The sequence below is a fragment of the Xanthobacter sp. DMC47 genome (genome assembly GCF_056313845.1).
The window spans coordinates 1-106846 of record NZ_JBQUZM010000009.1 but is presented as its reverse complement, the minus strand read 5'-3'; the positions used below and the strand labels follow the sequence as shown (position 1 = coordinate 106846).

At 62.2% G+C, this 106846-nt stretch carries 150 protein-coding genes (1 of these 150 cut by a window edge); 135 read left to right on the top strand and 15 right to left on the bottom strand.

What is annotated here, in order from left to right; genetic code table 11:
* The 39 genes from ACT54R_RS25300 to ACT54R_RS25110 form a co-directional block, all read left to right on the top strand.
* A protein-coding gene (locus ACT54R_RS25300; protein WP_476331839.1) for a hypothetical protein crosses the window boundary here: on the top strand, positions 1-83 show its end. The gene continues 442 nt to the left of window position 1, outside the view; only the last 83 of its 525 coding nucleotides appear in the window; its start codon lies beyond the left edge, outside the window; its stop codon occupies positions 81-83.
* Positions 84-91: 8 nt separating this feature from the next.
* Positions 92-319, top strand: a complete 228-nt coding sequence (locus tag ACT54R_RS25295) for a hypothetical protein (RefSeq protein ID WP_476331836.1) — start codon at positions 92-94, stop codon at positions 317-319.
* Positions 320-446: 127 nt separating this feature from the next.
* Positions 447-1400, top strand: coding sequence for a hypothetical protein (locus tag ACT54R_RS25290; protein ID WP_476331834.1), 954 nt, complete (start codon positions 447-449; stop codon positions 1398-1400).
* A gap of 98 nt (positions 1401-1498) precedes the next feature.
* Entirely contained in the window at positions 1499-2440 is a 942-nt protein-coding gene (locus ACT54R_RS25285) for a 5'-3' exonuclease H3TH domain-containing protein (RefSeq protein ID WP_476331831.1), read from the top strand.
* Positions 2437-2814 carry a hypothetical protein gene (locus ACT54R_RS25280; RefSeq protein WP_476331828.1) on the top strand — a complete coding sequence of 126 codons (378 nt, stop codon included), beginning with the start codon at positions 2437-2439 and terminating at the stop codon, positions 2812-2814. Before ACT54R_RS25285 ends, ACT54R_RS25280 begins: the two co-directional genes overlap by 4 nt.
* An 11-nt stretch (positions 2815-2825) precedes the next feature.
* The gene (locus tag ACT54R_RS25275) at positions 2826-3902 is read left to right on the top strand and encodes a RecA family protein (protein WP_476331825.1); all 1077 of its coding nucleotides are present in this window, start codon (positions 2826-2828) and stop codon (positions 3900-3902) included.
* 265 nt (positions 3903-4167) lie between these two features.
* Positions 4168-4365 carry a hypothetical protein gene (locus ACT54R_RS25270; protein WP_476331822.1) on the top strand — a complete coding sequence of 66 codons (198 nt, stop codon included), beginning with the start codon at positions 4168-4170 and terminating at the stop codon, positions 4363-4365.
* A 9-nt stretch (positions 4366-4374) separates the two neighbouring features.
* Positions 4375-4701 (top strand): hypothetical protein, encoded by a 327-nt coding sequence (locus ACT54R_RS25265; RefSeq protein WP_476331819.1) that lies wholly within the window; start codon positions 4375-4377, stop codon positions 4699-4701.
* A gap of 67 nt (positions 4702-4768) precedes the next feature.
* Positions 4769-5227: an ASCH domain-containing protein gene (locus ACT54R_RS25260; RefSeq protein WP_476331816.1), complete on the top strand. Its 459-nt coding sequence runs from the start codon at positions 4769-4771 to the stop codon at positions 5225-5227.
* Entirely contained in the window at positions 5190-5585 is a 396-nt protein-coding gene (locus ACT54R_RS25255; protein ID WP_476331813.1) for a hypothetical protein, read from the top strand. The genes ACT54R_RS25260 and ACT54R_RS25255 overlap by 38 nt, the downstream gene beginning before the upstream one ends.
* Before the next feature lie 78 nt (positions 5586-5663).
* Positions 5664-6239, top strand: a complete 576-nt coding sequence (locus ACT54R_RS25250) for a hypothetical protein (RefSeq protein WP_476331810.1) — start codon at positions 5664-5666, stop codon at positions 6237-6239.
* A 97-nt stretch (positions 6240-6336) separates the two neighbouring features.
* Positions 6337-6972, top strand: a complete 636-nt coding sequence (locus ACT54R_RS25245; RefSeq protein WP_476331807.1) for a hypothetical protein — start codon at positions 6337-6339, stop codon at positions 6970-6972.
* 12 nt (positions 6973-6984) lie between these two features.
* On the top strand, positions 6985-7515 hold the full coding sequence (locus ACT54R_RS25240; RefSeq protein WP_476331805.1) for an NUMOD4 domain-containing protein: 531 nt from the start codon (positions 6985-6987) through the stop codon (positions 7513-7515).
* The gene (locus ACT54R_RS25235) at positions 7512-8579 is read left to right on the top strand and encodes a metallophosphoesterase family protein (RefSeq protein WP_476331802.1); all 1068 of its coding nucleotides are present in this window, start codon (positions 7512-7514) and stop codon (positions 8577-8579) included. The genes ACT54R_RS25240 and ACT54R_RS25235 overlap by 4 nt, the downstream gene beginning before the upstream one ends.
* Positions 8580-8641: 62 nt before the next feature.
* Positions 8642-9004, top strand: coding sequence for a hypothetical protein (locus tag ACT54R_RS25230; protein ID WP_476331799.1), 363 nt, complete (start codon positions 8642-8644; stop codon positions 9002-9004).
* On the top strand, positions 9001-10938 hold the full coding sequence (locus tag ACT54R_RS25225; RefSeq protein WP_476331796.1) for an AAA family ATPase: 1938 nt from the start codon (positions 9001-9003) through the stop codon (positions 10936-10938). Before ACT54R_RS25230 ends, ACT54R_RS25225 begins: the two co-directional genes overlap by 4 nt.
* 72 nt (positions 10939-11010) lie before the next feature.
* Entirely contained in the window at positions 11011-11448 is a 438-nt protein-coding gene (locus ACT54R_RS25220) for a hypothetical protein (protein ID WP_476331795.1), read from the top strand.
* Positions 11448-11627: a hypothetical protein gene (locus ACT54R_RS25215; RefSeq protein ID WP_476331792.1), complete on the top strand. Its 180-nt coding sequence runs from the start codon at positions 11448-11450 to the stop codon at positions 11625-11627. Before ACT54R_RS25220 ends, ACT54R_RS25215 begins: the two co-directional genes overlap by 1 nt.
* A complete protein-coding gene (locus tag ACT54R_RS25210; RefSeq protein ID WP_476331789.1) occupies positions 11620-12186 on the top strand; it encodes a RuvC family protein in 567 nt (188 codons plus the stop codon). Before ACT54R_RS25215 ends, ACT54R_RS25210 begins: the two co-directional genes overlap by 8 nt.
* 135 nt (positions 12187-12321) lie before the next feature.
* Positions 12322-14325, top strand: coding sequence for a ribonucleoside-triphosphate reductase, adenosylcobalamin-dependent (gene nrdJ / locus ACT54R_RS25205; protein ID WP_476331786.1), 2004 nt, complete (start codon positions 12322-12324; stop codon positions 14323-14325).
* The gene (locus ACT54R_RS25200) at positions 14325-14687 is read left to right on the top strand and encodes a DUF4031 domain-containing protein (protein WP_476331783.1); all 363 of its coding nucleotides are present in this window, start codon (positions 14325-14327) and stop codon (positions 14685-14687) included. Before nrdJ ends, ACT54R_RS25200 begins: the two co-directional genes overlap by 1 nt.
* Positions 14687-15274 (top strand): class I SAM-dependent methyltransferase, encoded by a 588-nt coding sequence (locus ACT54R_RS25195; RefSeq protein WP_476331780.1) that lies wholly within the window; start codon positions 14687-14689, stop codon positions 15272-15274. Before ACT54R_RS25200 ends, ACT54R_RS25195 begins: the two co-directional genes overlap by 1 nt.
* A gap of 33 nt (positions 15275-15307) precedes the next feature.
* Entirely contained in the window at positions 15308-16177 is an 870-nt protein-coding gene (locus tag ACT54R_RS25190; protein ID WP_476331777.1) for a hypothetical protein, read from the top strand.
* A 12-nt stretch (positions 16178-16189) separates the two neighbouring features.
* Positions 16190-16441, top strand: coding sequence for a hypothetical protein (locus ACT54R_RS25185; protein WP_476331774.1), 252 nt, complete (start codon positions 16190-16192; stop codon positions 16439-16441).
* A gap of 41 nt (positions 16442-16482) precedes the next feature.
* On the top strand, positions 16483-16959 hold the full coding sequence (dut, locus tag ACT54R_RS25180) for a dUTP diphosphatase (protein ID WP_476331771.1): 477 nt from the start codon (positions 16483-16485) through the stop codon (positions 16957-16959).
* A complete protein-coding gene (locus tag ACT54R_RS25175; RefSeq protein ID WP_476331768.1) occupies positions 16959-17558 on the top strand; it encodes an AAA family ATPase in 600 nt (199 codons plus the stop codon). The genes dut and ACT54R_RS25175 overlap by 1 nt, the downstream gene beginning before the upstream one ends.
* Before the next feature lie 64 nt (positions 17559-17622).
* Positions 17623-17958 (top strand): hypothetical protein, encoded by a 336-nt coding sequence (locus ACT54R_RS25170; RefSeq protein ID WP_476331765.1) that lies wholly within the window; start codon positions 17623-17625, stop codon positions 17956-17958.
* Between the two features lie 93 nt (positions 17959-18051).
* A complete protein-coding gene (locus tag ACT54R_RS25165; RefSeq protein ID WP_476331762.1) occupies positions 18052-20382 on the top strand; it encodes an ATP-binding protein in 2331 nt (776 codons plus the stop codon).
* The gene (locus tag ACT54R_RS25160) at positions 20352-21713 is read left to right on the top strand and encodes a hypothetical protein (protein WP_476331759.1); all 1362 of its coding nucleotides are present in this window, start codon (positions 20352-20354) and stop codon (positions 21711-21713) included. The genes ACT54R_RS25165 and ACT54R_RS25160 overlap by 31 nt, the downstream gene beginning before the upstream one ends.
* 83 nt (positions 21714-21796) lie before the next feature.
* On the top strand, positions 21797-22183 hold the full coding sequence (locus ACT54R_RS25155) for a hypothetical protein (protein WP_476331757.1): 387 nt from the start codon (positions 21797-21799) through the stop codon (positions 22181-22183).
* A gap of 2 nt (positions 22184-22185) precedes the next feature.
* On the top strand, positions 22186-22761 hold the full coding sequence (locus tag ACT54R_RS25150; RefSeq protein WP_476331754.1) for a phosphohydrolase: 576 nt from the start codon (positions 22186-22188) through the stop codon (positions 22759-22761).
* Between the two features lie 19 nt (positions 22762-22780).
* Positions 22781-22999, top strand: a complete 219-nt coding sequence (locus ACT54R_RS25145; RefSeq protein WP_476331751.1) for a hypothetical protein — start codon at positions 22781-22783, stop codon at positions 22997-22999.
* Positions 22996-23250, top strand: coding sequence for a hypothetical protein (locus tag ACT54R_RS25140; RefSeq protein WP_476331748.1), 255 nt, complete (start codon positions 22996-22998; stop codon positions 23248-23250). The genes ACT54R_RS25145 and ACT54R_RS25140 overlap by 4 nt, the downstream gene beginning before the upstream one ends.
* Complete coding sequence (locus ACT54R_RS25135; protein ID WP_476331745.1) at positions 23250-23771, top strand: HNH endonuclease family protein; 522 nt, start codon at positions 23250-23252, stop codon at positions 23769-23771. The genes ACT54R_RS25140 and ACT54R_RS25135 overlap by 1 nt, the downstream gene beginning before the upstream one ends.
* Complete coding sequence (locus ACT54R_RS25130) at positions 23768-24331, top strand: 3'-5' exonuclease (protein WP_476331743.1); 564 nt, start codon at positions 23768-23770, stop codon at positions 24329-24331. Before ACT54R_RS25135 ends, ACT54R_RS25130 begins: the two co-directional genes overlap by 4 nt.
* Positions 24328-24555, top strand: coding sequence for a hypothetical protein (locus tag ACT54R_RS25125; protein ID WP_476331740.1), 228 nt, complete (start codon positions 24328-24330; stop codon positions 24553-24555). Before ACT54R_RS25130 ends, ACT54R_RS25125 begins: the two co-directional genes overlap by 4 nt.
* Before the next feature lie 30 nt (positions 24556-24585).
* Positions 24586-24831 carry a hypothetical protein gene (locus tag ACT54R_RS25120; protein ID WP_476331737.1) on the top strand — a complete coding sequence of 82 codons (246 nt, stop codon included), beginning with the start codon at positions 24586-24588 and terminating at the stop codon, positions 24829-24831.
* A gap of 109 nt (positions 24832-24940) precedes the next feature.
* Entirely contained in the window at positions 24941-25741 is an 801-nt protein-coding gene (locus ACT54R_RS25115) for a hypothetical protein (RefSeq protein WP_476331734.1), read from the top strand.
* A gap of 89 nt (positions 25742-25830) precedes the next feature.
* Positions 25831-26115: a hypothetical protein gene (locus ACT54R_RS25110; protein WP_476331731.1), complete on the top strand. Its 285-nt coding sequence runs from the start codon at positions 25831-25833 to the stop codon at positions 26113-26115.
* Positions 26116-26242: 127 nt separating this feature from the next.
* Here the strand turns inward: ACT54R_RS25110 and ACT54R_RS25105 are convergent, their stop codons facing one another.
* A complete protein-coding gene (locus ACT54R_RS25105; protein WP_476331729.1) occupies positions 26243-26488 on the bottom strand; it encodes a hypothetical protein in 246 nt (81 codons plus the stop codon).
* A gap of 468 nt (positions 26489-26956) precedes the next feature.
* On the opposite strand from ACT54R_RS25105, the gene ACT54R_RS25100 reads away from it, so the two are divergent.
* The 29 genes from ACT54R_RS25100 (at position 26957) to ACT54R_RS24960 (ending at position 39375) form a co-directional block, all read left to right on the top strand.
* Complete coding sequence (locus ACT54R_RS25100) at positions 26957-27229, top strand: hypothetical protein (RefSeq protein ID WP_476331728.1); 273 nt, start codon at positions 26957-26959, stop codon at positions 27227-27229.
* A 92-nt stretch (positions 27230-27321) separates the two neighbouring features.
* Positions 27322-28689 carry an RtcB family protein gene (locus ACT54R_RS25095; RefSeq protein WP_476331726.1) on the top strand — a complete coding sequence of 456 codons (1368 nt, stop codon included), beginning with the start codon at positions 27322-27324 and terminating at the stop codon, positions 28687-28689.
* Positions 28690-28760: 71 nt separating this feature from the next.
* Positions 28761-29258: a hypothetical protein gene (locus ACT54R_RS25090; protein ID WP_476331723.1), complete on the top strand. Its 498-nt coding sequence runs from the start codon at positions 28761-28763 to the stop codon at positions 29256-29258.
* A complete protein-coding gene (locus ACT54R_RS25085; RefSeq protein WP_476331720.1) occupies positions 29258-29521 on the top strand; it encodes a hypothetical protein in 264 nt (87 codons plus the stop codon). Before ACT54R_RS25090 ends, ACT54R_RS25085 begins: the two co-directional genes overlap by 1 nt.
* On the top strand, positions 29518-29727 hold the full coding sequence (locus tag ACT54R_RS25080) for a hypothetical protein (RefSeq protein WP_476331717.1): 210 nt from the start codon (positions 29518-29520) through the stop codon (positions 29725-29727). The genes ACT54R_RS25085 and ACT54R_RS25080 overlap by 4 nt, the downstream gene beginning before the upstream one ends.
* A gap of 317 nt (positions 29728-30044) precedes the next feature.
* On the top strand, positions 30045-30464 hold the full coding sequence (locus ACT54R_RS25075; RefSeq protein ID WP_476331714.1) for a DUF5983 family protein: 420 nt from the start codon (positions 30045-30047) through the stop codon (positions 30462-30464).
* Entirely contained in the window at positions 30461-30703 is a 243-nt protein-coding gene (locus tag ACT54R_RS25070; protein WP_476331711.1) for a hypothetical protein, read from the top strand. Before ACT54R_RS25075 ends, ACT54R_RS25070 begins: the two co-directional genes overlap by 4 nt.
* A 1-nt stretch (position 30704) precedes the next feature.
* Positions 30705-30893, top strand: coding sequence for a hypothetical protein (locus ACT54R_RS25065; RefSeq protein ID WP_476331708.1), 189 nt, complete (start codon positions 30705-30707; stop codon positions 30891-30893).
* A complete protein-coding gene (locus tag ACT54R_RS25060; protein WP_476331705.1) occupies positions 30890-31213 on the top strand; it encodes a hypothetical protein in 324 nt (107 codons plus the stop codon). The genes ACT54R_RS25065 and ACT54R_RS25060 overlap by 4 nt, the downstream gene beginning before the upstream one ends.
* A gap of 2 nt (positions 31214-31215) precedes the next feature.
* Positions 31216-31428, top strand: coding sequence for a hypothetical protein (locus ACT54R_RS25055; RefSeq protein WP_476331703.1), 213 nt, complete (start codon positions 31216-31218; stop codon positions 31426-31428).
* The gene (locus ACT54R_RS25050; protein WP_476331700.1) at positions 31428-31877 is read left to right on the top strand and encodes a DUF7831 domain-containing protein; all 450 of its coding nucleotides are present in this window, start codon (positions 31428-31430) and stop codon (positions 31875-31877) included. Before ACT54R_RS25055 ends, ACT54R_RS25050 begins: the two co-directional genes overlap by 1 nt.
* Positions 31874-32077, top strand: a complete 204-nt coding sequence (locus ACT54R_RS25045) for a hypothetical protein (RefSeq protein WP_476331697.1) — start codon at positions 31874-31876, stop codon at positions 32075-32077. Before ACT54R_RS25050 ends, ACT54R_RS25045 begins: the two co-directional genes overlap by 4 nt.
* A complete protein-coding gene (locus ACT54R_RS25040) occupies positions 32074-33420 on the top strand; it encodes a DUF4942 domain-containing protein (RefSeq protein WP_476331694.1) in 1347 nt (448 codons plus the stop codon). Before ACT54R_RS25045 ends, ACT54R_RS25040 begins: the two co-directional genes overlap by 4 nt.
* Positions 33421-33507: 87 nt before the next feature.
* Positions 33508-33684 (top strand): hypothetical protein, encoded by a 177-nt coding sequence (locus ACT54R_RS25035; protein WP_476331691.1) that lies wholly within the window; start codon positions 33508-33510, stop codon positions 33682-33684.
* A complete protein-coding gene (locus tag ACT54R_RS25030; RefSeq protein WP_476331688.1) occupies positions 33674-33808 on the top strand; it encodes a hypothetical protein in 135 nt (44 codons plus the stop codon). The genes ACT54R_RS25035 and ACT54R_RS25030 overlap by 11 nt, the downstream gene beginning before the upstream one ends.
* Positions 33801-34190, top strand: a complete 390-nt coding sequence (locus tag ACT54R_RS25025) for a beta-sandwich lipoprotein (protein WP_476331685.1) — start codon at positions 33801-33803, stop codon at positions 34188-34190. Before ACT54R_RS25030 ends, ACT54R_RS25025 begins: the two co-directional genes overlap by 8 nt.
* Positions 34190-34729 (top strand): hypothetical protein, encoded by a 540-nt coding sequence (locus tag ACT54R_RS25020; RefSeq protein WP_476331682.1) that lies wholly within the window; start codon positions 34190-34192, stop codon positions 34727-34729. The genes ACT54R_RS25025 and ACT54R_RS25020 overlap by 1 nt, the downstream gene beginning before the upstream one ends.
* Positions 34726-34908 carry a hypothetical protein gene (locus tag ACT54R_RS25015; protein ID WP_476331679.1) on the top strand — a complete coding sequence of 61 codons (183 nt, stop codon included), beginning with the start codon at positions 34726-34728 and terminating at the stop codon, positions 34906-34908. The genes ACT54R_RS25020 and ACT54R_RS25015 overlap by 4 nt, the downstream gene beginning before the upstream one ends.
* Complete coding sequence (locus ACT54R_RS25010; protein ID WP_476331676.1) at positions 34905-35516, top strand: hypothetical protein; 612 nt, start codon at positions 34905-34907, stop codon at positions 35514-35516. Before ACT54R_RS25015 ends, ACT54R_RS25010 begins: the two co-directional genes overlap by 4 nt.
* Positions 35513-35815: a hypothetical protein gene (locus ACT54R_RS25005; protein WP_476331673.1), complete on the top strand. Its 303-nt coding sequence runs from the start codon at positions 35513-35515 to the stop codon at positions 35813-35815. The genes ACT54R_RS25010 and ACT54R_RS25005 overlap by 4 nt, the downstream gene beginning before the upstream one ends.
* 3 nt (positions 35816-35818) lie before the next feature.
* Positions 35819-36082, top strand: a complete 264-nt coding sequence (locus ACT54R_RS25000; protein WP_476331670.1) for a hypothetical protein — start codon at positions 35819-35821, stop codon at positions 36080-36082.
* Positions 36079-36438, top strand: a complete 360-nt coding sequence (locus ACT54R_RS24995; RefSeq protein WP_476331667.1) for an HNH endonuclease family protein — start codon at positions 36079-36081, stop codon at positions 36436-36438. The genes ACT54R_RS25000 and ACT54R_RS24995 overlap by 4 nt, the downstream gene beginning before the upstream one ends.
* 204 nt (positions 36439-36642) lie before the next feature.
* The gene (locus tag ACT54R_RS24990; protein WP_476331664.1) at positions 36643-37035 is read left to right on the top strand and encodes a hypothetical protein; all 393 of its coding nucleotides are present in this window, start codon (positions 36643-36645) and stop codon (positions 37033-37035) included.
* Between the two features lie 78 nt (positions 37036-37113).
* Positions 37114-37518, top strand: coding sequence for a hypothetical protein (locus ACT54R_RS24985; RefSeq protein ID WP_476331661.1), 405 nt, complete (start codon positions 37114-37116; stop codon positions 37516-37518).
* Complete coding sequence (locus tag ACT54R_RS24980; RefSeq protein ID WP_476331658.1) at positions 37515-37652, top strand: hypothetical protein; 138 nt, start codon at positions 37515-37517, stop codon at positions 37650-37652. The genes ACT54R_RS24985 and ACT54R_RS24980 overlap by 4 nt, the downstream gene beginning before the upstream one ends.
* On the top strand, positions 37630-38052 hold the full coding sequence (locus ACT54R_RS24975) for a hypothetical protein (protein WP_476331655.1): 423 nt from the start codon (positions 37630-37632) through the stop codon (positions 38050-38052). Before ACT54R_RS24980 ends, ACT54R_RS24975 begins: the two co-directional genes overlap by 23 nt.
* Positions 38049-38423 (top strand): hypothetical protein, encoded by a 375-nt coding sequence (locus ACT54R_RS24970; RefSeq protein ID WP_476331653.1) that lies wholly within the window; start codon positions 38049-38051, stop codon positions 38421-38423. Before ACT54R_RS24975 ends, ACT54R_RS24970 begins: the two co-directional genes overlap by 4 nt.
* Entirely contained in the window at positions 38423-39118 is a 696-nt protein-coding gene (locus ACT54R_RS24965; RefSeq protein ID WP_476331650.1) for a hypothetical protein, read from the top strand. The genes ACT54R_RS24970 and ACT54R_RS24965 overlap by 1 nt, the downstream gene beginning before the upstream one ends.
* Positions 39118-39375, top strand: a complete 258-nt coding sequence (locus ACT54R_RS24960) for a hypothetical protein (RefSeq protein WP_476331647.1) — start codon at positions 39118-39120, stop codon at positions 39373-39375. Before ACT54R_RS24965 ends, ACT54R_RS24960 begins: the two co-directional genes overlap by 1 nt.
* On the opposite strand, the gene ACT54R_RS24955 is transcribed toward ACT54R_RS24960, so the two are convergent.
* The 3 genes from ACT54R_RS24955 to ACT54R_RS24945 are packed head-to-tail and all read right to left on the bottom strand — an operon-like array spanning position 39333 to position 41883.
* Entirely contained in the window at positions 39333-40241 is a 909-nt protein-coding gene (locus tag ACT54R_RS24955) for a hypothetical protein (protein WP_476331644.1), read from the bottom strand. The genes ACT54R_RS24960 and ACT54R_RS24955 overlap by 43 nt on opposite strands.
* 20 nt (positions 40242-40261) lie before the next feature.
* Positions 40262-41563: an SGNH/GDSL hydrolase family protein gene (locus ACT54R_RS24950; RefSeq protein ID WP_476331641.1), complete on the bottom strand. Its 1302-nt coding sequence runs from the start codon at positions 41561-41563 to the stop codon at positions 40262-40264.
* On the bottom strand, positions 41563-41883 hold the full coding sequence (locus tag ACT54R_RS24945; RefSeq protein WP_476331638.1) for a hypothetical protein: 321 nt from the start codon (positions 41881-41883) through the stop codon (positions 41563-41565). The genes ACT54R_RS24950 and ACT54R_RS24945 overlap by 1 nt, the downstream gene beginning before the upstream one ends.
* 162 nt (positions 41884-42045) lie before the next feature.
* Here ACT54R_RS24945 and ACT54R_RS24940 point away from each other — a divergent pair, with 162 nt between their 5' ends.
* From ACT54R_RS24940 to ACT54R_RS24885, 12 genes are all read left to right on the top strand, one after another.
* On the top strand, positions 42046-42414 hold the full coding sequence (locus tag ACT54R_RS24940; protein WP_476331635.1) for a hypothetical protein: 369 nt from the start codon (positions 42046-42048) through the stop codon (positions 42412-42414).
* A complete protein-coding gene (locus tag ACT54R_RS24935; protein ID WP_476331632.1) occupies positions 42411-42710 on the top strand; it encodes a hypothetical protein in 300 nt (99 codons plus the stop codon). The genes ACT54R_RS24940 and ACT54R_RS24935 overlap by 4 nt, the downstream gene beginning before the upstream one ends.
* On the top strand, positions 42697-42927 hold the full coding sequence (locus tag ACT54R_RS24930; protein WP_476331629.1) for a hypothetical protein: 231 nt from the start codon (positions 42697-42699) through the stop codon (positions 42925-42927). Before ACT54R_RS24935 ends, ACT54R_RS24930 begins: the two co-directional genes overlap by 14 nt.
* Entirely contained in the window at positions 42924-43172 is a 249-nt protein-coding gene (locus ACT54R_RS24925) for a hypothetical protein (RefSeq protein WP_476331626.1), read from the top strand. Before ACT54R_RS24930 ends, ACT54R_RS24925 begins: the two co-directional genes overlap by 4 nt.
* On the top strand, positions 43169-44056 hold the full coding sequence (gene kdsA, locus ACT54R_RS24920; RefSeq protein ID WP_476331624.1) for a 3-deoxy-8-phosphooctulonate synthase: 888 nt from the start codon (positions 43169-43171) through the stop codon (positions 44054-44056). Before ACT54R_RS24925 ends, kdsA begins: the two co-directional genes overlap by 4 nt.
* A 366-nt stretch (positions 44057-44422) precedes the next feature.
* Positions 44423-44812, top strand: a complete 390-nt coding sequence (locus ACT54R_RS24915; protein WP_476331621.1) for a phosphoglycerate kinase — start codon at positions 44423-44425, stop codon at positions 44810-44812.
* A 1249-nt stretch (positions 44813-46061) separates the two neighbouring features.
* Entirely contained in the window at positions 46062-47183 is a 1122-nt protein-coding gene (locus ACT54R_RS24910; RefSeq protein WP_476331618.1) for a hypothetical protein, read from the top strand.
* A gap of 425 nt (positions 47184-47608) precedes the next feature.
* Positions 47609-47932: a hypothetical protein gene (locus tag ACT54R_RS24905; protein WP_476331615.1), complete on the top strand. Its 324-nt coding sequence runs from the start codon at positions 47609-47611 to the stop codon at positions 47930-47932.
* A gap of 82 nt (positions 47933-48014) precedes the next feature.
* On the top strand, positions 48015-48302 hold the full coding sequence (locus ACT54R_RS24900; RefSeq protein ID WP_476331612.1) for a hypothetical protein: 288 nt from the start codon (positions 48015-48017) through the stop codon (positions 48300-48302).
* A gap of 72 nt (positions 48303-48374) precedes the next feature.
* A complete protein-coding gene (locus ACT54R_RS24895) occupies positions 48375-48689 on the top strand; it encodes a hypothetical protein (protein WP_476331609.1) in 315 nt (104 codons plus the stop codon).
* Between the two features lie 322 nt (positions 48690-49011).
* Positions 49012-49323, top strand: coding sequence for a hypothetical protein (locus ACT54R_RS24890; protein WP_476331606.1), 312 nt, complete (start codon positions 49012-49014; stop codon positions 49321-49323).
* A 615-nt stretch (positions 49324-49938) separates the two neighbouring features.
* On the top strand, positions 49939-50523 hold the full coding sequence (locus ACT54R_RS24885; RefSeq protein WP_476331603.1) for a hypothetical protein: 585 nt from the start codon (positions 49939-49941) through the stop codon (positions 50521-50523).
* A gap of 366 nt (positions 50524-50889) precedes the next feature.
* On the opposite strand, the gene ACT54R_RS24880 is transcribed toward ACT54R_RS24885, so the two are convergent.
* From ACT54R_RS24880 to ACT54R_RS24850, 7 genes are all read right to left on the bottom strand, one after another.
* On the bottom strand, positions 50890-51162 hold the full coding sequence (locus tag ACT54R_RS24880; protein WP_476331600.1) for a hypothetical protein: 273 nt from the start codon (positions 51160-51162) through the stop codon (positions 50890-50892).
* Positions 51159-51806, bottom strand: a complete 648-nt coding sequence (locus ACT54R_RS24875) for a nucleotide-binding protein (RefSeq protein WP_476331597.1) — start codon at positions 51804-51806, stop codon at positions 51159-51161. The genes ACT54R_RS24880 and ACT54R_RS24875 overlap by 4 nt, the downstream gene beginning before the upstream one ends.
* A 69-nt stretch (positions 51807-51875) precedes the next feature.
* Entirely contained in the window at positions 51876-52331 is a 456-nt protein-coding gene (locus tag ACT54R_RS24870; RefSeq protein ID WP_476331594.1) for a hypothetical protein, read from the bottom strand.
* The gene (locus ACT54R_RS24865) at positions 52331-53176 is read right to left on the bottom strand and encodes a hypothetical protein (RefSeq protein ID WP_476331591.1); all 846 of its coding nucleotides are present in this window, start codon (positions 53174-53176) and stop codon (positions 52331-52333) included. The genes ACT54R_RS24870 and ACT54R_RS24865 overlap by 1 nt, the downstream gene beginning before the upstream one ends.
* Positions 53176-53733, bottom strand: a complete 558-nt coding sequence (locus ACT54R_RS24860) for a hypothetical protein (protein ID WP_476331588.1) — start codon at positions 53731-53733, stop codon at positions 53176-53178. Before ACT54R_RS24860 ends, ACT54R_RS24865 begins: the two co-directional genes overlap by 1 nt.
* Positions 53734-53807: 74 nt before the next feature.
* A complete protein-coding gene (locus ACT54R_RS24855; RefSeq protein WP_476331585.1) occupies positions 53808-53945 on the bottom strand; it encodes a hypothetical protein in 138 nt (45 codons plus the stop codon).
* Between the two features lie 66 nt (positions 53946-54011).
* The gene (locus tag ACT54R_RS24850) at positions 54012-55595 is read right to left on the bottom strand and encodes a DEAD/DEAH box helicase (protein WP_476331582.1); all 1584 of its coding nucleotides are present in this window, start codon (positions 55593-55595) and stop codon (positions 54012-54014) included.
* A 75-nt stretch (positions 55596-55670) separates the two neighbouring features.
* Between ACT54R_RS24850 and ACT54R_RS24845 the strand changes: the two genes are divergently transcribed.
* The 52 genes from ACT54R_RS24845 (at position 55671) to ACT54R_RS24590 (ending at position 99864) form a co-directional block, all read left to right on the top strand.
* Positions 55671-56336, top strand: coding sequence for a ParB/RepB/Spo0J family partition protein (locus ACT54R_RS24845; RefSeq protein WP_476331579.1), 666 nt, complete (start codon positions 55671-55673; stop codon positions 56334-56336).
* Positions 56333-56524, top strand: coding sequence for a hypothetical protein (locus ACT54R_RS24840; protein WP_476331576.1), 192 nt, complete (start codon positions 56333-56335; stop codon positions 56522-56524). The genes ACT54R_RS24845 and ACT54R_RS24840 overlap by 4 nt, the downstream gene beginning before the upstream one ends.
* Positions 56514-57176 carry a ParB/Srx family N-terminal domain-containing protein gene (locus tag ACT54R_RS24835; RefSeq protein ID WP_476331573.1) on the top strand — a complete coding sequence of 221 codons (663 nt, stop codon included), beginning with the start codon at positions 56514-56516 and terminating at the stop codon, positions 57174-57176. The genes ACT54R_RS24840 and ACT54R_RS24835 overlap by 11 nt, the downstream gene beginning before the upstream one ends.
* Positions 57176-57541 (top strand): hypothetical protein, encoded by a 366-nt coding sequence (locus ACT54R_RS24830; RefSeq protein WP_476331570.1) that lies wholly within the window; start codon positions 57176-57178, stop codon positions 57539-57541. The genes ACT54R_RS24835 and ACT54R_RS24830 overlap by 1 nt, the downstream gene beginning before the upstream one ends.
* Positions 57538-58170: an ATP-binding cassette domain-containing protein gene (locus tag ACT54R_RS24825; RefSeq protein WP_476331567.1), complete on the top strand. Its 633-nt coding sequence runs from the start codon at positions 57538-57540 to the stop codon at positions 58168-58170. Before ACT54R_RS24830 ends, ACT54R_RS24825 begins: the two co-directional genes overlap by 4 nt.
* Positions 58167-58622: a phosphatase domain-containing protein gene (locus ACT54R_RS24820; RefSeq protein WP_476331564.1), complete on the top strand. Its 456-nt coding sequence runs from the start codon at positions 58167-58169 to the stop codon at positions 58620-58622. The genes ACT54R_RS24825 and ACT54R_RS24820 overlap by 4 nt, the downstream gene beginning before the upstream one ends.
* Complete coding sequence (locus ACT54R_RS24815) at positions 58622-58834, top strand: hypothetical protein (protein ID WP_476331561.1); 213 nt, start codon at positions 58622-58624, stop codon at positions 58832-58834. The genes ACT54R_RS24820 and ACT54R_RS24815 overlap by 1 nt, the downstream gene beginning before the upstream one ends.
* Positions 58831-59052: a hypothetical protein gene (locus ACT54R_RS24810; protein WP_476331558.1), complete on the top strand. Its 222-nt coding sequence runs from the start codon at positions 58831-58833 to the stop codon at positions 59050-59052. The genes ACT54R_RS24815 and ACT54R_RS24810 overlap by 4 nt, the downstream gene beginning before the upstream one ends.
* The gene (locus tag ACT54R_RS24805) at positions 59049-59966 is read left to right on the top strand and encodes a hypothetical protein (RefSeq protein ID WP_476331556.1); all 918 of its coding nucleotides are present in this window, start codon (positions 59049-59051) and stop codon (positions 59964-59966) included. The genes ACT54R_RS24810 and ACT54R_RS24805 overlap by 4 nt, the downstream gene beginning before the upstream one ends.
* Positions 59963-60211 (top strand): hypothetical protein, encoded by a 249-nt coding sequence (locus ACT54R_RS24800; RefSeq protein ID WP_476331553.1) that lies wholly within the window; start codon positions 59963-59965, stop codon positions 60209-60211. Before ACT54R_RS24805 ends, ACT54R_RS24800 begins: the two co-directional genes overlap by 4 nt.
* Before the next feature lie 125 nt (positions 60212-60336).
* Positions 60337-60963 carry a helix-turn-helix domain-containing protein gene (locus tag ACT54R_RS24795; RefSeq protein ID WP_476331550.1) on the top strand — a complete coding sequence of 209 codons (627 nt, stop codon included), beginning with the start codon at positions 60337-60339 and terminating at the stop codon, positions 60961-60963.
* Positions 60950-62221, top strand: coding sequence for a phage terminase large subunit (locus ACT54R_RS24790; RefSeq protein ID WP_476331547.1), 1272 nt, complete (start codon positions 60950-60952; stop codon positions 62219-62221). The genes ACT54R_RS24795 and ACT54R_RS24790 overlap by 14 nt, the downstream gene beginning before the upstream one ends.
* 58 nt (positions 62222-62279) lie before the next feature.
* Positions 62280-63866 (top strand): hypothetical protein, encoded by a 1587-nt coding sequence (locus tag ACT54R_RS24785; protein WP_476331544.1) that lies wholly within the window; start codon positions 62280-62282, stop codon positions 63864-63866.
* A 68-nt stretch (positions 63867-63934) separates the two neighbouring features.
* Positions 63935-64882 (top strand): DUF6651 domain-containing protein, encoded by a 948-nt coding sequence (locus ACT54R_RS24780; RefSeq protein WP_476331541.1) that lies wholly within the window; start codon positions 63935-63937, stop codon positions 64880-64882.
* Between the two features lie 158 nt (positions 64883-65040).
* Positions 65041-65943 carry a major capsid protein gene (locus ACT54R_RS24775; protein ID WP_476331538.1) on the top strand — a complete coding sequence of 301 codons (903 nt, stop codon included), beginning with the start codon at positions 65041-65043 and terminating at the stop codon, positions 65941-65943.
* A 72-nt stretch (positions 65944-66015) separates the two neighbouring features.
* Positions 66016-66276: a glutaredoxin domain-containing protein gene (locus tag ACT54R_RS24770; protein ID WP_476331535.1), complete on the top strand. Its 261-nt coding sequence runs from the start codon at positions 66016-66018 to the stop codon at positions 66274-66276.
* Positions 66276-67070 carry a hypothetical protein gene (locus ACT54R_RS24765; protein ID WP_476331532.1) on the top strand — a complete coding sequence of 265 codons (795 nt, stop codon included), beginning with the start codon at positions 66276-66278 and terminating at the stop codon, positions 67068-67070. The genes ACT54R_RS24770 and ACT54R_RS24765 overlap by 1 nt, the downstream gene beginning before the upstream one ends.
* Positions 67071-67073: 3 nt before the next feature.
* The gene (locus tag ACT54R_RS24760; protein WP_476331529.1) at positions 67074-67880 is read left to right on the top strand and encodes a hypothetical protein; all 807 of its coding nucleotides are present in this window, start codon (positions 67074-67076) and stop codon (positions 67878-67880) included.
* The gene (locus tag ACT54R_RS24755) at positions 67877-68638 is read left to right on the top strand and encodes a hypothetical protein (RefSeq protein ID WP_476331526.1); all 762 of its coding nucleotides are present in this window, start codon (positions 67877-67879) and stop codon (positions 68636-68638) included. The genes ACT54R_RS24760 and ACT54R_RS24755 overlap by 4 nt, the downstream gene beginning before the upstream one ends.
* A complete protein-coding gene (locus tag ACT54R_RS24750; RefSeq protein ID WP_476331524.1) occupies positions 68638-68985 on the top strand; it encodes a hypothetical protein in 348 nt (115 codons plus the stop codon). The genes ACT54R_RS24755 and ACT54R_RS24750 overlap by 1 nt, the downstream gene beginning before the upstream one ends.
* Positions 68986-68987: 2 nt before the next feature.
* Positions 68988-69425, top strand: coding sequence for a hypothetical protein (locus ACT54R_RS24745; protein WP_476331521.1), 438 nt, complete (start codon positions 68988-68990; stop codon positions 69423-69425).
* Entirely contained in the window at positions 69422-69820 is a 399-nt protein-coding gene (locus ACT54R_RS24740) for a minor capsid protein (RefSeq protein WP_476331518.1), read from the top strand. Before ACT54R_RS24745 ends, ACT54R_RS24740 begins: the two co-directional genes overlap by 4 nt.
* A gap of 59 nt (positions 69821-69879) precedes the next feature.
* Entirely contained in the window at positions 69880-70410 is a 531-nt protein-coding gene (locus tag ACT54R_RS24735) for a hypothetical protein (protein ID WP_476331515.1), read from the top strand.
* Positions 70411-70486: 76 nt separating this feature from the next.
* Positions 70487-70837, top strand: a complete 351-nt coding sequence (locus tag ACT54R_RS24730) for a hypothetical protein (RefSeq protein WP_476331512.1) — start codon at positions 70487-70489, stop codon at positions 70835-70837.
* Positions 70838-70887: 50 nt separating this feature from the next.
* Positions 70888-71148 carry a hypothetical protein gene (locus ACT54R_RS24725; protein WP_476331509.1) on the top strand — a complete coding sequence of 87 codons (261 nt, stop codon included), beginning with the start codon at positions 70888-70890 and terminating at the stop codon, positions 71146-71148.
* Between the two features lie 6 nt (positions 71149-71154).
* Positions 71155-75600, top strand: coding sequence for a tape measure protein (locus ACT54R_RS24720; protein ID WP_476331506.1), 4446 nt, complete (start codon positions 71155-71157; stop codon positions 75598-75600).
* A 2-nt stretch (positions 75601-75602) separates the two neighbouring features.
* The gene (locus ACT54R_RS24715) at positions 75603-75956 is read left to right on the top strand and encodes a phage tail protein (RefSeq protein ID WP_476331503.1); all 354 of its coding nucleotides are present in this window, start codon (positions 75603-75605) and stop codon (positions 75954-75956) included.
* 45 nt (positions 75957-76001) lie between these two features.
* Entirely contained in the window at positions 76002-76712 is a 711-nt protein-coding gene (locus ACT54R_RS24710; RefSeq protein ID WP_476331500.1) for a phage minor tail protein L, read from the top strand.
* The gene (locus ACT54R_RS24705) at positions 76709-77455 is read left to right on the top strand and encodes a C40 family peptidase (RefSeq protein WP_476331497.1); all 747 of its coding nucleotides are present in this window, start codon (positions 76709-76711) and stop codon (positions 77453-77455) included. The genes ACT54R_RS24710 and ACT54R_RS24705 overlap by 4 nt, the downstream gene beginning before the upstream one ends.
* Entirely contained in the window at positions 77452-78060 is a 609-nt protein-coding gene (locus tag ACT54R_RS24700; RefSeq protein ID WP_476331494.1) for a tail assembly protein, read from the top strand. Before ACT54R_RS24705 ends, ACT54R_RS24700 begins: the two co-directional genes overlap by 4 nt.
* Positions 78057-82727, top strand: coding sequence for a TipJ family phage tail tip protein (gpJ, locus tag ACT54R_RS24695; RefSeq protein ID WP_476331491.1), 4671 nt, complete (start codon positions 78057-78059; stop codon positions 82725-82727). Before ACT54R_RS24700 ends, gpJ begins: the two co-directional genes overlap by 4 nt.
* Positions 82724-84688, top strand: coding sequence for a hypothetical protein (locus ACT54R_RS24690; RefSeq protein WP_476331488.1), 1965 nt, complete (start codon positions 82724-82726; stop codon positions 84686-84688). Before gpJ ends, ACT54R_RS24690 begins: the two co-directional genes overlap by 4 nt.
* Positions 84689-84696: 8 nt before the next feature.
* Entirely contained in the window at positions 84697-85038 is a 342-nt protein-coding gene (locus ACT54R_RS24685; protein ID WP_476331485.1) for a hypothetical protein, read from the top strand.
* 70 nt (positions 85039-85108) lie between these two features.
* On the top strand, positions 85109-87340 hold the full coding sequence (locus ACT54R_RS24680) for a hypothetical protein (RefSeq protein ID WP_476331482.1): 2232 nt from the start codon (positions 85109-85111) through the stop codon (positions 87338-87340).
* A complete protein-coding gene (locus ACT54R_RS24675) occupies positions 87337-88020 on the top strand; it encodes a hypothetical protein (protein WP_476331479.1) in 684 nt (227 codons plus the stop codon). The genes ACT54R_RS24680 and ACT54R_RS24675 overlap by 4 nt, the downstream gene beginning before the upstream one ends.
* Positions 88021-88114: 94 nt before the next feature.
* On the top strand, positions 88115-88384 hold the full coding sequence (locus tag ACT54R_RS24670) for a hypothetical protein (RefSeq protein ID WP_476331476.1): 270 nt from the start codon (positions 88115-88117) through the stop codon (positions 88382-88384).
* Positions 88377-88937 carry a glycoside hydrolase family 108 protein gene (locus ACT54R_RS24665; protein WP_476331473.1) on the top strand — a complete coding sequence of 187 codons (561 nt, stop codon included), beginning with the start codon at positions 88377-88379 and terminating at the stop codon, positions 88935-88937. The genes ACT54R_RS24670 and ACT54R_RS24665 overlap by 8 nt, the downstream gene beginning before the upstream one ends.
* The gene (locus ACT54R_RS24660) at positions 88934-89257 is read left to right on the top strand and encodes a hypothetical protein (RefSeq protein WP_476331470.1); all 324 of its coding nucleotides are present in this window, start codon (positions 88934-88936) and stop codon (positions 89255-89257) included. The genes ACT54R_RS24665 and ACT54R_RS24660 overlap by 4 nt, the downstream gene beginning before the upstream one ends.
* Positions 89254-89658 (top strand): hypothetical protein, encoded by a 405-nt coding sequence (locus ACT54R_RS24655; RefSeq protein WP_476331467.1) that lies wholly within the window; start codon positions 89254-89256, stop codon positions 89656-89658. The genes ACT54R_RS24660 and ACT54R_RS24655 overlap by 4 nt, the downstream gene beginning before the upstream one ends.
* On the top strand, positions 89579-89872 hold the full coding sequence (locus ACT54R_RS24650; RefSeq protein ID WP_476331464.1) for a hypothetical protein: 294 nt from the start codon (positions 89579-89581) through the stop codon (positions 89870-89872). The genes ACT54R_RS24655 and ACT54R_RS24650 overlap by 80 nt, the downstream gene beginning before the upstream one ends.
* Before the next feature lie 74 nt (positions 89873-89946).
* On the top strand, positions 89947-91071 hold the full coding sequence (locus ACT54R_RS24645; RefSeq protein ID WP_476331461.1) for a hypothetical protein: 1125 nt from the start codon (positions 89947-89949) through the stop codon (positions 91069-91071).
* A 61-nt stretch (positions 91072-91132) separates the two neighbouring features.
* Positions 91133-91327, top strand: coding sequence for a hypothetical protein (locus tag ACT54R_RS24640; protein WP_476331458.1), 195 nt, complete (start codon positions 91133-91135; stop codon positions 91325-91327).
* Positions 91324-92538, top strand: a complete 1215-nt coding sequence (locus tag ACT54R_RS24635; RefSeq protein WP_476331455.1) for an SGNH/GDSL hydrolase family protein — start codon at positions 91324-91326, stop codon at positions 92536-92538. Before ACT54R_RS24640 ends, ACT54R_RS24635 begins: the two co-directional genes overlap by 4 nt.
* A 26-nt stretch (positions 92539-92564) precedes the next feature.
* A complete protein-coding gene (locus ACT54R_RS24630) occupies positions 92565-92984 on the top strand; it encodes a M15 family metallopeptidase (RefSeq protein ID WP_476331452.1) in 420 nt (139 codons plus the stop codon).
* 116 nt (positions 92985-93100) lie between these two features.
* The gene (locus ACT54R_RS24625) at positions 93101-93886 is read left to right on the top strand and encodes a PhoH family protein (protein WP_476331449.1); all 786 of its coding nucleotides are present in this window, start codon (positions 93101-93103) and stop codon (positions 93884-93886) included.
* Positions 93883-94578: a hypothetical protein gene (locus tag ACT54R_RS24620; protein ID WP_476331446.1), complete on the top strand. Its 696-nt coding sequence runs from the start codon at positions 93883-93885 to the stop codon at positions 94576-94578. Before ACT54R_RS24625 ends, ACT54R_RS24620 begins: the two co-directional genes overlap by 4 nt.
* 138 nt (positions 94579-94716) lie before the next feature.
* Positions 94717-96084 (top strand): DnaB-like helicase C-terminal domain-containing protein, encoded by a 1368-nt coding sequence (locus ACT54R_RS24615; protein WP_476331443.1) that lies wholly within the window; start codon positions 94717-94719, stop codon positions 96082-96084.
* A gap of 13 nt (positions 96085-96097) precedes the next feature.
* The gene (locus ACT54R_RS24610; RefSeq protein WP_476331441.1) at positions 96098-97195 is read left to right on the top strand and encodes a hypothetical protein; all 1098 of its coding nucleotides are present in this window, start codon (positions 96098-96100) and stop codon (positions 97193-97195) included.
* Positions 97196-97248: 53 nt separating this feature from the next.
* Positions 97249-97761 carry a hypothetical protein gene (locus ACT54R_RS24605; protein ID WP_476331438.1) on the top strand — a complete coding sequence of 171 codons (513 nt, stop codon included), beginning with the start codon at positions 97249-97251 and terminating at the stop codon, positions 97759-97761.
* The gene (locus ACT54R_RS24600) at positions 97761-98000 is read left to right on the top strand and encodes a hypothetical protein (protein ID WP_476331435.1); all 240 of its coding nucleotides are present in this window, start codon (positions 97761-97763) and stop codon (positions 97998-98000) included. Before ACT54R_RS24605 ends, ACT54R_RS24600 begins: the two co-directional genes overlap by 1 nt.
* Positions 98000-98554 (top strand): hypothetical protein, encoded by a 555-nt coding sequence (locus tag ACT54R_RS24595; RefSeq protein ID WP_476331432.1) that lies wholly within the window; start codon positions 98000-98002, stop codon positions 98552-98554. The genes ACT54R_RS24600 and ACT54R_RS24595 overlap by 1 nt, the downstream gene beginning before the upstream one ends.
* Complete coding sequence (locus ACT54R_RS24590) at positions 98551-99864, top strand: ATP-dependent DNA ligase (protein ID WP_476331429.1); 1314 nt, start codon at positions 98551-98553, stop codon at positions 99862-99864. Before ACT54R_RS24595 ends, ACT54R_RS24590 begins: the two co-directional genes overlap by 4 nt.
* 85 nt (positions 99865-99949) lie before the next feature.
* Here ACT54R_RS24590 and ACT54R_RS24585 read toward each other — a convergent pair whose 3' ends face one another.
* From ACT54R_RS24585 to ACT54R_RS24570, 4 genes are all read right to left on the bottom strand, one after another.
* Positions 99950-100306: an HVO_A0114 family putative DNA-binding protein gene (locus tag ACT54R_RS24585; RefSeq protein WP_476331427.1), complete on the bottom strand. Its 357-nt coding sequence runs from the start codon at positions 100304-100306 to the stop codon at positions 99950-99952.
* Positions 100306-100590 carry a toxin-antitoxin system TumE family protein gene (locus ACT54R_RS24580; protein ID WP_476331425.1) on the bottom strand — a complete coding sequence of 95 codons (285 nt, stop codon included), beginning with the start codon at positions 100588-100590 and terminating at the stop codon, positions 100306-100308. The genes ACT54R_RS24585 and ACT54R_RS24580 overlap by 1 nt, the downstream gene beginning before the upstream one ends.
* A 40-nt stretch (positions 100591-100630) precedes the next feature.
* Positions 100631-101782, bottom strand: coding sequence for a plasmid replication protein RepC (gene repC, locus ACT54R_RS24575; RefSeq protein ID WP_476331423.1), 1152 nt, complete (start codon positions 101780-101782; stop codon positions 100631-100633).
* A gap of 204 nt (positions 101783-101986) precedes the next feature.
* Positions 101987-102199, bottom strand: coding sequence for a hypothetical protein (locus ACT54R_RS24570; RefSeq protein WP_476331420.1), 213 nt, complete (start codon positions 102197-102199; stop codon positions 101987-101989).
* A gap of 342 nt (positions 102200-102541) precedes the next feature.
* Here ACT54R_RS24570 and ACT54R_RS24565 point away from each other — a divergent pair, with 342 nt between their 5' ends.
* The 3 genes from ACT54R_RS24565 to ACT54R_RS24555 form a co-directional block, all read left to right on the top strand.
* Positions 102542-103018 carry a hypothetical protein gene (locus ACT54R_RS24565; protein ID WP_476331417.1) on the top strand — a complete coding sequence of 159 codons (477 nt, stop codon included), beginning with the start codon at positions 102542-102544 and terminating at the stop codon, positions 103016-103018.
* 340 nt (positions 103019-103358) lie between these two features.
* Complete coding sequence (locus ACT54R_RS24560; protein ID WP_476331414.1) at positions 103359-105692, top strand: cobaltochelatase CobT-related protein; 2334 nt, start codon at positions 103359-103361, stop codon at positions 105690-105692.
* A gap of 103 nt (positions 105693-105795) precedes the next feature.
* A partial coding sequence (locus ACT54R_RS24555; protein WP_476331412.1) for an AAA family ATPase occupies positions 105796-106846 on the top strand: 1051 nt, incomplete at its 3' end.

Genomic DNA, 106846 nt, shown 5'->3' with positions numbered 1-106846 from the left:
CGATCAATCGACGCAAGGCGCTCGATGATGAGATCGAGGCTCAGAAACAGCGGTTCGCGGACCGCGCTGCGAACAACAGTTGAGGCACTTGATGACCAACACTATCGAGACGCCCGAGGAGATCTTCGCTCGCGCCAAGCGCAGGGCACGGTGGTCTTTCTCTTCCGGGACCATGCTCGCCATCACCGCTATCTTGGCGATGATCACGCATATCGTGGTCTGCATCAAGACCAGTTCCTGGGTCCTGCTCCTCATCGGCCTGTTCTTCGCCCCCGTCGGCATCATCCACGGCGTCGGCACCTGGTTCGGCGTGTTCTGACTATTCGCCAGCAGTAACCGCGCACTCTAGCGCAGTTTCTGCTATAATATAACTAGCAGAAAGTCAGTATCTAGACAGCCTGCGAGTACAAAGCACTAAGCGCAAAACTGTAAAGGAACCCAGTTATATGGCACTGAATAACCCCGCCCTCCTCGCGATGCTCCGCGGTGCGAAGAACAAGTACAGCCGCAACAACGGCAAGATCGTCAAGCTCAAGGAAGGCAAGACGACCGTCCGCATTCTTCAGCCCGACCCGGCCAAGCCCTTCTGGGCGGATCTCGGCGTCCACTGGATCAAGCCGGGTCTCAACGAGAAGCCCGTCGCCGTCGTCGGCTGCCATGACGCTGTTCACGAGGCGCCCTGCCCCGTCTGCACCGCCATCGAGCAGGCGAAGAAGTCGGCGATCGACGACGAGTCCCTCAAGATCATCAAGGAGTGGGACGCCCGCAAGAACGTGCTCGTCAACGCCCTGATCCGTTCCGGCTCCGATGCGTCGGATGATCCGGTCGTCCTGGAGCTCACGACCGGCACCTTCGGCAGCATCCTCTCGGTCCTGGAGGAGTACGCCGGCGAGGTGAACGTGCTCGATCCCGAGGAAGGCATCGACTTCACCATCGAGCGCTCGGGCAAGGGCTTCGACACCCGGTACACCGTGATGCCGGCCGTCAAGTCCAAGCCCGTGCCGAAGGGTGCGATGGACAAGGTGTTCGACCTCAAGGAGTTCATCGAGAAGGAGTTCTTCCGCGGCGAGGAGACCAAGGCGATCAACAACATCGCCTCGATCACCGGCACCAGTGTGAAGTCGCTCCTCGGCCCGCGCGGCACCGCCCTGCTCACCTCGCCCGCTGCGTCGGTCGCGGAAGAGGTGCCGGCGCCGACCTCGACCTACAGCGAGGTCGATCCGCCCTTCGAGGTCGATGAACCGAAAGCGGAGCCGGAGAAGCCGGCTGCGCCCAAGCCCGCCGCGGCGAAGCCCGCACCGGCGGTTGAAGACAAGCCCGAGCCCGAGGCGGCTGGCGATTTCAACGGCGCCATCAGCGACGAAGAACTCGACGCCCTCCTCGGCGAACTCGGCGACTGATCCGGGAGTCGCTCACCCGGAGCGGCGGCGGTGCCTTTTGTGATCTCGGGCACCGCCGCCCATTCTTTCCACGCATCATACTTGTGGATTTAATCACAGTGAAAACTCGTGGCTTTCTGCTCATCGACGGCTCGAACATCGGCTACAAGGAAGCGGCCGGCACGGAGCTCAAGGTCGGCGAGCAACACACAACCGCGATCTACGGCATGTTGCGCACTCTGCGCCCGATGATCGCGACCTTCTCCATGCTGAAGCCGATCGTCCTGTGGGATGGCGCCAGCTGGCGGAAGAAGCACTTCGCGGAATACAAGGCGACGCGCGACATCGAGGCGCCGAAGAACAAGAGCCAGGAGATCCAGCGCGAGCTCCGGGCGCAGTTCAAGACCCAAATCCCCTTCATCAAGCGCGCCCTGACGCACCTCGCCGTACCGCAGATGTGGGCGCTCAATCTCGAAGCCGACGATCTCGCGGCCATCCTCGTGCGCCGCTACGCACCGGCCGGCAAGAAGATCATGCTGATCTCGGCTGACAAGGACTGGGTGCAGCTCGTGCAGCCCGGCGTCGGCTGGCACGACCCCATCAGCACGCACAAGATCCGCAAGATCACACACGAGACCATCGAGACCCATCTGGGCGTCAAGTCCGCGCGTGCGTGGCTCGAACTCAAGGCGCTCGTGGGTGACAGCTCCGACGAAATCCCCGGCGTGGGCGGCATCGGCGACAAGGGCGCTGTGGAGCTGCTGAACACCTACGGGTCGGTTGCCGACTTCCTCAATCGCACCATCGACAGCACCATGCCGAAGCTGCCGAAGAAGTTCGAGGACTTCGCCAAGAGCGACGAGAAGCAGGACATCTTCAAGCGCAACCTGCGCCTGATGGACCTCAATTCGAGCGCGGTGCCGGCCCCGATCAACCTCAAGGTCGACCAGGGCAAGTACGACGAAGAGGCGTTCGCCAAGTTCTGCAACGCCCTGGCCTTTCGCTCCATCACCAAGGACCTGTCCGAGTGGTGTGAGCCCTTTCGCATGAGGGTGCAATGACCAAGGTGGAGATGGCGACGAACAAGATCGCCAAGGACTTCGACGCGCTCGCCAAGGCGATGGACGCCTCGATGGGCCAGCTGACGGACGATCAGGTGGCGAAGGTGTTCAGCTTCCTGGGGCTGACGCTCACCAAGGTCCAGCAGCAGGTGCTGATCAACCGGCAGGCTCGCGTGACCGCAGGCGGGTTCTCGCTCGACATGGAGCTGCCGACCGCACCGAGTCCCACGCCCCCTGCCCTGACCTATCCGCCGGGTGTTCGCGGCAGCATCCGCACACCCGAGGGGCGTCTGTTCACCGGCGAGGCCGCCCCAGCCGCGCGCGACATCCAGCAGGAAGACGATGCCGACGGCGTCGGCTTCATCGAAGAGTAGGAGCGAACTATATGGCATCGGCAGAAGACATCGCGAAGGAGATCGCGGGCGCGATCGGCGGCAACGACGAGGAGTCGACCGTTCGGCAGTTCCTCGACACGGGCTTTCCCCCGCTGAACTTCGCCTCCTCCTCGAACTGGAACGACGGCGGCCCCGTCGGTCGGATGATCGAGATCGCCGGCCCGCCCAGCTCCGGCAAGACGGCGCTTGCGACCCGCATGATGGCCGCTGCGCAGAGCCAGGGCGGCATCGCCGGCTTCATGGACCACGAGCGTTCGTTCTCCCTGCGCCTGGCTCCCCAGCTCGGCCTCGACACCACGCCCGGCCGCTTCGTGTTCAAGAAGCCGGAGACCTTCGAGGCCTCGCTCCAGATGTGCGCCGTCGCGGCCGCCCACATCCGCGAGAAGAAGCTCATTCCCAAGCAGGCGCCTATCTGTTGGGTGTTCGACAGCCTCGCGTCGATGGTGCCGCAGTCGGCGCTCTACGAGATGAAGAACGGCAAGGTCATCGGCAAGAAGTCGCTCGAAGACCGCAACATGAACGACAACTCGGCCCTCGCGCGCGCCACGTCGAACTCGTTCCCTGCCTTCGCCCAGGTCTGCGAGGATTATGGCATCTGCGCGATCTTCCTCAACCAGATCCGCATGAAGATCGGCGTGCTCTTCGGCGATCCCCGCAAGACGACCGGCGGCAACGCGCCCGAGTTCTATTTCTCGCAGCGGCTCTGGCTCTCGGCGTCGCAGATTAAGGTGGGCACTGAGGTCGTCGGCCAGGAGGTCACGGGCAAGTTCATGAAGAACAAGATCGCCCGACCCTTCCGCGAGGCCAAGTGGCGCTTCATGTACCGCGAGGACGGCACCGGCTACTTCGACCGCGAGCGTTCGCTGGTCGAGTTCCTCAAGGCCGAGAAGTGCCTGGAGACGGAGGGCAACTTCCTCGTGTTCGAGGGCACGAAATACCACCCCGAGAAGCTTGCCCGCAAGATCGAGGCCGAGGGCAAGTTCGATGAGTTGGTGAAGCTCCTGCCGGCCACCTATGAGCCGCCGGTCGTGGCGGAAGTTGATCTCGACAGTGAAGACGCTGCGTAAGGAAACAACGCATGGCCCCTCCCAATCTTCCCGCTCCTAATCCGAACTACAAGCGGCCCACGATATATTTGGTGGATGCTGCTTCGGATGTGCGAATCGGATTTGAAATTCCGATACACTCCCAAACGCAGATCCCTCGATGTGGTGAAGGTATTGTTTTCTATCAGGACGGGATACAGCATATCTATGTGGTTAAGTCGATCTGCCACCATTACTTGAACGACGCAAGTAGTGTGGAGATTATGCTGAGAGTCGAACGTCTGCGATGATCTCACCACTCACCGACGAACAGATCGAGGCGCTCTTCGCGGAGCGCCTCACCATCGACGAGTTCGAGAAGCGCATCGGCTGTCCGGTCGTGCGCCCTCGCGCCATCGTCACGGCCGATTATCGCCCGCACAAGCGCGATCGGTTCTTCCCGACCATCACCGGCGGCGTGGTCGTCGGCGGTATGTTTCGCTAGGAGACCCAGGTGACGCTCAGCGTGAATGGCAAGGAGTTCAAGGCGTTCATCAACGCCGACTGGGGTCCGGGAGCGATCATCGAGGACGAGGTGGTCTATGTGGACGGTCTGCCGTTGGAGCATACCGACTACAATCAGATCCACGACGAGTCCCTGGTGGAGCTTCGCGGCGGCTGGATCTTCCCCAGCGGCAAAAACTGCGTGGACGCGGTGCAATTCGCCAAGCAATGGTTCGAGCAGCAGCGAACGCGCCATGTCATCTGTTCGGTCGACACCGAGATGACCGAGCTTTTCAAGGCTCACATCATGAAGTTCCCGGGTGCGAAAATCGTCTAACCCGCTCACACAGACCACTCCCGACACGCTATAGTTCGGTGTGATTCACGAGATCGGGTTGAGGGTCATGAAGGTCATCTCGGTGTGGCAACCTTGGGCAACGCTCATCATGCTGCGCCATAAACTCAACGAGACGAGGGGCTTTCCGGCTCCTCGCTCGCTTATTGGGACGCGGATCGGCATCGCATCCACCAAGCAACTGCGACATGAGCAGAAGCAGGCGCTATGCGACCCGGACTTCATGGCTCATTTTCTGCCTCTGAACGTCCCGCACTTCGACAAGCTGGTTCACGGGTGTCTCCTCGGGACGGTCGAGCTTCATTCGACCGAGCCGATCACCGAGGAGCTGATGGAGGACACGACCGACGAGGAGCTGGCCTTCGGCTGGTACTCCCCGGGTCGCTACGTCTGGCGCCTGCGAGACCCGATCCTGTTTGACGAGCCGATCCCTGTCCGCGGTCAACAGGGCATTTGGGAGTTTTCGCTAAATGACGAAGCCGCTAAAGTCGTGGCTTTTCCCGGTTAAGGTGGGCCGCCGCACAGTCGGCGGAATTTACATCTCTGACAAGGGCAATGAGCTGTTCCTGGTTAACCGCAAGGCCGGGCAGATCAACAAGGGGCAGGCGCCGACCATCTCCGACGCCATTCGTGACGGCACAGCCTCATGGGGCATCGAGGAGGAAGCGCTCCTCTCCATGCGGGCGCGCGGCGTGAAGATGGTCGGCGTCAAGGTGCGGGAGAGCGGCGAGGTGTGGCTCACCTACCTCGATCGCTTCTTCGACCGCGCGAACCTCAGCCAGCCGCCGCGGTTTCTGCGCGGCCCGATGCAGCGCTTTCTGTCCATCAACCAGTTCGCGCGACGGCCGGGAAAGCTCCGACTGTAGCGCGCATGTCCCGTCACAAACCCAGCTCGACTCACGCTATGTTTAGTCAGTTCTTATTGAACGACAAGGACTTAGCAAATGGACAGAGTGATCGGGTTGGCTCCGATGGGCGGTCGTATCAACCAGGCGCAGGTCAACAAGAAGACCTACTTTCGCATCTGCGATGCGATCGCCAGCGCCGGCTTCGACAAGAACCTCGCGGGGATCGTGAACGCCGATTTTCGCAAGCAGCATCCCGAATTCCACTACCGGCTGCTTAAGCAGATCGAGGTGGACAACTGGGGCTGGTACGCCGAGATCGCGGCCTTGAAGGCGCTGCACTCGTTCATCGGCAGCCCGACGACCGAGAGTGCCGCCCAGGGCCGGCTCTTCCCCTGCATCAGCGCCGCCAAGCGGAAGAAGACCGAACGGCTCAAGAAGGAGCTGATCATCGGCATCAACCGCAAGCGTCTCACCGAATACCTCGAAGAGGTCGACGTGGTCGATCTGCTCGAACAGGTGGACGAGCACATGACCAAGCTGGAGGCCGAGAACGCGAAGCTGGCCGAGCGCAACAGCAAGCTCTTCGCCATCTTCGATCGAACCAAGACGCGGTTCGACAACGGCCGCTTCGTCGTGCGGGTGCCCGCCGTGTCGCGTTCGATCTCTGCCTAGCGATCAGCGCATTTTCCCAGTCGCACGCCTCTCAGCGCGCGCTATAACAGTTAAGTCAAAACTGATTTAACACGCAGTAGACAACTCAGGAGATCACATGAACAAGCCCGTCTTCACCGGCCCGGACGCCTTCCGCGCCGCGATGGCTCACATTCTCAGCACCATTCCCCAGGGCGAGCACGGCGACATTCCGCTTCCGTTTGCCGGGCTCGGCCCCAACGTGAAGATTCGCCGGGTCGTCATTCCCGAGGGCGGCAGCATCGTGGATGCGATCGCGAAGACCGTCGCCGACATCGGCGCCGAGATCAACGCCGAGCGCGCCAGCGAGCAGAACGGCGTCAACGCAGTGTCCGCCGACACCGCCTGCGACTGTCCGGTCTGCGATCCGACCCAGCTTGCCGTCGACGATCAGAACGACGCGCAGGATGAAGGCCAGCGTGAAGATCCGCTCGCGAAGCTCTTCCGCTCCCGGGCCAAGCGGCTCGTCGAGGCGTTCGTGGCCATCGCCTTTCCTGGGGTCGATGCCTGGACCTCGGAATCGAGCTTCGGCAATTCCAGCGGCTACACATTCGACCTGCACGTCACCGGCATCGAAGACCTGGACACGGCCGAGACGATCACCATCACGATCCCCGACAATCTGATGACGACCGCCTCCAACCTGGAGCTCGCGAGCGGCCTCACCGGCGTGCTGAACTACGTCGGCGCCTCCATCAACGCTCTCGTGGACTGATCGGAGGCCACGATGACTGAGATTTGGAAGGCTGTGGCGGGATACGAAGGTCGATACGAGATTTCGACTCTCGGTCGTGTCCGCAGTCTTCCAAATTCTCGTCGCTCCACGCCGCTCATCTTGACGCCATCCCTCGCGAAGCGGGGCGGATACTTGGTCGTGAGACTGACGAATATCGTCAACGGCAAGTGGCGTCAGGAGTCATTCAAAGTACATCGCCTTGTTCTGAATACATTTGTCGGCGCTGCCCCTCCCGACCGGCCATTTGGTTTGCATCGTGACGGAAATCCACTCAACGCTGCGCTCTCCAATTTGTATTGGGGAACACAGCGAGAGAATATGGACGATCGTCGCCGTCATGGTCGTGGAAATATCGGCGTTCGCAATCCGCGCTGCACGTTGAGCGAAATGCAGGTTGCCGAGATTAAGGAACGCCTGAAGTTTCGTCAGCGTGGCGATATCGCCCGTCTCTCCCGCGAGACCGGAATTAGTTACCGCACACTTTGCGCCATCGCCTCTGGCGCGAATTGGAGTTCGACATGACCGCACCCTACTTGCTGTTGTCTGACCTGCATTGCCATAGCTGGTCGCAATTCTCGACCACCAACTCTGACGGGGTGAACTCTCGCCTTCAGATCATCCTCGACGAGATCAAGCGTGCGGCCGGGGTGTTGGCAGCGGCAGGTGGGGACACGATCACACTCGCGGGTGACTTGTTTCACACCCGCGGGTCGGTCGATCCCGAGGTCTTCAACCCGGTCAGTTCCCTGATCAAGAAGCTTCAGCAGGACGGCTTCGTGTTTGAGGCTATTCCGGGCAACCACGACTTGAAGGGTAAGCACACAACAAAGCTGGGCAACTCCTTTCAGAGCTTCGATGAGTTGTTGAAGTTCGACATCATCACCCACCCCGCCGAGGTGCATGATGACACGTTGATGATTCCCTGGCAGGCGACGACGGCCAACCTGCGCGATGCTGTCAAGATGCTCGCGAAGGACTACGAGCCAGGCGAATTGGCGAATATCGACCTGATCATGCACGCGGGCATCGACGGCGTGCTGACGGGTGTGCCGGAACACGGCCTGACCGCGTCCGAGGTCGCGAGCTGGGGCTTCCGGCGCGTGTTCGCCGGCCACTATCACAACCACGTCGTTCTCGAAGGCGGCAAGGTCATCTCGATCGGTGCCACGACGCAGCAGACGTGGGGCGACGTGAACACCAATGCGGGCTTCCTGCTCGTTTGGCCGGACAAGTTCCAGTTTCACGCCTCTCACGCGCCGAGCTTCGTCGATGTGGACGAGACGACCGATCCCGATGAGCTGCCGCTTATCGTGGACGGCAACTATGTCCGGGTGCGCGGGATGCGCATGTCGGCCTTGCAGATCGAGACCATGCGCGAGGAGCTCGTCGAGATGGGCGCCCGCGGTGTGTCGTTCCAGGTGACGCGCGAAGTGACGACCGCCCGCGGCCCCTCCCCCGTCGCGAAGGCGGTGAGCCTGGACGTGTCGGTCCAGAACTTCGTGAAGGACATGAAGAGCGCCCACGAGAGCGCAGTTCTCTCCGAGTGCAGCGACATTCTTTCGTCGGTGCGATCAATCACCGTGTGATGCCGCCCGACTTCCACGCGCAGCGAGCGTAGATTTATCGAGTAAGAGCGAGCGAGATCACCATGACCGAAATGTATACCGTCCGCATGAAGCGGAAGCAGATCGTGACCATCTATGACACCCGCGGCAAGAAGATCCGCGAGGAGACACGGTTGCTCGATCAGGTCTACACGGACCTGCCTCATCGCACGGCCCTGATGTATCAGGAGAAGTTCCCCGACGCCGACGTGAAGATCGAGCTCCAGGTGCCGGAACGCGAGGTGCGGTCCAAGGCGAAGCACAAGTTCGCCACGAGCGGCATCGCCGAATACTCGCCGCGCAAGCGCTCATCGGCCGAGGAGAAGCCCGCCCGCAAGGATGAGGCGCCGGCGGCCCACGATTACAAGGCCCTGGTCAACGAGATGATGAAGGAGGCGGCCGAATGAAGTTCGGCACGATCGAGATCGACAACTTCCTGGTGATCGGGTCGGCGAAGGTCAACCTCGCCGATCGCGGTCTCGTTCTGATCCAGGGCGAGAACGCCGACGACACCTCGGCCCTATCCAACGGCGCCGGCAAGTCGTCGCTCATGGACGCGCTGTGCTGGTGCCTGACGGGCACGACGGCCCGCGGCGTCTCCGGCGACGAGGTCGTCAACAACACGGTGGGCAAGGACACCCGGGTTATGGTGCCCATTGTCGAGGGTACCGACACCTATGAGGTGGCGCGCCATCGCAAGCACAAGCCCAACAAGAACGCCCTGCACCTCACCCACATCGACGCGGCAGGCACGCGCACCGATCTGACGAAGGGCACCGACAAGCTGACGCAGGAGGAGGTCTACAAGATCCTCGGCTGCGGCTACGAGGTGTTCAAATCGGCGATCTACGCGGGTCAGGAGCAGATGCCCGATCTCCCGGCGATGACCGACAAGTCGCTCAAGATGCTGATCGAGGAGGCTGCCGGCACGGAGATCCTGGAGCAGGCATACAAGGAGGCCAGTCAACGGTTCCAGAAGGCGTCGCACGCGCGCGACCGGGTCGACGAGGAGCTGAACCGGACCAGGGACCAACTCGCAGCCGGAGAGACGATCGCCGCCGGCCTCTCCGACGACATCAAGCGCTGGCACGACAACCAGGCTGTCGTGATCACCAATGCGAATATCGTCGTGGCTGAACTCGGCACCAAGGTGCGCGCGGCCAAGGCCGACATCGAGAAGCTGGACGAACCGTCGGTGCGCGACCAGCTCATGGCGGAGCAGGCGAAGCTTGACGCGGTCAAGAGCGAGCTGGAGATCGAGCGCACCTTTGCGCACGAACTCGCCAAGGCAGAGGCACGCGAGAACGCCGTAAAGCTCCAGCTCGCCGACATCAAGCAGGACCTTCACAACGAGAAGCGCGGCCTCGACAAGGTCAAGGAGAAGATCGGCACCCCTTGCCCGTCCTGCGGCAAGGGGTTCTGCGAGCACGACATCGAGGATGTCCGCAAGCTCGCCGCGGAGCGCATCGACGCGCTCACTCTCAAATATGACGAGCGACAGATCGAACTGGAAGACGCGCGCAAATCGCGTGAGACGTTCGCTGAGCGCTTGGAGAAGCATCGCGCGTCTATGACGAACGTCAGCGCGACAAGCGCTAAGATCGACGCTCTGAACAAGCTCCTGCGCGAGATCGCGGTCATGAAGACCGACTTCAACCGGCTCGCGGGTCAGCTTAAGGATGCAGCGGCCCGGCGCGACGACGAGCGAAAGCGAGAACACCCCTATTCCGCGCAGCTGGAGCGCGCGAACAAGGAGATCCTGCGCATCAAGGGTCTGATCGTCGACCTCGAAAAATCGCTGGTCATCGCCGAGGAGAAGTTGGAGATCGCCAACACGGTCGTGAAGGTGTTCGCACCGGCCGGCGTGCGCGCCCACATCCTGGACACCGTGACGCCGTTCCTCAACGACCAGACCGCCAAGTATCTCGGCACCCTCAGCGACGGCAACATCGGCGCCACATGGACGACGCTGGTGAAGACAGCCAAGGGCGAGCTTCGTGAGAAGTTCTCCATCGAGGTTGCGAAGGCGTCCGGCGCCGCGAGCTTCGCTGGTCTGTCGGGCGGCGAGAAGCGCAAGGTTCGGATCGCGTGCGCCCTGGCGCTCCAGGATATGGTCGCGTCCCGGGCCACCAAGCCGATCGACCTGTTCATCGGCGACGAGATCGATCAGGCGCTCGACACGAACGGCCTTGAGCGCCTGACCGCGGTGCTGGAGGAGAAGGCGCGCGAGCGTGGCACCGTCGTGGTGATCAGCCACAACGATCTCAAGGACTGGGTCTCGCAGGTGCTGACGGTGAGCAACACCGGCGGTGTGGCAACGGTGAAAGAAGAGATTGCCTGACCCACACCCATCTTCCAGCGACATTCGCGCTATACTAGTTCAGTCATTTTTGATTTAACACGGGATGTGCGAATGTCGGAAAATCTGGCCCCGGTGATCGAGAAGCTGAATACCCACGCAGCCTCGATCACCGAAAAGATCTGGAAGCTGTCGGCGCCGACGGTGGGGCAGGGTCTCAAGGAAGACGGCACCTATCGCTCGCGCAAGCTGCACGGCACCGAGGAGTTCTTCTTTAAGGGCGTTCGTGCCGGCGCCCGCGGGCTGGTCATCGAGTTCACGCCGGTCGACGCGGCCGACTACACCCAGCTTGAGTTCGCGCAGGGAAAGGCCATCGACGCCTTCGGCGAGGAATTCGAGAAGGAGCTGATCGCGGCCCTCGGCTCCAATGCCAAGACGTTCAACAACGCGGTCAACTCGGTCGTCACCCGGGCTCGTCGTGAGGCCGGCATCGTGCCCGAGCCCCGGCACAAGGACGAGTACGACGCCAACGAGCACTGGGGCTCGTTCTGATGAACAGCCTCTTCGCCTGGTTGCTGTTCTGGCACCTGGCCGGCACGCCGCCCGTCGAGCGTCCCGTCGCCATCCTTCCGAGCATCCCACAAGTCCCCGTGCCGTATTGGTTCGACCGCGACAACCGTCGCGCTCGACGCCGCGCGGCCGCCCTTCAGAGGCAGACCACCCATGCTTGATTTCGTTCGTGTCGCAGCCTGCGACCCCTCCCTGCGCAACGTCGGCCTGGCAAAGATGGTGCTGGACCTGCGGTCCTTGACCTTCGAGGTCGAGGCGCTCGACCTGATCGAGACCGAGAAGCAGACGGGAAAGACCGTCCGGCAAAACTCTGACGATCTGCGCCGCGCCCAGGATATTGCGGTGCGCTTCAAAGCGTTCGTCTCGGACTGCACGCTCTGTTTCAGCGAGATCCCCTCGGGCGCCCAGTCCGCTCGGGCCGCTCTCTCCTTCGGCGTCGCCATCGGCATTCTCGCCAACTGCCCCATTCCCCTCATCCAGGTCATGCCCTCGGAGACGAAGCTCGCTGCCGTCGGCACCAAGACTGCCTCGAAGGAGGAGATGATCGAGTGGGCGATGGCGAACTATCCCACGGCCAAATGGAAGACCGTCAAGCGCGGCGGCGTGATGGTGCCGACGGAGAAGAACGAGCATCTGGCCGATGCTATCGCGATCGGTCACGCCGGCATCAAGACGGATGAATTCCGCCGGATGCTCGCCATGTGGAAGGCGGCTGCATAAGCGCCCGCCTTTTTCAAGTCTGTTGCTTAAGTCGATTTTGACTTAACATCTACGCCCATAATCCGAGACCAGGAACGACAGTAAATGGCTCAGTCTGTACCTGCGCTTGCCGCGCAGCCGTCTTTTCGCGCTCAGATGATCACTCGGCGCACCTACAACCGCCCGCTCAACGACGAAGGCACGGTCTTCGAGACCTGGGCGCAGACCGTCGATCGCGTCATCGGGCATCAGCGCTGGCTCTGGGAGCGCGCCAAGGGCTCCGCACTGAACGAGGACCAGGTTCAGGAGCTGGAGGTTCTGCGGAGCCTCATGCTCGACCGCAAGGCAATGACCTCCGGCCGCACGCTCTGGCTCGGCGGCACCGATATCGCCAAGACCCGTGAGGCCTCGCAGTTCAACTGCTCTTTCGAGCACGCCGAGGACGTGTACGACGTGGTCGACGCCTTCTGGCTGCTGCTCCAGGGTTGCGGCGTGGGCGGTAAGCCCCTCAACGGCATTCTGAACGGCTTCACCAAGCCGGTCACGGTCGAGGTCATCCGGTCCGAGCGCACCGTGGCTCAATGGGAGGCCGGTGAGCGCGGCGCCGAGAAGAACAAGACCCGCACCTATGTGCGCGAAGACGGCAAGAAGGTTTGGCACCTCACGATCGGCGACAGCGCCGCGGCCTGGGCGAAGGCGGCCGGCAAGCTGATGGTGATGAAGGACGCGGTCGACGTCGTCGTTCTCGACTTCACCGAGGTCCGCGCCGGCGGCATCCGTCTCAAGGGCTATGGCTGGATCTCCTCCGGCGACGGCGAGATCTCCAAGGCCTTCGTGGCGATCTGCGAGCTGCTCTCCCGGCGCGCCGGTCAGCTGCTCACCAAGCTCGACATCATGGACATTTTCAACTGGCTCGGCACCACGCTGTCGTCCCGGCGTTCGGCTGAGATCATCGTGATGGACTCGGATGATCCCGAGGCTGAGCGCTTCGCGACCGCCAAGAAGGAATACTGGAACACCGGCAACCCGCAGCGGTCCCAGTCCAACAACAGCCTCATCTTCTACGAGCGCCCGTCCAAGCTGGAGTTGAAGGGCCTCTTCCAGATGATGATCGATGCCGGCGGCTCCGAGCCCGGCTTCATCAACGGCGCGGAAGCCCGGCGGCGCGCCCCGTGGTTCAAGGGCGTCAACCCCTGCGCCGAGATCCTTCTCGGTAACAAGAGCTTCTGCAACCTCGTCGAGGTGGACTGGGGCAAGTTCATCGACGACCCGGTCGGCCTGGAGGAGGCCATCTACATCGTCGCCCGTGCCAATTACCGCCAGACCTGCGTGGATCTGCGCGACGGCGTGCTGTCCACCAGCTGGCACGAACTGAACGAGTTCCTGCGCCTGTGCGGCGTCGGCCTCACCGGCTTCGTGAAGTGGCTCGACAAGCGCAGCAAGACCCACTCTCGCGAGGCGATCGCGTCGGATCTGCGCAAGTACCGCCTGGCCGCGGTGAATTCCGCCAACTCCATGGCTGACGAACTCGGCCTGCCCCGCCCCAAGGCCGTCACCACGGTGAAGCCTTCCGGCACGCTGTCGAAGATCATGGACACGACCGAGGGTGTGCATCGCCCGATCGGCAAGTACATCCTCAACAACATCAACTTCTCCAAGCACGATCCGCTGGTCGAGCTGCTCAAGGACGCCGGCTATCGCGTGTTCCCGCATCCGAGCGATGAATCGTGCGTGATCGTGTCGTTCCCCGTCGCCTACGAAGACGTGGAATTCGAGAAGATGACCTTCGGCGGTCGGGAGATCGAGGGCAACAACGAGTCCGCCGTGGCCCAGCTGGAGCGCTACAAGCTCCTGATGGAGAACTACGTGGACCACAACTGCTCGGTGACGATCTACTACGATCCGAGCGAGGTCCAGGACATCGTCGAGTGGCTCTATGCCAACTGGGACAACTACGTGGGCGTGTCCTGGCTCTATCGCGACGATCCGACCAAGACGGCTGAGGATCTCGGCTACCAGTACCTCCCGCAGGAGGTGGTGACGGAAGAGGTCTATCGGGAATACCTGAACAGCCTCAAGCCTATCAACATCGACGGCGCAAATTCGCTGGAGGAGTTGCAAGACGCTGACTGCGCGACCGGCGCCTGCCCGGTGCGCTGATGGCCGTCTACGTCGATCCGGCCTGCCATTCCTTCGGCAACATGGTCATGTGCCATTGTTGGGCGGACACGCTCGATGAGCTGCTGGAGATGGTCGACCGGATCGGCGTCCAGCGAAAGTGGATACAGGGGCACCCTACCCTCTCGTTCGGCAAGCACCGCAATGCGAGCTGGGTCTACTTCGATATCAGCAAGGGCAAACGTGCCCTTGCTGTCAAAGCCGGCGCGATCGAGACCGACAAATACGGGCCGATCGCGTGGCAGGCAGAACGCGACCTCGCTTCGGGCGACACCGTGCTGATCGAGCACGCGACCCGAAAGCTGGAGACGATCGCCCAACTTCGCAAACGGAAAGAGACCTGATGGCGGCCCTCGGCGCGATGATGGTTGGAGGTGGACAGACCTCCAAACGGCAGGAACGTGACTTCTACCCTACCCCGCCGAATGTCGTCTGGTCGCTTCTCTCTGTCGAACGCTTCAAAGGACCCATCTGGGAGCCGGCATGTGGAAACGGCCAGCTCGCCATGGAGCTCGAAAAAGGTACGGGCTGTCAGGTGTACGGCACCGACATCGTGCCCCAGGGCTACGGCAAGGTGGCCGACTTCCTCAAGACCAGGCCGAAATCCGGCCGGCTGAATGCCAATATCGTCACGAACCCGCCCTTCAACCTGGCGCTGGAGTTCATCGAGCACGGCATGGCTTTCAACCCGCTCAAGATGGCTCTGCTGCTCAAGTCCACCTACTACCACGCCGCGACCAGGCTCCCGCTCTTCGAGAAGTACCCGCCTTCCATGGTCTATCCGCTGACCTGGCGCCCGGACTTCCTCAACCTCGGCCGCCCGACGCTTGAGGTCGCGTGGTTCGTCTGGGATCGCGAGTTTGACGGCCAGACCGGATATCGACCCATTCCGCGCTTCGACACGCTCGCAGCCGCTTTGCGCGCGCTATAAGTTAAATCGAAATTGACTGAACTGTGAGGGCTCATGACGACGATTTCGGCGAAGGTCATTGAAGACAGCCTGTCGGATGAAGGCATCCGGCTGACGACGATGGAGCTGCGCTACCCGCGGCCGATCCATTCGGAGCTGATGACCCATCGGGTTTTCTCCCGCAACGCTTCCAGCTCCCGGGCGATCCCGGTGTGGAAGCTGATCCGCGATGTGCTCGCCGATCCCTTCATTCCCTATTCGTTCGGCCTCAACCGGCCCGGGATGCAGTCGCACGAGGAAGCGACCGGCTTCCGGCGCCTCGCGGCCAAGATGGTCTGGCTCGCGGCCATGTACCTCGTCGTCGGCCTCGCCTGGCTGATGGCGAAGCTCGGCATCCACAAGCAGATCGTCAACCGCATGATCGAGCCGTGGTCGCACATCACCGTCGTGGTGACATCGACCGAGTGGGAGAACTTCTTCAAGCTGCGCCGTCACCAGGACGCTGAGCCCCACATCCATGTGCTCGCCGACGTGATCTGGATGGCGATGGACGAGAGCGAGCCGAAGCTGCTGTCGCCCGGTCAGTGGCACCTGCCCTACGTGATGGATGACGAGCGCACCATCCCGGTCGAGCTGCAGAAGGACATCTCGGCCGCTCGCTGCGCCCGCACCTCCTACCTGACGCACGATGGTCGCCGGCCCGACACCAACGAGGATCTCGCGCTCTGCGGCCGGCTGGTGAGCGCTGACGTGTTCCACGCCTCGCCCTTCGAGCATCAGGCGACGCCCGACCGCAAGCGCATCCTCTTCGTGCCGCACGGCATCACCCAGACCGACGAGTGGGTCCGGCCTCACCTCCACGGCAACCTGACCGGCTGGGTTCAGCACCGCAAGGAAATGGAACGGCTCTTCGCAGCCCGCTGAAGGATCACACCGATGACCGAACAGACGAACGACGAGGGCTACCCCATCGAGGTGCTGGTCTACGACATGACCAACCAGCCGGAGAGTGACCTCGCGCCGGGCTTCTACTGGGATCTCCACAATCCCGAAGTGCCGATCGAGGCGCACGAGCCACACCTCATCGGCCCCTGTCTGACCGCGGAGTTCGCGCTCGCCGAAGCCCAGAACTTCATCAAAGACGCCATGACCGATTTCACCGCCCAGGCCGACGAGCAGACGGCGTGATCAAGCCCTTCGGCATTCCCTCCCCTATCGGAGCAAACACCGTGTCCCCTGCCTCTCCCCATCTGTTCCGCGTCGTTCCCGTCGAGTTCAAGATCGTGCGCCCCGGCGCCGAGGTGCCGAAGTATGCGACTGACGGCGCGGCCGCGGTCGATCTACACGCTCACCTGGAGCGGCCGCTCAGCCTCTACCCCGGCGAGACGCTCATGATCCCGACCGGCATCGCCATCAACATCAACGACCCTGGCATCGCCGCATTCATCTATCCCCGCAGCGGCCGCGCCACGAAGGAGGGCCTGACCCTCAAGAACACCGTCGGCGTCATCGACTCGGACTACCAGGGCGAGATTTTCGTGGCCGCCTACAACAAGGACCGCAGCGTTCCCGTATACATCAAGCCCGGCGACCGCATCGCCCAGATGGTGTTCGCGCCCGTTCTGCGCGCTGCGCTGATCGAGGTGAAGGAGTTCGACGCCGAGACCAAGCGCGGCGCCGGCGGCTTCGGGTCGACGGGGGTCTGATGTTCGCGCTCATCGGGGCTCACCGGTCTGGCAAGACCACGACGGCCAAGGCCGTGGCCGAGCGCATCGGCATTCACTATCATGATGCTGGCGTAACCCGCATCATGCAGGAGATCGGCTTCAATCCCGTCGCCGATCTGTCGATTGATGATCGCCTGAAGGCGCAGAAGCATCTGCTCATGCGCTACGTCGAGGAGATCAAGGCGATCAAGGGCGCGTTCATCACAGACCGGTCGCCGCTGGACTTCATCGGCTACACCCTCGGTGAAGTGACGATGCACAACACCGACCTGGAGGTGGGTAACGCCATCATCGACTATATCGATGCGTGTGTGCGGGTCGCCAACACGCACTTCGACAGCATGATGGTGCTGCGCCCCCTGCCCTTCTTCACCGTCGATCCCACAAAGCCGCCGCCGAACCTGGCTTACCAGGAGCAGCACCAGCTGATCGTCGAAGGCGCGACGCAGCGCTTCAACGGACAGCGGTACTTCTTCGAGACGACCGATCTCCAGGAGCGGGTCGACCTCGTGATGGAGATCATCGCCCAGCGAATGGAGAGCTACCGGGACGCGAACAAGCAGCGATCCCTTCACTGATCCAGGCATCCAAGCACCGCTTCTGCTATAGACGATTCGTCAGGTTGACGTTCGGAGAGGACAGATGCGGAAGTGGTTGCTTGGGCTTGGCTTTCTGGCCCTGATGGGTGCTCCGGCGGTCGAGGCGCAGTCTGGCTCCTCGGTCGCCTTCTATTATCGGCTGTGCCAATCGCCCGACGTGATGGACGGCTTTGCCTGCGATCAATATTTCCTTGGCGTCTACGCGGGGATCATGGGGTCGGCCGTGAAGACGCGCCAATTCCCGTTCTGCGGTGTGGTTAATGCCGGGCAGATCAAGACCGCATTCATGGAGATGGCTTCCGCGGCAGACCCCGAGACCCTCAAGCACGACATGACACCCTTCATGCTGGCCGCCATAGATCGCAAATTTTCCTGCTAGATCAATAAGTTCCTGCTTATTTCGATTTTTATTTAATGTCTTCCGCGTTGCGCTCGCTATAACTGTTAGTGAGCGCAACGTGAGAAGAGATCAATGCTTGTAGCCGAGCTTCCAAATAACGACGCATACGCTATCGTCGGCGGCACAGTCGCGAAGGCGTTCACGATCGATCTGAACGAGGCAACGTTCAAGATCCTTTCGGACACGATCTATTCCAACAAGGTCCGAGCTGTCGTTCGCGAGATCCTGTGCAATGCGGTCGACGCCCACATCGAGGCGGGCCGCCCCGAGCACTTTGTCGAGGTCACGCTCAACGACCACGAGTTCTCGATCCGGGATTTTGGCAACGGCATCCCCGAGGACCAGCTCACCGACATCTATTGCACCTACATGAAGTCGACGAAGGCGAAGGACCCGACACAGACGGGCGGCTTCGGCCTCGGCAGCAAGGCGCCGATCGCTTACACGGACCACTTCACCGTGACCAACCGCAACGCCGGCCGGCAGTCGGTCTATGTCGTGCATCGCGGCACCGAGGAGACGAAGGGCGCGCCCGGCATCCGCCTGATGACCGCCGGCCCGACCGAGGAGAGCGGCCTGACCGTCTCGGTGCCCATCAAGAGCAAGCACGACGTGTCTGAGTTCTGCGAGTGGGTGGAGCGCATCACCAACGAGGGTGGAATGCGCGTGAAGCTCAACGGTAATGAGCTAACGCGCCGGCCGCTTGACAACCTCAAGCCCGGCGACTTCGCCCTGTCATACGAAGGCTGGGGCGGCCGCAAGATTCGACTGCTCTACGGCAACGTCGAGTATCCGATCGAGATGGACCATTTTCAGAAGGAATGGAAGGAATTCGGGGATCTTTTTGGCTCCAGCGCCATACTCACGCTCCGCGCGCTCCCCTCGACCATCACGGTCGCGCCTTCGCGTGAGGCGCTCTCTTTCGATGAACGCACCATCAAGAGTGTTCGGGCGCTCATTCGCAACGCCCTGACTCAGGTGCGCACGACCTATAAACGGACGATCATCGAGACCTGGCGCCGAAGCTTCGAGCAACACTCCAAGGAAGTCGGCCCGACTCATCATTGGTCGAACAAGCGCAGCGCCACGATCTTTGATCGGAATCTGGACACGCTCGGTTGCGACTCCTCCGCGTTCGACCATCGATTCGCTATCGGCGTCGAGCAGGTCTGTTTGATGATGATGAAACACCATCATCTGCGCGGCGAAAGTCTGAGCAGCACCTGGACCTATCTGCGCCCTACGGTGTTGAAAGTCCTCAAGGGTGTGCCGCCGGGCTCCCGCGAGTTCTCCCACACACAGATCGCGCAGCGTCGTTTGCGGGTCATCATGCGTCGGCTCGTTCGTGACATCAACGTGCCGTTCACGATCTACTACCGCGATATCAGCGGCAACATGCCTGTTGCTGAGCGGACGGCATGTTCTAATTACGGCTTCCCGGCCCCTGAACTCGTGATCTCTCATTCGCGTGAGGCCGGCGTCAATTATCACGGCTGCGACGGCGTCTACCTCGTGTCGAAGTTCCTCACAGAGGAGCAGATCAACCAGATCGCCAACAAGGCCGGACGGTTCGGCATTTACACGAGGATCGTTCCCAAGCCGGTTCCGGTGCCGCGGGTCAAGAAGCCCAAGCCCGAGCCGAAGCCGGAAGTCACTGCGACGTGGCGTGAGTTTTCCGCCAATTATACGCACGCCAGCTGCAACGATTATGGCTTTAGCTATTATCGAATCGGCCATAATGAAATTGCCGATCCCGCAGCCTATGTCCGCTATTTCTGCTACCAGAACTGCGGCGTCAAGCTCAAGGATATCACTCTTCCTGCGCAGGTCGCCAAGCTCTACCCCAAGACTGTGGTAGTGCGAAATAAGACCGAACTCGACAAGGCCGAGGCGCGTCACATCCGCGAGCTGGACGAGGTTTTCCTCGACGAGATCGAGAACCACTTCAAGAATAAGCACCTGCCCAAATATATGGGCGTGTTTCGACTCGGCATCAGCAGCGAACATCGGGCGCTGGCTCGTGTCGCTCGGCTTTCACGGCGCGCGGCCCACATCGTTCTCGGCATCCCGTATCGCAGCGATGCCCAGCTCGACCGTCTGTTTGAGATGGCACGGGTCGCCGACAAACTTAAGGAACACGCTGACAAGCGGTCCTACGTGAATACGCCCTGGGCCGATATCGACCTCGACGAACGACTTCGCCGCTATCGGGCGATTCCCGTCGATATGAAGGTTTGGGAGACGATTCCCCAACATAACGAAAAGAACGGCGCGCTGGCGATGTTCGACGAGAACAAGTTGGAGAATGTCCGGTGCGACAGCGCCGACAAGTTCGCCGATCTCCTCACCATGCTCCTCAAGACTGCCGACAAGTGGAAGGATTCGACATGCAAGGCGGTGTGATTACTGTCACCGGCGCCATCATCAGCGCGAACGGGGTGACGCTATTCCAGCCGAACGGGCAGTCGCTCGTTCTGCCCCAGTCGGACTATCGCACGCGCGATATTCTGGACGCCACGATGGGCGAGCTCGCCAAGGGTGGCAAGGAGTCCGTCACGATCAACCTCGACGATTTCACCATCGTCCAGCGGGTCGCGGCCGCCCTCCCCGGCGCCGAAGTCATCGTGGCCGAGAGCGGCGCCGTGACCGTGAAGACGGAAGACGGTGTCGTGGAGAACCTTCAGGAGCTCGAAGGCAAGCTGTCCGGCGCCTCGCCTGACGCGATCCGCGAGTTCGTCCGTAAGGCTGCGCTCCAGACGCGCAAGCACAGCGCCGACGAGTTGCGGAAGTTCATCAAGCGGGGCGATCTGCCCGTCGCCGATGACGGCTCGATCATCTGCTACAAGATCCTGGACAAGACCTCGGAGCCGGGCCGCTGGCTGGACTGCCACAGCAAGGCAATTCCCCAGGGTCTCGGCTCGGTCGTCGAGATGCCGCTGGAGGAGATCAACGAGGATCGTCGGCAGGCCTGCGGCACCGGGCTTCACGTCTGTACGGTCGGTTACGTCAGCGGCTTTTACTTCCGAAATCGGACCATCACCCTGGTGAAGGTCCAACCCTACGATGTGGTCGCCGTTCCCCAGGACGAGACCACCAAGATGCGCGCGCTGGCGTATCACATCGTCGCGGAGATTCCCGAGCGGCTTCACAAGGTGCTCACCGGCGGCAAGGGGCTGGAGACCGACCCCGAAGGCGCGGCGCTGCTCGCCGAAGTTGTCGCCGGCCGGCACACCGATGTGACCGAGTGGGTCAAGGTGGTCGAGGGTAAGCCGTTCGCCATCAAGACCGGAAAGCAGGCGACGCCCGTCAGCTACAACGTCCAGACCTTCAAGCCCAATACCGCCTACGTCGACCCGAAGGAGGTCAACAAGGCACTCGCGGCCATGAAGGCATCCCCGGCCGACGCGATCACCGCCGCGGTGCAGACCGGGCACGTCAAGGCGCCCCCGATGGAGCAGAAGCGCACCGAGGTCAGCAAGCAGACCCCCGCGCCGGCCGCTCTCAATCACCCCGCTGTCACGACGCGCAAGATCGAGGAGCCGGCGTCGAAGACAATCGGCGGGTCCCAACCCGTCAAGGCCAAGAAGCCGAAAAAGCCGGCGAAGGACGCGCCCTACGAGAAGCGCCTGGCCTACGCCAAGTGGATGTTCGAGCAGAACATCTCCCTGCGCCAGATCGCGGCCGAGCTCGGCATGGACCGCAAGTCCCTGACCAAGCACCTCCGCAAGGACTGAACAAGCCACCCTGATCCAACCGACATCCGACGCGATATCGCTAGACTTTGATTTAGCGATATCGCTGTTTCGCAGGAGATCACATGAACGCGCAGGAGATTTTCGATCAGGTGGCGACCCACCTCTTCGCGCAGGGCACGCGCTGTTTCGACGCCAACGAGGACGCCTGCGTCTATTTTGGCCCGAACGGCATGAAGTGTGCGGTCGGCGCGCTCATTCCCGAAGCCGACTATCGCGGCGAGATCGAGGGCGAGAACGCCGCCGATGCGATGGACATTCTCGCCCCGCACTCTCAGGTCTGCGCCGACCTTCGCGCGCATGAGAATTTGCTCAAAGAACTCCAGGATGCCCACGACCGCCTGGCTAGCTGGGCGACTTCTCACACTATGCGCGACGCCCTTCGCGAAGTGGCTGATCAATTCTACCTCAACCACTCCATCGTCGACACCCTCTCCTTCAAGGACCGCTGATCATGAACCAGCACGTCAGGCCGGCGCGCGCCGGCCGCTACATGCACACCTTCATGGGCACGAAATACTGGCCCTTCGATCCTCGCCCGGACGAGATCCACATCGTCACCATCGCCCATCATCTGGCGATGCGCTGCCGCTGGAACGGCGCCACGACCAAGTTCTACTCGGTCGCCGAGCACTCGGTGCATGTGTCCCGCTTCTGTGACCCCGAGGACGCCCTGGAAGGACTGCTGCATGACGGCTCCGAGGCCTACAACGGCGGTCTGATCCGGCCCCTCAAGTACACCCCGGAGTTCGCGGAGCCCTTCAAGAAGGTCGAGACCCTCAACGAGCGCGTCATCGCCCGCAAGTTCGGCCTGCACTACCCGTGGCCGGCGTCGGTGAAGGTCGCCGACGAGATGCTGGCGACGACCGAGGAACGGCAGCTGATCGTCAAGGCTCCCGGCGAGGAGTGGGAGAGCGGGAAGCTCCACGACGACAGCGTCGCGGCCGACATCATCCTGCCCTGCTGGAGCCCCGAAGAGGCGAAGAGCCAGTTCATGGCGCGCTTCTGGGAGATCATGGAGCGGCGCTGATCCGTCGCCGGGTCCCACGATGACTGACGAGCGCAAATGGCCGGAGCTCTCTGAGGAGCTCTCGCGCAAGGCTTTGGACGTGGTCCACGACTGCGTCCATCGCTACCTGGTCGACAAGACCATGACCAAGGCTGAGCTGAAGGCGGCGACCGACGCCGTCTACAGCACGATCACTGGCCTCGCCGACTGGAAGGCCGCAGACCTCATCGAAAAGGTGCAGAAGGAGCTCGACCTGTGAGCAAGTACGAGGGCAAGGACAACTACGGCAAGCCCAAGAGCGCCTATCTTGAGAAGATCGCGGCGCTTTCCGACATGGACCTGGTGAAGGAGATCGACAACAAGGTCTGGCTCTCGGCCTTCGCCAACAACAACCCGCGCTCGGACGCCCACTGGCAGACGGACGCCTGCTACGACGAAGCGCAGCGGCGCTCCAAGCCGGAGCTCTACGAGCAGGGCTACAATCGCGCCAAAGCCTCTTGCGGCTACTGATGGCCGCCTTCGACAAAGACGCCTGGATCACCCGCGCGCTGAAGGCAAAGTCCATCGTCGCGCGGGAGGACGGCACCATCTGGCGCCCCAGGCGAGGTAAGGACGGCACGATCCAGCTCACCCAGGTGAAGGTGTCGACCCACGCCAAGAGCGGCCGGGTCTATTTCAACCTCACCTTCGCCGGCATCACCAAGAGCGTGCTGGTCAACCGCGTGGTCGCGCTGCGCTTCCACCCGAACCCGCTCAATCTGCCGGAGGTGAACCACATCGACGGCGTGAAGTCGAACAACGCCAAGGCCAATCTGGAGTGGTCGACCGGCGCCGACAACGAGAAGCACGCACATCGGACGGGTTTGAAGTCCACACGGGGCTCATCCAACCCGAACGCGAAGCTCACCGCGGCCGCAGTGATTTCCATTCGAGAATCCGAAGCGTCCGACGCTGCTCTTGCTATACAATACGCAGTTTCGCCCCGAACAATCTCGGCCATCCGTGCCGGCAGAACATGGAAGCACGTATGAAAGCCATCGGGCTCGACACTGAGACCACAGGTCTGCTCCATCCCGATCATCGGATCATCGAGTTCTACGGCGCGCTTTACGATCTCGACCCTGATCTGCCCGCCGGCACGCGGCGCAAGATCGAGGAGCTGCATCTGCGCATCGATCCGCAGCGCTCGATCGCAGCCGACGCGCAGCGCGTTCACGGCATTTCAGCCCGTGACCTGATCGGTTGTCCCATCTGGAAGGACGTTGCCGAGCGGATCGCCGACTTCATGCGCAAGGGGGAGTGCCTGGTCGGGCACAACATCATCACCTTCGACAAGCCCTTCCTCGACCAGGAGTTCAAGCGGGTCGGCGTCACGCCGGTCGACCGGCCGCTGTTCGACACGATGGAGCACGCGAGGTGGGCCACCTACAACGGCAAATCGCCGACGCTCCAGGAGCTCTGTTTCGCGTGCGGCGTCCTCTACGACCCGGCCGCGGCGCACAAGGCGGACTACGATGTGGACGTGATGATGGAAGCGTTCTTCCGCGCCCGCGGCTGGGGCTACTTCCAGGACTTGAAGGAGGCCGCATGAGACCCGAGAACGACAACATGCCCCCGCTGGGGCCGGGAGCCATCATCTACAGCGTCGGCACGCTGGAACCCGGCACGTTCGGAGTGGTGCGGATCTCGATCGGCGCTGATGCGCGGGTCCGGCGCTTCCCGCAGATGATGCAGCCGCACCCGGCCTGCGATTATCTGTCCTCGCGCCTTGCGCCCTCCCCTCCCCCGCCCAAGCCCGATCTTCGTATCGTCTGATCGCTATTTCGCGAAGGAGCGTTACCGCCAATGCGCGCAATCAAGTTCGCCGCAGCCAACAAGACCTATGTGAGCAACGACGACTGGGACGAGAAGGAGAACGGCCCGTGCTGCGGCCTGCCCGTCTACGTCAACGGGAAGTACCACACCAGCATCTGGAAGCCCTCGCTCAAGTCCCGGCTGCGGCTGCTGTTCGGCGCGACCGTCGCCCTCACCGTCTACGGGAGCCAGCCGCCCGTCGCCGTCCAGGTTTCGAGCATCAAAGAATCCGACTAACTCCCCTACAGGTCACGCAATGTCCCAGCCGAATTCCTCAAGCGGTGCATCTATAAATGATGATGACAGCGACGAACTGCTGTTTCAACAACTTGAGGAAATTGAGCGAATGGACCCGAAGCTTCATCAGGCGGAAAACACTGCCGCCATTTCCGACGATCAGATCGATGATCTGCTCGGCGAACTCGATCTCGCGGACGCGGGCGAGGATATCATCGACGAGCCCGTGGTCGAGGGTCTCGAAGAGGAAGACCAGGACGCCGAGGCGCTGGGCCTCAAGGAGCTCGACGAGGAAGGCGACGATGCCCCGGTGGTCATCGACGAGCTGACCGAGCTTGACGAGGAAGTGAGCCGCGAGCTCGAAATGGGCCTGATGGTCGCCGAGGTGATGAGCGAGACGGTCGCGGCCTCTCCCGGCATCAACCTGGACCCCGAGCCGGCCCCCTCCCCTGCCGAGAAGAAGCCGCGCACCCCGAAGGCTGCGAGCGCCCCGAAGGTCGAGCGCGACCTCGCCGCCCTGCCCCGCGAGACGTTCGTGCTGCTGACCTCGCAGAACGACGACGACCACTTCGACCTCGACGCCAACAAGACCGCCGTACTCGCCCTGCGACCCTCGCAGAAGAAGATCGCCGACAAGTTCGACAATCTCTTCGCCGCGGTGAACGCCGGCCGCGATCCGAGCGTCTACGTCACGGCCTGCCTCAAGACGCTCGTCGCGAAGGGCACGGTCACGACCAACGACCTCGTCACGGCGCTCACCGAGAGCAAGTACACCATCGGCACCGCCCGCAGCCAGGCAGGCCAGGTGATGGCCCTGTTCGCCACGCTGAAGATCGGGACGCGCTCGGGCCAGACGCTCACGCTCAACCCCGACTCGCTGCTCGTGGAGAAACTCACGAAGACCGCCTGATCGCCCTCATGCGATCACTCTAAATAGGGCGACCGCATAATCGCCGTCGCCCTATTTCGCTAAAACGTGCTTTCGTGGAGATGCGGCAAATGGGTTTTCGTTCTACCTTCAATACGCTGGACCGCTGCTTAGCGCTGAACGCCACGCTAATCGGCTCGTTCGTTGGTGCTTCGGGCTTTGAGCGGGGCCGTCGCTCGATGTCCATCCACCAGGTGGCGTCCATCTATATCGCCCGGAACGTCGATGACGCCCACAGCGTCGACGAGGTGAAGTTCGCGACCGACCCTAAAGAGCTAATCGGCTTTTTCGGGGAATGCGAGAACGCGCGCATTATGGATCGCGTTCTTTCGGGACGCTGCGGTTCAGCGACTTGACGAAGGGGCGAGGCCGCCCCTTCGTTGTGTCGTTCCTTCGCCGGGACGCCTTTTAGCGAAATCGCGCTCTACCAGTTTTCCTGATTGCGCGATTACCCGGCGTCGTTCTTCCGCGCTTTCACGCGGCCTACATTTCCCGCTTTCCATAGAGGACGGTTTGGAGATCGAACGCTTCCGCGGTCTCGCCGTTTTCCTCTATCGCCTCTTCGCCCATGGGCCATACGTCGGCGCCAAGCATGAGCATTTCGGTGCAGAACACCCGCAGATCGACCGAGAAATTCCCCACAGTTATGGGATGCGGCGCCGGCAGCTCTCGCTCCAGCAAAAACGCCTGAACCGATTTACACAAATGCTGGAGCAGCTGCTCCCGCAAGTCTCCGAATGCACATTGCCCTAACCTATACATCACACGGACTCGCCCTTTATTACATTGTACCCTGTCTGTTCAATGGGGCACCTCGATGGCCCCAACGGTATGCAAGCACATGGGTCCAGTCAATTACAATTGCCGCACAATTGCCATGTTCTAGTAACGTTCGTTAACTTGCAAAGCTAATCGGGAGTCCCCCGTTACCGTCGGGCTGCACCTGACCCGCTTACCTACAAGTTACCGCAACGACAGATATTAAAGCGCCTCCAATGTGTCGCGTGCGCTCCCAAGCTGTAACGCAATGACCCAGCTTCGCCTGCGTCGGGATGTCGCAGGAACATTAGGCACGGTTTATAGCCAAGTTCACGCAACCGTCGCGGGTATCACGGTTTTACGATCTATCCGCTCAGTGCTCGTCTGCGCTCGCTATAATCATCATGTAGCGAGTTCACACACTGGAGCACACATCGTATGCAGCCCGTCTTCACCGCCGCCAACCTGATCAACGAGCCCATCCAGGATGGCGACGCCGGCTTCATCCTGCGGAAGGACGGGTCGTTTCAGATCTTCTCGACCGGCCAGATCGACCCCAACACCCTCACGGCGCGCCAGCAGGAGCAGGGTCAGCTCCTGACGCTCTTCGCGCTCGTGACCAGCTCGCCGCAGATCCGCGACATGCTGACCAACATCGTCAACGATGTCACCGGCGGCGGGCCGCTTATCGATCTCGGGATCAAGCACTAACGCGAACGCGGGATAGAGGGGTAGGGCGCTTTCGCGCGCCCGCTCTCTCCCCCTTTCGCTAAATCGTTCTTCCGCACAAACGAGAGATCGCCATGATCACCGGAAAGACACTCATCGAGTGGGGCTTTCAGCAGGGCCGATGGTTCAAGGATGGCATCCGTGCCGCGAATCTGTATCGCGAGCAGGGGCTGTCCGACGACGAGATTTTCGCCGCGCTCCAGCTTATGGTGCCGGTCGAGACGCAGATGCGCACCAACTCGATCCCGTTTGAGGTCTTCCTTGAGCCGGAGAACGAGCTGGAGCGGTCCAATCTCGAAGCCGTCGTCAAGCACATGGACGCGCTCATGCGCGTGCCGACCGTCGTTGCCGGCGCCGTGATGCCCGATGCCTGCCCCAGCGGCAGTCAGGATGGCACGATCCCGGTCGGCGGTGTGGTCGCGACCAAGAACGCGATCCACCCGGGGATGCACTCATCGGATATCTGCTGCTCGGTCGCCATCTCCGTGTTCAAGCGGACGATGGACCCGAAGCAGCTCCTTGACGCCGTGCAGGCTGTCACGCACTTCGGCCCCGGCGGCCGTAAGATGCCCGTCCACCCCACGTTCCTGCATTCCCTCCTCACCCAATTCGAGGACAATGCGTTCCTCAAGGGGCTGGAGAACTACGCCATCGGGCACATGGGCTCCCAGGGCGACGGCAATCACTTCGCATTTGTCGGCACGCTGGCCTCTACGGGACAGACTGCGCTCGTCACCCATCATGGTTCACGCGGGCTGGGCGCCCAGCTCTACAAGCGCGGCATGGCTGCTGCGAAGCGGCACACCGCAATCCACGCGCCCAAGGTGCCGGCACACAACGCCTGGATCGACTCCGAGTCCGAGACCGGCGAGCACTACTGGGACGCGCTCCAGATCGTTCGCGCGTGGACGAAGCTGAACCACTTCTCGATCCACGACACCGCGGCCGCCATGATCGGCAACAAGGTGGAGACGCGGTTCTGGAACGAGCACAATTTCGTCTTTCGCAAGAGCGACGGCCTGTTCTACCACGGCAAGGGCGCGACGCCGTCCTGGAGCGGGTTTGCCGCCGACGACAGCGGCCTGACGCTCATTCCGCTCAACATGAGCGAGCCGATCCTGATCACCCGGCACTCCGACAACAAGGGCGCGCTTGGCTTCGCGCCGCACGGGGCAGGGCGCAACATGGGCCGGCGAGCGTTCCTGCGGGATAACACCGGCGTCGAGGACGAATTGGCCGATCTGCGGGGCAGGGGACTCGACATCCGCAGCTACTGCGGCACGCCCGACCATTCCGAGCTGCCCTCGGCCTACAAGAACGCGGCTGCGGTGCGGGCGCAGATCGAGAAGTTCGACCTCGCCGAGATCGTGGACGAGGTCATCCCCTACGGCTCGATCATGGCCGGCGACTGGGAAAAAGACGCACCCTGGCGCAATCGCTAATTCGCGTCCTCGCGAGTTCGCGCTATAACTAGAGCATCAGTCGATTTTGACTTAACTAAGGAGACTGGAGTATGGACCTCTTCCTCACCCTTGTGACGCTCGCGATCTGCGTGGCGATCGTCGTGAAGGCCAACAAGTTCCTGCGCGACGTGAAGCTGTGGCACACCGAGATGGGCACCGAGAAGACCGAGCTGCTGGAATACTGCACCACCTACCGGCAGACGCTCCTCGACGCCTCGGAGCGGCTCATGAACCTCAACAAGTCGACCCGGGCCTCCGAGATCGCGCTGGAGAACCTCGCCCGCGACTACAAGAGCCTCCTCTCCGAGAACATGCGGCTCCAGAACGCCAGTGCGGTCGCGATTGAGAATGGTGCTCTGCGCGCCGAGAACGCCCGTCTGAAGGAGGAAATCGGCGAGCGTGCCCAGGAGCTCGATGACGCCGAGGTGGAGCTGCGGGAGACCAAGCGCGCCCTCATCGAGCAGGACAACAACATCTACGTCACCGGCGGCTACGTCACCGGCAGCGTCAATGCTGAGTACGTCGGCGCGCCGCCGGCCGCCGCCTGATGGACGGCATCAACGCCGCGTTCGAGCTGATGGGGGCAGTCATGCTGCTCCCATCAGTGTTTCGGGCGATGCGGCTCAAATCGGTGCAGGGCGTTCATATCGCCACGCCCATGTTCTTCTGGCTCTGGGGCCTGTGGAACGTCGTCTACTACCCCGCGCTCCACCAATGGCAGTCCACGCTGGCCGGTCTGGTGCTCTTCACCGTCAACACCGTGTGGCTCTGGCTTGTCTGGCGCTACACCCCGAAGGATCGGCCGGCATGAGCGCCCTCAGCATCAATCAGATCACGAGGGCTGCTCAGGCGCATCAGGCGGCCATCCGACGCGAATGGGTGAAGCTCCACCCCGACCGGCCCGACAGCTGCCCGGTGACGCCCTGGGATGAAATCCCGCCCGCGTCCCGGGCAGTTCTCGTCGCCGCGATGCGTGTCGCGCTGACCGCGGCGTTACAGACTGAGCGGCCCGTATAGGTCTGTAACCAGAAGTGCCGTCATAAAGATACCGAGGCCGAGTGCCTCGGCGAATGGCCCAAGTACCGGCAGAAACGGGGCCAGACGTTCCCAGCTTCCCAAAACAACATTTTGCACGGATTCGCTCCCGCAGTCGCAGTTGTTGACTGCTATATATCCTACCAGACCCAAGCGACAACCGCTAACGCGCGTGCGAATATTCATTATCAGCAACGCGCAAACTTCTGGTGAGCGTCATGACAACGAAAGTTGTTGCCCTTAGCGACGACGAAAGTCGGATTATCTCAACGGTTCTTCAACCTTCCAAACGTCTCCCGGTGATCTCCGCAATCATCGAGAAGATCGCGGATCGAGCCGTGCCGCTCTACGGCATCCTGTTTCTCTCCGAGAAGCACCTCTGCAACGACACGATCGACTGGCTCGACGATCGCTGCCAGGAGGTCCACGAAGGCAAGGCCTCGCACAACGTCTGCCGCACGAGCACCGGCTACATCGTCTATTGCGACGAGGAGAACGGCGCCGGCGACATTCCGCCCGACCTGTTCGAGTGTATGCAGAAGGGCAGGGACCTCGGCGCGGAGTATCTGCGCTTCGATGATGCCTGGGAGCCCGATCACACGCTCGATCTGCCCGTCTTCGAGGAAGATCCGCTCGATGTGCCGAGCGTGATCGCCAAGGGCGACAAGGCGTATGCCGCCAAGCTTAGCGCCGCGCTGGCGCAGGTAGGTGCCCTGTGAGCCACACCGACGTTATCACCGACACCTGCACCTGTTGCGGCCGCGTGGAGAACATCGATCTTCTGGACGCGGGCGGTGAGGAGTTCGGCAAGAGCGAGACCGATCTCGAATGTATTGCCTGCTACGGCCCCGACTGGCTCCCCCTCGCCGATATCACGATCCATGAATCCTGCTGTCCGAGCCTGGCGCCGATCTACCGGCAGTACCTCGACAGCACACTCTACATGCGAGGTCGGTGAAATGAGCCGCATCAGCATCCGCTGCGAGAAGTGCGACAGCACCCGCGTTCTGAAGGACGCCTACGCCGAGTGGTCTGACGAGGAACAGGATTGGGTTCTCCAGGCCGTCTTTGACTACACCATCTGCGACGACTGCGGCGCCGAGGAGTGCGCGAAGGAAGTCGCTCTTCCCGAGGAGAGCGCGTCGTGACTGAGATCAGCGAAATCGCCTATTCGATGCTCAAGAAGCACGGCACGCCGACCGTCACGTCGCACTCTGCGGCCTGCGCCTGGATCACGACCGTCTGGCCGGACTGGCCCACAGAGATCAGCCTGACCGTTCGCGATTGCGTCGCCAACGTGGTGCTCGCGCGGTCGTGGAACCGGCAGTTCAAGATGGAAGCTGCCGAGGACCTCTACGAGGCCGTCCAGACGTTCGTCGAGGCCTGCGGCGGCAATCCTCCCGACTTCCTCAAAAAGGCATTTGCCCGCGCGGAAACCGCGCTGGTCAAGGCCGAAGGGCGCGAGTGAACATGAACCACATCCTCGAAATGCTCCGCAATGAGAGCCGGTCAGAGCAGCCGCGGCGTCTAATCGTCCAGGATCGGTGCGATCGCCGGCACATCTTCACCAAATGGCACCTGCGCGGCGACGTGCTGGTGCGCCCGAGCAGCATCGTCGATGGCGAGTTCTGGCTGCCGGTCGCGAACATCAACCACATCGCACTCACCAATGGTACGGACTGATGCCGATCAAATATCTCAAGTGGATCACCCGCGACATGCTCCAGAAGCAGCCGGAGGCGCGCTTCGTGTTCGGCGACAATATCCAGCGCGCCGGCTACGGCGGCCAGGCGAAGGAGATGCGCGGCGAGCCGAACGCGATCGGCCTCGTGACCAAGTGGGCGCCCGTAATGGAGGAAGATGCGTTCTTCTCGGACGAGGAGTTTGTCGATCCGCTGGTGCGCTGGCCGCGGCTCTACGTCAATCACGACATCGCGCGCATTCAGCGCGCGATAGGCGCGGGCCAGGTGGTCTATGCGCCGTTCGATGGCCTGGGAACCGGCCTCTCACAACTGCCGACCCGAGCGCCGCGGCTCTACAACGCGATCGTGGAGCGCTTCCGCAGTTTCCCCGGCGAGGAATGCCCCTGGCCGCTCGTCGAGGGCGTCGAGCCGGTGGAGCTGATCCCATGAGCGACGACAGCAGCGTGTTTCATATCGACACCATCGATCCTGAATTCGCAGCAGCGTTTGATCCGAGCAAGCCTTGGGTCTTCGAGTTCGACGACGAGGGACAGGAGTGTTTCGCGACCGAAGAACAGGCCTGCGCGCGCCAGCGCCAGTATCGCGCGGCCAACGGCTTTAACCCGATGACCGGGGAGACCCACTCGTGACCGGCACCGCAATTGTTCGCCGCGACTCCATCGAGGAGTTGATCGGCCATCGAAACCGCGCCGTCGAGCTGTTCGCCCAGGCGCGCGATCTCCTCAGCAGTGCGACACAGGCGGCGGGACGCGCCTCGCCGTCGACCACCTATTCGATCTCGCCCATCCCGCGCGACATGCCCGACGAGAAGGATTGGCGCGCGACCGTCGACCGCGCCGTCTGGAACCACCTGATCTATTCGACCGGGATGGAGGCGCTCATGGATCACACCGCGCGCCAGCAGTTCCGAAACCAGCTTGAGGCCGATCCGCCCGAAGTGACGGTCGACAACTGCTTCGCTACCATCCAGACGCTGCTCGGCTCGGCCGATGAGATTTTCCGGCGCGGCATCGCCGAGGTCTTCTCGAAGCTGGACCGGCGCTTTCGCACGCACGACGGCTTCAAATTCGGCAACAAGGTCATCCTCACGAACGCCGTCAACAACTTCGGCTGCTGGAACCACTATGGCCGTACCGACGAGCTGCTGCGCGACGTGGAGCGGACCTTCCACATTCTCGACGGGAAGCCCGTGCCCGAATACACCGGCAGCTTGGTCGCCAAGATCGCCGGTTCGATGAGGTGGGACGACATCGCCTGCGTGGTCGAGGATGACTACTTCAAGGCGCGGGTGTTCCAGAACTGCAACATGCACCTGTGGTTTAAGCGCGCCGACCTCGTCGAGAAGGTCAACAAGATGCTGGCCGCGCATTACGGCGCCGCCATCGGCAGCAGCGCAGCAGGGGAGGGGACTTTCACCCCGCGCGAGGGCGTCCACGCCAAGAACTTCGGCTTCTTTCCCACGCCGCCCGATGTGGTCGATCGCGTCATGCGACAGCATATGTGGCGACGCGAGGGTATGACGGTCCTGGAGCCGAGCGCCGGCCGCGGGTCCCTCGCGCTTCCGCTCGCGAAGGATGGCTATGCCGTGACCTGCGTGGAGATCCAGCCCGATCTGGCGAAGGAGCTGGAGGACGCCGAGTGCTTCAAGAAGGTCATCTGTGACGACTTCCTGCGCCAGGTGCCGGAGGTGCTGGGCACGTTCGACCGGATCGTCATGAACCCGCCCTTCGACAAGGGGCTGGATGTGGACCACGTCACCCATGCGGTGCGTTTTCTGAAACCCGACGGCCATCTGATCGCTATTATGTCGGCAGGAGCCGAGTTTCGGGAGGACAAGCGCACGCAGCGGTTCCGCGATCTGGCGCAGAAGATGAAGGGCGAGTTCTTCGACCTGCCGGCCGGCTCCTTCAAGGAGAGCGGGACGAACGTCAACACCTGCATCGTCGTCCTTAAGAAAAAGACCGACAAGTAAGCGAATATCCCAGTCGCAACCCGTTCTGCGTCTGTCATTATGCTTATGCGTTCAATCGAAATTGATTGAACTACGGAGAGCGACACCATGAAACTCAAGGTTCGCATCACGCAGGTGTTCCGAGTGGAGCGCAGCGTGATCGTTGAGGTCGACAAGCGCTCCGATGCGGAGCCGCCGGCCTTCAACGACCCTCGTTGGACGGAGACCTGGGACATCCGGGACGAGGAAATCACAGCCGCTCACGAGGCCGGCGATGCCTCCTGATTTTCCCGCCTGGCTGCCGTTCGCGGTCGCCTTCCTCCTGATCACCATTCTGATCGTCCTCGACTGCATGGCCGCGGCCCGTTGGGCCAAACGAGCGGCCGAGAAGGAGCAACACGATGCGTAAAATCCTGACATTCGCTGCGATCGCCGCGACGATCGTCGTCAGCGGTGTCGCCGGGTGCAGCGACGCCGATGTCGCTTCGCAGAACCTGTCGCGGGCGGCCGACCAGTTCGAGATCAATCGGCGGGTCGTCTTCTACAACGGCATCACCGGCGACTACATTCTGTCGGTCGAGGGGCTCTGTTCGCTCGGCAATCAGGACAAGGATGGCCGGCTGAGCGTCACCTGCAAGACCGGCCCGTCCTCCTACAAGAAGCACTTCCTCGGCCTGTCCGACAACGTGACCTTCTTCGCCGAGCAGATCAACGACGCCAAGGTCGGCGTCTACCACTACCGGGTCGTCTTCAAGCCGTCGGTGATCATCCCTGACATCGAGGTGCGGTGATGGCGACCGAAAACTGGGAACTGCTCCAGTCCGACGATGATGACGGCGGCCTCACGATCTTCCGCGACGTTGACATCGTGTGCGAGCACATTGAAAGCGTGGAGACGGGCAAGCTTCTTGTCGCCGCGCCCCATCTGTTGGAACAGGTGGGCGTGCTGACAGGCCTTCTGCGCGAGCTCCGCGACAATGGTCTGATCTATTGGGAGCCGCAAACCACTCGCGGCGCCACCAATCGATCTCTAATGATGGCGCGGATTGACGCCGCCCTCGCTTCTACGGAACAGGCGGCGTTCCTACCAACGCACCGACACGTCAAGAGCGGCCGCCTGGAACGTGTGATCGGCGAGGCCGAGGCCCAGGTGAGCGTCGGAAAAGTCGTATCCGCGAACACGCCCAGCGGTCTTGCCTGTGGCCGTGACATTCGTGACGGAGACCGTCTCACCGTCTACCAGGGCGCCGACGGCAAGCTGTGGGTGCGCTTCACCGACGAGTTCAACGACGGCCGCTTCGTTCTCATCGAGAAGGAGGCGCAGTCGTGAAGTGGCTCTTCAAACGGCGCCTGAACGTCGTCGACGGGCTGTCGATCGTCACCGGCGCCACACTGCTCACAAGTGGCTACCCGATCACTGGCGCCCTGGTTTTAATCCTCGGCCCAGCCCTGAGCAGCATCGGCGAGACCGTTTTTAAGACCAACGTCGAGAGGAGCGAAGGTCAATGAGCTTCGACTATCGGCTCAAGTGGACCGACTTCGGCGACGCGATCTCGCCGGCTCCCAAATACTCCATCTGCGACGCCAACGGCCATTATGGTCTGCGCCGCGACAACGAAGGCATCAGCCTTCACGACACCTATGAAGCTGCCGCCTCGGCGGCGCAGACCGATTTCGATCTGTACACCGGCCGTGTGGCCGGCGTGCAGCCGATGGAGACCGCGCCCAAGGACGGCACCTGGATCAAGCTGCTGATCGACTATTCGGCCGCCGGCCTCGACGCCTGTCCGCTGGAGGACAGCGCGGAGCCCGGCTGGACACTCGGTTCCAACAACTTCGAGAACACCGAGGTCGACGAGTGGTCGTGGATGGGCTGGGACTGGAGCCACGACTGCCTCCGGGAGACCCGGGCCGGCAAGCCGATCGGCTGGGCGCCGTTTCACGAACGTTCTGAGAACGGAAACAAGTTGCCCGTTTTCGGCAAGGTTTTTCCGACCGACCTCATCAACAAGCTGGAGGCGTTGTGCTCGCCGGCCGCGGAAGCGATGCCCGACGGCGAGCGGCTGACGCAGCTGGTCCGCGCCGGGCAGGCCGTGATCGAGGAGCTCAAGGGATGACCTATCGCTGTCCCACCTGCGCCTCAACCGACGACACCGCCTTCGTGCGGTGTCAGCACCCCATGTGTCCGGATGGGCGCGACCAGGGTGTTCACACCGCGGCGCCGGCCGAGAAGCCCCGCAAGCCGTTCAACTGGGATCGCCTGTGGTGCGTCCTGTTCGGCGCCTGCCTCGTGGCGCAGGCCTGGACCATGATCGGCAATCACCACCTCGAAGACCGTCTCTCCGCGACCCGCGAGCTGCTCAGCAGGACCAGCGGCATCTGCGAGGGGATCGGCATCGTGATGAAGGACGACTGAGCCATGTACAGCTACGAGACGGAACGCGACAACCTGTTCACCGACAGTGGTCAGCGCCTCTTCCTTGAAATCCGTGACCGGACGTTCGGCCTGCTCAAGACGGCCGGGGCGGCCCGCATGGAGGAGATGATCCGCGGCAGCGTCGGCAACTCCTGGCACATGCTCGCCTGCGTCGACCGCATGGTCGAACTCGGCGAGCTGGTGGAGCTCACCAAGCCTGGCGAGGTGGCCGGGCAGCATCGGGTGTTTGTCCGGAGCTGGCGATGAAGCACATCCCCTATTTCGAGGCGATGAAGCAGCTGCCGGCGCACGTCGCGGCCAAGATCGTGCTCGACATCTCCGGCTGCTGGCTCTGGACCGGCGGCGACAGCGGAAAGGGCAGGGGAGGGGGCTATGGCCGCACCTCCTATCTCGGCTGCACGACCGCGGTGCATCTCCTGGTCTGGCGCCTCACCGGCCAGCGCCAGCTGCGGCCCGGCGAGCAGCTTGACCATAACTGCGTGGTACGGCGCTGCTGCAACCCGGCACACCTCCAGCCGCGCACCCAATCCGTGAACATGCAGCTGGCCTACAAGCGACGCAAGCACGTCGCGAAAGCACCTGTCATCTGCATCGCTGCATGAATGCGCAGCGCGCGTCACTCAGACGTAAACGCACAACGCGAGCAGCGAGATAGCGCATTTTCAAAGTGCGCGTCTGTGACGTTCTAAATCGATCTCCACACGTTTCAACAGACCCGCCTCCGAGGCCGACTCAGAATCCGCTTGTTCCGGTTTTGTTCCCCATGATAGGACTTGGGTCCTAGACGTTTCAGGGAGCGACCACCAATGCGTATCTTCGTCATCGGCAACATCATGGACGTGGGAGAAGCCGCGCCGTCCATCACGACCCAGGTGGCTTTCACTCACGACGGCGCGGTGAAGGGGCTGCTCTTGATGCCGCGGCTCTGGGGCATGGAGTTCACCGCGGAGGAGGCGATCCGGACCTTCCGCGAGACCTTCGAGCGCGACCCGTTCGATCTGCCAGTCGAGGACGTGGCGGCGCGGATCTCCAACTCCACCAGCCGCTATTTCGCGCAGACCCAGCGACTGCGGGATGTGGCGGCCGAGCTGGAAGAGGATGCCTATCGGGTGAAGCGGGCCATCAGCGATCTTGAGGAGACGGAGGAGCGCGGCAAGGCTCGTTCGATCATCCGCGAGATCCGTCGCGCGGCCGCATAGTTACCGCTCAACTCCCGAAAGCAATCCAAGCGACATTGCGCGATACTCTCTTTGTCAGCAAAACAAGAGAGACGCGCAATGTTCGTCGCACTTAGTGTTCAAGAGAACGCACCGGACGAATACAACGGCTATTCCGGGTGCAATGTCGCGCGATTTGTCAGCAGCGACGCAACGGCAATTCAGCGTCTTGTGGACGCACTCAAAACACGCTCGGTGGCGGCGCTCAATGCGGTTCGCCCGTGCATGTTCTCTTATGGCGACACCTGGATCAGCGGTGAGTTCTGGCTCTCCGAGCAGGAGCGTGCGGTCTATCTGAACGCATGGTCGGTCGAGAACGGCATCGAGATCGAGCTGACGACCTCCGTCTACAACGATCGGCTCGACCACACCAGCGAGGGCAACACCGACCCGCTGTACTGGCTCGACTTCGTACAGCCGATGCGCGCGCTCGCCGCCGTGATGGCGCAGGGCAGGGCGGCGTGAACCTGCTCCTCTACATCGCTTTCGCCTGGCTGATCGTTTCTGCGATCAGCGGGCTCCTGATCAGCCGCTATATCAGGCGCGTCAAGCGCATGGAGCGGCGCTGGAGGGATCATGACCACAACAAACGACCTTGAGCGCTACAAGAAGGTGGCGCAGGAGCTGGCCGACCTGACGCGGCCGAAGTGCATGGAGTGCCGCACGGCCAAGACGACGCGCTGCTGCGCGGCCGAGCATTGCGTGCTCACCGCCATGTTCATGATTGACTATGCCGATCACCCGGCGTTCCGCGACGAGATCGCGCCTCTGATGGCGCACTATCGGGAAGCCGACCGCACCAACGTGAACACCATCCCGTTCATGGGCGACAAGGGCTGCATCGTGCCGCCGCATCTGCGGCCGAACTGCACCGCGCACCAGTGCGACATGAACTCGATCGGCATCTTCAAGGGCGACCCGGCCGGCACCAAGGCCTGGTTCCGGCTCTACGACGAGATGAACGAGGCCTTCGGCAACGTGGTCATGGAGGACGCATGACACAGTTTCTCAAGCGCACGGTGCGCCGGATCATCAAGCTGCACGAAGCGGGCTACGGAGACGACACGCTCGAAGCCGCTCTCCTCGAAGAGATGATGGCACAGCCCGGCGGCGCGACCCTCGGCGCTGTCATCCAGCGCTGCATCGTCTCGAAGCAGGGAAACAAGGAATTCTCCCTGAGCTTCTGCCCAAATCCCGACGGAAGCATCGAGCCGGCGAGAAAAGACTCCTGGATAGCGTGCATCGGGAACGTCGCGCCGGTCTGCCACATCAACGAGAGCGGCGCCGAAGTCTACAGCTACGGCAAGACTGCGCTTGCGGCCGTCGAGGGTCTGCTTGGTGATATTCGACAGCGACAGAGGAAAAAGTGATGGGAATACGCATTCATCGGGCAATGGGCTGGGGAATGCCCTTCAGCCGGCTCGCGGAGCTCAACGGGGTCGCGGAGGAAGACCTCTACAGCGATTGGCTCTACGATCGCTTCGACGGCAAGACGCCGGCAGATCTCACGGTTCCCGACGAGGTGTGCAAGGAGCTCTGGAACGAGCGGGGCGCCATACCCATTCTTCAGCCCGATCTCATCTCCACGAAATTCGCCTGCGGGCCGAAGGAGCGCGCGGCGCTGAAACCCGGAGATTTCGGCCGGGCCGAGGATCTGTTCACGGCGGTCTCGCGCGGCGTGGACACCACGACGGACGTGATCTTCTTCCCCACGCTGCACTATCGCGAGAAGTGGTATCGCCACGCTGACGACATGGATTATGCCTTCGAGGAGTGGCGCACGTCGATCCGCGAAGGCGAGACCATCCACGCGGTGCGCGGCGCCCAGGATTCGCCGGCCGAGCACGTCACCTATCTGCCCTACAACCCGTTTCCGTTCACCAACGACCTGATGTTGGCGGACGGAACGCGCAAGATGTGGGAGCATTACACCGAGGTGGAGAAGCACCCGGAGTGGCTGCCGGCCGTGCCCAGCGAGCTGCGCTGGTACTTGCCGAAGCTCGGCGTGCTCGACGAGAAGGGCGTGTTGGAGCTGCGGCCGGTGATCGCACAGTGGTGGGGCTGATGAAGCGTCTCAAAATTCTCAATGGCAAGCGAAACCCGATGCAACCTGCGATCGATTTCGCCCAGCTCAATGGGTTTGAAATAGGCCGCACCGCGCGCGGACATCTGGTGTTCACTCGCGGTGCGGCCAAGGTCTTCGCATCTGGAGCAACGGGCGACAGGCGCGCGGTGCTCAACATCATCTCAATCCTGCGGCGCGCTCTGGCGTCGCAGGCTCAGGGCAGCAGCGTGGCCGGGTCGGACCAGGTGTCGCCGTAGAACCTCCCGCCGGACGCGAACGCTGCAGTGAAGAGCGCCTGCTCCGCAGCAAGGGCCGCCGCATACTCTTCGGCCAGGGTGCCGCCCGCGCCGTTGTTCGCCCGCTTGGTCTTCGTGAGGTCCTCGACTTTCATCCGATACATGACCATCGAGTGGTCCTTGTTCTGGAGAAGCGAAGCCCACGGGCCGTAACGCCCCAGCGAGCCAAAGACAGAGTAGAGGCTCGTTCCGGTAGGCTTGGTGCCCTGCCAAGCGTTCACGCCCTCGGCGATGAGTACCGGATCGCCGAGGGTAGAAGCGAGCGCGGAGCCAGTCTTACCGAGCTGATTTCCGGGATAAAGCTCGCCGCTCTGCGCGTGCCAGAGGTAGTTGCTGGTCGGTCCAGTGCTACTGGCGAAGAACGTGGTGGCCGAGCCATAGCCAGCCGCCGCCGATTTGTTCCGCGTCCGGCGCAACCACTGAGAGACGAACAGTCCGCCGCTGGGCACAAGGTTGAGGAGGTATTGCGAAAGCGGGGAGCCGGCCGTCTGGATGAGCGCCCACGCATCATTCGAGCTGGTGGCCTGCCCGACCTGCGAGGAGATGCCGTGGATTCCACCCTTGCCGGTGCGCTCGACGCGGAAGGAGGCGTCGCCGGCAGTCCGATAGTAGCCGATGCCCATGTCCATGTCGGACGCAACGCCGCTTCCGACAATCGAGACCGCCACGTCGCGGGCGATGTTCCGCATGGTCCCGGAGGTCGGGACGACGCCCGCCGTCAGGCCGCTCTCCGAGTGTCCGAAGTCCAGAAGGACGAGCGTCCCCGGCGACATGCCGGGGTCCGGGTAGAGGATCGGCAGCGAGGTGTCAGTGACCTCGGAGTCCATAACAAGCGCATAAGGCATTTTCAGGCCCACCCTTTAGCTCGCACCACGCGAGCGATGAAGTTGCCGCCCACGGTGTAGCCCTGGCCGGTCCAGTGGAGATTGTCGGCCAGAAGGCTCGACGGAATGCGGTCCTGGCTGAGGTCGGTCAGGTCCTGCGAGGTGGCAGTGATCCCTGCATCCGAGAGGCCGTTCTCGATCATGTATTGGCGGATGTCGATGAACTGGTCTCCGAAGAGACGCGCCAGCTCCTTGTTGAGCTTCATCATGTTGATGTAGCCCGAGCCGCCAGACTCCTCGCCGGCATACTTGCCATTGCAGATGCCAACCACGAGCACCCGCTTGTTGAGCGGCGTGAGACGCTTGACCATTGCGAGAATGTCGTCACGCACGGTGGTCAGAGCGCCGTAGTTGTTTCGGCCAGCCCAGATGATAACCGTTTTCGCCTCGTGCAGGCCGGCGGTCTCAGGAATGAAAATCGTGCCGGCGGGGCACGCAACCGCCGAGCCAGGCGAGCTGCGGGTGAAAGTCCACGCAGAATCGCCATCCACAGTTGCCGTCGTAGCGGACATGGTGCCCGCAACACCCGCGAGAGTGCCGGTCATCGATCCGCCGTAGGTGCCCGAATTGAAGAGCGGGTTCACGCTCCGGGACGTGACTGCGACGCCGCCGCTCGCGGGGATCGTATCGCCACTCACCGAGACTGCGATAGGAACGCCACCCTGACGAGCGGCGATCTGAGTGGATGTCTGCCCGCCGATGCCGAGGTTCGTGACGGTGGCGCCCAGAGCGCTCGCCAGCACCGCCGGATAGGTCGTTCCGCCGCCACCTGCACCCGCAGTCATACTGTCGCCCCAACAGGCGATCGAGGTGGACGGAAACAGGTTCATAGCCACGAGGGCGGACGACACGAGCGGAGAGATCTCGGCAGTCGTGACGCCAACGCCGTTCGCCAGCCGCGCCTTGAACTTGCCGTCCGTGGTCACGCCGAACAGCACGCGATTCTTGGCATCGACGGCCGCGAAGAGATAACCGGTCTCGGGGTTGAGAGTCTTCCAGGTGACGCCCGTCGGATTGATCCGCGCAACAAGCGTGGGGTCGAGTGCCGCGACCGGAACCGTGGCGCCGTTGGCGATCCGCGCCCGCAGATGTCCCTCAGGCGTGATACCCAGGACGACACGACCCTTGGAATCGGTGATGCCAAAGACAAACCCGGTCGAGGGGTCGAGTAGGCGCCAGGTGATATTGGCCGGGTTGATCCGCGAGGTCAGATCCTGGCTCAGCATGGAAGGCGGAACGAGCCGCCCATTGGCGATCGTGCGCATCAGGCGACGCTCCAGGCGAGCTTGTCACCCCAGTTGCAGGGGATAAGCACGGCCTCGCCGGCTCGAATCCAGTAGCGCGGGCTCACCGCGGCGTTCGGGTTGGGTGCGACGGATACCCAGATGTCGGAGGTGGGCTGGACCTGAAACGCCGAGTTCATGGCGCCGGAGTCGGTCTGATCCAGGAACTTGTCGGTCGCCGCCAGGGCCGTGGTGCCCGGCGCACCCATGGACTCGGACCAGATCGCCTCGCAGAACAGACTGACGCCAGGGCCGACGGACTTGATGGCGCCGTACATGACGTGCGTCCCGGTGAAAGCCATTGGACTTCTCCACAAGCAATAGTTCCGACGAGTATACCATTCATTCAATTTTGACTTAAGCTGCTATTTCGTGCATTCGCTAAATCGCCACGCTTTTGCCACCCGACATCCATCACTGCGCGTGCGACGCTATATTCAGTCGATCTTGAATTGGATCAGCACATGCACTTCGACCTCAAACGCCCGTGCAAGGACTGCCCGTTCCGCAAGGACGTTGTCGGCTATCTCAAGAAGGGCAGGGCGCAGGAGATCCTCGACGCCATCCTGCGCGAGGACCAGACCTTCACCTGCCATAAGGCCATCACCGGTGAGCGGATCGAGGACGAGAGCGGCGAGCCGATCGCCTATGCACCCGGGGTGAAGGACCAGCACTGTGCCGGCGCGCTCATCATGGAGAAGCGGTACGGCTGGCCGAACAGGATGCCCCGCATCGCCATCAGCTTTGGCATTTTCGACCCCGACGCACTGCGGGACGAGGAAGTGGTATTCGAGAGCGAAAGCGCGATGGTCGCGCACATGGAGAGCACATGACCGCCCCTAAAGTATCCACGCTGGTCTGGAAGCGCATGAACGATTTCCAGGCGCTGATGATCGACGAGACGCACGCGATTGCCGCCGGGCATTGGAACGTCGGCCCTGAATGGTGCTGGGTTATCTTCAAGGAGCCGCGGCCCGCATCCACCTGCCTGAACGGGCTGCTCGCCTCCGAGGTGCGCAAGCGCGGCTCGGTCTATGGCGTCAACGCTCACACATCCGCCCTGAGAAGCCGTGTCGAGGAAGAAGGCAAGGCTGCCATCGAGAAGGAACTCGCCAATGACTCACGCTGAAATCCACGCCCAGGCGACCGACGCCATCGAGAACGTGATCAAGGCAGGCCACCCCGAGGTGGTCCTCAACGATCTCAGCCGGCAGAGGCCTCTTGCGCAGGTCGCCATTGCAGGCTTGAAGATCACCCCGAAGGTCATGGCCGCGATCGCCGCCGGCGAGACGCTGACGGAAGATCGCATCAAGGCCATGCTGGTCGAGGAGCTGAGAATATCGTGAGCGAAGATCAAACCGATATCACGGTTCGCCGTGCCCTCACCAATCTCGTTGCCCGCGATACGAGGGAGATCGACCACCTCGCCGAGCGCCTGAACAAGCAGAGCCTTGAGCAGACGGCCCGGGATATCGTGAAGCTGGAGCAGCTTCTAAAGCGCACCAAGATCGCGCTTGAGGAAATGGAAGGATGGGACGGCTCGCACCGACGCCGTATGCTCATCGAAGAGATCGAGAAGGCCCTTAAATGAATGGCACCACGCTGGCACCTGCCAATATCGTCCAACTCGGCAACGTGCGCTTTGGCAACCAGCTCCCGCTGACGCTGATCGCCGGCCCGTGCCAGATGGAAAGCCGTGCCCACGCCCTGGAGATGGCAAGCGCCCTGAAGGAGATGGCTCAGCGCCGCAACATCGGCCTGGTGTTCAAGACCTCCTTCGACAAGGCGAACCGTACCTCGGCCTCGGCTGCACGCGGCATGGGGCTTCATGCGGCCCTGCCTGTGTTCGGGGAGATCAACGAGACCCTGGGGCTTCCCACGCTCACCGATGTGCATGAGATCGACCAGTGCGCACCGGTGGCCGAGGTGGTGGACGTGCTCCAGATCCCAGCCTTCCTGTGCCGGCAGACCGACCTGCTCGTTGCGGCCGCGCGCACCGGCAAGACCGTGAACGTGAAGAAGGGGCAGTTCCTGGCGCCCTGGGACATGACCAACGTGGTCAGCAAGCTCACCGGCGCCGGCAACCCACGGGTGCTCGTCACCGAGCGCGGCGTCTCCTTCGGCTACAACACCCTCGTCTCCGACATGCGCTCGCTGCCGATCCTCGCCAGAACCGGCGCACCGGTGGTCTTCGACGCCACGCACTCGGTTCAGCAGCCGGGAGGGCAGGGGACCTCATCAGGCGGACAGCGTGAGTTCGTCTCCGTGCTGGCTCGTGCCGCCGTCGCCGTCGGTGTGGCCGCGGTATTCATCGAGACCCATCCCGATCCCGACAAGGCACCGAGCGACGGCCCCAACATGGTGCCGCTCCGGGAGCTCGAAGGGCTGATCGCGCATCTCCAGATGTTTGACCAGGTGGCAAAGGGCACGCATCAGCCAACCGTGCTGCATCCGGTCCTCGACCCGGTCCCCTAATCACACCACTCCACGGTGAAATAGTTGATGCGCCGCTGCCCACACTTCGTACACACGAGACGCGGCTCAAGGCGCGCCAGCTCCAGATAGGGATCGAGTCCCTCGACCGGAAACGGCGCCTGGTGCCCACAGCCGATGCACACAGCCATAAGGCGATGGCGATCCGTGAGCGCACCAGGGGTGAGCTTGTATTTGGGGATACCGTTCACGGTTTGTTCTTATAAGGCACATCGCCATTCCCGTCCAGCGTGAAAGACATCTCACAAGGGATCTCACGCCCCAACAATATTGCCACCCGAACGCCTTCGCTGTTCGTGCGACGCTATAGACATCGAGAAGCGCACACGAACGACGAGGTAGACGACAATGGGTCTCGATATGTATTCCCTCGCAGCCAATCCGGGCCTGTTCAACGGATTGGCTGGCGAGCTGCCGGATCTGAACAACGTGCCGGAGGCTCCGGCGGATCTTCACTATTGGCGCAAGCACGCCAATCTGCATGGCTGGATGAAACGTCTGTTTCATCAGAAGGGCGGCACCGGCGATTTCAATCTCCAGTTCGTCAAGCTGACCGCCGAGGACCTCGATCAGCTGGAGAAGGACGTGCAGCAGGCTCGGCTTCCGCACACCGAGGGCTTCTTCTTCGGCGCCAGCGAGAACTCCATGCGCGAGCGTGCCGACACCCACGACTTCATTCACAAGGCACGCACGGCTCTGGCCAATGGCAAGGAGGTCGTGTACTACGCCTGGTGGTGAGGAGACATGGCACTTCTCACGCATCGGTCCAAGTTTCACGAGGCCTAGGGGTTAACCGCCCCTAGGCTTTCGTGTATCTAAATACCTCCGACATTAACACCAGGCCGGACCAGGCGATTCCCCGATGAACGGACGCACGCTTAATCCTGCTTAACTCTGCTAAACCGCAAAACGCAAAATCTCACCCACGACACCCAAAAACCGAGTGTCTGCAAGGGTAGAGAAACGACGCTTAACTTAACCGGCTTTCCATCGAAAAAGAGCAGAGAGAGACGCTCTCATAACCACGCACCAAAATCGTGGAATAGAGATCGACCGGAGATTGCTGATCACCATAGAGCAGAGAGTGAGCGACAACGCACAATCAAAGGCCGGTCACTCTCCAATCGAAATCCGCAGCCACACCCAGAAGATATAATATACATAGACAGACAGAGTACATTCTCTGGAGATGGCGTTGGAAGAGACACCTCCGGTACGTGATAGAGAAGCGCGTTTCCTATAGAGATGCACTGACGTGCAAATAGAGGGGTGAGAGGGTGTGTAGTGTGAGCGGTCCGCGCCGCGTGCCAATCGCCTCACCCTCTGAAAACGCCTCGCTACCCGGTTTGAATGCCAACGAACACGCGCTATATTGAACTTGTGAGCATCGAGCGACTGCAAACGCTTGATTCTCGCGTTGCTGACAGGCTCCGGCACTCGTGTCGTCGAGCTTGACCTCATGAGGCTCTCAGCCCCGGTCCAATCACCGGCTCAGCTGAGAGCCTCACTTTTTCGGGCCGCCTCCCACGTCCCGTTTCCATGGAAATTTTAGGAACCGAGGCACGGCCCAAGGGCCAAGGAACCATGGCTCCGCATGGAGGCCTCTGGAGACCTACCCTGGTTGAGGCACTAAGACACCCCGTGCCAACCCATGGCAGTCCATGGAGTACCTCGGACCACACCTCGGCTCGCCTAGGCACACCATGGCACGAGCCGCCCCGTTGAATGCCATGGTTCACCTCGGGACACCTAGGCACGCCATGGGACAGAGCCTCACGAGCCATGCACTGCCATAACAACCCATGAGCCGCGTGCCACATACCTGCTCGCGTGAGCGTAAAAGCACGCGCACGCGCGTGTATAGCGCCATCCAGATGCCTAGAGATCAGCGAATGTTCCTAATTTTATCCCTCACCGCGATCAGCATAATCAACATTGTCAGCAACGACGCAGCGCAAAACGCACTGCACACACAAGGAACACGACAATGTCCAACACCGCTTCTTCCAAGATCGCCACCAAGACCACCAAGTCCTCTCGCGCCAAGAAGGCCGCAGCGACGACCGCAGCGCCTGCCGAGACCGTGACGAACCTGCCGGCCGTCATCGAGACCGTGACCCCGGTCGAGACCGTCGCCATCACCGAGATCCTCGACCCCGTCGTCGCGGCGCCCCAGAGCGAAGAGCCTGCGACCCTCGATGCCGCGGTGATCGTGGACGACTTCGGCGATGAGGTGGTCGTGATGGCGCAGCCCGTCACCGACCTTGAGCTCCTGAACGACGAGATGGCGAGCCTCGTTGCCCCGGAGAGCTCCGACTTCGACACCGATGCCGAGTTCATCAAGGCGCTCGCTGAGATGGAGATCGAGCCCAGTGCCGAGAGCGCCCCGACCGCTGCTGCTGTGGGGATCGTCGACCATCACTCACAGCTGGGGAGCTGGGGCGTCAGCGAGGAGTCCAGGGCCGCGCAGGCCGAGGCCCACGAGATCCCGACCGCCTACGACGAGCTCCTCGCGACCATCGCGCCGGAAGAGATCGACGAGATGGTGACGTGGATCGCCGACGAGATCGACACCCGCGCCGACTTCGAGGAGCGCAAGAACCCCGAGAACTCGAACATCCAGCGCACCTTGAAGAAGGCCCGCGAGCAGCTCGTCACCAAGCGCGCCGCCAAGGTCCTCATCGCCGCCAACGTCGACCCCGCCTTCATCAACCGCACCCTGCACGATGGGGCACGCTACAACGTCTACGCCCTCGGAAAGCTCGCGGATGTGGTCTACGCGATCACGGACAAGGGCACCCTCGGCAACGCGATCAATCGGGCCTGCATGAAGTCCCTGTTCGCCTGTCGCGCTGCGGGGTTCACCTTCAACCTGGAGACCGCGAAGGCCGCGGCGAGCGACAAGGTGCAGATCGATGCGGCGATCAGGAAGGTCCTGATCCGTCACACCGTCAGCTCCTCGACCGCACCGACCCAGGCCTCCTCGACGATGCAGGCGCTTGCGACCCTCGGGGTCGTCAAGGCCGAGGGATCGACCCGCAACCCCACGTACAAGCTCACCGAGCACCCGGTCGTGGAGAAGCTGGAGGTGATGCTGAAGGCTGCCTGATCACCGTACCCTAGTCTCGCACCTCGGGGCGTCTCTCACCAAGGAGGCGCCCCTTCTTTTGGCCCGCACAGGTCCATGGAACGCCATGGTTCTAAAGGGGAAACCCTCTGAATCGGAGCGGATTTTTGGAACGGCTAGGGTCAGTGGGACCCGGTGAAACCCGTGGCCCCGGCATGTGGAACGGCCAGGTAGAGGTTTAGGTACAGGCCACGGGAGACCACGGGGCACCTCGGGGGTCCATGGTCACGCCGGCCATGGGGTGCCTCGGGGGTCCATGGGAGCACTCCATGGCGTTTCATGGTCGTCCATGGCTCTCCGGTCGCTATAGGTGGTCCATGGGGCTCCACACGCGCTCCCACCAGGCGCCGACCGCATCCCTTTGTGAGACGTGCGACTGTAGATCGTCAGCAACGAGGACTTACGTCATGCACGAGATCACTCAGGAACAGTTCAACGAGACCATCAGCTCCGTTCTGTGCGAAGTGTTCGAGTTCTTCGGCCAGCCATACTATCTTGAGGTCCTCACGAACGAGAAGGACTTCGTCGGACGTGTTGTCGAGCTCCCCGAGGAATACCACAATCTGAGCTGTGTGTTCGAGTACGATCCGTTCGCGTCCGAAGATCGCTATGCGTTCCAGAGCGAGCCGAACGCGAAGACGACGCTCTATGCCTATGACTCGCTCGCCGATGCGCGCCAACACGCCTCGCAGCTCCTTCACGAGAGCCTGAAGCGCTTTAGCATCGTCTGAAGCGCCTTCACGTCCCGACCGACTTCCTAAGCTGACACTGCGACTATGCAGTGTCAGCAACGCACACGAGCGAGTCTCTCCCATGAACTTCAACTGCACGTCCTACAGCTACGACGAGAACACCGACACGATCAGCGCCATCGTTGCTGATGACGCCAACGTGCTCATCTTCAAGATCACCTATCAGCCCTGCGAGAGCATTCACATCAAGCGCGCCGAGAAGTCCGCCTATGTCGAGCCCCACGTACAGTCGAAGATCCTCGACGCCTTCGTGCGCGCGCTCCAGACCGCCTACATGACCCATGTCGATGCGTCCGACAGTCCTGCGGCCCTCAGCGCCGAGCAGATCTCCTTCAGCGTCGACATCTGACCCTCACGCTGCCGAAAGCATCCCTAGCTGACTGTCTCTACACTGAGACAGTCAGCAACGAGGAACAACGTCATGAGCGAGTCTTTGGAATGCTACGAGTGCGTCGAATACACCTATGATGCGCAACGCGAGCGCGCGCATGTGGTGCTGCGTCGCGCGATCGTGACGATAACCCCTCGCGCAGCGTCCACGACTCTCCTTGATGAGCGACACAGCATCGATGTGGATCTGCGCAGCAACATCATCACCTGCACATCCCTCGACCCCTCGCACGCTCTCAACGCAGCGCACGTCGCGCGGGACTTCAAGGAGATGTGGGATGACATTCTGGGGCAGGTCGGAGATCCAGCAGAGCTCGATGCGGAGACCCTCTACATCAGCATCTGATCTGGGGCGCTCCGGCGCCCCTTTCTCGTGCTGAGGGGCTCCCATGGCTCACCGCGGCGCTCCATGGTCCAGAACGGTCTAGGCCGGTCCAGGCTGGCCGCGGCCTCCCGTGGGCTCTCCATGGGGCCGCGCGTCCCATATGAAGATGCCACCCGGTGCCGACCGACTTCCTCGAAGCGCAATGCGACACTCTCAAGTGTCAGCAGAGACGAACGAGGGTTTCAGCCATGAGAGAGCTTGTCGGAAACATCGCCTTCCTCGCGTTGTGCGGGATGATGTTCTTCGCCTATTGCGTCCTGTGCCCGCCTGGGAGCTTCTGATCATGTCGCTGTTCATCGAGACCAATGTCTATCTCTCCGGCGTCGGACTGTCGTGCCCGGTTGGTGTTCGTGCTGTGGTGCGAGACCTGGAGCGGGGCAAGCGGTTCAGCATCGACGCGCCTGCGATCTACACAGGCATCAGCCACGCCTACACCGCCGCCCGTGTCATGCGCCGGTACTTCAAGGCGCACCAGCGGTTCCCCGACGTGCGTCTGCCCTGGAGCGAATGGGGCCGTCTTGCAGGCATCCCGCGCCGGGCCGATCATCACCAGCGCATCCAGAACGCTCCGGCGCGTTCCGTGGTCGCAGCCTGACAGGGGAGGGCAGGGGTGTCCGCTATCTACGCGCTCATCGTTGTGGTCTGCACGGGGTCCTCCGGGGCTCCGTGCAAGGTGCAGGTGGTGGAGACCGGGATGACCAAGGTCGCCTGTGAGCAGGCTCGGTACGCCCGCAGGGACCCAAGGCACAAGTGCGTGGTGCGGGTGGATGGAAATCGTCCTGCCGGGAAATAGGCGAGGGACGGGCCTTGCGGAAAATTTTGGAACGGCATAAGTCCATGGGACCCGCCAAATGCCTCGGACTACCGCGGCATTTGTCTACTTTATTTAGTATTATGTATTAGTAATACTGTATTATGTATGTTGTATACGGTAATATTGAATATCGTATGAAGTATTATGTATACGGTATACGCAATACAACATCGGCTGCATGTGCGAAGGCGGTATTCACGTCGGCTGCGAGTGCGAACAACTCTTTCACATCGGCTGCATGTGCGAAGTGTGCGACGCCCCATAAGTTGTTGCGCTGCCCCAACTTTTTTTCTGGGGTTCAGTCGATTTTGATTGAAGCGAATCACGAATCATGCGACTGTCTAACTGTCAGCAACGACTGACGCTCTACTAACGACAGCAACGCGAGACTTTCACATGACTGACATGAACACTTATCACTCTGCTCTCATCGAAGCGCTTGAGTCGCGCTTGACTTACGAAATCGCGAAGAACGCTGATTCGCTGAACATGCAGAAGACGATTGCTGATCTGCGCAAAGCAATGAGCGTCGTGAGCGTCGCGCAGATGATGCACGCTGCGAACGTCGATGCGACGTTCATCAATCGTGCTGAACGCTCTAACGCGCGTTACAACGTGTACGCTGCAGAGAAAGTCATCAACATCGCGCGCACGCTCGCGAACGTCGCGACGCTCAATCACTACACGCGCGCGATTCTCTTGAGCGCGAGCGCGCTCGAAGCGAATCAGCTGACTCTCTCGCAGAAAGACGCTGTTGCAGCTTGCAGCGTCGCAGTGAAGCTCTCAGACGCGAAGCGCGACAAGCTGCTCGTCAAGTATCAGAAGCACGCGAGCGCGAACACTGCGTCAACGCAAGCGTCGTCGTCGCTCAATGCGCTCAAGACGTTCAACATGATTCGCGAATCGCGCGACGACGCAAACAACGCGATCTTCATGTTGAATGACAGCGCGAAAGCACTGATCGAATCAGTGAATATCTGACAATCAACAGTGAGCGCGCGTGATATACGTCACGCGCGTTTTCTGCGAAGTGCTCTTGCGAATTAGACGCATCCTAAACTGCGCCTCCCATACCGCATCTTGTATACTGCATACCGTATACAAGATTCCGTAATACAGTATACTGTATCTATTATTGCCTATTACCTTAGTATGTCCAAAGAGCCACAGTGCCATCCGAGGGGGATGCCGCCTGTCGCCTCGCGCATCCTGACACATCCTTTCCACCCTGCACAGCAACTCTCCGGCCCGATCAAGTACCGATCAAGTCGGGCACCCGCTGTTCAACAGAGAGGATGATCGCCTCCCGGACCAGGCAGACTTCCCGGAAGACGATCCTTTCCACCCTCAGATCAGATCAGGGCGGGGCTTCTCCATGGTGCCGCCGTTGTTCTCCAGATAGGCGTAGAAGCACGCCTCCAGCAGCTCCTTCATGGTCATCCCGCGCACCAGTGCCTCCAGCTTGAAACGCCGGTGGAAGGCCGGGGCGACCTTGAAATTGAGGTCCGCGAGCGTGGTCGAGTCCGAGGGCTTGGACAGGTTCTCGGGCGCCTGCTCAGGGGCGGGCGGGGGAGCGATCAGACGGGGTTTGCGCGACGGGGGAGGGGGCACGTTGGTCATGCGGCTGCGTCCGTGGCTTTGGTGAGGATCTCGACGACCTCCTGGGCGAGTTCGTCGGCGCGGATGTTCAGGGAGACGAAGGAGGTCTCCGTCAGGGCGCGACCCGAGTTCTGTGCCATCTCGTAGCCGGTGCGCGCGGGAATGTCGGTTTTGGCGACGGCATAGCCGGCCGAGGTGACGAAGCTCTTCGCCTCATCGACGGCGACCTGGCTCTCCGCTGCGCGGTTGATGACGAACAGGATGCGCGAGCGGGGAATGCCCTTGGACAGGAGCTCGTGGGCGAACTTCACCTGGGGCGACAGGTCGTCGAAGGAGGTGGAGCAGGGCACGAGGATCAGATTCGCCTCACGGGCGATCTCCAGCGACGACACGTCCGAGTCGGGGCGGCCGTCGAACACCATCAAGTCGAACTGGTCTTCCTGGCGAATGGCGCTCTTGATCGAGGTGAAGGCCTCCGCGGCGATCTCGGGCTTCACAGCCTGATCCATCCGCATGGCGCACCAGTCGACCGAGGTCTTCTGCTTGGTGTTGAAGTCGGCGATCTTCACCCGCCAATCGGCCTTGGCATAGGTGCGCGCGATCAGACGCGCCAGGGTCGATTTGCCGACTCCACCCTTCTGTGAAAGGCAGGCAATGGTGAGCATAGCGGGCTCGCTGTTTCGCTAAAACCGGAACCCGCTATAGCGCAATTGGGCGATTCTGGGGAGCCCAGATTAGAGGCGTTCCCCAGGCACCAGCTTCCAGCGGCTCATGCCGCGGCCGATCAGACGGTTGTTGCCGTAGTCGTGAAAGACCGGCCGACCCTTGTAGAGCCCCATGTTGTCGAGCTTCACATCGGTCATGACGTTGGGCACCCCGGCCGGCATCTTCTTGAGCGGCTTGGTGCGCGCCTGAACCAGGATCGTGCCGCACGAGGAGATGTGGTGACACGGGGCGAACCACTTGGCGAGCTCGGGATCGTCCTGGAGCTCGCGCCAGGCCGTCCACTCCTGGATGTTGCAGAAGCGGCCGTTGTCCTGTGGCTCGACCTTGAGCACCAGGTCTGGGTTGAGCGTCATGGCGAACACGTCGCGATAGACGCCGCCGCCCAGCTTCTCGCCCAGGAGAAGCTGAAGGGTCTCCAGCGCGACGGAATAGGTGAAGTCCGTGGCCCGGTTGTAGATGGACATCAGGCCTTCTCCTCGATCTCGCGCATGGAGCGACGCATGGCGTCCATCAGCTCTTTCGCCGTGACCGCGCGCGGGGCCGTCAGGGGTTCGGGGAACAGTGTCGAGAGACCGCCGGTGGCGATGTTGCTGGTCATGGTGTCTTCGGTGAGCGACTTGCGGAGCTTGTCCGCCATTCGGCGCTCGACCGCGGCCATGTGGCCATCCAGAAGTGACTTCAACTTGTCCTCTTTGGGTTCAAGCTTGGAGAGCTCGTCGATCAGAATCTGATCGGCGCTCTTGCCGCGGATCACGGGCACGCTGGTCTTGCCGTGCTTGCGGGGCACGGAGACGATGTCCTTGCGCTTCGACTTCTCGTTCAGCGCGGCCAGGATCTTCTCGACGCCGCTGACGGGCCGCATGACAGTCGTGCCCATGGCCATCGTGAAGGAGATCGGCTCTTCCTCCTCGGGCACGCTCTCGCCGATCGGCGCCGGCACGAAGTCCGGCATCATGAAGATCAGCTTGTGCTCAGCCGCGTTGCGGACTTCCACGACATGCCAGGAGTACCGAAACTCGTCGGATACCTTGAGCTCCTGACAGTCAGCGCCCGGCGGAATGAAATAGCGCTCCCACAGCCGCTGAAAGAACGGGGTGCCCGAACCATTTTCAGCGAACAGGTCTCGAACCGTCTGCATGGCTAGATCACAGCTGCGCCGGGCGAGATTGAAGGACACCGCTTCAAGATGGGCCGGGTCGAACGCGCTCGGCATGGCCGGCAGCAGGATCACGCTGCTGCCCCACCTTTCCAGCGTCACGTCCTTGTCGATGTGACCGAGAAAGGTTTCGTTCTGATAGACGGGAAGCATCAGGCGGCATCCTTCCGCCACAGGACGCTCGTGAGCTTGGTCGCAAGGTCGCGCCGGGCCGCGCTCTTGGACATGCCCTTGGCGAGGCCGTCATTGTCGATCCAGAAATCGACCGCGTCGGGATTGAAGGCGTCGAAGTCGTGTCGGGAGACCGGCGCCAGCGGGTTGTTGATGCCGATGACCACGCCGCCCATGCTCTTGATGAAGAGGCCCTGGTCGCGCCGGACGCAGACCGAATAGCTGCGGTCGGTCTTGCACTTGCCGAGGGCGATCCACATGAGAATGTCCGGGCCGAACATCTCCTCCAGCTTCTCGCCGAGGTCGCCGAGGATCTCGCGGTTCTCCCACTCGCGCCCGAGGATCGTGGTCTTGCGCTGCTTGCCGGCCTGGGTCAGCACGTCATCCCAGCTCAGACCGAGCTGGTGAACGGCGAACTCGCGGAGCGCCAGGCCGGAATCGATGATCTCGACCCCGAAGTCCTGCTCCAGGACCAGCTGCGCCTCGGTCTTGCCGGCGGTCGGGTTGCCACACACTGCGATAACGTGGGGAAACGACATCTTCATCTCCGGGGCTTCATTCAATTTTGATTTAATCGATAGACAAACCAAAGCCCTCCGCTCCCGCGGAAGGCTCAGTGAATGACGGAAGGGGTGTCGACCTGCTCGGTGGTTCGTCGCTCGGTGGCGCGCAGCATCCGTTTCAGCCGCGCGACCTCGCTGCGAAGGCGGGCATTCTCCTTCTGGAGCTCGTCATACTCCAGTGCAGACATGCCCCGTTCGTTGAACAGGTGTATAGTGCGAGCATCAGCTTTCATTGCGCTTAATATAGCGCGCATCTATTCCGCTGCTCGCTCAAAGATCGACCAGTCGAACTCTTTTCCGTCTGGAATGATGTTCTCCGCAAACCCTGGCGTCTGCTCGATGATGGCTCGGCGCATCCGATAGTGATCGCGCAGGGTGTAGTTCAGATTGCAGGTGTAGTCGGCGATGAACGCCACATTGGGCGTCGGCGCCTTCTTTGCGCGCAGACCGCGGCCGATCCGCTGACGCAGCGCGATCTCTGCCTTGCCGCCGCCGGCGAGCTGCACCAGGCCGACGGCCGGCACGTCGACGCCCACATCGAGAATGGTTGTGCCGATCAGCACGTTGATGACGCCCCGGGCGAGTGCCTGGAGCGCCTTCTTTCGGCCGGCATTGTCATGCTCGCCGCGAATGAACACCACCTTGAGCCCGGCGTCACGCATGGCGTCACGCAGGATCTTGCCGTGATCGATCTGCGTGACCAGGGTCATCACCGGCAGACCGTGATCGCGCGCCTTCAGCGCATCCGCGATCACCGCGGCGTGCATGTGCTCGTTCTGGACGTAGCCCAGCGTGCGGGCGCGCTGCCACGGCGAGGTCTTGTGCAGCTTCGCGTGCGGCTTGCAGTCGACGAACCGGAAATAGGGCTTCGCCAGGATGCCCCGGTCGATGAGCAGCTTCTCCGACACCTTGATCAGGATCGGGCCGAAGGCGGCCATCAGGCGCATATTGTCCTCGGCGTCCGCCCGCATGAAGGGCGTCGCGGTCAGCGCGAGCCGGTAGTGGGCGTTCTTGCAGTGCCGCAGGATCTCATAATAGGAGTTGCCGCCGGCCTCATGGGCCTCCTCGCCGATCACCAGCTCGAACAGCGACAAAAGCGCGATGGTCTGGGCGCGCAGCTTCGTCTTCGCCTCGACCCGCTGGCGCGCGCGCTCCTTCAGCTCGGCCCGGGTCGCCTGCTCATGGGTCGCCTTCTTCGCATTCTGCTCGATCAGCGCCTGGGTCTCGCGCTCCAGATTGGGCTCCTCCAGGCGCGCGGTCAGGGTCTGCACCATGCCGCAGTTGACGCCCTTCGTGGGCGTCCACTCGCCGTCACCCAGCACACCCACGTTGTAGCCAGCCGCGATGAAGCTGTCCTTCATCTGGTGCATCAGCACCCCGCGCGTGGTCAGGAAGAGGGTAGGGCGCTTGATCCGGGCGACCGCGAGCTTGGCGATCTTCGACTTGCCGCCGCCGGTGGCGATCTGGGCGATGCCGCGGCCATGTCGCAGCAGGGCCTCGACCGTCTTCATCTGGTAGTCGTAGCGCGGGTCGTCGTTGCCGAACTCGTCGACGATCGGGTTCTTCTCGCCCAAGGGCGCCGGCAGAGGCTTGCGCGCGATCTGCGGGCGATAGCCCTTCTTGACCAGCTCAGAATGCACGAGGTGCATGAAGCCGGCCGGGAAGGAATGCGTGTGGACAGAAAAGAAGCTGGAGCGACCATCCCAGCCGCCGCTGGTGTAGCTGAAGGTGTGTTCAGCCCCATCTACTTGATATGACAGGAGATCTGTCACGAACGCCCGGGCGTCGGCGTCGGCATTCACGAGCTTCGCGACAACGGCGTTGGCTGCAATTGTCAAATTCACAAGGCACCTACCTATTGCCATTTGTTCCAGGTGTGTTTAAATCAAAATTGATTTAACACGGAACGCCCTGTGCCGGTAGCCCTTTCTGTCTCCCCGAGCCGCCTTCGGCCCAACCCCTGGAACACGAATTTCGTGTCCCCGGAGAACGAAGAGAAGCTCCTCGCGTCCATGCGGCGCTTCAAGCTCTTCAAGCCGATCATCGTCCGCGAGATCGTCGAGGACGAAGAGACCGTCTACGAGATCCTCGGCGGTGAGCATCGCTGGGAAGGCGCCAAGCACCTCGGTTACACCGAGGTGCCGATCATGAACCTCGGCGTGATCAGCGACACCGAGGCGAAGGAGATCTCCCTCGCCGACAATGCGCGATACGGCGCCGACGACACATCGGCCCTCGCCGCTCTCCTGTCTGAGCTGGGCTCGACCGACGACCTCCAGAGCTTCCTCCCCTTCAGCGACCCCGATCTCAAATCGATCTTCGCAGCGACAGATATAGCGCTCGACGACTTGGACCTTGACGATCCCATCGCCGAGACGGTCGCCACGCCCGAGGAAGAGGCGGAACCCAAGCCGGCGAAGACCCACGTCATCATGCGTTTCAAGGTGACGATCCCCGACGGCGAGAGCGTCGCGGAGGTGATTGCCCGCACCAAGAAGGCGCAGGGCTTCACGTCGGGTGACGATCTCACCAATGCCGGCGACGCCCTGGTTCACCTCCTCCTCGGAGGCGGCTCGTGAGCGACCGGGACGATCGGGGCGAAATCCAGCTGCGCTTTCAAGAGTGCGTCTCCTGTCGCTGGCTTCAGAGCGGGCGCTGCGTGCGCTGCGGGGCCGGCGAGTTCTTCGAGGAGAGCATCGAGGAGCCCAGGGAGCTCGACGACGACGAGCTGATGCAACTCTATTCGGAAATGACCGATGAAGACTGACGCCATGCTGAAGGTCGAGTTCTTCGACCCCGATATCCTCGTTCCCTACGCCGGCAACGCCAAGAAGCACTCCGACGAGCAGGTCGAGAAGCTGGCCAAGCTCATCAAGAAGAACGGCTGGACCCAGCCGATCGTCGTCGACAAGGACAAGGTGATCATCGCCGGCCACGGGCGCCGGCTCGCTGCCAAGAAGCTGGGCCTGAAGAGGGTGCCGGTGGTGGTGCGCGGCGATCTCACCAAGGAAGAGGCGGACGGCCTGCGTCTCGCCGACAACCGGGTCGCCAGCACCGAATACGACACCGCGCTCCTCCAGCAGGAGATGCTCCGGCTCAACGACATCGGCGTCGATCTGGCCGATTTCGCGTTCGACAGCAAGGAGATCGCCGCCCTGACCGTCGATTTCGGCGAGTTCGACGAAAGCGCCTTCGTCGAGGATGTGGGCGAGGCGGTGGACGAGCAGAAGGAAGAGAACGCCAAGAAGCAGGAGGAGGTGGAGGAGACCGCGGCGCCGATCGCCGACGCCTTCGGCTTCAAGCGCATCTCGGTCGCCCAGTCGCGCCGCGTGCGCCGGTTCATGACCTCGATCGAGGACAAGACCGGTCAGAAGGGCATCGACGCGCTCATCGCCCATCTCGACGAACAGGGGCTCTGATGGCGAAGAAGCCCAACGTCATCTCTCTTGCGACCCGCAAGCCATTCCGGCTGCCCAAGAGCGTTCCCGAATTCCGGGATCAGCAGAGCGTCGAGACTCTGAAGGAAGCGGTGCAGCTGGCCGACGCCGGCCGGCTTCAGGCCGCCTTCGTTCTCGGCTGGGACCCGGTCGCCCAGAGTTTCGTGAGCTTCATGGTCAATCCCGACAACGCCGAGATGGGTGTGCCGGGCGCGCGCTTCTCGGTCGCCCTTCATGAGGCGTCCCGTCTCTATCTGGATGTTGGTCAGATCGACGCCATCGATATGGCGATGGTCGGCTGCTCGGCACCGGATGTCATGGAACCCGTGCCGGAGCTGGACTCGTGAAGTACGTCATCGACCGCAAGTTCACCTCGTCCGTCGAGCGCACGCCCCGGGTGCTGGAGATCGCTGAAGGCTTCGGCCTCGGCCTCTCCAACAAGGAGTTCGTGATCTATGACCACCTCGAAGTCGAGGTGAACCAGGGCGACGTGGTCTACATCACGGGCCAGTCCGGCTCCGGCAAATCACTGCTGCTGAAGGATCTGGTCGCCCAGATGCGCGCCGGCGGCCTCAAGGTGGCCGACCTCAACGAGATCGAGCTGCCCGACCGCCCAGTGATCGAGCTTGTCGGCTCCTCCACCACCCAGGCCGCGGATCTGCTCGCCAAGGCGGGAATCTCGGACGCCTGGATCTACATCCGCAAGCCGTCCGAGCTGTCCGACGGGCAGCGCTACCGACTGAAGCTGGCGAAGGTCATGGAGGATGACGCCGACGTGTGGGTCGCCGACGAGTTCGGCGCCATCCTCGATCGCGTCACTGCCCGAGTCGTCGCCTTCAACATGCAGAAGGTCGCCCGCACCCTCGGCAAGACGCTGATGGTCGCGACCACCCACACCGATCTGCGCGATGAGCTCGCGCCGTCTCTCACCATCACCAAGCGCTTCCGCGAGCGCGTGGAACTGGAGGCCGCATGAAGGGCTATTGCGTCATCATGGATATCGACGGAACGCTGGCGAACGCCGAGCACCGTCTGCACCTGCTGCCCAAGGGCGCTCATTCCGGCCCGGATGCCTCCTGGGACGCCTTCTTCGCGGCCGCGCGCTTCGACAAGCCCAACCATGAGATCGTCACGCTCAACAACCAGCTCGCGCGGGACTTCCCCGTGATCATCTGCACCGGGCGGCCTGAGAATGACCGGCGCATGACGATCGAGTGGCTGAGCCGCAACAACATCAAGTTCCACACGCTGATGATGCGGCGCGACGGCGATCGCCGGGACGACACGGTGGTCAAGAAGGAGATGCTCGACGCCATCCGGTTGTTCGATTACGACCCGATGTTCGCCGTCGAGGATCGCAAGCGGGTCGCCCAGATGTGGCGCGACAACGGCGTGCGCTGCCTGCATGTGTGCGAGGGCGACTACTGATGACGCTCTCCCTCACCATCGGCTGGTGGATCGTGCCGGTCCTTGTCACCCTCGTGAGCTATCTCGTGGTCGTTCTGACCACGCGGCCGCAGACCAGTTCCTATGACTGGTACGGCTTCGGCACGCTCTTCGACGGGATCATCATCCTTCTCGGGCTGCTCGCCGCGACCATCGTGTCGCTCGTCGCCTGGCTGATCTGGGCGCTGCTGTGATCAGGAAGACTCTCCGCATTCCCTACAACCTGTTCGTCGCCTTCGACCAGGTGCTGAACGTGCTCCTCCTCGGCGAGCCCCACGAGACCGTCTCGCTGCGGGCCGCGAAGGCGCGCGAGGGCGGGCAGCGTTGGGGCTGCGTCCTGTGTCGCATTCTCGACGCCCTACACAAGCAGCACTGCGCGCGCGTGCTCGAACGACGCAGGAATCTGCGATGAAACCCGCTGAGAGCGTCACCGGCGGGCGTTTCGACCCCGCGACGTATGAAACCCTGTTCGCGCGCGACGAAGCGCCCAGGGCGCGTTTCTCGCTGCTCGGCGAAATGATGGTGGAGCGGGGCACCAAGGACGACTGGAACCTGCTCCACGACCTGCACTACAAGGCCGAGAACCTGCCGACGGGTCCGCGCTTCTGGCGCCTCACGCTGCATGGCGAAACCATCGGCGTGCTCGTCACCGGCAATCCCAAGGGGCTGCTGAAGGAACGGCACATCGCCTTTCCGACGATCAAGCCGGGGGCAGGGGAGACCAAGCTCACCAACACCTATCGCTACATCTGGGTGAACCAGAACCTGCGGGTGATCTCGCGCTTCGTGGTGGACACCATGTATCGCGGCATCGGCTGCGGCTATCGCTTCATGAACCTCGCCTCGCGTCTGGAAGGCAAGACGTTCATGGAGATCCAGTCCTCCATGTCCAAGTTCAACTTCTTCGGGCAGAAGGCCGGCTTCCGGTTCGTGAAGCCGCTCAACTCGAACACCTACGACGCCGGCATCAAGTTCTTCCGGTCGACGTTCGAGGCCAACCCGCAGGACTTCGAGGCCATTCTCACCGAGATCGCCGAGATGAACCCGTCGGCGCGTGACCGGGCGATCGAGGACTGCCGGGCGTTCTATTACCGGCACAGCGCGCTGGAGAAGACCGGCTCGAACCGGGATCGCGGCCGCGACCGGGTCGCCGGCATGGATGAGCGCACCCTGATCCGCTCGCTTCAGCAGATCGTGCTCGCCTCGCCCATGTACGGGGTCTGGAAGAACCCCGACGCCGGCCGGACGCTGCCCGAGCGTCTCCCCCTGACCGCGTTCGACTGGCAGAAGCCGGGTGAGCCGCTGAAGATCCCGGAGCTGCAATGAGCATCGCCTTCACCGACAAGCAGGTCGAGATCGTCAACAAGATCCTGGAAGCGGCGGACGCCGGGGAAGACCTGGCGTTCGAGAAGCTGTGGAAGAGCCTGTCCTACTATCCGGTGACAAAGCAAGCGGTGCATCAGTCGCTGCGCCGGCTCACACGGGCCGGGTACATCCAGACATTCTATGGAAAGAACCGTGTGATGACGTTCCGCCCGACCCTCGACGCCTACAGCAGCTTCCGCAAATAGCCGGAGACATCGTTTGGATTTCCGCAGCCATCTCCAGAGAATTATAATATACTGTATCTAGTATTATATCTTTCTGGAGATGGCTCCGGATTTTCAGCCTCCGGTGGTTTAATCAGGATTGATTTATGTCCAAAGAGTCGCCGACGAAGACGAAGAAGCTGACCGAGGCCCAGTGGGCCGAGATCGTCACGCTTTACGAGCTCGGGGAGCACAGCGCCGCGGATCTCGCGGAACGCTTTGACGTGACCCCGTCGGCGCTCTCCCAGCACTTCAAGAAGAACGGGATCGTCAAGGGTTCGCGTGCCGGCGAGGTCGCCAAGGCCGTCGAGAAGGAAGTGAAGGCAGCGCACGTCGCCGCGGTCGTCACCTTCGAGAGTAAGCGCCGGCAGCGTATCGAGGAGACCCGCGAGAACACCTACCTGTTCCTCGACAACATCAGCAAGAGCACCATGAAGCTGCTGGTGGACGCGGCCAAGGCTTCGCTGTCGCCCAAGAGCGTCTATCCCGACCTGAAGGCGCTGCGCCTGGCTGCGGCCATCATCGAACAGACCCGGATCGGTCGTCTCGACGTGCTCCAGGCCAACCGCGATATCGACGAAGAGTCGCTGCCCAACCTCGTCATCGACGATCTCACCGACGACGACATCAAGGCTCACCACGCCCGGAACGAAGCCGAGAGCGACGACGACATCCTGCCGAGCGAGGAAGACGAAGACGAGATCATCTCGGAAGAGGATGATGAAGAAGCATAGGCTCACGCTCCACGCAAAGCAGCGTGAGGTCTTTGCGGACACGCATCGTTTCCGGGTGGTGGTTGCCGGCCGACGCTGGGGCAAGACCCAGCTGTCCAAGATCACCATGATCCGCATGGCGGCGCGCAAGCCCAAGCAGCTGATCTGGTACGTGGCGCCGACCTATGGCATGGCGCGCTCGATCCTGTGGGACGAGCTCAAGGACGCCATCCCGCGCGAGTGGGTGAAATTCAACGGCATCAACGAGACCCGGATGACGATCCGGCTCGTGAACGGCAGTCGCATCGAGCTGAAGGGCGCCGACAAGCCCGACACGCTCCGCGGCGTCGGCCTGAACCTGGTCGTGATCGACGAGGCGCAGGATATCGTCTCCGACACCTGGTACAAGGTCCTCTACCCGACCCTGTCCTCGACCCTCGGCCGCGCCCTGATCATCGGCACGCCGAAGTCGTTCAACTGGCTCTACGATCTCTACATGCTCGGCGAGCGTGGCGAGACCTACACCGACGCCAAGGGCCGGATGCGGCGCAACAGCTACAAGAGCTGGCAGCTGCCGACCATCACGTCGCCCTTCATCCCGAAGTCGGAAATCGAGGAGGCGCGCCACAACCTCGACGAGAAGTCGTTCCGCCAGGAGTACGAAGCCTCCTTCGAGACGATGGCTGGCCGCGTCTATTACGCCTTCGATCGCAAGAAGCACGTCGGCGACTACAAGTTCAACCCGAAGCTGCCGATCTGGATCGGCCAGGACTTCAATATCGACCCGATGAGCTCGGTGGTGATGCAGCCCCAGCCGAACGGCGAGGTCTGGGTGATCGACGAGATCATCCTGCCCAGCTCCAACACCCAGGAGACCGCCGACGAGGTCGCCCGGCGCTACTATCGCTGGCTGAAGACCATCACCTTCTACCCCGATCCGGCCGGTCAGAACCGCAGCCACGCCCGCGGCGAGTCCGACCTCGACATCCTGCGCGAGGCCGGCTTCAAGCGGATCAAGTTCCGGCGCAAGCACCCGAAGGTCGCCGATCGCGTCAACGCGGTGAACCGGATGCTTCAGACCGCCGACGGCATGGTTCGTCTGAAGATCGACCGCAAGTGTAAGAACGTCATCTCGGCGCTGGAACAGACGATCTACAAGGAAGGCTCGCGCGAGGTCGACAAGAAGGCCGGCGTCGAGCATCCGGCGGACGCTCTCGGCTATGCGATGGAGATCGAATTCCCGGTGCGCGGCATCAAGGTCATGGGTCTGTCTGTCTGACTTGTGGTTAAATCAATTTTGATTTAACATTAGGGCTCTTTGGCTCTCCAGGTTCGGCATGGCTGCGATCAATCAGACGGTTCTGAAGACGTTCCTGAAGCGGCGACATCCCGATTATGCGGATCGTCTGACCCACTGGGACTTTCTTGAGAGCACCTATTACGGCGGCCGCGACTGGTTCAAGGAGAACCTCTTCCGCTACATCAAGGAAGGCCAGAAGGAGTACGAGGATCGTATCGGCCGCGGCTACCGCTTCAATCACACGCGCGAGTCCGTCGACCTCGTTCAGAAGTACATCTTCAAGAGTCCTGTCCGCCGCAACTGGGACGATGCGAACCCGGCGATCAAGGATTTCTGGACCAATACGACGCTGACCGGCCTGGACATCAACCAGTTCATGCAGCTGGTCTCCACCAACAGCTCGATCTTCGGTCGCCCCTGGATCATCGTCGACAGCAATGTGCCCGAGAACGTGGTGTCGGTCGCCGATGCCAAGGAGACCGGGGCGCGTGTCTACGCCTACATCGTCAAGCCGCAGAACGTCCTCGACATCGGCTTCGACGACAAGGGCGGGCTCAACTGGATTCTCGTGCGCGAGACCAAGCGCGACGACGCCGACCCGATCAAGGCGACCGGCGAGGTGCGCGAGCGCTTCCGTCTGTGGGAAAAGGACCGCTGGCGCCTGTTCGAGTACGAGAACAAGCCCAAGAGCGGCTCTGAGGACCCGAACGTCGTCCTGGTCGAAGAGGGCATTGTCTCGATCGGCGAGGTGCCGGCGTTCCCGGCCGATCACGTCATCGGCGATCACCGCTACAGCTCGCCCGGCCTGATCGAGGACATCGCCTATCTCGATCGCGCCTCGGCCAACTATCTGTCGAACCTCGACGCCATCATCCAGGATCAGACCTTCTCGCAGCTCGCCATGCCGGCCCAGGGTATCCCCTCGGGTGAGGACGCCGCCGACAAGCTGATGGAGATGGGGACGAAGCGCGTCTTCACCTATGACGGCGAGGGCGGCGGCAAGCCCGAATTCCTGTCGCCTGATCCAAAGCAGGCTGGCGTAATCCTCTCCGTGATCAACAAGATCATCGGCGAGATCTACAACACGATCGGCGCCAGTGCCGATCGCACCCAGACCGACAACGCCGTCGGGCAGGACAATTCCTCCGGCGTCGCCAAGGCCTACAATTTCGACCGGCTGAACTCGCTGCTGACCTCGAAGGCCGCGGCGCTGGAGAACGTCGAGAACCGCCTCGTGCGGCTAGTCTGCCTCTACAACTCCATCAAGGAGCCGGAAGAGGAGATCGTCTCCTATCCCGACACATTCGATGTCCGCTCTCTGTTCGACGAGTTCACGCTGGCCGAGCGCCTGTCGCTGATCGACGCGCCCGAGGGCGTGCGCCGCGAGCAGATGAAGCAGGTCATCGAGAAGCTCTTCCCGCAGATCGACAGCAAGGTGAAGTCGGCTCTGATCTCGGAGCTGAATTCCTGGCCGAAGGACCCTGTCGAGCAGGCGGCCCGGCTCTCTGCCGCAACCGGCAAATTCTCCAATCCGAGCAGCACCCGTCAACCCAAGAACCCGAGCGATGCCAATCGTCAGGGGCAGGTGACGGACGCCACTCAGAAGAAGACCTCGGTCGCATGACCAAGGCAACCCCCATGGGTCAAGCGATCGACCCGAAGCATGACCGAGAGAATGGTCAAGGAGTGAACATGAAGTTCGAGGATTTCCGTCTCGATTCTACCCCGCGTATCGGTTCCGGCATCGGCTGGCTGCTCGCGTCCCAGGTGGGGCCGCGCATCTATCTGGCGCCCGAAGATGGCACCGGTGGTGGTGCGGGCGCTGGTGATGGTGGCGACGACAAGGGCACCGGTGGCGACGACAAGGGCGCTGGTGCTGGCGACGGCGACGACAAGGGCACCGGTGGTGACGGCGGTGCGGGTGATGATGCCGGCAAGGACGGCAAGCAGAACCTGTCCGACGACGCGGCGAAGATCCTCAAGGATCTGATGAAGGTCAAGGACAAGAACAAGTCCCTGTCGGCGGACATCGCCGCCAAGGATGAGGTGCTGAAGAAGTTCGAGGGCATCGACCCCGAGAAGGCACGCAAGGCCCTGAAGGATGCCGAGGACGCCGAGCGAACGGCGGCCGAAAAGGCTGGGGACTTCGACCGTGTCAAGGCCATGATGGTCGAGGCGCACAAGAAGGATCTTGAGACGCTCAATGCGCGCGTTCAGGAGCTGGAAGCGGCGCTCACGACCAAGAACAAGGTCGTCGATGAACTCACCGTCGGCAACGCCTTCGCGAATTCCGCCTTCATCAACGAAAAGCTGGTGCTGTCGCCGTCCAAGACGCGGCAGATCTACGGTGGCCACTTCGACATCGAGGACGGCAAGCTTGTCGCCTTCGACAAGCCGGCGGGCGCCAAGGATCGCACCAAGCTGGTCGACGGGGCAGGGGAGACCCTGAGCTTCGAGGCTGCGCTTCAGAAGCTTGTCGAGATCGACCCGGATCGTGAACGCATCGTTCGCTCCAGTATGAAGCCGGGAGCCGGCTCCACCACGAGCAATGACAGCAAGAAGGACACCAAGCAGCAGCCCCTGCGTGGCGTCGACAAGATCAGCGCTGCACTGCTCGCGGCAAAGACGGCTTCCAAGTAACGACAAAATACGTCCATCGGGCGTATTTTTTCACTTGGCGAAACCTTACCGCCTGACTTATACTAGTGGTTAAGTCGAAATTGATTAAACCCGTGCTCGCTGCATGGGTTTAGTCAAAATTGATTGATCGTCAGTCGGTGTTCCCGGAGTTTGAAACCATGCCTCTCCTGCGTGTTGAGTCCGAAAAGCTCTCGCAGAACCAGCTCGTGCAGGGTGTGATCGAAGAGATCATCGACCGTGACGACCTGTTCGCCCTCTTTCCGTTCATTGGCGTGAACGGCAAGAGCTACGACTACGTTCGCGAGAAGACCATTTCCGAGGCCGAGTTCCTCGATCCCTACGACGCCGTGCCCGAGGGTGGCGCGACCTTCGACGAGGTCTCGACCAAGCTGAAGATCCTCGCCGGTGACGTGGATCTGGACAAGTTCCTTCTGGCGACCCAGTCCGACACGAACCCGCAGCTCGCGATCCAGCTGGCCTCCAAGGCCAAGGGTCTCGGCCGCAAGTTCCGCCGGACCCTGGTCAACGGCGACTCTTCGGTGAATGCCAAGGAGTTCGACGGCCTCACCAAGCTGACCCCGTCCGCTCAGACCCTCATCGCCGGCGCCAACGGCGCGGCTGTGTCCTTCTCCATGCTCGACGAGCTGAAGGACATGGTGAAGAACGGCGCCGACTGTCTGATGATGCGTCAGGGCACCTGGCGTGCAATCCGCGGTCTCCTGCGCGCCTTCGGCGGCAACGACGCGACCATGATCCAGATCGAGAACTTCGGCAAGCCGATCCCGGCTTACGACGGTCTCCCGGTGATCGTGAACGACTTCATGCCGGCCAACGAGGTCCAGGGCTCCGCGAGCAACACCTGCTCCATCTTCGCCCTGCGTCTCAACGAGACCGACGGTTTCCACGGCATCTATGGCGGCCCCAACGGCGGCATGGCGGTCGAGGAGATCGGCACCATTCAGAACAAGGACGCTGTCCGGCACCGCGTGAAGTGGTACTGCGGCACGGCCCTGAAGGCCACCCACGCGGTGGCCCGCCTGAAGGGTGTGACCAACATCTGATTTGCAGTTAAATCAAAATTGATTTAACATCGATCGGGCGGGGGCAACCTCGCCCGTTTCGTTTGAGGGACCATGCACACAATCGAGATCTACGGCACGCGCAGCTGCAATTTCTGCTACCGCGCCAAGCGCCTGTGCGAGATGCGCGGCTACAAGTACGAGTATTTCGACATCTCCGACAACCCGGACCTGCGCGCCGAGTTCGTCACGCGCACCAACGGCGCCCAGACCGTCCCTCAGATCTTCGTCGGCATTACCCGGATCGGTGGCTTCAACGAGCTGGCCGAGGCCGAGCGCACCGGCGCCCTGCAACAGCTCATCGGAGGTGAATGATGTATCGGCTGAAGATCACCCAGCCGGGGTTTGAAGGCTATACCGGCGCACTCGGCCCGGTCGATTTCGACAATGGCATCTCGGTCGAGCCGGTGCCCGTCATCACGGCGGATCGTCTCGCGGCGACCATGATGATCGTGACCATCGACGACGAGGGCAACGAGGTCAGCCAGGCCGGCGTCGCCGCGCGCATGGTCGGCGGCGTCACCATTCGTGCCGATGTGGTCGAGGCGCTCGGCAAGGCCAGCGAAGACGACCTGATCGAGGATCGCCGTCGTCTCGCGGAGAGTCAGGCGCGCCCGCCCGTCTCCAAGCTCTACACCGTCGCGGAGCTGAAGGCGGTCGCCGACGACAAGGGCATCAACGGCCTGCGCGAGATCGCCAAGCCGTGGGGCGTGAAGGAGCGGTCCATTCCCAAGCTGATCCAGGAGATCCTGGTGGCGCAGGACGAGTTCCAGAAGCGCGTGAAGGCCGCCGAGGCCAAGGCTGAAGTCGACGAGGGCAAGCTCGCCGAGGACACCAAGCCCATCGAGTTCGCCTACATCGACCCGGCGACCGGCGGTGAGCTGACCGTGACCGCGCCGCCGCCGGCCCCGACCCAGGCGCAGGACGTGGAGCAGGAGGTCGCGCCCGAGGGCGAAGACCAGAAGTCCGGCGATGACGAGCCCGACGGCGAGACGCCCGACGACGAGAAGCCCGCGGAGGAGCCTGAAGAGAAGCAGGGCGCCGCGGATGACAAGGAGGCGGGTGAGACCGACTCCAAGGACCAGTCCGGCTCCCAGGGCGAGGACTGACCGATGAACGTGTATCCGGCCGGTCTTGCCGCCAATGTGGTCTTCGAGCTCGTGGATCTGAACGGCGCGCCCGTGACACCCACGGCTCTATCGTATCGCGTCGAGGACGATGCGGGCGGTGAGATCGTGCCGGATACCGTGATCGCCGTTCCGACGAGCGGCCCGCTCACCATTTCCGTGCCGGCGCCGGCCAACACGCTCGTGCCCGGCAAGACCGATGGCCTACGCACCGTCGTTCTCTCCGTCACGGTCGCAGAGGGCACCTTCGAGGTGTCCGAGAGCTATCTGCTGCGCGGCCGCACCCGGCTCGTCGTGCTGGAGAATTCCTTCCAGACGTATGAGCAGGCGATCCTTCTGAGTTCCCGGATGCCCGGTATGACCGGCTGGAACGCCGCCGGTGTGAATGATCGCACGGTCGCGCTGATGGAGGCCTTCACCCGTCTCACGCGCTTCCAGTACCGGATCAAGCGCTACGACGAGTGGGAGAACGAGCAGGACTATCTCCTTCCCCGTGAGGAGGAGATCATCACGCCCCTGCGCTGGAGCACGCTCACCCTCGGGGAGTGGGGCTCGACCCTGTTTGGTCGCTTCCGCACTGCGATCAGCCGCGCCCAGATCGCCGAGGCGGCCGACATTCTCAGCTACGACCCCGTCAACGAGAAGCGCCGGCAAGGCATCCTGTCCGAGACCGTTGGCGAAAGCTCGATGATGTTCCGGTCCGGCAAGCCGATCGAGGCCGGCATCTGCAAGTCGTCGCTCAATGAGCTGCGCGGCTTCCTCTACACCCGCGTGATGACGACCCGCGTATGAAGCCTGTCCACTCCATGTCCGCGTCGGCCGACGCCGCGGCCGCCCGCTACGGCGACTTCGTCGAGAGTCTGCGGGCGATCTTCCAGCGCGCCATCATGAGCCCCAAGCTGGGCACGCCGCGCCATTTCGCCCAGGTGGACGGGGAGGGCTACGAAGTGGCTCGCCTGTTCATTAGTAACGAGGAAGCCATCATCTCCCAGGAGATCGATCGGCTTGCCGGCCTCGCGACCAGCAATCTCTACGCTCAGATGGGCGTCCCCACCCCGGCCGATGTCACCGACGAGCAATTCACCTACCTTCAGGACGTGAAGGATGGCCTGCTCCGTGAGATCGTCATCCAGGTCGAGCGCGATATCCTGTTTCTGCACAACTCGCTCCGGCGCGCCTACATCCAGGCTTCGCTCACGGCGCGCGGCAACAACGTCCCGCTTCAGCTTGCGATCATGCAGGCTCAGACGACGAACGCCAGCGAGCTGCACTTCTTTTTCCATGATCGCATGAACCGCAAGTGGCCCAGCCGCAAGTTCGTCCGCGCCGTCTGGCGTCAGGCGCTTCTGGCTGCCTACAACGAGATCACCATGATGATCCTGGTCGATCACGGCATGACGACCGCCCGGATCAGCCACATCGATCCCGGCGCGTCCAGCAACGGCGTGATCCTGTCGCTGGTGCCTCATGGCGAGCTGCAGTCCTACGTGGACATGCGCGACCAGATCTTCCACCCGAACTCCGATGCCATTCTCGAAGGAGCCCTCTGATGTTCCTTCCCAACAACCGCGGCATGATGCGCTGGCCCACGGGCTACGACATCAACGGCAACACCGTCTACAGCGCACCGGTGATGACCCCCTGCGCCGTCGTCAAGCTGCTCACCACGTCCGAGAAGACCAACGTGCGAACCGACAGCTCCGGCTCCGGCTCCAGCGCTGAAGAGACCATCGAGAAGTCGAAGATTCTCTTCCCGGTCAACGTCGCACCCGAGCAGAACTGCCTCTTCGAGATCGCCGGCATCGTCCTGCGGATCACCGGGTCCCATCGGCGCTACTCGGTCACGGGCACGTTCGACCATTTCGAGTGCGATCTCATGCGGCACGGGGAGGTTTGATCGTGGGAATGAAGATCACCGGGCTGAACGAAGTCGTCGCGGGGCTGCGCAACGCTGCTCAGCGCGTCTCCCAGGGCGCACAGCGTGTCGTCTACGGGGAGGCTGACGAGATCGTCCGGGAAGCCCAGCTGAACGCCCCGGTCGACAAGCACAATCTGGAACGCGCGATCACCCGCGACAACGGCCGGCTTTCCGGCTTCCGGTTCGTCATCACCATCTCCGTCGGCGGCATGGTCGGCAACGTGGACGTGACCCGCTACGCGCTGTTTATCCATGAGAACTACAGCTCGCTTCGGCCCGGCCCGGGCACGATCCAGAAGCGGGCGGCCAACCCCGGGCGCTACATCGGCGAGAAGTTCCTGGAACGCGCGCTGAACGCGCGCCGCGGCCGCGTCATTCGGGTGGTCGGAGAGTTCGTCGACCGGGAGTGGCGCCTGTGAACCTCAATCTCTTCGCCCATATGCTTCAGGACGCCGGTGCCGGCGAGATCGGCCAGAGCATCTTCGTCCATCACATGCCGGCGACCGTGCGCTCGGGTCTTCTGGTCAAGGCTCCCGTCGAGGGCTCGGTCTTCAACGCCGAGCTGCCGGGCTACATCTGTGGCAAGTTCCAGGTCATCTCGCGCGCTCCGACGTATGCCGATGCTGAGATCCTGATCAAGAAAGCCCTCGATGCGCTGCACACGCAGCAGATCCAGTCCTTCGATCCGCCGCAGCACGGATTTCGCCAGATCAACCAGATCATTCCGAAACACTATCCGTGGACCTATCCACGCAGTGACAGCTCGGACATCGAGTGTTCAGTAAATTTTGACTGCTCTGCGGTCATCGAGTAAAATAACGTCTGAATGTTCAATAACGCCTAACACTATGCCTGTCCTGCGGAGTCGAAAGAATGGCCTCGGATACCAAGAATGTGAAGCTCGGTGTTTGCACCGTGACCTACGGCGGCGTCGATCTCGGCTACACCAAGGGCGGTGTGGACGTGGAAGTGGCGACCGAAACCCATGAGGTGATGGTCGATCAGTTCGGCAAGTCCCCGATCAACGAGTACATCATGGGCCGCTCCTGCACCGTGAAGGTGCCGCTCGCGGAGACCACCCTGGAGAACCTCGTCAAGATCATGCCGGGCGCGACCCTCGTGACCGACTCCGTCGACACGACCAAGAAGAAGGTCGTGGTCGAGAACGGCATCGGCATCTCGCTGCTCGACCTCGCCAAGGAGCTCATCCTTCACCCCGTCGCCAACGCGCCGACCAACAAGGCGGACGACTTCGTCATTCCGCTGGCCGGCACCGGCGGCAATCTCCAGTACGCCTACAAGCTGGAGGAGGAGCGCATCTTCAACGTGACGTTCAAGGCCTACCCGGACCCCGACGACAAGACCCTCTTTGTCGCGGGCGACAAGTCCGTCACTGCCGCTTGATCTTGAGCGCACGTTAAGTCAAAATTGACTGAAGCCCTATTGTGGGGCTTCAGTCCAACTTTGGGTTCTTTCAAGCATGACCGACACCACTCAGACCTATCTCGATCTCGACGCCCTCGTTCCCGCGCAGGTGGGGGTGAAGATCGACGGCGTGACTCACGTCATTCAGCAGGTCTCCGTCGAGATCTTCATCGAGAATGTGAAGCTGATCCAGGCCGTGGGCGAGACGCTCACCCCGGATGCCGAGGTCGAGCTGATCGTGAAGCTGGTCAGCAAGTCTCTGCCAACCCTCGGCGAGGCTGGTCTGCGCAAGCTGACGCTGCCCCAGCTGCGCAAGCTGATGGAATACGTGCGCAAGCACAACGGTGAGGGCGACCAGCCGGCGTCCGAGGAGGGCGCCGAGGAAAACCCTCAGACGGCGCAGTAACGGCGATCTCCTTCGGCTTTCTCTTCGCGAAAGTCATGAGGGAATACGGGATGACCCACGACAAGGTGCTCGCGATGCCGATCTCCTTGTTCTGGTTTCTCTACGGTCAGATTGACCGTATGCGCGCTGAAGACGATCTGCGTCGTCTCAATGTCGCTGCGGCCAGTCAATCGCCAGACGCTGCAACGAGCCTGTCCGGCAGTTTCCGGGCCGAGCTCAAGAAGGTGGTGAAGATCGATCCGGTCAAGGTCGTCATGGCTGAGCGTCTGGATCGAGCAGGGTTTGAAATGCTGAGGAACATGGGAGGCTAAACCCCGATGTCGGGTATCCGCGTAGAACTCGAACTGGATACTGGCGAGTTCACTTCGCGGGTCCTACACGCCGGGGAAAGCCTTCAGCAGTTCAATCGGAGCGTCGGCGCCGGCATCGTCTCTATGCGCGCCATGGAGACGAGCAGCCGTTCCGTCCTGTCCACCCTTCGTGATCTCTCCATCGTCATCGGCATCGGCAGCCAGGCGCTGAACACCATCCGGCAGGTCACGACCGGCTGGGTTGGCGACATCGTCCGCGTGAACGCCGAGATGGAGCGCATGAGCGTGCTGATGCGCACGCTCAGCCGCGCATCCGATCCCGTCCGCGAGGCAGCCGAGAACGTGCGCTACCTGCGCACGACGGCACTTACCGCGCCGTACTCGCTTCAGGCCCTCTCCGACGTTTTCGTCAAGCTGAAGTCGACCGGCATCGATCCGACCAAGGGCGCCCTCATGTCGCTGGTCGACGGCGTCGCCGCGTTCGGTGGCACCGAGGAGACGCTGAAGCGCGCCACGATCGCCATTCAGCAGATGGCCGGCAAGGGCGTGATCCAGATGGAAGAGCTGCGCCAGCAGCTCGGTGAAGCCATCCCGCGCGCAACCGAACTCATGGCTCGCGGCCTTGGTGTCGCTTATTCCAAGCTCGTTGCCGACATCGCGACCGGCCGCGTCGAAGCTACGACGGCGCTCAAGGCCCTCGAAGTCGAGATGCGCAACGTGTTCGGCGGCGCGGCCCAGGAGCAGATGAACACCTTCACGGGTCTCGTCAGCACCATCGGCACGAGCTTTCAGGATCTGGCGATCAAGGTCGGCAACACCGGCTTCTTCGACAACCTGAAGCGACAGCTCTCGGATCTGCGCTCGGCGCTGTCGAGCAACGCCGCAAACGTGCTCGCCAACGATATCGGCAATGCGCTGAACACCGCGGTCACGATCCTGCGCGACGTGGTGGACTGGGTTATCCGCTATCGCCAGGAGATCATGAACGTCGGTCAGGCGATCCTGTATGCCTTTGGCGGCACGGTCGTCATTCGCTCCATCCTGTCGATGAGCTCGGGCATTGCCGGGCTGATCACCCAGTACCGGCTGCTTCAGGGCTCCATCGCTGCCGCCAATGTTGGCATCCAGATGAGTTCGGCCGCCGGCGCGGCCGGTCTCTCCGGGATGACGATCGCCGCGCGGTCGCTTTGGGCTGCACTGATCCCGATCGGCGGAGTGCTCGGTGTTGTGGCCGGGTGGCTTCCGCTCGTCGTCGGTGGCGCGGTTGCAGCTGCGAGCTACTTCGGGCTCTTCAGCGACAAGCTCAAGGAGACATATCAGGACGCCCAGAAGTACGGTATCCAGACCCGTCAGCAGGCCGACGAGGTCGCCAAGTACCTGGACCGCAAGGAGCAGGAGCTCGACCAGATCATCAAGATGCGCGATGCGCGCCTTGCCATGTGGAACGAGCAGGGCGGCCGGCATTTCCGCAAGGCGATCAGCGAGGCTTTCGACCCCGAGATTGAGGCGCGTCAAGCCGAGGTCGACAAGCTTCGTGCCGAGAAGAAGAAGCTCAACGAGGATTTCGAGGGTCGCGAGGCTCAGCGGGGCGCCCAGACGCGCGTCGATGCGATCAACAAGCAGATCGCCGACGAACAGCGCGCCTACGACAGCCGCGCCATCACCCTCAAGCAGGCCTACGAGAAGGAGCGCGTCGACACTGCGGCCAAGAACAAGTCGGTCGCCGAGCTGGATCAGCGCTATGGCGAGGAGTCACGCCGGATCTCCATGGACCTGCTCGACCGCAAGATCGAGCTGTACCAGGGCTATTACGACGAGCTGGCGAAGCAGGCCCAGAGCGATGTGGAAAGCCAGCGCCGCGCCGCGCAGCTGGCTCTCGACACCATCCGGCCGATCCTGAACCAGCTCTACGACGACCGGGCCTTCAAGCGCTCTCAGTCGATGGGCACGCCGCTCATTCAGCCGACCCTCGACGACGACAAGCTCTACAAGAAGGGGCAGCAGGCGCTCGCCAACCTCAACGCCGAGGTTGTCGGCCTGAAGGCATCTCTCTCCGGCGCCAATGCCGAGGTGGTGGAGCTCAACCAGAAGCTGATCGACGGCAAGTACGGCGACGCCGATGTGAAGCGCGTCCGCGAACTGATCGACGCCCTGGTGATGGCGAAGGCAGAGAAGGAGGCCCTTGATGAGGTGATGCAGGGTCGGAAGAAGTTCGACACCGACGTGCGAAACCTCATGATCAAGTTCCAGGAAGAGATCCTGGCCGCTCAGACCGAGGGTATGAGCGAGGTCGACAAGCTCTTTGTCCGTATCAACTCGGGGCTCTACAAGGGTGTCGGGAATGGACAGACGCCGCTCCAGAAGTCCGTTCAGGATGTGACTGCGCAGCTCGGTGGTGCGAACACCGCGGCCGCAGCCGCTGGCGCCAGCATTCGCACCAACGCCTTTGGCTCTGCGACCCTCAGCGCCGGCAACACGTTCGTTTCGGTCGTGGATAAGGCCAACGAATCCTGGAGCCGGCTGCGCGCCAACATCGAAGGTACCAACCCGGCCGGTGTGTTTCAGAAGCTCGCCGCCGGCGGCCAGGCGTTCGGTATGTGGAAAAATGCCGTTGGTGCCCCGGATTACAAGCCCACGAGCACCAGCCCTCAGCCCAACGAACAGGCGGCGGTCGCTACAGTCGATCCTCTTCTCCAGAAGGTGATCGAGCTTGCGCGCACCCTGTCGCCGGTCGGCTTCAATATCGTCGAGGGTGCTCGATCCATCGAGCGTCAGAAGGAGATGGTCGCGTCTGGCAAGTCCATGACGATGAACAGCAATCACCTGACCGGCTCGGCTTTCGATTTCGTTGCCGTTGATGCCAACGGAAAGCGCACCTATGACGAGGCCCTCATGCGCACCGTCGCCGACGCCTTCAAGGCTGCGGCTAAGCAGCTGGGGCTTGGTGTCAACTGGGGTGGCGACTGGCAGAAGTTCAAGGATACGCCACACGTCGAGCTTCAGAGCCAGTATCGGCCGGTTAACAAGAACGATTCCCAACTGCCTATTCCGAACAACTTGACGCCGGAGCAGCAGGCTAGCGCTGCTCAGCTCAGGCAGATGGAACAGCGTGTGAACGCCGAAAAGTTCGACGCGGGGCTGAAGAAGGCCATCGACGATCTGAAGACCTCGATCACCGAGGTCGGCGATGCTGCTGAAGGCACCAATAAGCGCGTCGCGGCCATGCGTAAGAGCATTGCTGACGGCAAGTATGGCGACAACAAGAACCCCGACAGCGATCGCTACAAGGAGGTTCTGAAGCTTGCCGGCCAGCTCGACGCTGCCGAGACGGCTGCTGCGAAGAAGAAGCGTGACCGCACGATCGCCGACACGGCGACCGAGGGCATGGTGCGCTCGCAGGAGGATCTCGCGTCCCGGTCTGAGGCCGCGATGCGCCGGATCTTCGACCCGCAGCAGCTGAAGTCCAGCGACGCCTTCTTCCGCAAGCAGAAGGAGCTCGCCAAGCAGACCGATGCCATCGGCAACTATTTCGGCTTCGACAGCGACACCTACAAGCGCGCTCTCGCCGATGCGACCAATCAGCTCCAGGAATTCCGCAATCTGGAAGTGCGTGAGGCTGTCGCCTCTTACGCGCAGCAGAACCAGGAGCTGAAGCGCTCGCTGATGACCGAGAGTCAGGCGCGCCAGGATGAGACCGCCAAGGAGATCGACCGCGCCCGCAAGGTGCTGGAAGCCTTCCGCGGCAGCGCAGAGGAGCGCGCCCAGATCGAGGAGGTGGTGCAGACCCGCATCGCACTTCTGCGCGCCAAGGCGGCCCAGCAGGGGCCGTGGGCGCAGCAGCTCAAGGAGTGGGGCGACCTCTGGGGCAACATGGAGAAGTCGGCGACCAACGCCCTCAACTCCGTGACCGACCAGATCGCAGAGCTGGTGACGACCGGCAAGGCCGACTTTGCCAGCATGTTCCAGTCGATCGCGAAGGACATGGTGAAGCAGTTCCTGAACTTCAGCGTGTCCTCGCTGCTCGGCAACATGGGCGGCAAGACGGGTGGCGGCAGTGGCGTCTCGATCATGGAGCTGCTCGCCAAGATCGGCGCCAAGCTGTTTGGCGGCTTCCGGGCGGCCGGCGGCCCCGTGCGCAGCGACAAGGCGTATGTGGTCGGTGAGAAGGGGCCGGAGCTCTTCGCGCCCGGGATGCGCGGCAGCATCATCCCCCACAACCTGCTTCGCTCGATCCAGGCGCCGAGCGCGATCGTGAACCAGTCCGTCACGCCGCAGAATGTGCAGGCGATGACTTTCGCGCCGACAATCCAGTTCCAGGGCAACGGTGGGTCCCATGCCGAGAACCGCGATCTGTCTCAGCAGATGGTGAACGGGATGCGGCAGATGGTGCGCGAGGAGATGTTCGAGTTCGTGCGTATTCAGCAGGGTCCGAACGGAATTCTTGAGAGGTAATAATGGCTCTGGACACATTCAATCCGCCGGTGCCGCCCTCTCCCGGCACCGGTAACAGCCCCGAGATCAAGCTTCTCGAAGCGGAGTTTGGCGACGGCTACACGCAGATCACCCGCGACGGAATGAACCACATCCGTGACGTGGTGCGTCTGAAGTGGGACATGCTCTTGCCGGCGCACGCCGACGCCATCGTGGGGTTCTTTCGTGTGAAGGGTGGCGACACGGCCTTTCTCTACAAGCCCGTGATGTTCGCGGCACCGGTGCGCTGGACCTGCAAGGAATGGTCGGACGACACAACCGACCAGGGCTTCCGCGTGGTGTCGGCCACCCTGCGACGCGACTTTAACCTTGCGTGATAAGTCAATTTTGATTTAACATAGGCTCTCAGTCAGAGGGCCTTGATGTCTCTTTCCGCGGTCATCCAATCCCCCAATCCGGGCGAACGTGTCGAGCTGTTCCGGCTCGATGCGTCCTCCGTGGGTGGCCCGGTGCTCTTCTTCTGCCAAGCGGCCAAGGAGACCGCTGGTGTCACGTTCGGCGGGCAGTTCTACACCCCGACAGATGTACTCTTTCAGGGGTTGGAGACGAGCGGCGCGGGCACCTTGCCAACGCCGAAGCTTAAAGTCGGCAACGCCAACAAGATTATTCAAGGTCTTGTGAATACCTACGGCGATCTGCTCGGCTGCAAGCTGTATCGACTTCGCACATTTCGCCGCTTTCTCGATGGCGAAGCCGAAGCAGATCCTGGCGCATTTTTCGGGCCGGATCTGTTCCTTGTCGAGCGCAAGACGAACGAGAACGCCGTCTATATCGAGTGGGAGCTTTCGGCGACCTTCGATCAGCGAAACAAGCTGCTGCCCGGGCGCGTGGTTCTTCGTGATACTTGCCTCTGGCGCTATCGCGTCTGGAATGAAGCGACGGGCGACTTCGACTATTCGACCGCGCAGTGCCCCTACACGGGTGTGCCGTGTTTCGACCGTGGCGGTGATCCGACCACGCCGGCCAATGACTCCTGCGGCCGGCGTCTGTCTGACTGCGAGGCGCGTTTCGGCGTCGGCAATCCCCTGCCGTTCGGCGGCTTTCCCGGCGCCGCGAGGGTACGTCCCACATGATCCTTTCCCCCGAAACGGCTGAAGCTATTCGTCAGCACGCGCTGCGCGAGTACCCGAAGGAGAGCTGCGGCCTCGTGGTCGCCGGCACCTATCAGCCCTGCTTCAACTATGCCGCTGATCCGCTGACGCAGGCGGTCATCTCGCGGCAGGACTATCTGCGCGCCGGTGACGCCCTGGAGGCGATCGTTCATTCCCATCCCAACGGGCCGATCTGGCCGAGCGCGGCCGACATGCGCGCTCAGATCGCCACTGCGGTGCCGTGGATCATCGTCGGCACTGACGGTGAGCGTTGCGCCAAGTTCACCATGTGGGGCGACAGCCTGCCGATTGAGCCGCTGATCGGCCGCAGCTTCATGCACGGCGTCAGCGACTGCTTCTCGCTGGTGCGCGATGCCTTTCGCCTTGGCAAGGATGCGCTCGCCGCCGAGGGCATGGAGTGGCCGTTCGAGCCCATGTCTTTCGCCGACGTGCCGCGTGACGATGATTGGTGGAGCGCGGGCCAGGATCTCTATCGCGACGCTCTCGGGCCGCGCGGCTTCCGGGAGATCAACATCTCCGAGGTGCGGCCTGGCGACGGCTTCCTGTGTAAGATCCGCTCGGACAAGCTGAACCACGCCGGCCTCTACGTCGGCAACAACCTCATCCTGCATCACCTCCCGTTCAAGCTGTCGCGCCGCGAACCCTTCGGTCTGTGGGGTCGCGCTGCCGATATGTGGGTGCGTTACGAAGGGCCGGGCTCGTGAAGCGCAAGGTGCATCTCTACGGCCGCCTGAAGAACGAGTTCGGCGGCCCCTACGACCTCGATGTGAGCACCGCCGGTGAGGCGATCCGCTGCCTTCAGGCCAACTTCAGCACCTTCCTGGATGTGCTCCAGGAGGGTCAGTACGAGGTGGTGCGCGGCGATGCCGAGATGGGAATGCGTCTGGAGCTCGACGACATCAACAGCTTCCAGCTGGGCGCGGCGGACCTGCATTTTATCCCGGTGATCGGTGGCGAAGGCTCCACGGCCGGCACGGTGAAGATCATTCTGGGCGTCGCCCTGGCAGCAACTGCGATGGTCGCATCGGGTGGCACTCTCGGCGCTGCGCTGCCCCTCGTGGGCTCTCTCACCGGCATGACCTACGGCAACCTCGCACTCCTTGGCGGCGGCCTTGCTCTTGCTGGCGTGTCGACGCTCCTCAGCCCGAAGACCTCGGGTGAGAAGAAGGACGAGAGCTACACGCTCACCGGCCCCACGAACAACTACGAGCAAGGGAACGCGATCCCGCTGATCTACGGGCGCTGCGTGGTCGGCTCGGTCCTCATCTCCTCCGGCGTCGACATCGAGGAGCTGCCGAAGCTGACATGAACGCTCATTCGGATATCCACGCCCGCAAGAAGTTCGCGCTCGCGCCCTCGTCGGGAACCGAGACGCCAAACAGCCTGCGCTCGCGCGCCAAGGCTCGCCTCGTCGAGCTGCTTGGTGAGGGTGAGATCGGCGGCCTGGTTGATGGCGGTCGCTCGATCTATTTCGACACCACGCCGCTGCTGAACGAGCAGGGCAAGCCCAACTTTAAGGGCGTGACCTGGGATATTCGCACGGGTCTGCCGGATCAGCCCTACGTCAACGGCTCGCCCTATGTCGAGACGCCCTACGCGGTCGAGGCGCAGGTCAAGAACGACGGCTCCATGATCCAGCGGACGATCATGGAGCGGAACGCCGATGCGGTGCGTGTCGTCGTTCGTATCCCGGCACTCGCCTATCAGGACCCCGACAGCGGCCAGATCAAGCCCACGAACGTCACCTATGCCATCGACGTGCGCAACTATGGCGGCGCGTGGGAAGAGCGCGAGCTGATCAAGATCTTCAACGAGAAGACCACGAGCCCGTACCAGCGGGCGACGCGCGTCTCCCTCGACCCGGCCGGCTATCCCTGGGATATCCGCGTCCGTCGCGTCAGTAAGGACTCTCGAAAGACCGAGCTTCAGAACGAAACGTGGTGGGAGAGCTACACCGTCCTCGTCGAGGGCAAGTTCACCTACCCGAACTCTGCCTTCATCTACATCGAGGCGGACGCAAAGCAGTTCGGCCAGAGCAACATTCCCGAACGTCGCTTCGACGTGTACGGCCTGAAGATTCAGGTTCCGACGAACTATGACCCGGTCACGCGCGCCTACACCGGCATCTGGGATGGCACCTTCAAGAAAGCGGTGTCCGACAATCCTGCATGGGTGCTCTATGACCTGCTGAGTCATGATCGCTATGGCCTCGGCCAATTCATCGACGTTTCCACGATCGACAAGTTCGGCGCCTATCAGATCGCCCGCTATTGCGATGAGCTGGTGCCGGACGGCTTCGGCGGCATGGAGCCCCGGTACACCTACAATGGCGTGATCCGCAGTCGCGAGGAGGCCTACAAGGTCGTTCGATCGATCACCACGGCTTTCCGTGGCATGGCCTATTGGTCGCTCGGCCAGATCTTCTACTCCGCGGACATGCCGGCCGATCCGGTGAAGCTGGTGACGCCAGCCGACGTGATTGGCGGCCGCTTCAACTATTCCGGCACTGCGCTCAAGTCGCGTCACTCGGTCGGGATGATCACCTGGAACGACCCCAGTGATCTCTGCCGGCCGGCGGTCGAGGTTGTGGTCAATGAGGATCTGATCCGCAAGTTCGGCTGGAACGAGACGAGCGCTCAATATCCGGGCTGCAACTCGCGCGGACTGGCGCACCGGTACGGGCGCTGGATGCTCTACACCGAGGAGAACGAGACCGACACGGTCGAGTATGAGACCTCCTGGGATCACGCCAACATCCAGCCCGGGCATCTGGTCGCCATCGCCGATCCCGCGAAGGCGCAGGTGCGCAATGGCGGTCGCCTGGCTGAAACCTCCACGACCTGGCAGACCCTCGACAGCCCGTTCGAGCGGGTAGTCGGCACGACCTACTATCTGATGGTCGAGCTGCCCGACGGTTCGATCGAGACGCGCCAGATCGCGGAGTTCTCGCCCGAGGGTGATCGCGTTCGCGTCTTCCCGGCCCTGAGCGCCACGCCGGTGCTCGGCGCCATGTGGGTGATCGCCGGTGACGTGCAGCCGCGCCTGTTCCGGGTGCTCGCGGTCACGGAGACCGACAAGCACATCTTCAAGATCCAGGGGCTCCTGCATGACCCGACCAAGTTCGCGCGCATCGAGCAGGGGCTGAAGCTCGACCCGGTCAACTACACGCGGCCGCGCACCTCGATCAATCCGCCGACCAACCTGACGGCCGTCGAGAGCCTCTATTTTCAGAACGGCGTCGCCAAGGCGCGCTTGTCGGTGTCGTGGACCCCGTCGAACGACTTCATGGCGAGCGGCTATCGTGTGAGCGCCGACACGCCGAACGGCTTCGTCAGCTATGGCGAGGTCGCCGGCACCTCGATCGACATTGACGATGCCACGCCCGGCGCGTGGGTCATCTACGTCCAGGCTGTCGCCATCACCGGCCCCAACTCGGCGGAAGAGAGCCTGGAGCTCACCGTCAAGGGCTGGGAGGGCGTCGACGCGCCCTATGTGAGCCATCTGGAGATCGTTGGTCGCGGCTCGGAGACCACCTTCGGCGGCAGCGACTGCGCGCTGTCCTGGCGCAACAACTTCCCGGGCAGCACCTACGAGCTGGGCTCCGAGCCCAACGGCGCCGGCACGGGCAACACCAACCCCTTCTTCCGGGACAACCTGATCCGCATCGTCGACGTGGACACCGAGCAGGTGCTGCGCAGCGAGAAGCTGACCACCACTGAGTACACCTATCGATTCGATCAGAATTATGAGGACAGCGCTCGTCTGGGCCTCACGCCGCGGCGCAAGTTCCGCGTCGAGGTGACGGTTCGCGACACCATCGGCCGCGAGAGCGTCGCTGCGAAGCTGGTGGTCGAGAACCCCGTTCCCGATCTCATCATCCCGACCGTGACGGCCGGCGTGGAGAGCGTCTTCGTCAGCTATGAGGTGCCCGAGGATCTCGATTTCGCGGGCGCGCTGATCTGGATTTCGCAGGACGCGAGCTTCAACCCGCTCACCACGACGCCGGCCTATGACGGGCTGAACAACCTCGTGTCGCTGCCGGCCGAGAAGTTCAAGACCTACTATGTCCGCATCGGTGCTTACGACAGCTTCGGCCGCACCGGCATCAACATCTCGCCGCCCATCCAGGTGACGGCGAATGGCTACGAGGTCGACCAGACGCCGCCTGACCCGCCCGGTGAACTCACGCTCTCCAGCGAGGTGGTTCGCGGCGACGATGGCACGATCCGCGTCAACCTGGTCGCCGAATGGGAGCCCAGTGCCTCCGAAAACCTCGCCAATTACGAGGTCGATATCCAGCTCGACGGGGGCAACTGGATCTCCTTCACGACCTCGACGCCCCGTTACGAGTGGCCGTCGGTTCAGTCAAATTCGACTTATCATGTCCGCATCCGTGCGGTGTCGAAGCTCGGCTCCCCGTCGATCTACACGCCGATCGGCTCGATCCTCACGGCGGCGAACACTGTCCAGCCCGGCGCGCCGTCCAGCCTGACCGCGGTTGCGTCGCTGCGCAGCGTTTATCTGCGCTGGGTGAACCCCAGCGACCCCGATGTCGCTTCTGTTGAAGTCTGGAGCTCGCTGACGAACGATCTCGCGAGCGCTGTGCTCGTGGGCTCTTCGCAGGGGATCGCGTTCACGCACGCTGGTGTTGCGACGGGCATCGAGCGCTTCTACTGGGTCCGGGCGCGCAACACCTCCGGGCTCGTGGGGCCGTTCAACGCCGCCGCCGGCGTCTCGGTCACGCCTGGTCAGGCGGCCGAAGGTGACATCGCCGCCAATGCCATCACCGCCGACAAGATCCTGGCCGGTGAGATCAACGGCAGCCACCTCAACATCAACACCCAGCTGCCGCCCACGATCACGGTTGGCACCACGGGCGTGTCCATCGGCGACCCGGCCGCGCTCATCAACCTGAACAGCACGATCATCGAGCCGGGCAAGATCCTGATCTCCGGCGCGACCACGCTCGCCAGCTGGCGCGATGGCACCGACGCGACCAAGATCAACGGCGGCAACATCGCGGCCAACTCCATCCAGGCGAACTCGCTCACGGTCGGCCTGCGCGGCGTGGACATCGCCGGCATCGAGTTTGGCTACGTCGTGGCCGAGAACAAGGTGACGTGGACGGCAGGCGTCATCACCTACATGAACAGCGCTGGCGCCATGACGACGCAGGCGATCAGCGCCGGCAACGCCACCTGGACCAGCGGCACGCTCTATGTGGCGTGGCAGGTGGGGCAGGTGACTCTGACCGCCTCCTCGAACATCAACGCAGTGTCCGGCGCCAACTTCGTTCGGCTTGCGACCTATCGCGGCGCCCGGGATCTGGTGGCGAACTATGGCCGCACGATCATCGACGGGGCCTCTATCGTCACCGGCTCGATCACGGCGGACCAGCTCAGCGTCGGGGAGCTGATCACCAACAACGCCCAGATCAAGGGCGGCATCATCACGAACACCCACCTGGCCGGCAACATCACGTTCGACAAGATGGCCGGCGGCACGCTCTCGGCGGCCTCCGCGGTCAAGATCGGCGGCGATCGCTTCACCCTGTGGGCGTCGAGCCAGACCCTTGAGATCCACGATGGTCAGCCTGGCACCCTGTCGCGCCCGGACATCACCGGCCGGCTGCGCGTGAAGATCGGCAAGCTCGGCACCGACCCGACCGACTACGGCGCCCAGTTCTACGACGCGGCCGGCAACATGATCTTCGGCACCGGCGGCTGGGGAACGAATGCCATTCCCTCGTCGGCGCTTCAGCCGCTCAACGCGGCGACGGCCTCGACCTTCATCAGCAGCGCCCTGATCACGAATGCGATGATCGAGAGCCTCGACGCCGACAAGATCAACGCGGCGTCTCTGTCCGCCATCAGCATCGACGCTGGCGACATCCGGGCCGGCACGATCGGCAACGCCGACGGCACGGTGATGTTCGATATCACCAACGGCTATCTCCTGATCACGGAGACGCCATGACGATCGGCGGCGTCCTCATCGGGAAGTTCGAGTCGCTTCCGCGCCTGCGCGTCGCGAAGCCTGGCTTTGACGTGCGCGACCCCGAGCTGACCAACGAGCAGCTCGCCTTCGACAGCAAGTGGCCGGAGATCCTGTCGGTCCTCAAGGCCTCCTGGCTGACGAGCGGCACGACCCAGACGGAAAGCTACTCTGCAGACGGCGTCACCTACACCCGATTCTATCGAACTGTGATGCTCGATGAGCCTTTGCCCTTCGAGCCGATCTGCATCGGCTGGCAGACCAGCACGAGCAGTGGGCAACGAACCTATCTCCAGCTGCCGGCCTGTTCGTACACGGATCGCTGCACGTTCACGATGCTTAATTCGGGCAATGATATTGCCTACATGATCTTCGCGAACCCTCTGATCGCGGCAGACTCCCGCGAGGCCGACAACGGCGGCGCCAACGGTGTGCTCGTCGGCCGGCACCCCTCGCGCGGACTGGGCCTGTTCGTGTCGCGCAAGGGCGCCAACGTGAAGACCTGTCCGTCGAGCGACCTGCGTCTCACCAGCGAGCGGCCGGTCTTCCAGATTGCCGAGTGCGGCGTCTACTGGGGCACACCCTCGGGCGGCAGCATCACGCGCACGGTTTCTCTGCAAGGCTCTTACCCGGACACGCCTCCGGTGATCATTCTCGCCAACGAGAACCGCACGAGCGCGCCCGGCCGAACGGGACCGACCGTCGCATGGGTGAACGCGAGCACGATCACGATCAACGTGCCGAGCAACATCGCCCAGTCGGTGCAGTTCTTCATTCCCGCCTATGACCCGACCTACGTGCCCGGGCCGAGCAGCACTGCGACGCGCCGCATTCGCGCTGACCTGGAGTCCGGGCTCAAGATCAGCCGCAAGAACGTCGATGTGAACACGGCGACTGGCACCAACCTGCTGTTCGACGCCTCGCGCTCGGCGCTGCACGTCACCGAACGTGTCGCCATCAACAGCCCGGGCATCGCCACCAACAGCAAGGTCCAGCTCGCCAGCAAGACGGTCGGGCCGGCGCTCGGCATCTTCGGCGCCTATCACCTCAGTCGGTGGTGGTGTACCTTTGGCGGCCTGGACATGGAGCAGGCGGCCCGCGCGCAGCCCTCGTCGCTCCCGCCCGCATCATCCATCAACTATCAGCTGATGAGCTGGATCAACAAGGACAAGACGTTGCGCGCCGTCTGGCAGGCCGGTCACGCCACGCCGAACCTGCGTGTTGCCGTGATCGAGCACTCCGCGGCGGTGATCAGCAATGGCGCGATTTACTCCGGCCCGGCGTCCGCGAGCGACAGTTTTTATGACGACTTCTCTGGGGCTACGATCGGTGCTGCCCCGCCTGGCTGGACACGCCGTTTTCAGGCGTCGTCGAATATGAACCTCATTGCCGAGGCTGTAAGCGGTGCTCTGTCGGGCAAAGCGATCCGCTGTTCTTACAGCCTCGGTTCTACACCTGCAGCGTCGACGTTTGCGGAGTTCACGCTCGACGCTGCCGGCGCCAGTGTGACCGACTGCGACATCCTGGCCGGCGCGCGCATGGTCAATGGTCCGATCGTGTTTCCGTTCGAGATCATGTATCGCCGCTCGGCCTCGAACGTTCATCAGGCCGCAGGTCTGGTCTGCGATGTGTCGGGTGGCGTGGCCTCCGAGCAGCGCATGTGGTTTGGCCCGACCTATGATGACGCCTCCGGCTCCGTCGATTTTCCCTGGCTCTATGACACCTGGTACTGGGTCAGGCTGAACGTTCGCGGCGATCAGCGCCGAATGAAGGTCTGGCAGCGAGGCACGCCTGAGCCCAAGAACTGGAATATCGCCTTCGTCGGTCCCGGTTCTTCGGCCGGCTACGTGGGGCTGACGCAGTGGGGCTCAACCACGCCGTATGCCTATATGGATTTCTTTTCGGTCTGCACGACGGGTCGCCCGGCGTGGGGTCCGCTGTGAGGTGAGCCATGAAGTACGTCGAGGGAACGATCAACATCGCCAACAACAGCCATGTCGTCACCGGCAACGGCGTGTCCTGGCTCGGCGTGATCGAGCCGGGCTGGTTCCTGGTGATCGAGTCCCTGATCGGCGCCTTCCAGATCTCGAAGGTCACGGCCACCACGCTGGAGCTGACCAACAAGATCAACCTCGGCACGATCGCCGGCGCTTCTGGTCTCGACTATATCGCCTGCAAGGACTTCTCCCCGCACTACGGGCTGATCATTCCCGGCAGCCACGATCTGGACAAGGTGACGCCGCTTCAGAAGGCGCTCGAACTCTTCGACAAGGAAACGCCGTCTACCGACTAGATGTTAAGTCAAAACTGATTTAACATAGGCATTCGGTGGAGTGACGTGCCGACAGCCTGAGAGTGTGTAGATGGGTCAGTATCGCCAGGGTACGGTCTCTGTAACCGAGGGTTCTCAGACGGTGCTTGGCGAGGGCACGTCCTGGCTCGCCAACGTGCAGCCGGGCAATCTCTTCTCGGTCAGCAACGACAACGTCTGGTACACCATTGCCGCGGTCGGCGGCGACGGCGAAATGACCCTTGAGACGCCCTACTCGGGCGAGACGGAGGAGGATCTCTCCTATGCCGTCCATCGGGACTTCACGCCCAATCTTCTGATGCCGTACCCGACCTATGGCGACACCAACACGGGCAGCCTGCTCGGTGTCGCCATGACCACGCTGGACGGCGCCATCAACACGCTCTCGGCCGGCTCTGTCTTCGGCGGCACGATCTCCAGCCAGTTTGTCGTGCAGAAGGGCTACACCGGCGCTCCGACCAAGGCCGCCGGCCTCGTCGTCAAGCGCGGCACGCTGATCGACGCCTCGATCCTGTTCCGCGATGATCAGGCGAACCGTCGCTGGGAGTTCAACGGCTTCAACGTCGGCCAGATTGGTGATCTTCACACTGCCGGCAAGGTCGGCCTGGGCGAAGAGCCCGGCGCCGAACGCCTGCGCGTGGCCGGCGATACCCGCATCGGCGGCAATCTGGTCGTCACCGGCTCCATCACGGGCAGCCTTTCTCTGGCGCCCAGTGGCGTGACGCCCGGCACCTGGTCCAAGCTGACGGTCAACGCGGCTGGTATCGTCACGGCAGGGAGTAACCCGACGCCGGCCGACATTTCCGGCGCGCTGGGCTACACCCCGTTCAGCTCGCTCGGTGGCACCGTCTCCGGCAACCTGATCGTCACGGGAGACCTGACGGTCCAGGGCGATACGGTCACGCTCAACACGTCCACGATCGAGGTCGAGGACCCCATCATCACGGTCGGCCGGGCAAACACCGGTGCCGTGAGCTATCTCGGCCTCAAGGCTGAGCGCGGTGCCTCCGACGCCTACCTGGTGTTCAACGAGAGCAACGACCGCTGGCAGGCTCTGATCTCGTCCAACGATCTGTCCACGGCCGGCACCCTCGGCGCCATCGAGGCGGCGACGTTCTACGGTGCCCTGTCGGGGAATGCAGCGACCGCGACCAAGCTCGCGACGGCGCGCACGATCAACGGTGTGAATTTCGACGGCTCGGCGAACATCTCCTTCAACACCGATGCGGTCGCTGAAGGAGGCTCGAACCTCTATTTCACGACCGCGCGCGCCCGCGCCGCTGTTTCCGGCTCCAACGGCGTCTCGGTCAACAACACGACCGGCATTATCACGTTCGACGCGGCCTCCGCTTCCATCGCCATCGCAAACGTGTCCGGGCTTCAGACGGCTCTCGATGGCAAGGCCGCGAGCGGGCACGTTCACACGGTCGCTCAGATCACGGACATTGCGTCCAACTATCAGGCGCTCACCGCAAAGAACGCCGCGAACGGCTATGCCGGCCTGAATGCCAACAGCCGCGTGACCGCGCCGCTGGAAGGTCTCATCTACAATTTCGCCAGCGTCACGGCTGTCACGGATCTCGACAATCTGACCGTCGCTGGTGAGTATAATCTCGACGTTTCCGGCAAGGCGAACACCCCTCCGGCCTTCCCGAATGGTTGGATCTTCGTCCGCGTTCAGACCCACACGTTCAGCTCGGGTGGTTCCTACTGTCGCCAATATGCGATGGATATGGATACCATCGACATGAACATCTGGGCGCGCCAGAAGACGACCGGTGCGTGGTCGAGCTGGACGCGGATTGCAGGGACCGTAGGTAGCGCCGCGGGCAACCTGGTCGCGCTGAACGCAAGCGCCAAGATCGACAGCACCCTGTTGAGTCTGACTAAGAGCGACGTGGGGCTTGCCAACGTCGACAACACCTCGGACGCAAACAAGCCCGTCTCCACGCCTGTGGCGGCTGCTCTCGCGCTCAAGTCCGATGTGTATCGGACGATCAACACCCAGACTGGGGCGACCTACACGCTTCAGGCCGGCGACGTGCTCAAGTACGTCCGCATGACCTTCAGCGGCGCCAAGACGGCGACGGTGCCCAACAACAGCTCGCAGAGCATGGCCGTCGGCGCCCAGCTCGACATCGCCGCATTCAACGGCGACATCACGCTCTCCGCGGACAGCGGCGTCACGCTCACCGGTGCCGGCACGGTCATCAAGTCGGGGACGGGCGCGACGCTCATCAAGACCGCGACCAACGAATGGGATGTCCTGGGGGCCTCGACGTGAGCCGCTTCTCCCCCGGGTTCATCAGCGCGCGACGCCAGGTGATCAAGGAGTTCCGAGCGGCCTACTCGGATGCGGGAAACCTCTCCTCCTACACCTTCGCCGCGGCCGACATTGGCGCACCGAGCCCTTCTCGCGAGGTGTTCGTTCTGATCGCCATCTTTCATGGTGGTGTCGCGACCCGAACGATCACCAATGTGACGATCGGTGGCGTCGCGGCAACACTTGAGGCTCAGATCAACAATCCGGCGCTCCAGGGCTTCCTCGTCGCCCGGGCAGTGGTTCCCACAGGCACCACGGCCGATATCGTCGTGACCTTGAATGGAAACGCGGGCAGCTGCGCGATTGCAGTTCACCGTGTCGTCAACCGGGCATCGACGAGTGCCGGGGTCAGTGATGTTTCGTCCACCACGCTGTCCGGCGCCTCCATCTCGCTCACCGGCATCGATACGGCCGCAAACAGCATCGTCTTCTCGATCGTCATGTGGGGCAACACGACAAGTGCTCAGTCGATCTCCGGTCTGTCCGCCGTAGTCGATGCGAGCGTGACGCCTGAATCGACTGGTTACGCCAGCTTCGGATCGACACCGCCCCAGACTTCGGCCAGCTCTAACGCTACGCTTATCTGGAGCTGGACCACATCGCGCAACGGATTGGCTGCCGCGTGGGTCTTTCCGGGCTGATCTAGTTGGACAGAGCGAAGGCTCTTCCGCTATAATAAGTCAAATTTGACTGATGCCCGAGCGACTGTGGCGTCTCACCTCGATGGAGAGAGAGATGCCTGCCGAAAGTCAGGATGCAACCCTCGCTGTTGTCGTAGACCGCCTGGACCGGATGCAGCGCGATCTGGTCGAACATCGCGACAAGACCGACAAGAATTTCGAGAAGCTGGAGAGCGATCTCGCCAGCCTCAACAAGAGCCAGGCCGAGACCACGACCAAGATCGCCAAGGCTGAGGGCGGCTACATGATCCTTCTGGGTCTGGGGTCGATCCTCGTGATGGTCGTGACCCTCTGGGACAAGCTCTGGGGCAAGACTCATGGCTAAGAGCATCAATGAGGTGCTCGACGCCATCCTGGATCGCATCCTGGAGAGCGAGGGCGGCCTCACCAACGACAAGGAAGACCGCGGCGGCATCACCAACTATGGCGTGTCGCTGAAGTATGCGCGCGGCAAGCCGGAGATGGATCTGGACGGCGATGGCGACATCGACGCCGCCGACATCCGCCTGGTCACGCCGGCGATCGCCAAGCGGCTCTTCACCGAGGACTTCTTCATCCGGCCCAACTTCGGCATCCTGCCGGACCAGGTCTGGGCGCAGATGTTCGACATCGCGGTGAATGCCGGCGCCAAGCGTGCCGTCATCCTGCTTCAGCGCGCCCTGACCAGCCTTGGTGCGCGCATCCATATCGACGGCCTTCTTGGTGAACAGACCAAGCTCGCCGCCTTCAACATGATCCAGCAGAACGGCGCCGCCGCGGTGAACAACGCGCTCGTCGATCAGCGGCTCAAGTTCTACGACGCGATCATCGAGGATAACCCGTCCCAGGCGGTCTTCCGCAATGGCTGGCGAACCCGAGCCCGGAGCTTTCTTCAGTGACCTATCGGCGCCGCAGCGACCCCGACCGGCTGGCTTACGCCCTGTTCGAGCAGAACTGGCGTATCCGGCGGATCGTGATGTTCCTGGCGCTGATCTACATCGGCGGCCATGTGTCGTGGATCATCTTCCGCGGCGCGGACACTGCTGTGAACCAGCAAATCGGTCTTGCGCTCGTCGCGGCCGGCGTCGCGATCATCGGCTCCTATGTGTTCGGCGGCGTCTGGGACGACAACGACAAGCGGAAGAACTTCGTGTTCGACATGGATATGCCGTCGCGCCGGCCGCCCAATCTTCGTGACGATGAGGACCCGCTGAAATGATCACCGCGATTGCTACCTTCGTCGGTCTCAAGACCGGGACCGTCAAGTGGGTGCTCATGGGTATCGCTGCCCTGTTCGTCGTCGCGCTCGTCGGGGGCGGCTACCTCTATGTGAAGTCCATTCAGGACGATCTCATTCAGGCCCGGGAAGACCTCGTGAAGGAGCGCATCGCCGCGGATCTCGCCCGCAAGTCCCTCGACACCATGCGTAAGGAGGTCGAGCGACAGGCCGCGGCGATGAAGCAGCTCAACGATGAACTGGCGGTCGCCCGGGCCGAGTGGAGCGCCAAGCAGGACGAAATCAACAATGTGGATACGACCGATGCGCGCAAAGCTTCTGCTGATCTTTCCCGTCTGTCTCATGACCTTAATCGGATGCTCGAACGCGCCTCACGACCGTGAGCTGAACCTGACGGTCGAGCGCACCAAGACGGTGCATCCTCCGCTGCCGGAGCCGATGAAGCTGAGGGATGAGAAGTTCGTGTCCTGCGAGAACGGCACCATGGTGTGCATGACGCCGGAGGACGCGAAGATCATTCCGCAAAACAAGAAGGAAATGGGCCGGTGGTCCTCTGAGATCATGGGCGTTGTGCGCTACTACCGCGGCCAAGACTAGAGAGTATAGAGATTCAGAGTCTCTATATACTTTCTGTCGATGGCTTGGATATTCTTCCGGCTCGTGGGTGTTGAATGGCTTCGGAAAAGATTGAACGTCTCTCGTCCTTCGCGTCCATCTTCAATGACGTGACGACCTACCCCACGCTGTCGGATGTTGCCGAAAAGCTCGGTCTCAGCGTCAAGACGGTGAAGAACACCGCCGGCATGATCCGCCGCGAGCACGCACTGGGTCACGACGTTCCGGCGCTGATCTCCCGCATGGCGAAGGCCGACGCTCCCCGGCCCACGGGCATCGAGTTCCGCGACATCGAGACGGTGCCGGAGCCTTACGAAGAGCCCATCGACACCCTCTTGGAGCGGGTGTTCACCCAGAATGAGCGGTTCAGCCGCTACCAGGGCCAGAAGGCCTGCATCGACATCCGCATCAAGACGCCCGGCCCCTTCGGCGTCGTGGGGCTGCCCGATCATCACCTCAATAATATCGGCACCATGGCACGGCGCGCCTTCGACGACGCCAAGGTTATCGCCGATCATCCGGCCCTCTACGCCGTCGGTATCGGCGACTGGCTCGACAACTTCATCGTCGGCTTCCTGGAGCGCGAGCGGCGCAAGGACGTGATGAGCCATGCCGATGCCTGGCGCATCCTGGAGCACTATCTCGCCATTCTCGGCCCAAAGCTGATCGCGGCCATCTCCGGCAACCACATGGACTGGACGACCAGTGCCGGCGGCGTCGACGTGATGAAGAAGATGTTCGAGGATATGGGTCTTGGCCCCATTTATGACCCCGACGAGGTGCGCGTGCGTCTGCTGTCGGGCGAGAGCGCCTTCACCCACGTCGCCCGGCACAAGTTCCGCGGCAACTCCCGCTTCAACAGCGTCCACGCCATTACGGTCTGGATCTTGGAGAACTGGCAGGGCGAAGACGTGGTCTGGGGCGGGCACATCCACGTCGCCGGCCATACCGCGATTCAGAAGCAGTGGATGGGGCAGAGCAGGGTGGTCCACGGCATCCAGCTGGGCACCTACAAGTCCTTCGACAGCTACGCCAAGCGCGAGGCGTTCCGCGTGAACACGCCCTTCCTGGTGCCCATGGTGGTCCACGTTCCCGAGACGCGCGAGACCCTGTTCTTCGAGGACATCGACCGCGGCGTGCAGGTGCTGGACTTCCTGCGCAAGGAATACGGTTACGCTTGACCGCCTGTTAAATCAATTTCGATTTATGTTATAATGGATGGACTAACCGAGGAGAAATGGAATGGCTAACGCTGTTCGCGACAGTGAGGGAACTGCGATCTTCCCCGATGATATGGAACAGATTGCGGCCACTTACGACGACGCCGGCAACCCGCTTACCATTACTCTTTCGGACGGCAACTCGACCTGGATTCGGACATTCACATGGAATGACGATGGTCGTCTGCTTACTCGTAGTCGTTGGGTGCGCCAGTGATCGATATCTCTGATATTCTTGGCGCCGGCGGTGCCACGCAGGCGCAGGTGGCAGGTCTAACCGGCCAGCTCAGCCGCCTTAAGGCCGCGTCCGCGCTCGACATGGATCAATACGTCGGCGTCCCGGAGCGGGTGGTTCTCGGCCCCCAGAACACTGTCTCTCCCGCTACGTTCTTGTTCAACAATAGGGTCATCGCAGATGGCCTCATCACGAGCATCGAATGCTGCGGCGGTAGTGCTGGTGCCTCGCTGGCTATCAAGACGTTCGTTCTCGGCGGCGACGGCGCGTATCAGCAGATCGGGCCGGACTATATAACGCCCGGCACCAACACGAATGCGTTGACCGTGTTCGATAACCTTGCCATTCCGGTATCGAGGGGACAGTACATCGGCCTATTCTCGCCGACCGGCGCCCTTGCCTACAAGTCGTCCGGTGAAGGCGATGGATGGCGGCGGAACCCCGACGCGGGAACCGGGGCCTCCAACGTCCGCAGCTTCTCGGCTGGGTCGTTCGTCACCAACACGCCGATCCAGATCAAGTTTCGGATTACCTATCCGAGTCTCAATATGGGCGCCATGCGTGTGTCCTCTCTCCGCACGGCCCTGTCTCGCAAGAAAATCATCTATCCGCCTTCACCCAAGAAGCTCCGCTTTGTATTCGATGGAAATTCTCTTCAGCGACGCAGCGATGGCGTTCAACACTACCCCGCGTGCATCGGTGGGGCCTGGAATGTTCCCATCGTCAATTATGGGGTGCCCGGCCAGACGACGCAGCAGATGATCGCCGATGCCGCGACCGAGGTGGACCCGAGGGCGGCCGAAGCAGACTACTTCAATATTCTGGTTGTGCAGGAGATGGGCAACGACCCCATTCAGAATGTCCTCACGGCCAAGCAGGTCGTGGACAACATGGAGAGCTATTGCCTGGCTCGCAAGGCAGCAGGCTTCGATCTCGTGATCCCAACAACTCTGCACTCTCTGACCACTCCTACCGGCAATCTCACACCAGCTCTTGCTGCGGCGATCAACGTCGAGTTTCGTTCGAGGTGGCATACTTTTGCGGACGGCATCGTGGACTATGAATTGCGGTGTCCGCAGCTCGTCTACACCGATCCCGACTACTACTACGATGGTGTGCATTGGACCAATGCTGGTCATCGAGTGGCTAAGAACGCTGTCCTTGAGACGGTTCTCGACGTGCTGGCGGCTTAAATCAATTTCGACTCAAGGAACCTCCAATGCCCACTTTCGGACCCCGCTCGCTGAAGAACCTGGAGAAGGTACATCCGCTCCTGCGCAAGGTGCTCGACGAGGCTATCCAGCATCACGACTTCACCGTCATCTGCGGCAACCGTGGCCGCGCCGAGCAGGAGGAGGCCTATCGGAAGGGCAACTCCAAGGCGCGCTTCGGCCAGTCGCCCCACAACTACGATCCGGCCGTCGCGGTCGACGTGATCCCCTATCCCTTCAAGGATGCCGACTGGGACGACATGGAGAAGTTCCGCGAGATCGCGAAGCACATCCTGGCCGCGGCCGACAAGCTCGGCATTCCGGTGCGCTGGGGCGCCGACTGGAACATGAACGGCAAGACCTCGGATGAGCGCTTCGTGGATACGCCGCACTTCGAGCTGCATCCGTGGCGGGACTACGTGCGCTGAGATCAGTTCTTGCAAAGTCAAGAATAGATCAATTTTGATTTATGGGGTACTCTATGAGTATCAGTCACGGAGTACCCCATATGAGCTCTCCCGTTGATCGCGCCATCAACCGTCACATGCGGCGCGATGCGAAGCGCAAGAACCACGAACCCCTTCTGAGACTGGCGAACGAGGAGCTCAGCAAGAAGATCGTCAAGCCCAACGATGTGCCCGTCAAGCCGCTGACCGACGCTCAGCGGCTTTATGATTCCGCCATGCACGCGAACAGCGTGACGTTCGGGGTGGGACCCGCGGGCACCGGCAAGACCTGGTTCGCCGCCATTCGCGCGGCAGAGGCGCTCAAGAGCAAGCAGATCGAGCGGATCATCATCACCCGGCCGGCGGTCGAGGCCGGCGAGTCCCTGGGCTTCATGCCCGGCGAGATGGATGAGAAGTTCGAGCCCTACTTCCGGCCGGTGCGCGACGCGCTGGAGGAGAAGCTGGGCAGCGGGGCACTCGAATATCACCTGCGCAACGGCACCATCGAGGCGCGCCCGCTGGCCTTCCTGCGTGGCGCCAGCCTGAAGAATGCCTGGCTGATCGCCGACGAGATGCAGAACGCCACCCGGACGCAGATGAAGATGCTGCTCACCCGGATCGGCGAGAACGCTCGATTCATCATCAACGGCGATCCCACCCAGTGCGATCTGCCCAGCCCGAGTGCCTCCGGTCTCGCGGATGCCATCAACCGGCTCCACGGCATCGCCGGCATCACCACGGTGCGTTTCACCCATGAGGACGTTGTGCGCTCCGGCATCTGCCAGGAGATCGTTCGAGCCTACTCGAATGACAACGATCAGCCTCTCGCTGCTCGCTATAATGACGATGCAGCAGGTGTGAGACGAACGTTGGGCGCAGCATGAAATGGGATGATGAAGAGGTTTTCGGGCTCGATCTGAGCGTGGACGAGTGCGACGAGGTGATGTACCAGTTCTCTCGGAAGGACTGGGTCGCCCACGAGCGTCACCTGTTCTCGCACAAGTGGTTCGATTACCGCTTCATGCACCCGGTCCATGCGACCTTTCTCTACGCCCACGAGTATCGCAAGGCCTATCGCGATGCCTTCGCGCGCAACATCGACAAGCGCGCGAGCGAACACATTCAGCCCTTGAAAAAGGAGAACGTGTTCGAGTGCGACGCGCAGGTCGTCTCCGGCATCTGGCATGGGCGTCAGTTCGCTGACGCCCTCGGGATGCCCTACGACACCTTCATCCGCGAGGCCATCGGGAACACCCTGCGCTACTGGCAGCAGCGGCATCTTCCCCGGGCATGGCAGATATACTCCGAGCGCGTGTGTGAACGTGTCGCCGAGCGCTGGGACCAGATGCAGAGCGGCGCGCTGCTCTATGGCGAACACCCAGAGTATCGCAACGACCGGTACGTCGGCAGCGCCCCGCAGAATGCGCACCACGAATGGCTGATGGGGCAGGCCATGCGGCGCGACAACCCGGCCGAGCCTCTGCGTCGGTTCGTCAACGAGATGCACATTCTGCCGATCGAGAAGATCGAGGGACGTTTTGGCATTGAGATGACCGAGCGGGTTTGCCTTCAATAGACCGATCGTCTCGTCGCTATACTAGACGCATGAGACGATGAACGAGCATGAGCGTTGCAATGGGCGGGGTCGCGGCCAGCGGCTCCCTTTTTTTCGCCTCATGCTTAAATCAATTTTGAATTAACGTGCGGAGGGTTGATGGTGTCGGCAAGTGAGGAAGAAGAGCTGACGCCGGCCGCATCGAGCGCGCCGACCTACACCTACGATGACGGGTTTCAGCAGAAGATCCTCGCGCTCGCCATGCGCGACAACTCATTCATGGCGCGTGCTTCCGGCCTGCTCAGCCCGAGCTATTTCGGCAACGAGGTCGATGCGGCCCTGGCGAAGGTAAGCCTCGACTTCTACGGCCGCTACAAGACGACGCCGACGATCAAGAGCCTGCCGACGCTGATCAAGGACGCTCTCGATCGCAAGCTGATCAGGAGCGACCTCAAGAAGGACCTCGGCCCGCGGCTCAAGGAGCTGCTCAAGACCGATATCTCGGATCGCGAGTTCGTCCTCGACGAGATCGGTTCGTTCTCCAAGCATCGCGCCATGGAAGACGCCATCGTCAAATCGGTCGAGATCCTCGACCGCGGCGATCCGCGCAAGAAGTTCACCGAGATCGAGAAGCTGATGCGCGAGGCGCAGCTTGTCGGCATCACCGAGGACTTCGGAGAATACGACTACTGGGCCGAGATTCACAGCCGGCACCAGGAGCGACTCGATATCGCTTCGGGCAAGATCAAGAAGGACGGCATCACAACCGGCAGCGCCGAGCTCGACAAGCACCTCTATCACCATGGCTGGGGTCGCCGCGAGCTGTCTGTGATCATGGGCGCCGCCAAGGCCGGCAAGTCCATGTCGCTGGGCGAGTTCGGCAAGAACGCCTCCCTGGCCGGCTACAACGTGCTCTACGCCAGCTGCGAGGTGGCGGCGAAGATCATCGGCACCCGAACCGACGCCAACATCTCCGATGTGGCGGTCAGGCTCCTCGGTGACACTCCGATCAAGGTCAAGGAGGCGGTCGAGAAGGCCGCGGCCAAGGCCGGTCACTTCAAGATCCACGAGTTTCCCTCGGGCACGCTCAAGCCCAGCCAGCTGCGCCGGCTGATCGAGCGCTACAAGGCCCGCGGCATCGTCTTCGACCTGATCATCGTCGACTATGCCGACATCATGGCGCCGGAGTATCGCTCCGACAACAGCATCGACAATTTCCGCAGCATCTACATCGACTTGCGCGCGATCGCCTCGGAAGAGAATGCCGCGGTGCTGACGGCCACCCAGACCAACCGCGAGGGCGCGAAGGCCATGGTGGCGAAAATGACCGACGTGGCCGACGACTTCAACAAGATCCGCACGGCCGATATCATCATCTCCATCAACTCGAATGAGGCCGAGCGAGCGTCCGGCGAGTCCCGTCTCTATTTCGCGGCTTCGCGAAATAGCGAAGACGGCTTCACCCTGCGTATCAAGCAGGACCGCGAGAAGATGCGCTTCCTCACCAAGGTGCTCGGCAAGGAGTGATCTCGTGGCTGGCATGGACTTCGACGAGATCCGCGAACACCTCGACCTGGAGCAGTGGTTCGACCGCGAGGGCAGGGCCTACAAGATGGGTCGCGGCCGCTCCGGGATGCAGATCAACGCGCAGGAGTGCCCGGCCTGCGGGGACCGGCGCTGGCGCGTCTACCTGAACGCGGAGAGCGGGGTCGGCAACTGCTTCGTCTGCAACGAGACGTTCAACAAGGTCGGCTTCATTCACAAGGCGCAGGGCGGCACCTGGCGCGACACGCTCGATCACTGCCGAGAGGCCATGCGTGAGCAGGGCTGGCGCCCCAAGCGCACGGTGACGGTCGCAGTCGACGACGGCGAGGTGAAGCTCCCCACCTCATTCGCGCTCCCCACGCGCGAGGGCGAGAACCTGACCTATCTGGAGCAGCGCGGCATCACCGGTGACATCGCGCGATATTTCCACCTGCGCTACTGCCACACGGGCAACTACGGCTTCCTCGACGAAGGGAAGCCCCGCTACCAGAAGTTCGACGGGCGCGTCATCATTCCGGTCTACGACCTCGACGGCACGCTCAAGACGTTCCAGGGCCGCGATATCACTGGAGAGGCAGAGGACCGAAAGTATCTCTTCCCCAAGGGCCTCCCAGGAACCGGGCGCTTTCTCCTGAACGGCCAAAACGTCGGCCGAGCCAGGCGGGCTGTGGCAGGGGAGGGCGCCTTCGACGTTGCCGCCATCAAGATCGCCTTGGACCAGGATGTGGAGCTGCGGGACGTGGTGCCGATAGGTACGTTCGGCAAGAGCCTCTCCTATGGCGACATGAGCGGCAACGATCAGCTGGGGCGCCTCATCCAGCTGCGCCGGCAGGGGCTCGAGGAGCTGACGTTCATGTGGGACGGCGAGCACAGCGCCCTTATGGCGGCCATCAGCGCCGGTGAGATCGTCAAGCGGATCGGTCTGCGCGTGCGGATCGCGCTGCTCCCGGCCGGCTGCGACCCCAACGAGGTCTCTGCGGCGCAGGTACAGCAGGCGTTTCGCGAGGCGCTGGAGCTGACGGCCGCCCAGGCCGTGCGCTGGCGTCTCCGCAGCCCATATAAAGTGCCGTCGGCTTCAGTCGTTTTTGACTAAACTACCGCGTCACACTCGCTATAAATGATCTGCACACACGACACGAGAAGACGATGACCGACACGAAATTCAACGTCTATCGCACTTCGCTGCACGATCTTCCAGGCAACCGCGGGATCGGCAAGGAGTGGCACGAGCTTCTCATCGTCAACACGAAGCTGTGTCGAACGCTCCATATTCAGCGCTGGGGTGCTAGCGGCAAATGGGGCTCGATGGATGTCGAGCGGCTTGATCGTGCCTACGATCACACCAAGCAACGCAAAGCGGTCGAGAGCGTCGTTGCAAGGGGGTTTGAGGTCCAGAAGATCGACGAATGGTCGGATTGGTCTCTGGAGGACCTCCAGAAGAAACTCACTGCCTACTGGTTCAAGCTGGGCGCGACCAACGTGGCTTTCATCGCGCCCGAAGCTGACACCTCCGGTATGCGCGAACCCGAGCCACCTATCGAATACGTCGAGGAGGACGGGAAGTTCAAGGCGAAGCGTCCGCCGCCGCGCACCTTCGAGATCCCCGAGCCGACCGTCGAGGAAAAGATCGCCGAGAATGAGCTGTGGGGCATGTTCTGATGCCCTTCATTCCCGACGCACGCGCCGCTCGTGCGGCCGCTCTCGCCGAGATCGAGCGCCAGAAGCACCTCGCGCACCAGATGTCCGTCGCCGAGCTGATCGTTGCCCTGCGTGAGCCGCAGCGCAAGTTGGTCGTGCTCTTGAATAACCGCGCCCAGTCGCTCCAGGCCGATATCGATCTGGAGGACAACATCGAAGAGTTGGTCGAGACCGGGCAAATTGATTGGGGACTGTTCTAATGGCTGTTCGCTACGGAGTCGTGAAGACCTACAGCGCCGACAACCGCATGTCGATCACCTGTCCGGTGTTCGGCGTGGAGACTGAGCTTCGCGCGTGCTTTCACCTCGATTACAAGGTCATGCGCGGCCAGGCACCGGCGGTTCGCAAGGGCTGTCAGGCGGCCATGCGGTGCAGCAAGTGCCCGATCTGGCACATCAAGGCCGAGATCGCGCGCGACGGCAGCGACCCCTACTACTCGCCCGAGCCCCGGCACGGGGCGCTCTCCACCTCCGTCCTCGGCCGCATCGCGCCGATCGTGGTGCTGGAAAGCGTGATCGAGTCCATCGGCGCCAGTGACGGCGAGAAGGCGAAGCTGCGCGAGTGCAACGAGGCCGCGCGTAAGGGTGTCCGGCCGGCTGCCGTGCCGACACGTCAGCGCATCGCGCGTTCGCCGGTCCAGGCCGAGCCTGTGCCCATGCCCGAGCCGGCCGTGCGTGACGCCCTGGTCGACGCGGCCGTGACGGGCAACATCGCCGCCGCGATCACCAATGCAGCGAAGGAGAGTGCAGCGTGAACATCGAGGAGGTCCGCGACGCGCTCTGGGATATCGCCAAGGCGAAGGGCAGCATCAACAAGAGCGAATTGCTCAAGCAGCACCTGGAGGACCCGTTCTTCCGCGCGGTCTGCGTCTACGCGCTCGACCCCTATCGCACCTATGGTGTCTCCGGCATCGGCGATACGTGCGAGGAGATCGGCTCGTTCGTTCCTGAACGCATCGATCAGATCGAGGATCTGTTTCTTCGCCTCGGGCGTCGCGAGCTGACCGGCAACGCCGCCAAGCGTGCCATTCAGACGGTCGTGGATTCGATGACCCTCAAGGGGCAGATGGTCGTCGACATCATCCTCACCAAGGATCTCGGCTGCGGCGTCACCGCCAAGACCATCAACAAGATCAAGCCTGGGCTGATCCCGACATTCGACGTGATGCTCGCGCAGCCGCTGGATCGGGAGAAGCTCCAGTTTCCCGTGGCGGTCGAGCCGAAGTACGATGGCATTCGGTCGACCTGCATCGTTTCCGGCAAGGGCGCGGTCTTTCACACACGCACCGGTCACGTCATTCCCGCGGTTGCGCACCTCGGCGAGCATGTGATCGAAATGATCGAGCAACTTCGGTACAACGTGAAAGAGGACCAGTATGGACGTTTTCCGCAGGAAATGCGGCGCCTGATCTGGGACTTCATCGGTGACGAGGAGGGAAATACCGTCCTCGATTGCGAGATCATCAGCGGCACCTTCAACAAGACCGTCAGCGACGTGCGCAAGGCAGATGTGAAAGCGGCCGATGCCGAGCTGCGCTTCTTCGACGTGGTCAGCTGGGCAGACTGGCAGAGCCCCAAGCCTGTCGTTCCGTATCGAGACCGCCGGCGCGTGCTCACGCATCTTCTGCAATATGCGCCGACAAAGCTGTATCTCTCGGCTGCTCCAAGCTACATCGCGTCATCCATATCCGAGATCGAGCACTACTACCGAGCCTTCCGAAACAAGAACCTCGAAGGTGCGATGGTCAAACAGCTGGATGCGCCTTATGTGCGCAAGCGTTCGGCCAGCTGGCAGAAGATGAAGAACCAGGAGACCATCGATCTTGAGGTCGTCGGCGTCTTCGAGGGCACCGGCAAGTACACCGGGCAGCTCGGCGGCATCATCGTCGATCACAAGGGCGTCCAGGTGCGCGTCGGCGGCGGTTTCTCCGATCAGCAGCGCATCGACCTGTGGGCTGATCATCCGATCGGGCGTATCGCCGAGGTCGAATTCCACGAGGTCACGCCGGACGGCAGTCTTCGTCACCCCCGTTTCGTGTGTTTTCGCAGCGACAAGGAGGACTAGTATTGTAACCCGTGACCACTTCGGTTAAAGTGGTGCGTGTGTGTGTCGTGTGCTGACGAGGGGCGGGCATTTCGGTGCCTGCCCCTTAGTCTATGCAGACCTCGAACTTGCTGAACGGCGCCTTCAACATGCCGTTCTCTTTCGTCACCAGTCCGGTGCCCAAGAGAACGGTCACGTCATCATGCACCCGCCGATAGTCACGCTTTAGGTGCTTGGCGAGATCGCTGATGCTGCGCTCGGGATGCACGCGCAGATGGCGGAGCACAGCAACTCGCTTCTCAGTCGAGAGAGCAGCCAGCGTCTCAAGGGGCAGGTAGGTCAGCTCACGCTCGGCGACCCGCTCACCGCGGTCAGCCTTATTCCAGGCGTCGACGAAATCGTGACCCATGCGCTCCAGCGTCTCGTCGACGGTGCCAACAGACACGATCTTCGTTTTATCCATCAGTCCCTCCGTGCCTTTTGAACGTCCGCGAGGAAGTCGGCGATCAGTTGATCCGGCGTCGAGAAGGTATATGCGACCTCCTCCTCACCATAATGGATATGATCACCCTTTCCGCGCTCGTTGTCGTAAGCAACGATCCGTCTTCCTTCAACGCCGTAGAACAGCGAATACTTGTAGAGGTGCCCGGACGGTTCAACCGGACTTGGCACCAGCCAGAGCTTCAACTCCACAACAGCGCCATCGGGCAGCGTCGTCTTCCGATGTAGGAGAAGCTCTGCTTTCATCGTGCTCGACTTTCGCACAAAATCGCTATGTCGTCAAACGTCATAGCGCGTGCCGCCTTCGGAGCGCACCCAGCTCGGCGACAAGGCTGAATTTGCCCTCGCTTATCATTCGCACCAGGGCGCGGAAATAGCCGCCCGGGTTCTTGATATGGTTCCGGCCGGCGGCCACATCATCGGTGTGGAGCTGGAGCACGAACACCAATGCCGCAGCCGCCCGAACCGGCCCGAGTTTCTCCTGCGCCTCGCGCCAGGCATCCTCATGGGCGCCGATCGTCGGCCGGAGAAAGCGGGCGGCCGCCACAAGGTCGGCATCGCTGCGCACATCCTGGCCGTAGTCGGCGAGGGCAGGGCAGGCTTCCACCACGAGCCCCAGTGGGACCCGGTGCAGGCGCTCGTCGGCCGAGGCAGGCGGCTCAGCCTTCCCCTGGAAGGCCCTTGTACAAGTCTCACTAGGAGAATCGTTGTTGTCTTCTTTGTGGCGGCACGAACTGCCGGCATTGCCCGCTTTATAGAAGGTTTCTTCGACCTTTTCCCGCAGGCTTGTGAACAGGTTCGCCAGCCCTTCGATCGGGGCGGCCGACGAACGCCGCGGCACGGATGCGCGCAGGCGCTCCAGCTCCTCCTCGAACTCAGCCCGGTCGATCTCCGGGAAGTGGACCTCAAGCGCGTACAGCGCCTCTTCCGTAGCCCGGCGCGCGATGGTGATCTCGTCGAACTGGCGCGAGCGGATCTCCTCCAGCTGGCGCTTGCGCAGCACGAGGCCGGCGAACTCGGCCCGGCGCGCATAGAGCGGCGTCAGATCGAAGCCGTAGGCGTCGACCACATCGCCCTCCTTGTTGCGCACAGCGAAGCGCTTGCCGTTGGCGCTGTCCTTCGGCGTGAGGAGCTGGAGATCCACCAGATCGCGGACGGCGTGCCGAATGGCGCGCTCCGAAAGACCCGATCGCTCGACCAGGTACTCATTCGAGGGCCAGATCATCAGCCGGCCCGCGACCTCCTGCTCGCCATAACAGCCGACGAGCTCGCCGAGCACCAGGCGCAGGGCAGGGCGCAGGTCGAATGCCTTCTCGGCATCCCGCGCGGCCGCGGCCAGTTCCTTGCGTGAAACGCCTCGTCGCTCATCGAGGACGAGCTTCCTCCCGGCCAGGGCGGCATGTCTCAGCCGCCGGCCCCCAACAGGCACCGTCTCCATCTTCCGCCTCCGAGCTGGAGGCAAAGCAGGGGCGTTCACCCCGAAGGGTGTTTTCTTGACAGAGCTGGGAGGGGAGGTCATAACTGGAGCTGTCTAGGACTCCAGTGATTCGCCTCTGACCTGTGATCCCTTCACGGCTCTGCGGTATCGCTCCTTAAAAGGCCTTCAGGGTTGCCGCCCTGGAGGCCTTTTGCTTTGCCGCATCTAGCTGATTGATCGCTTCTCCGTCGCACCAAAGAACTGTTCGACCGCGTGCGTGAGGGCCGCGGACTGGGACTCATAACGACCGGACGAGATCATCTCGTCGATCCGTGCCTTCACGTCCTGATGTATCCAGATCGTGGTCTCACGGAAGCCAAGCTGCCGGCGGTTCTGCCGCATACGCGCAACGCGCTCGCGCTCCTTGTCGGTCGCCATACGCCCCTCACGAGAATCGAACAGAGGTTGCTAGTTATGTCCGATTCGTGCGCCGGCGCATAGACACCGCCTCGCGCGCCCGTGATCCGTTCGCAGAAGGAAGATTATGGAATGCGGGCCGCGTTCGTCGTGAATTCGCCCTGGTATACAAACGTGGCGTCTTGACACCCGATTCAGCCGGTGCGACGTTCCGTCAGTCAATTTTGATTTAGCCGATTCAATCCACGAAACCCGGGCGACGCGCTCTGACAGTCACGCTATAAATGATGTGCAGATGATGATGTCTGCGGCTGCTCAAATGACGCATCTAGGGGACAGAGAGAAAGCTGGAGATCGCGGAACATGATTGAATATGGCGCTCCGTTCAAGGAGACGAGGCTCACCAAGTTTGTGGCCGAAAAGGTCGACGCGCTCTCCGATGTCAAGAATCAGCGCGCAATCGCTGTGGAGCTTGGCTACTCGAAGTCCTCGACGATGGTGTCGATGATCCGCACGGGTCAGGCCCGGGTTCCGCTCGACAAGGTGACGCCCCTCGCGAAAGCGCTCGGCGTCGACCCCATCGGGCTGTTCAAGATGGCGCTGGAGCAGTATTGGCCGGAGAACGGCCCGCCGATGGAAGAGGTTCTCGGCGACGATCTGTCCGCCAACGAGCGGACCATCGTCGAGTACATCCGGGAGCTTTCCGGCGGCACTGATCCCGCGCTGACGCCGCGGATCAAGGAAGAGCTCAAGGCCATCTTCACCCCCAAGACCAGGGGCGAGCTGGTCGAAGCGATCGCCGAGCGTAAAGCCGACGGAAAGGGTGCGAAGGCGAAGTGACCCCTCCTCCGAGGGTCCGAAAAAGCGCCGCATGGCGCTTTTTCAATGGCGTAGTGGATCAATCAATATTGACTAAAAGGGTACGTCATGAATATGTGTGAGCCGAGCTACAGGACGCTGCCGATCGACGAAGCGTTCGCCTACGCCGAGACACTCACCGAGTTTCGGCAAGAAACGAGCGGGTCGCTCCAGGTTCTCGCCGGTGTCCATCGCGACGATGGTAAGGTCTACGTGCTGATCCCGCCGCTGGGTGACGCCGTGATTCTTCCGCGATAACCCGCTCGCTTTCCGTGTAGCGCGACTTATAGTCAAGATTGACTAAACTAAACGAGCGAGAGTCATGAACAAGGAACTTGAGATCCTTCGCGCTGCGATCGTGAAGGTCACTCACATGCTGACCGGCCAGGGTCTCAAGGTCACACAACGCGGCATGGACGCCTATGTCAGGGCCGATCACAATGGCAAGCCCATTCTGGTCAACATTCCGTACCTGCCCGACAACGCCGATGAAAGCCTGATCCTTGCGATCCAAGGCTTTCTCGATCATGAGATCGCCCACATCTTCTTCTCGGATTTCAAAGCGTCCAAGAAGTTCGGTCAGCAGGCCGGCGAGGCGGCTCATTCTCTCTTCAACATCGTTGAGGACAGCTACATCGAACGTGCTATGGCAAAGAAGCTGCCGGGCACTGCGTTCAATCTGGACCTTCTGCACGAGTTCTTCCTCGCGAAACTCACCAAGCCCGCGCTCGAAAAGGTTGCAGGCAATATCGCCGAAGAGATCGCGGTGCTGATGCCCGTGTTCGTCCGCAGCTGGGCGGGTCAGAAGGCGTTCCAGCGCTACATGGAAGAGACGAAGATCGCGGAACGCCCCGACATCGCGATGTTCCTCAAGCGCGTGCCTCCGGCGCTGATCGCGCGCGTCCCCAAGATCAACAGCACGGCCGAGTCGATCGAGGTGACGCGGCAGCTGATGGACGCGCTCATGAAGGAGCCCCCTCCCCCGTCGAGCGCGCCATCGAAGGAGAAGGACAAGGACAAGTCCGGCAAAGGCTCGCCCGAAAGCGGCGGTGCGTCGGGTGAGACCGAAGAGCCGACCGAGAGCGATCCGTCGGAAGAGTCTGGCCCCGAAGAGGGTGCCGGCGAGAAGCCCGAGAAGAAGGATAAGGGTGAGAAGCCCAAGCCCAAGAAGGCGAAGGAAGAGCCCGAGTCTGACGACGAGGAGGAAAAAGAGGAGGAAGAGGAAGACGCTGAGGGTGATGGCGCCGACGATGGCGAGGAGCCCGAGGAAGACGCCGACGAACCCGAGGAGGATACCGACGACGCTGACGGCGACGAGCCCGAGGCTGACGACGAATCCGAGGAAGATGGTGACGGCGAGTCTGACGAGGAAGACCCCGAGGACGAAGACGGTCACGACTCTGATGAGAGTGACGAGGCCGACGATGAAGACGGCGCCGACGACGAGGAAGGCGGCGAAGGAGAAGCCGACGACGAGGAGAGTGAGGAGGGCGAAGGTGCCGGCGACGGATCTTCTGACGAAGATGGCGACGAAGGCAGTTCGCCCGGCGAAGGCTCTGGCGAAGCAGATGAAGAGGGCGCCGGCGCCGGCCCGCCGAAGGAGCTGGAGATCGAGGAGGATGAGGGTGGAGCTCACGCGCCTCCGACAGAGACCGGCCGATCGGTGATGTCCGCCCTCAAGGAGATCAAGGAGACCGACTTCGAGAAGGCGATCTCCGACACCCTCTCCAAGAGCGCAGCGGTCGCGGCGATGAGCGCCGATTACGTCATCTACACCAACGAGTTCGATGTGATCGAGGAGGGTCGGATCTCCGACAGCCTCGATGATAGCGCGATCGCCAAGATCGACGACCAGACCAGTCACATGATCGGCAAGATGCAGAAGGACATCGAGCGCATGATGGCCGCTCAGTCGCAGGTGATGAAGGTGCCGGGCTATCGCTCGGGGCGTCTTCACACTGCCGGACTGCATCGGCTGATGGCCGGCGACGACCGCGTGTTTCGTCGGAAGTTCGAGAACGTCTCGAAGGATACGGCGGTCGGACTGCTGATCGACAACTCGGGCTCGATGGGTGGTGGTTACAGTCGTGGCGGTGAATCGAAGTTCGCCGTTGCAATGAAGGCGGGCTACGCCCTGGCGCAGACGCTCGATCGCGTCAATATCACCAGCGAGTGTATGGGCTTCACCACCACATATGCTTCCTCTTACCCGCCTTCTACACCAGGCGTGCGCTATGCTCGCGTCGAGCCGCTCTACATGCCGATCTTCAAGAAGTTTTCGGAGCGCTTCACGCCGACCGTGCGTAAGCGGTTTGCGTCGGCGATCTATGCCAGCACGGTGCCATTGCAGAACAACGTCGACGGCGAATGCGTGGCGATCGCTGCGCGGCGTCTTCTCGCCCGCAAGGAGAAGCGCAAGGTCCTGCTCGTGTTGTCGGACGGCCAGCCGGCTGCTGGGGGCGGTAATCCGTATGCCTTGCATGAGCATCTGCGGCGCACGGTCGAGGATGCAACTAAGATGGGTGTCGAGACGATCGGTATCGGCATCATGGATAACTCCGTGAAGCACTACTACCCGCGGCACATGGTCCTTCATCGGGTCGAGGATCTGCCCGCGTGCGTGATGGGCGAGCTGCGGCGCATCCTCACCGCCTGATCCACGCGCATATTTTGCCGGGCGGTTTCAGTCGATTTTGACTTAACACCCTCGCGCAGTAATGCTAGTTTGAATCGTAAGCACACACACTCACGAGGTCACAATGTCGACGGTTGCTGAAAGCGACGAAAAGATTACGTGCCAGATCGACGGCGCCAAGACGCACTCGATCGCCCACTATCTCAAGAATCACCATCCCGACTGGACGCTGGAGCGCTATCGCACCGAGTTCCCGGATGCGCCGATTCTGTCCGAGAAGGCTCAGCGGATGGCGAATAAGATCCGCGCGGAGAAGGCGGCCAGCGCCGCTGATGGTTCCGCGGCGGCTCAGAGCGCGGCCAGCGAGACGAGCGAGACGACCAACGAGGGCTTCGCGCGCCGGAAGTTTCACGAGGTGTTCGGCTTCGACGAGTCGACGCCCGGCGTTACCTCGACGCGCGGCGGCCCGATCGTGATCAAGACCCTCACCGATCTCGACGCCGACGCCCAGGCGCTCGTGCCCGATATCGATCGGCGCTACGTGTTCCAGCCTGATCTCTGCAAGGTCGTGATCATGGGCCTGGAGCTCAACATTCCGACCTATCTCTGGGGCTATCACGGCACGGGCAAGACCACGATCCTCGAACAGGTCGCGGCGCGCACCAATCGGCCGTTCATGCGTGTGCAGCACACGGTGAACACCGAAGAGAGCCACATCGTGGGTCAGTACATCGTCAAGGATCAGTCGACGATCTTCCAGCCCGGGCCGCTCACGCTCGCGATGGTTAACGGCTACGTCTACTGCGCCGACGAGTACGACTTCGCCATGCCGAGCGTTCTCTCGGTCTACCAGCCGGTGCTCGAAGGCAAGGCGCTGGTCATCAAGGATGCGCCGCCCGAGTTCCGCATCGTTCGTCCGCACGAGAATTTCCGCTTCGTCGCGACCGGCAACACCAACGGCGGCGGCGACGAGACGGGTCTCTACCAGGGCACCCAGATGCAGAACGCCGCGAATTACAGCCGCTTCGGTATCGTCGAGGAAGTCGGCTACATGGACCCGCGTATCGAGACCGCGGTCGTCGCGCAGCAGACGGGCATCAAGGCGAGCGACGCCTCGAAGCTGGTCAAGTTCGCCGGCGACGTGCGCACCGCCTTCGCTGCGGGCAAGATCGGAA

Excerpts from the sequence above, each read along its gene's own strand:
- kdsA (WP_476331624.1), top strand. The coding sequence starts at position 43,169 with ATGAATGGCACCACGCTGGCACCTGCCAATATCGTCCAACTCGGCAAC.
- ACT54R_RS24690 (WP_476331488.1), top strand. The coding sequence starts at position 82,724 with ATGACGATCGGCGGCGTCCTCATCGGGAAGTTCGAGTCGCTTCCGCGC.
- ACT54R_RS25045 (WP_476331697.1), top strand. The coding sequence starts at position 31,874 with ATGAGCGACGACAGCAGCGTGTTTCATATCGACACCATCGATCCTGAA.
- ACT54R_RS24685 (WP_476331485.1), top strand. The coding sequence starts at position 84,697 with ATGAAGTACGTCGAGGGAACGATCAACATCGCCAACAACAGCCATGTC.
- ACT54R_RS24875 (WP_476331597.1), bottom strand. The coding sequence starts at position 51,806 with ATGCTCACCATTGCCTGCCTTTCACAGAAGGGTGGAGTCGGCAAATCG.
- ACT54R_RS25295 (WP_476331836.1), top strand. The coding sequence starts at position 92 with ATGACCAACACTATCGAGACGCCCGAGGAGATCTTCGCTCGCGCCAAG.
- ACT54R_RS24765 (WP_476331532.1), top strand. The coding sequence starts at position 66,276 with ATGTATCGGCTGAAGATCACCCAGCCGGGGTTTGAAGGCTATACCGGC.
- ACT54R_RS24655 (WP_476331467.1), top strand. The coding sequence starts at position 89,254 with ATGATCACCGCGATTGCTACCTTCGTCGGTCTCAAGACCGGGACCGTC.
- ACT54R_RS25270 (WP_476331822.1), top strand. The coding sequence starts at position 4,168 with ATGATCTCACCACTCACCGACGAACAGATCGAGGCGCTCTTCGCGGAG.
- ACT54R_RS25210 (WP_476331789.1), top strand. The coding sequence starts at position 11,620 with ATGCTTGATTTCGTTCGTGTCGCAGCCTGCGACCCCTCCCTGCGCAAC.
- ACT54R_RS25065 (WP_476331708.1), top strand. The coding sequence starts at position 30,705 with ATGAGCCGCATCAGCATCCGCTGCGAGAAGTGCGACAGCACCCGCGTT.
- ACT54R_RS24595 (WP_476331432.1), top strand. The coding sequence starts at position 98,000 with ATGGCTGTTCGCTACGGAGTCGTGAAGACCTACAGCGCCGACAACCGC.
- ACT54R_RS24800 (WP_476331553.1), top strand. The coding sequence starts at position 59,963 with ATGAGCATCGCCTTCACCGACAAGCAGGTCGAGATCGTCAACAAGATC.
- ACT54R_RS24865 (WP_476331591.1), bottom strand. The coding sequence starts at position 53,176 with ATGCTTCCCGTCTATCAGAACGAAACCTTTCTCGGTCACATCGACAAG.
- ACT54R_RS24750 (WP_476331524.1), top strand. The coding sequence starts at position 68,638 with ATGTTCCTTCCCAACAACCGCGGCATGATGCGCTGGCCCACGGGCTAC.
- ACT54R_RS25190 (WP_476331777.1), top strand. The coding sequence starts at position 15,308 with ATGACGACGATTTCGGCGAAGGTCATTGAAGACAGCCTGTCGGATGAA.
- ACT54R_RS24620 (WP_476331446.1), top strand. The coding sequence starts at position 93,883 with ATGAAATGGGATGATGAAGAGGTTTTCGGGCTCGATCTGAGCGTGGAC.
- ACT54R_RS24820 (WP_476331564.1), top strand. The coding sequence starts at position 58,167 with ATGAAGGGCTATTGCGTCATCATGGATATCGACGGAACGCTGGCGAAC.
- ACT54R_RS24560 (WP_476331414.1), top strand. The coding sequence starts at position 103,359 with ATGAACAAGGAACTTGAGATCCTTCGCGCTGCGATCGTGAAGGTCACT.
- ACT54R_RS24795 (WP_476331550.1), top strand. The coding sequence starts at position 60,337 with ATGTCCAAAGAGTCGCCGACGAAGACGAAGAAGCTGACCGAGGCCCAG.
- ACT54R_RS25100 (WP_476331728.1), top strand. The coding sequence starts at position 26,957 with ATGCAGCCCGTCTTCACCGCCGCCAACCTGATCAACGAGCCCATCCAG.
- ACT54R_RS24805 (WP_476331556.1), top strand. The coding sequence starts at position 59,049 with ATGAAACCCGCTGAGAGCGTCACCGGCGGGCGTTTCGACCCCGCGACG.
- ACT54R_RS24730 (WP_476331512.1), top strand. The coding sequence starts at position 70,487 with ATGACCGACACCACTCAGACCTATCTCGATCTCGACGCCCTCGTTCCC.
- ACT54R_RS24900 (WP_476331612.1), top strand. The coding sequence starts at position 48,015 with ATGAACTTCAACTGCACGTCCTACAGCTACGACGAGAACACCGACACG.
- ACT54R_RS25025 (WP_476331685.1), top strand. The coding sequence starts at position 33,801 with ATGCGTAAAATCCTGACATTCGCTGCGATCGCCGCGACGATCGTCGTC.
- ACT54R_RS24990 (WP_476331664.1), top strand. The coding sequence starts at position 36,643 with ATGCGTATCTTCGTCATCGGCAACATCATGGACGTGGGAGAAGCCGCG.
- ACT54R_RS24705 (WP_476331497.1), top strand. The coding sequence starts at position 76,709 with ATGATCCTTTCCCCCGAAACGGCTGAAGCTATTCGTCAGCACGCGCTG.
- ACT54R_RS24935 (WP_476331632.1), top strand. The coding sequence starts at position 42,411 with ATGACCGCCCCTAAAGTATCCACGCTGGTCTGGAAGCGCATGAACGAT.
- ACT54R_RS25055 (WP_476331703.1), top strand. The coding sequence starts at position 31,216 with ATGAACCACATCCTCGAAATGCTCCGCAATGAGAGCCGGTCAGAGCAG.
- gpJ (WP_476331491.1), top strand. The coding sequence starts at position 78,057 with ATGAACGCTCATTCGGATATCCACGCCCGCAAGAAGTTCGCGCTCGCG.
- ACT54R_RS24605 (WP_476331438.1), top strand. The coding sequence starts at position 97,249 with ATGACCGACACGAAATTCAACGTCTATCGCACTTCGCTGCACGATCTT.
- ACT54R_RS24880 (WP_476331600.1), bottom strand. The coding sequence starts at position 51,162 with ATGACCAACGTGCCCCCTCCCCCGTCGCGCAAACCCCGTCTGATCGCT.
- ACT54R_RS24725 (WP_476331509.1), top strand. The coding sequence starts at position 70,888 with ATGACCCACGACAAGGTGCTCGCGATGCCGATCTCCTTGTTCTGGTTT.
- ACT54R_RS25085 (WP_476331720.1), top strand. The coding sequence starts at position 29,258 with ATGGACGGCATCAACGCCGCGTTCGAGCTGATGGGGGCAGTCATGCTG.
- ACT54R_RS24640 (WP_476331458.1), top strand. The coding sequence starts at position 91,133 with ATGGCTAACGCTGTTCGCGACAGTGAGGGAACTGCGATCTTCCCCGAT.
- ACT54R_RS25035 (WP_476331691.1), top strand. The coding sequence starts at position 33,508 with ATGAAACTCAAGGTTCGCATCACGCAGGTGTTCCGAGTGGAGCGCAGC.
- repC (WP_476331423.1), bottom strand. The coding sequence starts at position 101,782 with ATGGAGACGGTGCCTGTTGGGGGCCGGCGGCTGAGACATGCCGCCCTG.
- ACT54R_RS24665 (WP_476331473.1), top strand. The coding sequence starts at position 88,377 with ATGGCTAAGAGCATCAATGAGGTGCTCGACGCCATCCTGGATCGCATC.
- ACT54R_RS25020 (WP_476331682.1), top strand. The coding sequence starts at position 34,190 with ATGGCGACCGAAAACTGGGAACTGCTCCAGTCCGACGATGATGACGGC.
- ACT54R_RS25245 (WP_476331807.1), top strand. The coding sequence starts at position 6,337 with ATGAACAAGCCCGTCTTCACCGGCCCGGACGCCTTCCGCGCCGCGATG.
- ACT54R_RS24905 (WP_476331615.1), top strand. The coding sequence starts at position 47,609 with ATGCACGAGATCACTCAGGAACAGTTCAACGAGACCATCAGCTCCGTT.
- ACT54R_RS25175 (WP_476331768.1), top strand. The coding sequence starts at position 16,959 with ATGTTCGCGCTCATCGGGGCTCACCGGTCTGGCAAGACCACGACGGCC.
- ACT54R_RS24985 (WP_476331661.1), top strand. The coding sequence starts at position 37,114 with ATGTTCGTCGCACTTAGTGTTCAAGAGAACGCACCGGACGAATACAAC.
- ACT54R_RS25255 (WP_476331813.1), top strand. The coding sequence starts at position 5,190 with ATGACGAAGCCGCTAAAGTCGTGGCTTTTCCCGGTTAAGGTGGGCCGC.
- ACT54R_RS24760 (WP_476331529.1), top strand. The coding sequence starts at position 67,074 with ATGAACGTGTATCCGGCCGGTCTTGCCGCCAATGTGGTCTTCGAGCTC.
- ACT54R_RS25135 (WP_476331745.1), top strand. The coding sequence starts at position 23,250 with ATGGCCGCCTTCGACAAAGACGCCTGGATCACCCGCGCGCTGAAGGCA.
- ACT54R_RS25010 (WP_476331676.1), top strand. The coding sequence starts at position 34,905 with ATGAGCTTCGACTATCGGCTCAAGTGGACCGACTTCGGCGACGCGATC.
- ACT54R_RS24870 (WP_476331594.1), bottom strand. The coding sequence starts at position 52,331 with ATGTCCATCTACAACCGGGCCACGGACTTCACCTATTCCGTCGCGCTG.
- ACT54R_RS25200 (WP_476331783.1), top strand. The coding sequence starts at position 14,325 with ATGGCCGTCTACGTCGATCCGGCCTGCCATTCCTTCGGCAACATGGTC.
- ACT54R_RS25110 (WP_476331731.1), top strand. The coding sequence starts at position 25,831 with ATGGGTTTTCGTTCTACCTTCAATACGCTGGACCGCTGCTTAGCGCTG.
- ACT54R_RS25120 (WP_476331737.1), top strand. The coding sequence starts at position 24,586 with ATGCGCGCAATCAAGTTCGCCGCAGCCAACAAGACCTATGTGAGCAAC.
- ACT54R_RS24815 (WP_476331561.1), top strand. The coding sequence starts at position 58,622 with ATGACGCTCTCCCTCACCATCGGCTGGTGGATCGTGCCGGTCCTTGTC.
- ACT54R_RS24950 (WP_476331641.1), bottom strand. The coding sequence starts at position 41,563 with ATGCGCACGATCGCCAATGGGCGGCTCGTTCCGCCTTCCATGCTGAGC.
- ACT54R_RS24775 (WP_476331538.1), top strand. The coding sequence starts at position 65,041 with ATGCCTCTCCTGCGTGTTGAGTCCGAAAAGCTCTCGCAGAACCAGCTC.
- ACT54R_RS24770 (WP_476331535.1), top strand. The coding sequence starts at position 66,016 with ATGCACACAATCGAGATCTACGGCACGCGCAGCTGCAATTTCTGCTAC.
- ACT54R_RS24570 (WP_476331420.1), bottom strand. The coding sequence starts at position 102,199 with ATGGCGACCGACAAGGAGCGCGAGCGCGTTGCGCGTATGCGGCAGAAC.
- ACT54R_RS25050 (WP_476331700.1), top strand. The coding sequence starts at position 31,428 with ATGCCGATCAAATATCTCAAGTGGATCACCCGCGACATGCTCCAGAAG.
- ACT54R_RS25150 (WP_476331754.1), top strand. The coding sequence starts at position 22,186 with ATGAACCAGCACGTCAGGCCGGCGCGCGCCGGCCGCTACATGCACACC.
- ACT54R_RS24895 (WP_476331609.1), top strand. The coding sequence starts at position 48,375 with ATGAGCGAGTCTTTGGAATGCTACGAGTGCGTCGAATACACCTATGAT.
- ACT54R_RS24910 (WP_476331618.1), top strand. The coding sequence starts at position 46,062 with ATGTCCAACACCGCTTCTTCCAAGATCGCCACCAAGACCACCAAGTCC.
- ACT54R_RS25290 (WP_476331834.1), top strand. The coding sequence starts at position 447 with ATGGCACTGAATAACCCCGCCCTCCTCGCGATGCTCCGCGGTGCGAAG.
- ACT54R_RS24890 (WP_476331606.1), top strand. The coding sequence starts at position 49,012 with ATGTCGCTGTTCATCGAGACCAATGTCTATCTCTCCGGCGTCGGACTG.
- ACT54R_RS25250 (WP_476331810.1), top strand. The coding sequence starts at position 5,664 with ATGGACAGAGTGATCGGGTTGGCTCCGATGGGCGGTCGTATCAACCAG.
- ACT54R_RS24780 (WP_476331541.1), top strand. The coding sequence starts at position 63,935 with ATGAAGTTCGAGGATTTCCGTCTCGATTCTACCCCGCGTATCGGTTCC.
- ACT54R_RS24945 (WP_476331638.1), bottom strand. The coding sequence starts at position 41,883 with ATGGCTTTCACCGGGACGCACGTCATGTACGGCGCCATCAAGTCCGTC.
- ACT54R_RS25005 (WP_476331673.1), top strand. The coding sequence starts at position 35,513 with ATGACCTATCGCTGTCCCACCTGCGCCTCAACCGACGACACCGCCTTC.
- ACT54R_RS24790 (WP_476331547.1), top strand. The coding sequence starts at position 60,950 with ATGAAGAAGCATAGGCTCACGCTCCACGCAAAGCAGCGTGAGGTCTTT.
- ACT54R_RS25145 (WP_476331751.1), top strand. The coding sequence starts at position 22,781 with ATGACTGACGAGCGCAAATGGCCGGAGCTCTCTGAGGAGCTCTCGCGC.
- ACT54R_RS24710 (WP_476331500.1), top strand. The coding sequence starts at position 76,002 with ATGTCTCTTTCCGCGGTCATCCAATCCCCCAATCCGGGCGAACGTGTC.
- ACT54R_RS24600 (WP_476331435.1), top strand. The coding sequence starts at position 97,761 with ATGCCCTTCATTCCCGACGCACGCGCCGCTCGTGCGGCCGCTCTCGCC.
- ACT54R_RS24670 (WP_476331476.1), top strand. The coding sequence starts at position 88,115 with ATGCCTGCCGAAAGTCAGGATGCAACCCTCGCTGTTGTCGTAGACCGC.
- ACT54R_RS24610 (WP_476331441.1), top strand. The coding sequence starts at position 96,098 with ATGGACTTCGACGAGATCCGCGAACACCTCGACCTGGAGCAGTGGTTC.
- ACT54R_RS24580 (WP_476331425.1), bottom strand. The coding sequence starts at position 100,590 with ATGAAAGCAGAGCTTCTCCTACATCGGAAGACGACGCTGCCCGATGGC.
- ACT54R_RS24965 (WP_476331650.1), top strand. The coding sequence starts at position 38,423 with ATGGGAATACGCATTCATCGGGCAATGGGCTGGGGAATGCCCTTCAGC.
- ACT54R_RS24975 (WP_476331655.1), top strand. The coding sequence starts at position 37,630 with ATGACCACAACAAACGACCTTGAGCGCTACAAGAAGGTGGCGCAGGAG.
- ACT54R_RS24715 (WP_476331503.1), top strand. The coding sequence starts at position 75,603 with ATGGCTCTGGACACATTCAATCCGCCGGTGCCGCCCTCTCCCGGCACC.
- ACT54R_RS25000 (WP_476331670.1), top strand. The coding sequence starts at position 35,819 with ATGTACAGCTACGAGACGGAACGCGACAACCTGTTCACCGACAGTGGT.
- ACT54R_RS24585 (WP_476331427.1), bottom strand. The coding sequence starts at position 100,306 with ATGGATAAAACGAAGATCGTGTCTGTTGGCACCGTCGACGAGACGCTG.
- ACT54R_RS24680 (WP_476331482.1), top strand. The coding sequence starts at position 85,109 with ATGGGTCAGTATCGCCAGGGTACGGTCTCTGTAACCGAGGGTTCTCAG.
- ACT54R_RS24630 (WP_476331452.1), top strand. The coding sequence starts at position 92,565 with ATGCCCACTTTCGGACCCCGCTCGCTGAAGAACCTGGAGAAGGTACAT.
- ACT54R_RS24650 (WP_476331464.1), top strand. The coding sequence starts at position 89,579 with ATGCGCGCAAAGCTTCTGCTGATCTTTCCCGTCTGTCTCATGACCTTA.
- ACT54R_RS25235 (WP_476331802.1), top strand. The coding sequence starts at position 7,512 with ATGACCGCACCCTACTTGCTGTTGTCTGACCTGCATTGCCATAGCTGG.
- ACT54R_RS25220 (WP_476331795.1), top strand. The coding sequence starts at position 11,011 with ATGTCGGAAAATCTGGCCCCGGTGATCGAGAAGCTGAATACCCACGCA.
- ACT54R_RS24830 (WP_476331570.1), top strand. The coding sequence starts at position 57,176 with ATGGCGAAGAAGCCCAACGTCATCTCTCTTGCGACCCGCAAGCCATTC.
- ACT54R_RS24785 (WP_476331544.1), top strand. The coding sequence starts at position 62,280 with ATGGCTGCGATCAATCAGACGGTTCTGAAGACGTTCCTGAAGCGGCGA.
- ACT54R_RS24855 (WP_476331585.1), bottom strand. The coding sequence starts at position 53,945 with ATGTCTGCACTGGAGTATGACGAGCTCCAGAAGGAGAATGCCCGCCTT.
- ACT54R_RS25170 (WP_476331765.1), top strand. The coding sequence starts at position 17,623 with ATGCGGAAGTGGTTGCTTGGGCTTGGCTTTCTGGCCCTGATGGGTGCT.
- ACT54R_RS25215 (WP_476331792.1), top strand. The coding sequence starts at position 11,448 with ATGAACAGCCTCTTCGCCTGGTTGCTGTTCTGGCACCTGGCCGGCACG.
- ACT54R_RS24955 (WP_476331644.1), bottom strand. The coding sequence starts at position 40,241 with ATGGACTCCGAGGTCACTGACACCTCGCTGCCGATCCTCTACCCGGAC.
- ACT54R_RS24625 (WP_476331449.1), top strand. The coding sequence starts at position 93,101 with ATGCGGCGCGATGCGAAGCGCAAGAACCACGAACCCCTTCTGAGACTG.
- ACT54R_RS24735 (WP_476331515.1), top strand. The coding sequence starts at position 69,880 with ATGGCCTCGGATACCAAGAATGTGAAGCTCGGTGTTTGCACCGTGACC.
- ACT54R_RS24565 (WP_476331417.1), top strand. The coding sequence starts at position 102,542 with ATGATTGAATATGGCGCTCCGTTCAAGGAGACGAGGCTCACCAAGTTT.
- ACT54R_RS25260 (WP_476331816.1), top strand. The coding sequence starts at position 4,769 with ATGAAGGTCATCTCGGTGTGGCAACCTTGGGCAACGCTCATCATGCTG.
- ACT54R_RS25280 (WP_476331828.1), top strand. The coding sequence starts at position 2,437 with ATGACCAAGGTGGAGATGGCGACGAACAAGATCGCCAAGGACTTCGAC.
- ACT54R_RS25095 (WP_476331726.1), top strand. The coding sequence starts at position 27,322 with ATGATCACCGGAAAGACACTCATCGAGTGGGGCTTTCAGCAGGGCCGA.
- ACT54R_RS25155 (WP_476331757.1), top strand. The coding sequence starts at position 21,797 with ATGAACGCGCAGGAGATTTTCGATCAGGTGGCGACCCACCTCTTCGCG.
- ACT54R_RS25225 (WP_476331796.1), top strand. The coding sequence starts at position 9,001 with ATGAAGTTCGGCACGATCGAGATCGACAACTTCCTGGTGATCGGGTCG.
- ACT54R_RS25240 (WP_476331805.1), top strand. The coding sequence starts at position 6,985 with ATGACTGAGATTTGGAAGGCTGTGGCGGGATACGAAGGTCGATACGAG.
- ACT54R_RS25090 (WP_476331723.1), top strand. The coding sequence starts at position 28,761 with ATGGACCTCTTCCTCACCCTTGTGACGCTCGCGATCTGCGTGGCGATC.
- ACT54R_RS24615 (WP_476331443.1), top strand. The coding sequence starts at position 94,717 with ATGGTGTCGGCAAGTGAGGAAGAAGAGCTGACGCCGGCCGCATCGAGC.
- ACT54R_RS25195 (WP_476331780.1), top strand. The coding sequence starts at position 14,687 with ATGGCGGCCCTCGGCGCGATGATGGTTGGAGGTGGACAGACCTCCAAA.
- ACT54R_RS24720 (WP_476331506.1), top strand. The coding sequence starts at position 71,155 with ATGTCGGGTATCCGCGTAGAACTCGAACTGGATACTGGCGAGTTCACT.
- ACT54R_RS24915 (WP_476331621.1), top strand. The coding sequence starts at position 44,423 with ATGGGTCTCGATATGTATTCCCTCGCAGCCAATCCGGGCCTGTTCAAC.
- ACT54R_RS25115 (WP_476331734.1), top strand. The coding sequence starts at position 24,941 with ATGGACCCGAAGCTTCATCAGGCGGAAAACACTGCCGCCATTTCCGAC.
- ACT54R_RS24860 (WP_476331588.1), bottom strand. The coding sequence starts at position 53,733 with ATGTCGTTTCCCCACGTTATCGCAGTGTGTGGCAACCCGACCGCCGGC.
- ACT54R_RS24930 (WP_476331629.1), top strand. The coding sequence starts at position 42,697 with ATGACTCACGCTGAAATCCACGCCCAGGCGACCGACGCCATCGAGAAC.
- ACT54R_RS24995 (WP_476331667.1), top strand. The coding sequence starts at position 36,079 with ATGAAGCACATCCCCTATTTCGAGGCGATGAAGCAGCTGCCGGCGCAC.
- ACT54R_RS25030 (WP_476331688.1), top strand. The coding sequence starts at position 33,674 with ATGCCTCCTGATTTTCCCGCCTGGCTGCCGTTCGCGGTCGCCTTCCTC.
- ACT54R_RS25125 (WP_476331740.1), top strand. The coding sequence starts at position 24,328 with ATGAGACCCGAGAACGACAACATGCCCCCGCTGGGGCCGGGAGCCATC.
- ACT54R_RS24885 (WP_476331603.1), top strand. The coding sequence starts at position 49,939 with ATGACTGACATGAACACTTATCACTCTGCTCTCATCGAAGCGCTTGAG.
- ACT54R_RS24960 (WP_476331647.1), top strand. The coding sequence starts at position 39,118 with ATGAAGCGTCTCAAAATTCTCAATGGCAAGCGAAACCCGATGCAACCT.
- ACT54R_RS24940 (WP_476331635.1), top strand. The coding sequence starts at position 42,046 with ATGCACTTCGACCTCAAACGCCCGTGCAAGGACTGCCCGTTCCGCAAG.
- ACT54R_RS25080 (WP_476331717.1), top strand. The coding sequence starts at position 29,518 with ATGAGCGCCCTCAGCATCAATCAGATCACGAGGGCTGCTCAGGCGCAT.
- ACT54R_RS24755 (WP_476331526.1), top strand. The coding sequence starts at position 67,877 with ATGAAGCCTGTCCACTCCATGTCCGCGTCGGCCGACGCCGCGGCCGCC.
- ACT54R_RS24970 (WP_476331653.1), top strand. The coding sequence starts at position 38,049 with ATGACACAGTTTCTCAAGCGCACGGTGCGCCGGATCATCAAGCTGCAC.
- ACT54R_RS25165 (WP_476331762.1), top strand. The coding sequence starts at position 18,052 with ATGCTTGTAGCCGAGCTTCCAAATAACGACGCATACGCTATCGTCGGC.
- nrdJ (WP_476331786.1), top strand. The coding sequence starts at position 12,322 with ATGATCACTCGGCGCACCTACAACCGCCCGCTCAACGACGAAGGCACG.
- ACT54R_RS25230 (WP_476331799.1), top strand. The coding sequence starts at position 8,642 with ATGACCGAAATGTATACCGTCCGCATGAAGCGGAAGCAGATCGTGACC.
- ACT54R_RS25275 (WP_476331825.1), top strand. The coding sequence starts at position 2,826 with ATGGCATCGGCAGAAGACATCGCGAAGGAGATCGCGGGCGCGATCGGC.
- ACT54R_RS24645 (WP_476331461.1), top strand. The coding sequence starts at position 89,947 with ATGGCTTCGGAAAAGATTGAACGTCTCTCGTCCTTCGCGTCCATCTTC.
- ACT54R_RS25185 (WP_476331774.1), top strand. The coding sequence starts at position 16,190 with ATGACCGAACAGACGAACGACGAGGGCTACCCCATCGAGGTGCTGGTC.
- ACT54R_RS24835 (WP_476331573.1), top strand. The coding sequence starts at position 56,514 with ATGAAGACTGACGCCATGCTGAAGGTCGAGTTCTTCGACCCCGATATC.
- ACT54R_RS25130 (WP_476331743.1), top strand. The coding sequence starts at position 23,768 with ATGAAAGCCATCGGGCTCGACACTGAGACCACAGGTCTGCTCCATCCC.